Origin of the sequence: Pseudomonas sp. D2002, assembly GCF_013385735.1 — a bacterium.
In the GTDB taxonomy this organism is placed as follows: domain Bacteria; phylum Pseudomonadota; class Gammaproteobacteria; order Pseudomonadales; family Pseudomonadaceae; genus Aquipseudomonas.
Genome location: NZ_JACAPL010000023.1, coordinates 114,797 through 227,338, shown reverse-complemented (window position 1 = coordinate 227,338; position 112,542 = coordinate 114,797). Strand labels below are relative to the sequence as shown.

Here is a 112,542-nt window from a genome sequence, read left to right as displayed (position 1 = left end):
CCATAAGGCGTGGGGTCCAGCGCATGAAGAGGGTAAAAACCCTACAACCACAGCCCATCTTTCTCGGAACCCGCCATGCCACGCTTCCTCTCTTTTCTACTCTTGCTTCTACCCAGCCTGGCCCACGCCCTCCCTGCCCTGAAAGACACCACGCTCTACACCGCCACCGCCCACGACTGCCAAGACGTCAACCTAGCCACTTGGCAGCACCCCACCCGCACGCTGCTGGAGAAAAACAACTTCCAGCTCGAACGCATCCAACTCTGCAACGGCGGCCATTACCCGATTTTCCAGGTGCAAGCGCCCTACGATCCACGCGGTCAGACCAAGGATTTTTTCTTGCCGCTGTATGAGCACATGCGCAAGGCCAACGGTAAATGGCCTTACGCGCTGGTCGACAGCAGCGATGCGGTGGTGGTGTATGTCAGTTACCCGAAAGACGACGAGATTTCACTGGATTACGAGGGTTTCGAAGCGCCGTAGCCGTGCAGTTCAACGGTTGCATACGCCCCGGCAGAGGGATGCATTGCCAGGGCATTTCAGGTAATCATGCGCCACCAAAATCAAGGACGATAAAAACAATGAAAACCGCTTTGCGCGCCCTGTTCCTGCTCTGCCTGTCCACGCCCGCCTTCGCTGCCGAAAGCCCGGTCGGTTTCAAGACCGCCACGCTGCCCGATTCCAAAAACAACCGCCCGCTGGAACTGGTGGTCTGGTACCCCGCCACCACCACTGCCCAACCCACGCTGATTGCCGACAACGCGGTGTTCATCGGCGCCCTCGCCGTGCCCGACGCGCCACCGGCTGGCGGCGCGCACCCTTTGGTGGTGCTGTCCCACGGTTACGGTGGCAATTGGGGCAAACAGGTATGGCTGGCGAGTGCCTTGGCGCACAAGGGTTATATCGTGGCGGCGGTCAACCACCCTGGCACCACCACCAAAGACCGCAGCCCGCAAGCCGCCGCACAGTTATGGCAGCGCCCGGCCGACCTGAGCCGTGCTATCGACGCGGTGCTGGCTCAGCCGAAGCAATTTGGCGCGGTCGCGAACCACCAGATTGCGGCGGTGGGCCACTCCCTTGGCGGCTGGACCGTGATGGAAATCGCCGGTGCGCGCTTCGACCCCGACCTGTTCAGCCGCGACTGTGCCGAACACCCTAAATTGGGCGGTTGCATCGGCTACCACGAGATGAACCCCGCCGCTACGCCCGCCGGCAAGGCGCAGCTGGCCGCGGATTTGAGCGACAAGCGCGTCACCGCCATTGTGTCACTGGACCTGGGCCTGTCACGCGGGCTGACCAACGCCAGCCTGGCCGCACTGCCGGTTCCGGCACTGGTGATCGCCGGGGGCGTGCCAACCGAAGATATGTCGCCTGAGCTGGAGTCCGCCGACATGGTCAAGCGCATGCCTAAAACCTCTACGCAGTACGTGGAGATCAGCGACGCCACGCACTTCAGCTTTATGTCGATCTGCAAGCCGGGTGGCATGGCGTTGATTGAAGAGAGCTCGCCGGGCGATGGCATGATTTGCCGGGATGGCGAAGGCGCGCGGCCACGGGCGGTGATTCAGCAGCAGGTGGTGGGGCTGATTACTGGGTTTCTGGCACGGCCCATTCACCCTTAACCAAGACGTGTGGACAGGCAATGAATAGCCCAATCAATCTGCTCTTCGTGTGCAGCCGCAACCAGTGGCGTAGCCCTACCGCAGAGGCCATCTGGCGCCGTCGCCCCGGCTTCAATGCGCGCTCGGCGGGCACCAGCCCGAATGCGCGCAAAACCATCGGCGCCGCGGATATTCGATGGGCAGATGTCATCTTCGTCATGGAGCGTAAACACCTGCATCGCCTGCAGGCAGACTACGCGCGGTTGCTTGAACACAAGCCGCTTTACTGCCTGGATATTCCGGATGACTTTCGCTACATGGACCCCGAACTGATGGAGCTGCTTGAAGACACCGTCGCGTCTTATCTCAATACCTAGGCGTGATGCACTGACCCAACCTATGCAACAGCCGTGGCCCGGTCGCCTCGCAGCGCCGGGCCATGTGAAGCGTGATCAGAACGGTTTGGTCGGCAGGTACTTGCCATCCAGGGTGATCACCGCGCGGGAGCCGCCGTCCGGGTCCTCAACCTTCTTGACGTCCAGCTTGAAGTTGATCGCGCTGATGATGCCGTCGCCGAACTTCTCGTGAACCAGCGCCTTGAGCGTGGTGCCGTAGACCTGGATCATTTCGTAGAAGCGGTAGATGGTCGGGTCGGTCGGGATGCCGTTGCCGATGCTGCCGCGCACCGGGATGCTTTGCAGCAGGAGCACGGCGTCCTCGTCGAGGCCCAGGGTGTCGGCAACGACTTGGGCGGCGTCGGCCGGCAGGGGGTGTTGGCCGAGCAAGGCGGCGGTGACGAAGGCTTCGTGCAGGCCGGTGCCTTCGGCGATCTGGGCGAACGACAGGTCTTTGCGGGCCTTGGCCAGGAGGATGACGTCGGTCAAGGCAAGGCGAGTGTTCTGGCTGATTTGTGACTGAATCATGGGGTTATCTCCGTGGGTAAAAACACTGGTTAAAAGCGCTAACAATCAATGGTGGGAGCCGGGTCGCCGCAACGCTGCGATGCAGGCCCCTCGGTATTTCAGTTCAACTGGGGCGATGCTTTCGCAGACAAGTCGGCCAGCGGCACGAATTGACCGGTGCGGCTATCGAAGGCCTGGATGCAGCCACTTTCGATGTCATAGACCCAGCCATGCAGGGTCACGCGCTTCTCTTCGAGGGCCAGGCGTACCGACGGGTGCGTCTGGAGGTTGGCCAATTGCGCGATCACGTTTTCGCGAACCATGGAGGCGACTTTGGCCTGCTGGTCGACATGCTGGCGCGCCTCGTTGACCACCCGGCCGGAGTCGGCGTAGCGCAACCAGCTGGCCACCGCGGGCATGTGGTCCAGGCATTTGCAGGTGGCGATGGCGGTCATGGCGCCGCAATCGGAATGCCCGCAGATCACGATGTCGCTGACCTTCAAGGCTGCTACGGCATATTCCACCGAGGCCGACACCCCGCCCGGCTCAGGGCCGTAGGACGGCACGATATTGCCGGCATTGCGGATGACGAACAGGTCGCCCGGCTCACGCTGCGTGACCAGCTCCGGCACCAGCCGGCTGTCGGAGCAGGAGATGAACAGCGCCCTTGGGCTCTGCTGGTTGGCCAGGTCTTTGAACAAGCCGGCGCGCTCCGGGAAGGCGTTGCGCTGAAACTTCAGGAAACCGTCGATGATGTCTTGCATGGGTAACTCCTTTGAATCGCGATGCGATGGAGCAAAGGTTACGGAGCCCGTGCAATAAGGTAAAAGTCTCATATATGATCCAGAACATTAGATTATCTTATGGGTACAAACATGCTGGCACGACATATCCAGTACTTCCTGGCCGTTGCAGAACACCAGGGCTTTACCAAAGCGGCGGCAGCCCTGCATGTCTCGCAGCCGGCGCTGTCGCAGCAAGTGCGGCAGCTGGAAGAGAGCCTCGGTGCACAGTTGTTTGATCGATCCGGGCGCCAGACGCGCCTGACCGATGCCGGTGAGGTGTATCTGCGCTATGCGCTGCGGGCGGCGCAGGAGCTGCAGGAAGGCAAGCGCGCGATTCATGATGTGGGCGACCTCAGCCGGGGCACGCTGCGGATTGCCGTCACACCGACCTTCACCACCTACCTGGTGGGGCCGCTGGTGGAAGCCTTTTATGGCCGCTATCCGAACATCACGCTGAACGTGCGGGAGGTCGCCCAGGAACACATGGAAAACCAACTGCTAGCGGACGAGTTGGATGTGGGGATCGCATTCGATGAGGTGCACGCGCAAGACATCGACGCCTCGCCCCTGCTGGTGGAAACCCTCGCGCTGGTGGTCGGCCAACAGCATCCGCTGGCGGGAGAGCAGGCGATTGGGTTGGAGGCACTGAATGCAGAATCGCTGATTCTGCTCAGTAAAGAGTTCGCCACCCGTGAACAGATCGACCGCTACTGCAACAAACACGGCATCCGCCCACGCGTAGCGATGGAGGCCAATGTGATTGGCGCACTGCTTGAGGTGGTGCGCCGCACCACGCTGTCGACGCTGCTGCCCGCCGCGATTGCGCGGGCGCATCCGCAATTGGTCGCAATTGAGCTGGGGCCGCAGCAGTTGCAGCGCACGGCGGTGTTGATGCAACGCAAAGGGGCTTATCAGTCTGCGGCGGCGCGGGCGTTTTTGGCACTGGCCAAGGAAGTAGCCGACGGTCTGGCCTTACAGGCAAAATAGGGCTTTTATCGTTGCAAGGAACGCATGAGTGTCCACCCTTACACTGAAGTCACGCGCAACTCGTCGGCTAACCCCCACGCTGTTTTTATTCACCGGTTTGGCGCTGCTCTGCGGCTGCCACGCGTTGACCCCGGAGCAGCGCATGGATGCCTGGATCGACAGCGGCGGCAAGTCGTCTCCAACGTTCCTCAGTGCAGAAGAAATCAAGCAGCTGGAGGCCAGGCGCTACATCAGCACGTTGAGTACTACGTTGGCTGATAGAACCTTTCGGGCGAATGGCGAAGGCACCCAAGGTAGCGTGAAGTTGCGCATGAAGCTCAATCGCCAAGGCGACGTGTTGCTCTGCGAGGTACTACCGACTGACGGCGATACTCACACGGACTTCGCCAGGATCGTATCGGACATGTGCTGGAGCGGTGTCTGGGATGCGATACCGGAAGGTCTGCAAAAACCGGCTGATGGCAGCCTCGAGATTGTCGCACCGTTAACCACTGTGGGCGCCGCGCCGTTAACGCCGGAGTACCACCTGAGGCTTCAACGGTCTGCGTCGGCAAGTCGATTCTTCTGGGACAACGTGGTCGCCAAACACGCGCCAAATGCGTTCGGCACAGCGCGCTTCGATGTCGCCGCCGACGCACAGGGCAAGGTTTTACGCTGCGATGTGACGCTGGAGAGAAACCCTTTTCGTCCTGAGTATTTTCACCCGGACCCTGAGTTGCAAAAAGCGCTCGCCACCCAGTGCGCACAACTCGATCTGCGACAAATGCCTGGCTTTCGCGTAGGCGAAGACGGCTTGGCCAAGCGCGCGGTTTTTGTCGACTACCTGCCGTGGAAACACCATGTGGGGCAATACCAGAGCAGCGCTGCTACCGATAAGGCTCCGTCACGCTAGTCCAACGCCACTTGCCAGCGGCCCAAACAATTTACGTGGCGGCGCTGATGGCCGCCGGCGGGTGATGGCGCGGCGGGCAACGCGGGTGAAGGTCAAGGCAAGTGAATTAACCGTGTCTTGACGCTTCACACAATGACGAAAAAAAGAAACACGAGATTCAGCACGATACCCAGCGTGACCGAACCAAACCCTACCAACACGGCGAATGACGTTCGCGATGCAATAAAGACGGCGAGCAATGCGCCGATAAGCGCGCCAGGGAAGCTGAAGAGATACCAAAGCCACGCCATGGCTTCGGACGCCCAGAGGTGGAAAAGGTACAAGTACAGCGCCATGGCGATTGCCATGCCACCCAGCGTTTCACGGGATGCCTTGAGCAGCAGCGCCACCGCCAGTACCGCCGCTTGAGGTAGCCAGTAAGCCGCGAAATTTTCCCAAAAAAACTCACCTTTTCCGGTAATCCACACAGCAACTGCCAGGCCCAGCCCGACACCCAGGGTTGCGAGCCAGCGGTAAGAGGGTCGCGGTACGCTTGTGTCTGTTGATCGCATTCTATAAGTCCATTTAAAAAAGCTGAGCATGTGCCCTACTCTGCCCGATGAACCTGAAGATTCATCGCGCGATAAGGCGCCAGCAATGCTTCGGGCACATCCCCCGGCACCACCAACCCCGCAATCTCGGACAGTGGCACGACGATGTAGGGCGATGCCGTCGCGAGTTTCTCCGAGGACGCCAGCACCAGCGTTTCCGCAGACACCTGGCACAACGCGCGCTTGATCACCGCCTCTTCGTAATCCCCGGTCGACAGCCCGGCAGTCGGGTGCACACTGCAAACGCCCATAAAGTACAGGTCGGCACGAATGCGCCCGATGGCCTCCAGCGTGGCTGCGCCGGTGCCGACCATCGAGTGCCGGAAGAGCCGACCGCCGAGCATGATCACATCAATGTTCAGGTGCTCACTGAGCGCCACCGCGATTGACGGGCTGTGAGTAATCACGGTGGCCTGGAGTGTCAGCGGCAAGTGCCGCGCGACCTGCATCGAGGTGGTGCCGCCGTCGAGTATGACCACGTGCCCAGGCTGCACCAACTGCGCCGCGGCTCTGCCGATGGCGGCTTTTTGTGTGGGCAGGATCGCCTGCCGCACGCCCATGTCGCCCATCGCCGGGGACGCCGGCAAGGCGCCGCCGTGGACCCGCATCAGCAGGCCGGCCTTGGCCATCTCGCGCAAATCACGCCGGATGGTGTCCTCGGACACGCCGAGTTCCTGGCTGATGGGCTTGGCCAGGAGCTGACCGTCGCGACGAAGACGCTCGGTTAAAAACTGCTTGCGCTGCTGGGTTAACATCATCGATCCTCTGCATGAACCTGCACGATTATGCACGATATTTAACACATAACTATCAAGGACCGTGGCCCATGCACAACCGCACCGTTCGAATCGTCAAACAACAGACCCTGTCGGATAACTGGTATCTGCTGAAAAAGGTCGACTTCGAGCTGCAACGCCGGGACGGCAGCTGGCAGCCGCAAACGCGTGAGGTCTATGACCGAGGCGATGGTGCCACGATCGGGCTCTACAACCGGGCGAAACGCACGGTCATCCTGACCCGGCAATTTCGCATCCCGGCCTACGTCAACGGGCACGATGGTTACTTGATTGAAACGGCGGCCGGGCTGCTGGATAACGCCGGGGCCGAGGAGCGGATTCGCCTGGAGGCCGAAGAGGAAACCGGTTACCGGGTCCAATCGGTGCGCAAGGTGTACGAAGCGTTCATGAGCCCCGGCTCGGTGACTGAGCTCCTGCATTTTTTTGTCGGTGAATACCACCCGGAGGACCGCATCAGCGACGGCGGCGGCCTGGCCCACGAAGGCGAAGACATCGAAGTGCTGGAGATGCCCTTTGAGCAGGCCCTGGCAATGATCGACGACGGTCGCATCATGGACGGCAAGACCATCATCCTGCTGCAATACCTCAAGAACCTGCTGCCGCCCTCGCCCTCCATGATGATTCTGGTGGCCGGCCCCTACCGCTCCGGCACCGGTGATGACCCCGCCGCCCTGGCCGCGAACGTGCAGGCCATGCAAGCAAGTGCCGCCGCCCTGTTGCACGCCGGGCACTTTCCGCTGGTAGCCGAATGGGTGGCGTTACCGCTGCTGCAACTGGCCGGCTCGCGCGGGATTGGTGACGAGGTGTACCAGGCGCATTTTCATGAATACGCCAAAACCCTGCTCAAGCGGTGCGACGGCGTACTGCGCATCGGCGGCCCTTCCGAGGGTGCGGACTTGATGGTGGAGATGGCTCAGCAGCAAGGGCTGGCGGTGTTTCATGGGCTGGAAGAGGTGCCCGCGGCTGAATCCGTCATGGGGTCGTGAGTTTCCGTATGACCGAGACCAGACGCCATGACTCAAGCTGATATCATGCACGCACTTACCCGCTGAGTAGCACACCATGAATCGCCAGAAAAAACTGCAGCAGCTCTTTAAGGCCAAAGCGAAAAAGGCCAGCGCCAAATTGGCACCCAAGAGCAAAGACAAATACATCAGCAAAGCCGACCGCGCCAAACTTGAGGCCGAGGCTGAACAGGCGTCAACCACCGCCACCGACACGCCCAGCTGAAGGCGTCCCCGCTTCATATTTGCCCCAGACACGCCGCAGGTGCCGCGCCGAACCAAAGCCGGCGCGCTCGGCGACGGTTTCAATGTCCAGGCTCGATTCCACCAGTAATTCACGCGCCACGGTTAAACGCAGGGTGTGCAGATAATCCAGCGGGCTGATGCCGACGTGTTCGTGAAACAGTCGCGCCAGGTGGCGGCTGCTGGTGTAAGCCAGGCCAGCCATGCGCGTGACGGTCCAGGCCTCGCACGGCGCAGCAGTCAGGGCGTCCTGCACCCGGTGCACGGCCGGATGCACGTGGTTGCGACCGGCCAGCCACGGCGAGAGCTGCGGATCAGCGCCGCTGCGGCGCAGGTACACCACCATGTCGCGCGCGACGGCGCAGGCCAGACGTGGCCCGCCCAGCTCGGCGACCAGGTGCAGCATCAGGTCGATGCCTGCGGTCACACCGGCGCTGCAACTGACCGGGCCGTCGGTGACGTACAGGCGGTTTTCCAGCACGCGGGCCTTGGGCGCCAGCGCCTGCAATGTGGCGCACAGCGCGTGATGCGTGGTGCATTGGCGCCCGTCGAGCAGCCCGGCCCGAGCGGCACTCAGCGCACCGGCGCATACACACACCAAACGCTCGCCCGAAGGTGCGAACACGGTTTGCAGCCATTGGGTCAGCGTGTTGCTGGCTGACTCAAATGCCTGGCGATCAGCCTTGGTGACCTTCGACGTGGAGCCAACCAACACGACCAGCGTGCCGGGAGCCAAGGCTTGCGGCAGCGGCGCCAACCCCGCCAGGGGCAAGCCGATGGACGTTTGCAGGGACGCTACCGGGCTGACGTACTGCAAATCGAAGTCGATGGCCGTCGAGTCATCGACCTGGGCGGCGAGGCGCAGCACTTCGGCCGGGCCCGCCAGGTCGAGCATCAGCACATTGGGCAACAGTACGAACAGCACCGGTACACTCACAAATTCAATCCTCCAATGCCTGGGCGACCGTGACGATGCGCGCAAAGCGTTCTTCCAGCACCAATTCGGTACGTTCGCGAATCTCGGCGGCGGTATAGACCCGCCCACTGCGCGCGTGGGTCATGGCGAAGGTCAACGTCGCCTCGCTGACGAAATCCACGCGCAGGCCGCTGTCCGACGCCTGCCGCGTGGTGGTTTCACAGCACTGCTCGGTGCGAATGCCGCTGATGATCACCTGTGTCACGCCCATCTCCGTAAGCCGCGCAGCCAGGGGCGTGCCGGCGAAAGCGCTGTGGAAACGCTTATGAATGACCAGGTCGGGGTTGATCGACAATTCGCTCAACGCCCTGACATTGCCCGAGGCCAGGGAAAAATGCCCCTGGTCTTCCACATGGAAGACTTGTATCACCGGGATGCCGTGTTGAACACAGCCATCGATGAGCGCTTGCTGTTTTTCCAGGTAAGCCGGCAGGTCAGTTTCGGACCAGTAGCTTGAATGGCGAAATGAATGCTGGGCGTCCATAACGATCAGGGCTTTGCGACTCATGATGTGTCCTCAGGGCTGGCGATTGATGCAATCCATGGTAGGCACGTCCGCGAGCGAGCAACAGGCGCGTGCCGGACCACTTCAGGACGGATTCGGACATGCTCAGCGGCGCAGTTCGCCCTGGGAGGTTTCGCGCAAGGTGGTCAACGCAATCAACGCACACACCGCCGCGCCAGCCATGAAAAAGCCTGGAACCAGCAGGTTGCCCGTAGAGCCGATCAGCGACGTGACGATGTACGGCGTGATCCCACCGCCCAGGATGGCGCCCAGGTTGATGCTGATCGCCATGCCGGTGTAGCGAACCCGAGTGGGAAACTGTTCCGCATACGTCGGGTAGCCGACCGACTGGATCACCGGCATGGGCAGCGTCGCGACAAAAAACGCCATGACCGCGATGAACAGGCTGCTGTTGTTCATCAGCACCATCATCGGGATCACCAGCACCGCATACCCGACAAAGCCGATGGCCAGGGCTTTCTTGCGCCCGATGCGGTCAGACAGCCCACCCCAGAACGGCATGAGCGCGGCCATGCACAGGCTGACGCCGGCGATCACCCAGTAGATCCTGGATTTTTCGAAATGCAGGTAGGTGGTCAGGTAGATGTTCATGAACACCAGGCCGATGTAGTACCCGGCATTCTGCGCAAAGGCGAACACCACCACGCGCAGCACCGCCGGCAGGTTTTGCGTGAGCACCTCTTTGACCGGTGCCGTGGGCGGTTTTTCCACCGCGAGAAAGGCTTTGAACTCAGGCGTTTCCTCGACGTTATGGCGCATGATGCACGAGAAGATCACCAGCGGGATGGCGAGGAAAAATGGAATACGCCACGCCCAGGCTTGCAGCTGCTGCGCGTCGACCAGCCCGGTGGTAATGCCGCAGATAATCGCCGCCATCGACCCGCCAATTGCCACGCCGACCGGGGTGAAAGCACCGTAGAAACCGCGCCGGCCTTTGGGCGAAGACTCGGCCAGGAAGGCGGCCGCGCCGATCACCTCACCGCCGGCGAAAAAGCCCTGGGCCAGTCGAATCAGCACCAGCAGAATCGGCGCGACAATCCCCACTTGGGCCGACGTCGGTAGCAGGCCGATCATCGCCGTCGCGCTGCCCATGCCGATCACCGTGCTCAGCAACACCTTGCGCCGCCCGATACGGTCGGCCAGCCGCCCCAGCAGAATACCGCCCAAGGGCCGAATCAAAAACGCACTGCCAAACACCGCCAGCGTGGCCAGTAGCGCGGCAGCGGCGTTATCACTGGGGAAGAATAACGGCGCGATAATCGTCGCCATAAAACCGTACACGCCGAACTCGTAATACTCCACCGCCGTGCCGGTAGCGGCGGCGATGGCGGCACGTTTGGCGATCCTGGTGGCACTGCTTTGCGCGGTTTGATTGCGCTCACCAACAGCGCTCGTGGGGGCTGTCGTTGGGGCTGTCGTTGGAGACGTTGTTCGGACTGTAGTAGCGATCATTCGAGACATAAACACCTTCCACTCTGACCAAGGGTCATTTGAGTTATTGAGGTGGATTGCTCCACCCAGAAGTAAACCCGTCGCAAACCGAGGGGTTTTAATGCTCGACAGTAGGAATCTTGAAAGTGGGACTCATCATGCAGCGCTCCTGTTTTTATTATTCGGTAGCGACGGGTGGGGTTAGTGGGCGGCCTCCAATCGTTTCAGCGTGCGCGCACGCGTCACGAGCAGTTGCTGCGCGGTGGGTAAATCAATCAGGGCAAAGCGCACTGCATCGCCTGGCATCAGTTGCGCCAGTTTGGGCAAATCCACACTCGCGACTTGCGCGATGCGCGGGTAGCCACCGGTGGTTTGGCGGTCGGCCATCAGCACGATCGGCTGGCCGCCTGCGGGAACTTGCACGGTGCCGAAGGCCACGCTTTGCGACAGCAATTGCCTGGGCTGGGTGAGGTCCAGGCCGGGGCCTTCCAATCGGTAGCCCATACGGTCCGACGCGGCGGTCATCGCATAGGGTTCGCAGAGAAAGGCATGCCGCGCCGATTCCGAAAACTGCGCCCACTCACGGCCATGCAGCACGCGGATCGAGACGGGGCTGGTCTGCTTGCCGACCAGCAAACCCGAGGGAATATTCAAGCGCGGCGGGTTGGCAAAAGATGAGCAAATGGGCAGCACATCACCCGCCTGCAACGCGCGCCCGCACAACCCGCCAAAGCCTCCCCGGCTGTAAGTGCTGTGGCTGTTCATCACCGGTTGCAGCAGGTAGCCGCCACTCACGGCGAGATAAGCCCGCGCGCCGTATTCACGCTTTTCGAAGCGCAGTACCGCGCCCGGTTTTACCCGCACGGCTTGCCCCGGTTTCAGCGCGGCACCGTCCAGGCTGGCGCCCAGGTCGGCGCCGGCCAGTGCGATCAGCGCCTGTGCCTGAAAACACAGCACCGGGCCTTGAACGGTCATTTCCAGGGTCGCGGCGCTCGTCGGGTTGCCCACCAACAGGTTGGCCAGCGCATGCGCGTCCTGGTCCATGGCGCCGTTGACCGGCACGCCCCAATGCTGGAAACCCACGCGCCCGCTGTCCTGGAACGAGGAAAACAACCCGGGCCGGATCACGTGGATGCTCATCGCGTTGCTCCGGCCAGTTGCTCAAATTCACGCGCCGTGATCGGCACAAATCGCACCTGATCGCCGCCGCTCAACAGGCACGGCGGCTGGTTGGCCGGGGTAAACATTGGCAACGGCGTACGACCGATGATGTTCCAGCCGCCCGGCAAGTCGGCGGGGTAGATCACGCTCTGGCAGTTGGCCAAACCCACGCTGCCTTGCTTGACCAGCGTACGCGGCACGGCCCGGCGCGCCAGTTTCAGCGCGGGCGGGTGCATGCCGATATACGGGTGGCCCGGCGCGAAACCGACCATCAGCACATCCACCCATTGCCCACTGTGCGCAGCGATTACCTCGCCAGGGCTCATATTGCAGGCACTGGCGATGTCGAGCAGATCGGGGGCGTAATCGCCCTCGTAGCACACGGGGATTTCCAGCCGTTTCGGGGTCACACGCGGCACGTTCTGCTGCTGTGTCAGCGCGTTGTCCAGCACGTGGGCAACGGCGTCGTAAGGCGATAATTCGGGGTACAACGTAGCGAACACGTCCGGGGAATAATGCACGCCCACCGACACCATCGCCGGGATCACATCGGTAACGCCGCTGAGCAGCCCGCGCGTCAACAGGTCATGCAGGGTTGCGCTGAACGCCACGGCGCGGCGGTTGGCGTGCGCACTGAACACGGTCGCAAACACCACCACGATGCAGCTGTCGCCACACGGCTCGAACTGCCAGCACTGTTCGGCACGCACGGGCCGAAACTCACAGTCAACGTCAGACATCACGGCACTTCTCTCAGGCGGCAGGCATGCAGCTACACGTCTTATTAACGCCGTCGCTCGGCTGGCGACGGTCGCACGGGGGCACTTACTTGGCGAACAGCAGGCTCATGTCTTTGAACGCCTTGAACTCCAGCGCGTTGCCGCACGGGTCAAACAGAAACATGGTGGCTTGCTCGCCGACCTGGCCCTGGAAGCGAATGTAGGGTTCGATCACAAACTGTGTTCCACGCGCGCGCAGGCGCTCGGCCAAGGCTTCCCACTGTTCCCACTGCAAAATGATGCCGAAATGCGGGACCGGTACGTCGTGACCATCGACCGGGTTGGAGTGCACCGATTCCTGGGATTCCGTCTTGGGGTGTTCGTGAATAACCAACTGGTGGCCGTAAAAGTCGAAGTCGACCCATTGGGCGCTGGAGCGACCTTCGGAGAGGCCAAACACGTCGCCATAGAAGTGGCGAGCGGCGGCGAGGTCGTAGACGGGAATAGCTAAATGGAAAGGTGAAAGGCTCACGGTGGTTACCTGCGGGTTCTGTTATTCAGAACCCGATTCTTCACCAGAAAGACCGCGCAATAAAGCGCATATCTTTCGCCCTGAGCCTCAATTTTTTCGATGCTCGCGCCCTACTTCGGCGCACCCAGCACTTCTATGACGCACGCCCTGAATAACTCGAAGAGTGGCAGTTGGCGCTGGGTGTACTTGGTCAGCAAGACGATTTCGCGATAGAACGTGAGTGCGTCCAATCGCAAAACCCGCACGTCGCTGCCGTGTTCCAGCCACAAACCGGCCAAAGGCACCAGGGACACGCCGAGGCCGCTGCGGACCATCTTGACGATGGCGTCCAGCTCGTCGAGTTCCAGGGCCTGTTGCGTCTGGACTTTCTGCTCCTTGAGAAACTGCGTGACCTGGCGCCCGCCGAACGAGCCACGGTCGTAACGCACAAAGGGCTGCTCGCGCAGGATCTGCAACGGGTCGTCGCCCGGTACGTCCTTGGCGGTAATCAGCACAAAGGGTTCGCGGGCGATGACCTCGATGTTCAGGTCTTTGGGCAGGTTGAACGGCGGGTGGATCATGATCGCCAGGTCCAGCTCACCGGCATCGACCTGGCTGAGCAGGTTCAGCGAAACTCCCGGCACCAGGTTGACCTCGATGAACGGCGCGCGCTGTTTAAGCGCCACCAGCGCCTTGGGCAAAAGGCCGGTTTGCACACTGCCGATGGCGCCGATGCGCAAGGAGCCGTGGAAGTTATTGGCCCTGTCCGGGGTGCCCATGCGCGAGAAGATATCGAGGATTTCCTCCGCCAGCGGCACCGCGCGCTGCCCTGCCGAGTTGAGCGTGGCGGAGCGGCCGGTACGGTCAAACAGCTTCACCCCGAGCGCGTCCTCAAGGTGCTTGATTTGCGCGCTCACCGCCGATTGCGTCAGCCCCACCTGCTGGCCGGCGGCGGCAAAGGTGCCGCGCCGCGCCGCGCTGACAAACGTCCGCAACTCTCTGATCATGCCGCCTACCTCATGGGTTGATTCAGCAACCGCTCAATGCCACCTGCGGCCGCTCGCCTGCAAAGAACCATGGACGCAACCGCACGCCCACGCTGTTACCGATAAACGCCGCCACCAACCACACCCAGCCATGCAGGCTGCCGGAGGCGATACCGCTGAAGTACGCGCCGATATTGCACCCGTACGCCAGCCGCGAGCCGTAACCCAGCAACAAGCCACCGATCACCGCCGCCACCAGCGAGCGCGCCGGGATGTTCAAGCTGGGCGCGAAACGCCCGGCCAGGCCTGCCGCCAACAGCGCGCCGAGGACGATGCCGATGTCCATGACGCTGGTGATGTCTTCCCACACCGGCGCAGCCAGGGCCTTGGCATTGCCCGGCATTTGCCAGAACGCCCAGCTGGCCACGTCCACACCCACACCGCTGGCGACCTTGGCGCCCCACAACGCGAACGCCGAGGTAATGCCCCATGGCCGCCCGGCCAGCGCCAGGGTGGCATAGTTGAGCAACGCCAGGCCAATCGCGCCCCACACCAACGGCCATGGCCCGCGCAGGAAACGGCGCAGGCCGATGTGCTCGCTGGTCACGCCCGCTTCGAGCTGGCCATGACGGCCCTTCTCCAATCGCACTGTGACTGCTGCAATGATCGCGAACACGGCCAGGCTCAAGAGCAACGCCGGCACGACGCCAAAGCTTTTGACGATGGACACCGCCGGGAACGCCGGCAGCGCAAACCACCAGTCGACATGCTGGGTGGCGATCAATGAACCGCAAATGAAGAAGAACAGCGTCACCAACATCCGCGCATTGCCGCCGCCCACGGTGAACAACGTGCCCGAGGCACAACCACCGCCCAACTGCATGCCAATGCCAAAAATAAACGCACCGAACACCACCGAAACACCGGCCGGAGCCACCAGCCCGACCACCGGCTGACCAAACAATGTGCCCGCGCCCAGCGCCGGGAAAAACAGCACGACCGCCACCGCCAGCATGACCATCTGTGCACGCAAGCCGGCGCCACGCCGATCATTGATGAACACGCGCCAGGCTGAGGTGAAGCCGAAAGCGGCGTGATACAGGGTCAAGCCCAACGCCGCGCCGACCGCCAGCAACAGCACCTGGCGCGAGCCGACGCTGTTTTGCAGGAACACGGCGCCCGCCACCAGGATGATAAACGCCAACAGCGGCGCGATGGGTTTACGCGCGGGGGCCAGGGAGAGAGAGGTGCTCATGGGGGATCTCGGGTTGTTTGAGTTTGAAGGTTTGCAATGGGGGGCGAGTATAAACCGAGGGGGTTGTTGTGGTGAGCGGGCTTGTTGTGGTGAGCGGGCTCGCCACAACCACAACAAGTACCCTTTCATGAAGAAAAATTTATACAGCCAAACTGTAGAGTTTTCCTGCACGGGTGCTACGGTTAAGGCATGACCGACTCTTCTCCTGACACCGCCAGCCTGGCCGCCGAACTGCGCATCTCCCTCGGCAAGCTGATCCGCCGCCTGCGCGAGCAAACCCACCGCGACGATTTCACCACCGCGCAGAAGTCCGTGCTGCTGCGCCTGGACCGCGATGGCCCGACCACCGTGTCCGCCCTCGCCCGCGCTGAAAGCGTGCGCCCGCAATCGATGCGCATCACCGTGGCCGGGCTTGAGCTGATGCAGGCCGTCAGCGGCAAGCCGGACCCTACGGATGGCCGGCAAACGCTGATCGAACTGACGCCCACCTTGCGAAAACACCTGACTCAAAGCCGCGCCGCCAAAGACGATTGGCTGCTGCGTGCGCTGCAAGAACAACTCTCGCCCCAGGAACAAGTCGAACTCGCCGCTGCGGTGAAACTGCTGGAGCGCCTCGCCGATTTTTGAATCACCTGATTGAGGAAATAGCATGGCTGTCACCTCGCTGGATGCAACAACCGCCCTGATCATCGTGGACCTGCACCACGGCATTATCGGTTACCCCTTCATTCATCCGATTGGCGCGGTGATCGAGCGCCGGGGGAACTGAAACAGCCATGAGTTTCCTCGGCACGTTCCGCTCGTTGCGCAGCCCTAACTACCGCATCTGGGCCGCCGGCGCGCTGGTGTCCAATGTCGGCACCTGGATGCAACGCACCGCCCAGGATTGGCTGGTGCTCACCCAACTGACCCCGCACAACGCCGCCGCCGTGGGTATCGTCATGGCGCTGCAGTTCGGGCCGCAGCTGTTGTTGCTGCCGTGGACCGGCTTTGCCGCCGACCACTACGACCAGCGCAAGCTGCTGATCGTCACCCAGGCAGTGATGGGCCTGCTCGCGTTGACGCTGGGGGTGTTCACCATCACCGGCTTCGTGGAGCTGTGGCATGTGTACGTGTTCGCGTTTTTGTCCGGCTGCGCCTCGGCATTCGATGCGCCGGTGCGGCAGATTTTCGTCGCGGAGCTCGTGGGCGAGAAGGACTTGTCCAACGCCATCGCACTGAACTCGACCTCGTTCAACATGGCGCGCATGATCGGCCCGGCCGTGGCCGGTGTGACCATCGCCTCGGTTGGCACCGGCTGGGCCTTCCTGCTTAATGGCTCGAGTTTTTTCGCGGTGCTGGCGTCGTTGTTTTTTCTGCGCGTGGCGGGCAAAAACCCGAAGGTGCGCGCCCTGCGCACCAAAGGCAGCCTCACCGAGGGCATGCGTTACGTGTGGGCGCGGCCGGACTTGAAGGCGATCCTGTTGATGCTGTTTCTGATCGGCACCTTCGGCATGAACTTCCCGATTTTTATCTCGACCATGGCCGTCACCGTGTTCCATGCCGATGCGCGCGGCTATGGCCTGCTCACCTCGACCCTGGCCATCGGCACCATCGCCGGCGCATTGATTGCGGCGGGCAGCGAGCGGCCGCAGTTCAAGTCATTGCTGACGGGTGCGGCGGTGTTTGGCTTCGGCTGCGGGCTGGCGGCATTGGCGCCGAACTATTGGACGTTCGCCATTGCGCTGGTGATCATCGGCGTGGGCGCCATGACCTTCAGCAACACCACCAACAGCCTGATGCAACTCACCACCGAGCCCGCGATGCGCGGCCGGGTGATCGCCCTGCGCGTCGCCGTCGCCCTGGGCGGCACGCCGATTGGCGCGCCCATCGTCGGCTGGGTGGCCGACCACCTGGGCCCACGCTGGGCACTGGTGGTCGGCGCGGTGTCGGGCGTCCTGGCGGTGGGCGTGGCGCTTTACACGATCAAGCGTCAGTTGGATCGGCCCAAGTAACTCATACCGCCACCTTGTATAGGGGGGTGGGGTATGTGATGATCCGCCCCAACATAGGTAGGGGGGGTATATCGTGGGCCACATTGCCGCAAACAAAGACAGCCTGATCAAGCGGGTAAAACGCATCGCCGGGCAGATCCAGGCGGTTGAAAGAGCGCTGGAGTCGGACCTCGACTGCGCCAAGACGCTGCACCTGGTGGCCGCCGCACGCGGCGCCATCAACGGGCTGATGGAAGAAATCATCGAAGACCACGCCAGGGCGCACGTGGCCGATCCGGCCCTCAGCGAGGAAGCGCGCGCGCAAGGCGTTGAAGAACTGCTTGAAGCCATTCGGCGGTATTCCAAATGAACGCCCTCCAGAACGCTCACACACACGAACACATGTTCCTCGGTTCGGCCCATGATGAAAACGCCAAACGCACCCTCTGGGTGGTGATGCTAACCGTCGTGATGATGGTCGCAGAAATTGCCACCGGCGCGTTGACCGGTTCCATGGCGCTGCTGGCTGACGGTTTTCACATGGCCACCCATGCGGCCGCACTGGGTATCGCCGCCGCGGCTTACGCCTATGCCAAGCACAACGCGAGCAGCGCCCGCTTCAGCTTCGGCACCGGTAAAGTCGGCGACCTGGGTGGGTTCGCCTCAGCGCTTATCCTGGCGCTGGTGTCGCTGGGCATCGGTGTCGAGTCAGTGATGCGTTTGCTTGCACCTGCCGAGGTGCAGTTTGGTACGGCCACGCTGATTGCGGTCGTGGGGCTGGCGGTGAATATCATCAGCGCGCTGCTGCTGGGACACGGTCACAGCCATGGGCATGATCACGATCACGATCATCATGGCCATGGCCACGACAACAACATGCGCTCAGCCTACGTGCATGTGCTCGCCGATGCGCTGACCTCCGTTCTGGCCATTGCTGCATTGCTGGCGGGGCGCTATCTGGGCTGGGTGTGGCTGGACCCCGCGATGGGCATCGTCGGCGCCGTGGTGATTGCGCGGTGGTCTTGGAGCTTGATGCGCACAACGGCCGGCGTGCTGCTGGACCAAACCGACGAACACGTCGCCGCGCAAATCCGAGAGCTCGTCGAGCAACCCGGCGATGCGACGATTACCGACCTGCACGTGTGGCGAGTCGGCCCTGACGCGCATGCGGCCATCGTCAGCGTGGTGGGCCACTCGACCACGGACGCCGAGAGCATTCGCGAACGCCTCAAACCCGTCCATGAAGTAAGCCACCTCACCGTTGAATTCCGCACGGCCCAGCTGCTCGCGCCCTTGATCATAACCCGGTGACACCTTGGCTAAAGACATTGAAAACCCCTGCATCTCCACCTGCCAACTCAGCGGCGATCTATGCGTGAGCTGTGGGCGGACCAAGGACGACATCCGCAAATGGAAACGCATGAAACGCCCAGAGAAAATGGCCGCCGTCCAGCGTGCGACGTTGCGGCTTAAGGCGTTGAGAAAGCATAAGTAAGGCTGGCGCGGCAGGCCAGCCTTGGGGATGTCACATCAGGTGCGCCCCACCGACCCCGTGACCGGCAAGTTGCCCAGCAGCTTGAGCCCGGTGCTCTTCACAAAGGTGTCGTAGTCCATCGGCTTCTGGATGCGCGTTTCAGCGTTGGGCAACACGTAGGCCCAAGCGCGTTTCGAAGAGGCGTCGTAGACCAGCTTGAACAGGCGCGTCGGCACCCACACCTTATTGTCGCCGACGGTGCCGTAACCGGCGTCAAACAAAGGGCCGGTGAACACGAACACATTGCCGCCGGCACGCACGGCGAACTTGCGCACATCGGCCTCGACCTTGCTCCAGATCTTGCGGTTGTTGGTGGGGTCTTGCGGCACCATGTTCGACAGCGCGAAGGACTGCGCCATGGCATTGGCGCTCGGCGCATCGGCAGCCGGCGACTGGTGGCCACGGTCCACGGCCGGGTGCTGGCTGCGGTAGTCGCTCAACTCGGCGCGGGCGCCTTTGGGAATGCGCGGGTCCGGGTAGAACTGGTTGGTACGCTCCTCGCCTTTGGCGTCTTTCAACTGCGCGGCATTCAGGCGCTCGACCACCACCAGCGGGGTCTTGCTGGTTTGCGAGTAGAGCACCGCGAAATTATCCGAACACAGCGCCAGGGGTTTCATCGTGGCGGGCACGGTGGCGGTGTTGATCGGTGTAGCACCGGGGAACAGATCGGCGCAGCTGTCGAATGAGGGTTGCTGCTGTTTGCTGGAATAAAGATCGAGGGCCGCGCGCTGGCTGATCGTGCCTGAGCGCGAGGTGTGTTCCGGGGCGGGTGGCTTGATCAGGTCCAGCAGGCCACGCGCCTGTGCCCCTGGGGTGAACAAAAATAACGCCGACAAACTGACTGCAATAATGCGTAAGTGCATGTTTCATATCTTAAAGTGAGGGGCCTTATAGACCCTCACATTGCACTTTAGTGCGACCCCAACCCGATCGAATTCCAGGCCGCTTCAGCCAGCAGTTCGCGATACTCCCAAGGGCTTTTTTTAACCTTCGCCGACAGCCAGGCCCGTGAGTAGCTTTCGGCCGCGCCGATGATCAACGAGGGGATCAGTTCGGCGGGCAGATGGCTGAAATGTCCCTTGCGTTCCGGCGCGCTCATCCAGTCTTTCAACAACTGGTTGCGCTGGCGGTTGCGCGCAATCAGCTCATCCTTGAACGGGCCGTTGGACACGGCGAAGCGGCTTTGAAACACAAATCGCGCCCACTCCGGCTGTTCGTGCACCCATTCGACGTAGCTGTGCACCAGCCCCACCACGCCAGCGTGCGCCGTGTGCGCGTCCTGCAAATAACGGTCGCGCAGGGTGGCCTGGTCTTCGAGGGCGGCGAAAAACAGCGCGGCGACCAACCCCTCTTTATTGCCGAAGTGATGGTAGATGGCACCGACGCTGGTGTCGCAACGCGCACGAATGGTTTCGATATTGGTTGCCTCGATGCCAACCTCGTTAAAGCACGCCAGCGCCGCCCGCAGGATGCTGCGCTTGAGGTCGCTGCGCCTGCCGGGAAAGGTACGCTCGATAAGGTCGATGGGGTGCATGCACACAGACGCCAAATAAAAACAGTTTATAGGTTCATCCACCGCCAGAGAAAGCGCCGGTTGACAGGCATGGAATTTACAGAATATTGTTCCGTTACAGAATTTTATTCTGCAAATCACCTTGAGGATATCCCATGAGCCAACTGCTCGGCCTGTTCAATAGCGCTGGCCCCGCCGCCTTCACACAAATGGCCTGCCAAATGGCGCCGTACTTCAGCAGCATCGCGCCTGAGTTCGCAGAGTTGAGCCCGAACCGTGCGGTGGTGAATGTGCCGTTTCGCAAGGAGATCACCAACCACCTGGCCTCCGTGCACGCCATCGCGTTGTGCAACGCCGCCGAGCTGGCCGGCGGCACGATGACCGACGTGTCGATTCCCGCCGGTGCGCGCTGGATTCCAAAAGGCATGACCGTGGAATACCTGGCCAAGGCGAAGTCGAACATCCAAGCAGTAGCCGATGGCAGCGGGATTGATTGGCAGACCGCCGGCGATAAAATCGTGCCGGTGGAGATCTTCGATGAAGGCGGCGTCAAGGTGTTCACCGCCCATATCACCATGAATGTGAAGTTCGCTTAGGCCTCGGCCTGGCTCAATGCCCCGCCACCGCAGGCCCATCGGCTGACCGCCGTCCCGGTTTGAAGCCATGGGCATGCGCCGACCACGCGATCACCAGCGCCACCAGCAGCAATACCAGCATCGCCCAGGGAAATGACGCGACGCCCCAGCGATCCAGCAGCACACCGCCGACCACGCCGCTGCCGGCAATCGCGCTGTTCCAGGCCACCACGTTCAGCGACAGCGCCACGTCCGCGCCGTCACCGGCAGCATCGGCCAACGCGGTCTGCAGCAGGGTCGCGGCACCGCCAAAGCTCAGCCCCCAGACGGCCACGCCGAGGTAAATCACCTGCGGCATATCGCCCGCAAAACCAAACACCACACTCACCGCCGCAAACGTCGCCAGGCTCACCAGCACCGTGCGCCGCAACAGCGGCTCGACCAACCTGGCCGTCAACCAAATCCCCGCCAGCGCGGCAACCCCGAACACCAGCAGCACCACATCCACACGACTGCCCAGGCCGGCCGGCAGCAAAAACGGCGCGATGTAGGTGTACAGAATGTTGTGCGCCAGCATCCAGCTGATCACCACCGCCAGCACCGGCCGCACGCCGGGCGTGGTCAGCACTTTACCCAGCGACACGCGCTGATGCGCAGCCTGTGGCGGGTAGTCCGGGACTTTCACCAGCACCCATACGATCAGCACCAGCGTCAGCGCCGACATGATCCCAAACGTGGTGCGCCAACCCACCAGGCCGCCCAGCCAGGTGCCGAGGGGTACGCCCAACGACAACGCAATCGGCGTACCGACCATCGCCAAGGCCAGTGCCCTGCCCTGTTGATGCGGCGCGACCATGCGCCGGGCATAGCCGGCCAGCAGGCTCCACGCCAACCCCGCCGCAACCCCGGCAAAGAACCGCGCCACCAGGGTGACGCCGTAGTGCGACGACAGCGCCGTGATGGAGTTGAACAGCAGAAAACCGACGACGGTCAGCAACAGCACATTGCGCCGACGCCAGCCACGCGTCGCGATGGTCATGGGGATCACCGCCAGCACCGAGCCGAGCGCGTAGGCGGTGACCATCTGCCCGGCCATCGACGGCGAAATCGCCAGGCCGGCGCTGATCAACGGCAAGAGGCCGGCGGGCAGGGTTTCGGTGACGATGCAGATGAAACCGGTCATGGCCAGGGCGAGCAAAGCGCCGATGGGCAGGCGGTCGGATGACGCGGATAAGCTGAGAGAGGGTGTCACGGGAGACTCCTTGAAACGATTTAAATACTGATCGATACAAATGTTGCGTGCAGCGCACGTGCATTGTCAACAACTTATGTATCGACTAGTATTTATCTCGTTCTGCACAGGAGATTGCACATGGCACAAATGGGCCGCCCGCGTAATTTTGATCGCGACCACGCCGTGGAACAGGCGCTGCACCTGTTCTGGCAGCACGGCTACGACGCCACCTCCCTCGCCCAGCTCAAGGCAGGCCTGGGTGGCGGCATCTCCGCGCCGAGTTTTTATGCCGCATTCGGCTCCAAAGAAGCGCTGTTCGATGAGTGCGTGCGACGCTACTTGGCGACCTACGCCCAGGTCACCGAATGCCTGTGGGACGAAACCCTGCTACCGCGCAAGGCCCTCGAAACTGCGCTGCGCCAGTCGGCGCGCATGCAGTGTGACGACGGACACCCCAAGGGCTGCATGGTCGCGCTCGGCGTGATGAGCGCACCGAGCCCGGAGAATGCGCGAGTGACGCAGGCGTTGACGCATTCGCGCGCGCGAACGCGGGCGGGAATAGTGGCGTGTGTTGAACGCGGCATGCGTGCCGGGCACCTGCCGAGCACGTTGCATGCGCCGTCAATGGCGGCGGTGTTTGATAGTTTTCTGCAGGGCGTTTCGATATTGGCGCGCGATGATGTGCCGTATCAGGTGATCGACGCGGCGATCAGTCAACTCCTGCTGACGTGGGACATTGCCGCCTCTACGACGCCGCCCACGCGTGCCGACACGCCATTAAAAAATCCACAAACGCCCGCACCCGATGCGGCACGTAACGCCCATGGGGATACAACAACGTAAAGGGTCGCGAGCGCCCGCCAAACGGTTTCAACACTTCCACCAGCGTGCCGTCAGCCAGTTCCTGCTCGACGATGAACTTGTAGGTCTGAAACAGCCCTGCGCCATGTTTGGCCAAGGTCACGCCGCCCAGCACGTCATGGGAAATGCTGTACCCTGCCTGCCCCGCAAACTCCTGTTCCTGGCCTTGCACCTGGAACAGCCAGGGAATACGCCGGCCATTGCTGGGCAGTTCAAACTGAATGCATTCGTGCGACGGCAAGTCCTGCAAGGTCTGCGGCGTGCCGGCGCGTTGCAGGTAGGCCGGGGCGGCGACGACCACCAATTCGGCGTCCTCCAGCAACCGCGCTATCAACGACGAGTCGGGTTGGGCACGCACGCGAATCGCCAGGTCGTAGCCTTCGGCGACGAAGTCGATATTGCGGTTGCTGATGTGGATGTCCACGCTCACTTGCGGGTACAGCGCGCGAAATGTGGGTAGCAGCGGCAACAAGCGGTGATGTGCATAGGTGGTCGGGACGCTGATACGCAATTGGCCGGACGGCACCGACTGCGCGCCCATCACTTCCTGCTGCGCCTCCACCAATTGGGTCAGGGCCTGGCGGCACTGTTGGAAAAACGTGCGGCCGCTGTCGGTCAGGCGGATGCTGCGGGTGGTGCGCACAAACAGGCGCGAGCCCAGGCGATCTTCCAGGCGCGAAATGCTGCGGCTCACGGCGGCCGGGGTTACGCCGGCCACCTGCGCGGCGCCGGTAAAGCTACTGGCCTCGGCGGCGAGGCAGAACAGCTCGATGCTGCCCAACTGCAAATCTTCGAAATGGCGCTTCATGATTGATTACACCAGGTATCGATAAATGGAGAATATGCTCTATTTACCAATACCTGGCGTACAAATACAGCGCTTTGAGCCGCACAATAATCTTGTGGCGAGCCTGCTTGCCATAACAGGTTGGGTTACCGCTAGAGCAACAACCTGGAAAAATCGCAGCACGCCTGCGCCATCTGCGCCACGTCCTGGTTCAGGCCGAACTGGCGGTCCACCCGGTGCAACGCCACGTAGCGCACGCTTGGCAGTTCCGGTTGCGTCACCAGCGCACGCAATGTGCCTTGCTCGATCAGGTGCGACAGGCAGACCTTGGGCAGATAACTCACGCCGATCCCCGACAACGCCAACCCGACCTGCACCAACAGGTTGTGGCTGGTGAGCGTGCGCGGCATCTGCACGTTGTGCGCGGCCAGCCAGCGCTCGTAGATCAAGCCGGTGCCCGACTGCGCGCCCTGGGTCAGTACGGTGTAGCTGGCCAGCGTCTCCAGGCTGATCGGGTCGGCGTCCGGGACCAGCCCGGGCGAGCACATCCAGGCGTTTTCCACGCTCTGCAACGGCGTGCTGTGAAAGCGCGGGTCGCTGTAGACCTCCGGCACGATCACCAGGTCGAGCTGGTCGCTTTCCAGTTTGCGGAACAGCTCACTGCTGAGCTCCACCGACGGTTCGATCTGCACTTTGGGGTAGGCATGGCGCAGTGCGTCGACCAGGGCCGGCAGCCAGGTGAGCGCCGTCAACTCGGTGACACCCAGGCGAAAGCGCCGCACCAGCACTTCGCGGGCGCTGACGCGTTCGAGCAATTGGTCGCGGCTCTTGAGCAGGTCGCGGGCGTAGTCGAGCAGTTCGCCGCCCTTTTCGGTCAGCCGCGCATTGCGTTTGCTGCGGTCGAAAATCTCCACATCGAAGGTGTCTTCCAGCTCCTGGATGCGCTTGGAGATGGCCGACTGCGACATGTTCAGCTTGTTCGCCGCCGCTTCGAAGCTGCCCAACTCAGCGATCCAGTACAGCGCGTCGATTTGCTTGAAGGTAATCATGGCGGCTAATTCATGAGAAAAAGCGATGCTATCACATCATAAAATATCGCTAAAACTGTCCGTTCATCACTCCTAAGATCCGGTCATAGCCCGTCGCTATCCAACGATTCTGGAGATTTGCCATGTCCTTGCCCGGTTCCCGCATCCTTCCCAACGCGCCGATGGCTTCGGCCGAGCTGGTCGAAGCGTTTGCCCACGTGGTCACGCCGCATATCAGCGACAACCTCGGCCGCCACATCGGCGCCCGTGGGCTGACGCGCTATAACCGCACCGGCAAGCTGGTCGGCACGGCGATCACGGTCAAGACGCGGCCCGGCGACAACCTGCTGATCTACAAGGCCATGAGCCTGCTGCAACCCGGCCACGTGCTGGTGGTGGACGGCCAGGGCGACACCAATAACGCGGTGATCGGCGAGCTGGTCAAGCTCTACGCGCAGCAACGCGGCTGCGTCGGCTTTGTGATCGACGGCGCGATTCGTGATGTCGCCAGCTTTGAAGACACCCCATGCTACGCCCGCGCCGTGGTGCACACCGGCCCGTACAAAACCGGCCCAGGTGAGGTGAATGTGCCGGTGTCCATCGGCGGCATGCTGATCAACCCGGGCGACTTGCTGGTGGGCGATGAAGACGGCCTGGTGGCCTTCTCCCAGGCTGACGCCGCCGAGGTGCTGCGCCGCGCCGGGCAACATGCCGAGCACGAAGAAGCGGTCAAGGCCGAGATCGCCACGGGCGCCGTGCGCCAGAGCTGGATCGACAAGGTGCTGGCCAACGCTGGCTTGGCGGGCTGAACATGAGCACTGCATTTCTTTCCGAGCGCGTGCTCGGCATCCAGCCGTCACCGAGCATCGCCGCCAATGCGCTGGTCACCGAGTTGCGCGCCCAGGGCCGCGACATCGTCAACTTCACCGTCGGCGAGCCGGACTTCGACACCCCGGCGCATATTCTCCAGGCCGCCAGCCTGGCGATGCACAACGGCGACACCCATTACACCGCCACCACCGGCACCCTCGCGCTGCGCCAGGCGATCTGCCTGAAGCTGCAACGTGACAACGACCTGGCGTACGGCCTGGACGAGGTGGTGGCCGGCTGCGGCGGCAAGCACATCATCTATCACGCATTGGCCGCCACGCTGAATCGCGGCGACGAGGTCATCGTGCACACGCCGTATTGGGTGTCTTACCCGGATATCGCGCGACTGAATGACGCCACGCCGGTGATCATCCCCGGCGACGAAACCCTGGGCTTCAAGTTGGCTCCCGAGGCCCTCGAACAGGCGATTACCCCACGCACCAAATGGGTGATCCTCAACAGCCCGAACAACCCCAGCGGCGCGGTGTACAGCGAAGCCGAACTGCTCGCGCTGGCCGAGGTTCTGCGCCGCCATCCCCATGTGCTGATCATGGCGGATGAGATCTACGAGCACTTCGTTTATGGCGATGCCCACCACGTGCCGCTGACGCGCCTGGCGCCGGATCTGAAACCTCGCACATTGATCGTCAACGGCGCCTCCAAGGGCTACGCGATGACTGGCTGGCGCCTGGGTTTTGGGGCGGGGCCGGCGTGGTTGATCGCCGCCATCGCCAAGTTGCTGTCGCAAACCACCACCTGCCCCAGCTCCTTGAGCCAGGCCGCTGCCGTGGCGGCCTTTGCCGGTGAGCAGGCGCCCATTGCCGACATGCGCGCGGAGTACGTGCAGCGTCGCGCACTGATGCTGGATCGTTTGGCCGGCATTCCGGGCTTGAGCGTGACCCCACCCGACGGCGCGTTCTATGTGTTCGCCAACGTCAGCGCGCTGATGGGCAAACTCACCGCGCACGGTGAAACGCTGCAAAGCGACACCCAACTGGTGGACTACCTGCTGCGCGACTACGGGCTGGCCACGGTCAGCGGCGCGGCGTACGGCATGTCGCCGTATGTGCGCCTGTCTTTCGCCAGCGCGCCGGACGTGATCGAAGAAGGCTGTCGTCGCCTGAAAGACGCCTGCCACGACCTGCGCTGACACCCTTCGCTGTACCCGGCGGCCAACGGATGGCCGCTGTTTTGACTGCCTAGAACAACAACTTAAAATCATTGATTACAAATGAGGCATTCCTATGCATACGCCCCGCATCGCGCTGGTCTGGCAAATCATGATCGGCTTGCTCGCCGGTATCGCCCTGGGTGCCCTGTTGCACCGCTTTCCCGAATCCCGGCCGTGGCTGGTGGACAACCTGCTGCAACCGGCCGGCGATATCTTTATCAAACTGATGAAAATGATCGTGGTGCCCATCGTGTTCGCCTGCATGGTGGTGGGCATTGCCGGGCACGGTGACGGTAAAACCCTGGGGCGTATCGGACTGAAATCCCTGAGCTATTTTTTCTGCATTACAACCCTGGCGATCATTGTCGGGCTGATCATGGGCAACCTGTTCAAACCCGGCGCCGGCACTGAACTGGCCAGCCTGCAGGCGGCGAACATTACATTGCCGACCAGCAACGGTGGCGGCCATAGCCTGGGGCAGATCATCGTCGGCATCATCCCCGACAACGTGATCAGCGCCATGGCCCAGGGCAGCCTGTTGTCAGTGTTGTTTTTCGCGGTGATGTTCGGCCTCGGCGTGTCGCGATTGCCCGCCGAACGCAAAGACCCGGTAATCGCCCTGTTGCGCGGTGTGTCGGAGGCGATGTTCAAGGTCACTTCGATGATCATGGCCTACTCGCCCATCGGCGTGTTCGGGATGATCGCGGTCACCGTCGCCAACTTCGGTTTCGGCTCGCTGATGCCGCTGGCCAAGCTGATCATGGTCAGTTACCTGTCCATCGCGTTCTTTGTGCTGGTGGTGCTCAACCTGGTCGCGCGGTTATGCGGGATCAACTTGTTCGCGTTGATGCGCCATATCAAGGATGAACTGGTGCTGGCCTTCTCCACCGCCAGCTCGGCGGCGGTGATGCCGCAACTGATGAAGAAGCTGGAAACCTACGGCGTGCCGCCGTCGCTGGTGAGCTTTGTGGTGCCGGTGGGCTACTCGTTCAACCTCGACGGGGCTTCATTGTTCCTTGGTATCGGAACGCTGTTCGTGGCGCAATTGTATGGCATCGACCTGAGCCTGGCGGATCAGGCGTTGCTGGTGGTGACCATGGTGCTTACCTCCAAAGGCGCGGCCGGTGTGCCGGGGTTTATGTTTGTGATTCTGTCGGCAACATTGGCCAGCGCCGGGTTGCCGTTGGAGGGCATTGCGTTTATTGCCGGGGTTTATCGCTTGATGGAAATGCCGACGACGGCGCTGAATGTATTGGGTAATGCGTTGGCGCCGTTGGTGATTGCGAAGTGGGAGCGGCGTGTGGCAGACACTGCGTCACAGAGCGATACACAGACGCTTTCCACACGACTTTAAGCAACAAAAATAGCCAGGCTCACTGCCACTTCTATATAGTAACGCTTCGCATTTAGCGGTTTACCAGAGGAGCGCGCGCCCTCGCCCAGACGGCGCGCGTCATCGTTTAGAAGGATCTTTATGCAAAGCGTTACGCTCTTCCCGGCGCGCCTGTTCGGTGCAGCGGTGGTGGTCGTCTGCGGGCTGTTCAGCGCACAGGCAAATGCCGATTACACCGACCGTTCCCTGACCGTCGAAAAAAATAGCCAGGCCTACGTGGTCAATGCCGACGGCAGTTTTGTGCTCGACTTCGAGCTGGTCTCGCGCATCAATGAGGAACGCGCGATCAAGCCCAACGCGCAACGCTCGGTGAGCTTCAACCGCTCGCTGGAAACCGTGGACATCGTGGAGGCCTACACCCAGAAAGCCGACGGACGCAAGGTGCCGGTGGCTGCCGACCAGATCAAGGAACAGCAGGAGCAGGCCTCAGCCGAAGCGCCGATGTTCCAGGACTCACGCGTCAAAGTGGTGATCTTCCCTGACGTAGCCGTCGGGGACCGCATGGTCTTGCGCTACCAGCGCCATCGCACCACCGCGATGTTCCCCGGACAGTTTGAAGACCTCTACGCGCCGGACTTCTACGAGAACCAACAGATCCACTTCACCTACGACATGCCAGCCGACATGCCCTTGTTCGCTGACGTAAGGGGTTTCAAAGCCGCCGAGCCCACCACCGCCAACGGGCGAAAAATCTACCGCTGGGACCTGCAACCCGCGCAGAAAAACCGCGTTGAAGTCGGCTCCGTCGCCTACACCGATTACGGGCAACGCCTCGCCGTGTCGACCTTCACTGATTACAAACAGTTTGCCCAGGCGTATGCCGCCAGGGCGCAGGTTGAGGTGACGCCCGCCATTACCCAACTGGCCAGGGAACTCACCGCCAACCTGGACACCCCGCGCAGCAAAGCACTGGTGCTGAGTGACTGGGTGCGCAAGAACATTCGCTACGTCGCGGTTTACGTCGGCAATGGCGGCGTGGTGCCGCACGCGGCGCAGGCGGTGCTGGATAACCGTTATGGCGACTGCAAGGACCATGTTGCCTTGCTCGAAGCGCTGCTCAAGGCGGTGGCCATCGAAAGCTCGCCCGCGCTGATCAACCTCGGCGACGCCTACCTACTGCCGAAGGTGCCGACCCTGGGTTTGCTTAACCATGCGATCACTTACGTCCCGACCCTCGACCTTTATCTGGACTCCACCGCCACCCCCATCGCCGCCGGCTACCTGATGATTCCGGAACTGGGTAAACCCGTGTTGCTGACCCAGAGCGGCGAGCTGGCGCGTACACCTTCAAACCAATTGGGCAAGGTGGACGGCACGCTGCACTTCAAGATCGACCCAAGCGGCGCGGCGGACTTCACCAACGGCACCACGGTGGAAGGCTGGGCCACGGAACTCAATCGTTTCCTGTTCAAATCCATCATGCCTGCCGACCGTGATCAACTGACCCAGAAAGTCCTCAGCATGTACGGGCAAACTGGCAGCGGCAAGATTGAAACCGACCCCTTGGAAGGCAATGCCGCCACCTTCACGTCGACGGTCAAAGGGCGTACCGACAACCTGGTCAACCTGCCCGGCCCCACGGGCGTACCGACGCTCAGCAGCCTCGCGGGCGGCATCGGCCAGAACGTGTTCAGCCTCATGGCGGAACAAGACCGCACGCAGGCCTTCATCTGTACTTCCGGCACGATTGAAGAAAAAGCGCGCTTCGACTTCCCCAAACAATTGAATATCCTCGCGGTGCCCAAGGCTGTAACGCTCAACACCGGTGGATTCAACTACCAGACCACTTACGTCAAGGAAGGCAACAGCGTACTCATCACCCGCAGCTATGCGTTCAGCCACCCCGACGCGCTGTGCAGCCCGCAGGATTTTGTCGCCATGAAGCCGGCGATTGAAGGCATGGTCAACGACCTGAAAAGCCAGATTATCGTGCAGACGTTGTAACCCCGACTCACTGATTCTCTGTGACAGGCTGATGCGCGGGGGATTCAATACAGTAGCTTGGATCATGAAGCGATGCGTTGATGAGAGACGGCTTCATGCACACTCATGCTGTGCGCGATGATTGCCGCGAGAAAATCTGGGCAAAAAAAAAGCCTGCATCTCTGCAGGCTTTTCTCTATCTGGCTCCACGACCTGGACTCGAACCAGGGACCCAATGATTAACAGTCATTTGCTCTACCAACTGAGCTATCGCGGAATGCGCCGTATGTTACTGATTAAAAAGAAGAAGTCAAGCACCGAGGGTGCATTCGGCGAAATGCCTACAAATCACCGCTGCCACCCTCTACACCGGGCTGGCCATTTCCCTGGCCAAATCCAGCCAGGCGCGAGCCGCCGGTGGCAGGTGCGCGCTGGCGCGCCAGGCCAGGGCGATGTGCCAATCGGTGTGGGGTTCGTCCAGCGGGATCAGGGCGATGCCGGGGTGTTGGTGCTTGTGCGCGAGCATGCGTGGCAGGAAGGCGACGCCCAGGCCTGCGGACACCAGGTCGACGATAAAGTCGATTTGCCCGCTGCGCGCAGTCACCCGTGGCGTGACGCCTTTGCGTTCGCAGGCCGCGAGGATCTTGGCGTTCAGGGCGAAGCCGGCTTCGAACAGGATGAACGGTGAGTCGGCCAGGTCGGTGAAGTCGATGCGTTTGCGCCGGGCCAGCGGATGGCTTATGGGTAATACGGCCATCAGCGGTTCATTGCGCACGGGTTGGTAGTCGAACCCTTCATCCGCCGGTAATAACAAGGCCGCCAGGTCGACCTCGCCGGCTTCCAGGCATTCGCGCAGGCGTTTGCTGCCGTATTCGGTGAGTTCGATCTCGATGTCGGGGTAGCGCGTGCGGTAAGCGGCGAACATCGCCGCAAACAGGACGCCGCAGCCCACGGGCGGCAGGCCGATGCGCAACACGCCACGCTTGAGGCCGCGCAGGTCGTTGATCTCGGCAACCAAGTCGCTCTGTTCGGCCAGCAACACCAGCGCGCGCCGGTAGGCAATTTCGCCGGCGGCGGTGAGTTCGTTGCGGTGGCCGAGGCGATTAAGCAGCGGTGTGCCCAATTCATCTTCCAGCGTCTTCACCGCCTTGCTCACGGTGGATTGGGTCAAGGCCACCACGTCAGCCGCTTGGGAGAAGCCGCCCTGGCGCACCACTTCAACAAAGGCACGCAATGTTCGCAGGTTCATCGGTATTCCTTTAGCGACTGGATACTAGTAATAAAAGTTGTTTTTATCATGCCAGCTTTTTGCTTATGGTGAAGCGACCTTGCGCTATGGAGAACCCGTTCATGATCATCTCGTCCGCCTCCGACTACCGTGAAGCCGCCAAGCGCAAGCTGCCGCGCTTTCTGTTCGATTACATCGACGGTGGCGCCTACGCCGAGCACACGCTGCGCGCCAACAGTTCGGACCTGGCCGAGATCAGCCTGCGCCAACGCATCCTGCGCAATGTCGACAACCTCAGCCTGAAAACCACCTTGTTCGGCCAGGAATTGGCAATGCCGGTTATCCTCAGCCCGGTCGGCCTGACGGGCATGTACGCGCGGCGTGGTGAGGTGCAGGCCGCCAAGGCAGCGGCGAACAAGGGCGTGCCGTTCTGCTTGTCGACGGTGTCGGTGTGCTCGATTGAAGAGGTGGCATCGCAAAGCCCGCAGTCGATCTGGTTCCAGCTGTATGTGCTCAAGGACCGCGGCTTTATGCGCAACGCCCTGGAGCGCGCGCAGGCGGCTGGCGTGACCACGCTGGTGTTCACGGTGGATATGCCCACGCCGGGGGCACGCTACCGCGATGCGCACTCGGGCATGTCCGGGCCGTTCGCCGCTTCGCGGCGCATGCTGCAGGCCGTGACCAAACCGCAATGGGCCTTCGATGTGGGGCTGATGGGCCGCCCGCACGACCTGGGCAATATTTCCAAATACCTCGGCAAGCCGACGCACCTGGAAGATTACATCGGTTGGCTGGCGAACAACTTCGACCCGTCGATCAGCTGGAAAGACCTGGAGTGGATCCGCGAGTTCTGGAAAGGCCCGATGATCATCAAAGGCATTCTCGACCCACAGGACGCCAAGGACGCCGTGAGTTTCGGCGCGGATGGCATCGTCGTCTCCAACCACGGCGGCCGCCAGCTGGACGGCGTGCTGTCCACCGCCAAAGCCTTGCCGCCGATTGCCGAGGCGGTAGGCGATGACCTCACGGTGCTGGTGGACTCCGGCATTCGCTCCGGGCTCGATGTGGTGCGCATGCTCGCCCTGGGCGCCAAGGCTTGCCTGCTCGGGCGCGCCAACGCTTATGCATTGGCTGCCGATGGCCAGCGCGGGGTGGAAAACCTGCTGGATATCTTCGCCAAGGAAATGCGTGTAGCCATGACGTTGACCGGTGTCACCTCAATCGATCAGATTGACCACACAACGTTGGTTCAATCAGTCAAATAACCGGCGTCATTCGCTGACGGCCGTTTTTGCTTCTAAAAACGGTCGTTGATTTATAAGGCGTTTTAATAAGTTAAACGAAGTGGCATGAATCTCGCTCTAACCCTATCCAGCAGGTTAAGCGATGACAAGACGTGTGGCAGAGCCCAGGGGTTATAACCCCGGGCAAAGCGGTTTAAACTGTTTCCAATGTTTTACGGAACTGAAGGAACAGTAAGACGCTTGGCATTCGCCACTCTCATCGAGCCTGTAAGACAGTTAAGTGCTTAGAGGCCGTCAGCTTATGAAATCACCGACCCAGACCAACGCAATTGACTTCGACAGTGCCAAATTGCAACGCCTGGGGTTTGGTCAACCAGCCCTTCGTCCCCGCCGCCCCGTCACCTTCAACGAACTGCGCCAGCAACTGGGCCAGCAATTGCAGACCAGCCTGGAGCCGGAACGCATCCTTGGCCTGTTCTTTCGTGAGATCCAGCGTCTGGTGCCCTTGGACGCCTTGCAGTATCGCCATGAAGCCAGCGACCTGCGCCTGGAATTTGGCCATCGCGGCCACCACTCGGTGAGCTACACCTTGAGCCATGAAGGCGAGCATTTGGGCGAGCTGATATTCCGTCGCAACCAACGCTTGATGGACGACGAACTGAGCCAATTGGAAGCGCTGCTGGCCACCTTGCTCTACCCGATGCGCAACGCCCTACTCTACCGCGCCGCCACACGCAGCGCACTGCGCGATCCGTTGACCGAAACCGGCAATCGCATTGCCATGGACCAGACCCTGCAACGGGAAATCGACATGGCCCGGCGGCACATGAGCCCGCTGTCGTTGCTGATGCTGGACATCGATCACTTCAAGAATATCAACGACACCCACGGCCATGCGGCCGGCGACAAGGTGCTGCGTGCCGTGGCCGGCTCGATCAAGGGCCAGCTGCGCAACGTGGACATGGTGTTCAGGTTTGGCGGGGAAGAGTTTCTGATCCTGCTGTCGAACACCGGCCGGGATGCTGCCAGCATGGTCGGCGAGCGCTTGCGCCGGGCTGCACAGGCTCAGGATTATTGGGCGGATGACACCAAGATTGAATTGACGGTGAGCCTGGGTTGCTCAACCTTGCTGGCCGCCGAGTCTGCCGACAGCCTGCTGCGCCGCGCTGACAGCGCCTTGTACGTGGCCAAGCGCGAAGGCCGCAACCGCTTGGCAATGGCGGGGTAAACACCCCGCCATCACGCGTGGATCACGCCTCGCTGGCGACGCGTGCCTGACGTTCGCGAATCGCTACGGGCGCCGTATCCTTGGCTTTCTCCTTCTCCAACCGCATGCAACTTTCCAGAAACAGGAACATGTAGTCGTAGCTCTTGCACACGGCCTGGCGCAGTTCTTCCTGCAGGGTTTTGCTCGGGTTCATCCCCGCCAGGGTGCAGATGATTTCCAGGGCTTCCCACGGGTGGGCGTCGTCGTACTGGGCGTGCATCTTCAGCCACTTCATCGCGCGCTTGCGATCTTCCTCAGGGAAGGCGGCCGCATACACGCCGGTCGAACACACCACGGCGGACCACTCCCCCGTCGCCCCTTCGATTGCGTAGTTGGTCGCAGCAATCGCCACGATCAACGAATCGGCCGAGCTGGTATGCCAGCACCAGTGACTCAGTGCGTGTAATTCAGGTGGTACGTTCTGCGCTTGCAGCTCTTCAAGGCTGACGCCATGGGCGCGGGCCCAATGTACCCAATAATCGGCATGGTTCAGTTCCACGCGAATATTACGCATCAGCCAGCGGCGCGCCATATCCTCCCCAGGATGGCGGGCAAACTTGGTCTTGGTCAGGTTTTGTGCCATGTACAAGGCAAACTGTTCCACCACTGGCCAGCCACCGATAAGGTAATGGCGCATGGTCTTGGCGCTGAGCGTGTTGTCACGCATGCGCTGATACAGTTCGTGCTCGACAACTCGGCGCTTGCTCTCGCTACAGGCCTGGATCAATTGTTGCGCCCAGGCAGGGTAACTTGAGGCTTCCATAAGCGGGCCGGTTCTGTTGAAGGTGTCGATCACTGTAAGGCTCCTTTTTAAGTGTGATTGTACAGACCAGCAAATGTTTCAGCGGAATGTGCCGGGCGCCTTGAATAACAGAGGCTGCGGCCGCACAGGTCGACACTGCAAGCTATCAAAGGTAAACAATTGCGGGCGTTCAATCAGGTAGCCCTGAGCGTAATCCACACCAATCTCAAGTAAAGCCTGTTCGATCTGTGGCGTTTCAACAAACTCTGCAATTGTGCGCTTACCCATGACGTGGCCGATGTGATTGATCACTTCGACCATGGCGCGGTTAATCGGGTCGTCCAGCATATCCTTTACGAAACTTCCATCGATCTTCAGGAAGTCTACAGGTAAATGTTTGAGATAGGCGAATGAGGACATTCCGGCACAAAAGTCATCAAGTGAGAAATGACAACCTAACGCTTTGAGTTCATTAATAAAACGAATGGCGCTACCTAAATTTGCAATAGCACTGGTTTCAGTTATTTCAAAACATATCATTGCCGGTGGAATGTTATAAGCCGCGAATTGCTCACGTAAAAAACCGAGAAAATCGTCATCGCCAATGGTTATACCTGACAGATTAATCGCACACATCGCCATTGGCCGGCCTGGCCGCTCGCGTAAACAGTTGGCGATAATCTTGAACACGTTCTCCACCACCCAGCGATCCAGCGACGTCATCAGGCCGTAGCGCTCGGCCGCCGGGATAAAACTGTCCGGAAGAATGATCCGACCGGCTTCATCGTGCAGGCGCAGCAGAATTTCGATATGCCCAGTGCCGCCATCGGTGTGCCCCAAAGGCGAAATTTCCTGCGCATACAGGCAAAACCTATTCTCCTCCAAGGCCATGTGCAGGCGCTGCACCCAGGCCATTTCGCCGAAGCGCAGAGACAACTCCGAGTCATCGGCATGGTAGACCTGCACGCGGTTGCGGCCCTTTTCCTTGGCCATGTAACACGCCATGTCGGCGGCGCGCAGCGATGTCTCCAAGGTGGTCGGCGTGCTCGAGATATGCACCAGGCCAATACTGACGGTGGTCATGAACGGCCGGCCTTTCCACACGAAATGCAAGTTCTGCACGGTATGTCGAAGGCTCTCGGCGATTTTTTCCGCGACCGGTGCCGGGCAGTTCTCCAGCAGGATGCCAAACTCGTCGCCGCCCAGGCGCGCCAGGGTGTCACCGTCGCGCAGGTCCGATTGCAGCAACGCGCAGATATGCCGCAGCAACTCATCCCCTGCGGCATGCCCGCAGGTATCGTTGACCAGCTTGAACTGGTCCAGATCAAGGAACATTAAGGCATGTCGCGGGTTTTGCTGGCGCGCCACCTGTTGCAGCACCTGTTCCAGGCGGAACTCGAATTCGCGACGGTTGGCCAGGCCCGTCAAGGCATCGTGGGTCGCCTGCCACGACAGGTTGGCAATGTATTGGCGCTCCCGGGTCATATCGTGCAGCACCAGCACCGCGCCACTGACCTTGCCGGCACTGCGGATCGGCGCGCCCACCAGCGTCACCGACACCGTGCTGCCGTCCACCCGCTGGATCAGCTTGGAATGCTCGCTGCCGCCACTGAATTCGCCCTTGATAATGTGCTCGAGCAGCGTAAATCCATCGGGCTCGGCATTTTCATCGAGCAGGCTGAATAACGCCGCCAGGGGCAGCCCTTGGGCCTGGGCCGACGTCCAGTGTGTCAGCGCCTCGGCGGCCGGGTTCATGTAGGCGATGGCGCCGTCGACATCGGTGGTGATCACGCCGTCGCCAATCGATTCCAGGGTAATCTGCGCCCGCTCTTTCTCTGCCTGCAGCGCGTTGGCGAACGCGTGGCGCTGGGCCAGCAATTTGTGCGTGCGCAGCAACGCCAGGGCAATCAGGCCCAGGGCGGTGGCCAGGTTGGTGATCAACAGCAGCCGCAGGATAACCCGCGAGCCCTCGCCCAAGGCATCGCTGAACGCCTTGGCGGCCGGCGTGACGCCATCGTTGATAGCGGTGATGCGTGCCTTCCAGTCCCTTACATCGCTGCTGCTGACCTGATTACTGCTGATCGCCCGATGCATCGTCTGGGCCAGGTCATCCAGTTGCACCAGATAACCGTCGCCCACGGTCCACAACTCGATGGCTTTTTCCAGGTAGCTGAAATGGCGAAAGTTGAGGTACAGCCAGATCAGGCTGGAAACGTCATCCGGGTGGTTGCCGCCCTTGAGGATCCCGTGCCGCGCCGCAGGCAGGTCGGGTGTGGGGCGGTCCAGCGCGATACGCAACTCATGCCCGCCTTGGGGCACGGCGATGGCTTGCTGGTACTTGAGGTAGGTGGCGGGGTCGCGATTATCGGCGTAAAGCGTCAGGTAGTAGATGGCATCTTTCTGGCCCTTGGACCACAGGCTCTCGCCCGCCACATACCCGCGCACCGCTGAAAGCACGTAGAGACTGACGCAGCCTAACAATGCCTGGAACAGCACAACGGCGATAAAGGGCCAGACAATGCCCAGCAGCCGAGGCGTTCCGAGAGTCCGCTTTTGCTTCATGAAGTCCCTTGCACATGCACAGCTGAATACGCACGCGAAAATCCGCTCCTGATAGCACAGCCTAGGCTAATTCAGCGCACTTGTTGCAAATGCCCATAGAGTTTGGCGTACAACCCGCCCTCCGCGATCAATTGCTGATGGTCGCCATCCTCGGCGATATGCCCGCCATCGAACACCAACACGCGGTCAGCCTGCTTCACCGCCGACAGCCGGTGCGCGATGATCAGTGTAGTACGCCCACTGAGAAACCGTGCCAGCGCCTGATGCAGGTTGTATTCGGTCGCCGCATCGAGCGCCGAGGTGGCCTCATCCAGAATCACCACTTTCGGCTCAGCCAGCACCATCCGGGCAATGGCCAGGCGTTGGCGCTGGCCGCCGGAAAAACGCACGCCGGAGCGTCCGACCACACTGTCCAGGCCCAACGGCAATGCCCTGACGGTTGCGTCCAACTGGGCGATTTCCAGCGCCTGCCAGCATGCCTGGTCCGAACGCGTGCGGCCCATGGTCAGGTTGGCGCGCACCGTGTCATTGAACAACGCCGGGTGTTGCAGCACCACGGCAACGTTCTCACGGATGGTTGCAAGGCCGATTTCCTGTTGGGTCGCGTCGCCGAAACGAATGCTGCCGGCCTGCGGTGTGTAGAGCCCGAGCAACAGTTGCACCAGGGTACTTTTGCCGCCGCCGCTGGCGCCGACAATCGCCACCTTCTCACCCGGCGCAATGGTCAGGTTCAACTGGTTGAGCACCAGTTCTTCGCCGTAGCCGAAATCCAGCCCGCGCACCTCGATACCCACGGTTTCCCGCCCAGTAAACGGGTCTGCGCCACCGGCGTATTGGGGTTCGTCGGCACGCGCCAGCAGCTCGTTGATCCGCGTCAGCGCGCCGCCTGCCGCGTAGAACGCATATTGCAGGTTCAGCAGTTGCTCCACCGGCCCGATCATGAACCACAGGTAGCTGAACACCGCGAGCATCTGGCCGATGGACAGGTCGGAAAACAGCACCGTGAGCATCGCCGCCGCGCGGAAAATGTCGATTCCGAACTGAAACAACAAGCCACTGGCGCGGCTGGAGGCGTCGGTTTTCCATTGCGAGTGGATCGCGTAGTCGCGCACTTCCTGGGCACGCTGGCCCAGGCGCCCGAGGAAAAAGCCCTGGCGGTTGCCGGCACGCACTTCCTGGATGGCGTCGAGGGTTTCGGTCAATGCCTGGGTGAAGCGCGACGTGCTGTCGTTCTCCAGCTTCTTCAGGTGTTTGACGCGCTTGCCCAACTGCACCGTGGCGTAGATCACCAACGGGTTGAACAGCAGGATCAACAACGCCAGCTGCCAGTGCATCCACACCAGAATCGCCGAGGTGCCGACCAGGGTGAGCATGGCCACCAGGAAACGGCTGAGGGTTTCGCCGACAAACTTGTCCAGCGTGTCCAAATCCGTGACCAGGTGCGTGGTGACGGTGCCACTGCCCAGGCTTTCGTATTCGCCAAGGGAAATGCGCTTGAGCCGTTCGATCAGCCGCACCCGAATGCGGTACACAATGTCCTTGGCCAGCCGCGCAAACAACCGCGCCTGCACCACGTTGAACACCAGCGCACCGCACCGCAGGCACAGCGTCACCAGCAACATCAGGCCGATATAACCGGCAGCCTTCTGCCAGCCCAGGGGCAATGCGTTGTTCATCACCTTGAGCGCCGCATCGCCACGGCCCAGCAGCACTTCGTCTACCAGCAAGGGCAACAGCAATGGGATGGGCACACTGCACAGGGTCGCCAGCACGGCGACGCCATTGGCGATCCACAGGGATTTCTTGTGCCGCAGGGCCAGGCGGCGAATTTCTGCCCAGGTCAGTCGGTCGGTGCGTTGAGGTTGGTCTTGCCCAGGCGTGTCATGCACAGGTGGCTCGCTCCAGCCATCGGGCGAGCAAAGGCGACAGCTCGGACAGCGGCTGGTAGCCGTTGGTCAGTAGCGCCAGCTGGCCATTACGCTCGGCCAATAGGGTCGGGAAACCGGCGATACCCAGATCCTGCACCCAGGTGAAATCGGCGGCTGTGGCGGCATGCTGCTCGGCACGGTCGAACGCACCGGCGAACTCGATGCGCGGGATGCCGGCCTGCTCGGCCAGTTCGACCAACACGCTGGCGAGGGTCACGTCGCGGCCCTCGACATAAAACGCGCGCTGGATCAGCCCCAACAGCTTCCACGCGCAATCCGGTGCCAGGCTGCGCGCCGTGACGATGGCCCGACACGCAGGCTCGGTGTCATAGACAAAGCCGTCGGGCAACGCGCCGTCACGCTTGAACGGCTGACCAGTGGCCTCGGTGACCGCCTGCCAGTGCTCAAGGATATAGCGCCGAGTGGTCGGCTCCAGCGCCGCACCACTGCCCGTGCGCAAGCCACCCACCACCAGGTGCAGCTCCACGCCTGCGGCCTGGGCCTGCTCCACCAACGCCTCGGCCACCGGGGCAAAGCCCCAGCACCAGGAACACATCGGGTCCATCACATAGAGCAGGCGCGCGGGCATGGGTCAGGCCTCGGAAGGGGTTTGCTTATAGTTAAAGCCAATCGGGTGCGGCATGTTGCGGGCCTTGGCCAGCTCGATCTGCTTCTGCCGGTCAATCGCGCTGCGGCGGGTCTTCTCCGGCAGCTTATCCCAGCAATGCGGGCAACTGATGCCGGCCACATAATGCTCGGACGCACGGTCTTCGACGCTGACCGGTGTACGGCACGCATGGCATTGATCGTAGTCGCCTTCGCTCAAGTCGTGGCGCACGGTCACGCGGTTGTCGAACACAAAGCAGTCGCCCTGCCATTTGGTCTCTTCCTGGGGCACCTCTTCGAGGTACTTCAGGATGCCGCCCTTGAGGTGATAAACCTCGTCAAAGCCTTCGCTGAGCATGTAGCTCGAGGCCTTTTCGCAACGAATGCCGCCGGTGCAGAACATGGCGACTTTCTTGTGCTTGGCCGGGTCGAAGTTGGCTTTGATGTAGTCGGGAAATTCGCGAAAACTGGTGGTTTTCGGGTCGATTGCGCCTTCAAAGGTGCCGATCGACACTTCGTAGTCGTTGCGCGTGTCGATCAACAGCACTTCCGGGTCGCTGATCAGCGCGTTCCAGTCCTGCGGGTCGACGTAGGTGCCGACTTGTTTGTTCGGGTCGACGCCTTCGACGCCCAGGGTCACGATCTCTTTTTTGAGCTTGACCTTGGTGCGGTAGAACGGCTGGTCGTCGCAGTACGACTCTTTGTGGTCGATGTCGTCCATGCGTGGGTCGTTTTTCAGCCAGGCCATCAGGCCATCAATGCCTTCGCGGCTACCGGAAACGGTGCCGTTGATGCCTTCTTCGGCGATCAGCAAGGTGCCTTTGATGCCGTTGTCGACCATCGCCTGCAGCAGTGGCTCGCGCAGGGCGACGTAATCTTCGAGGGTGACGAACTTATACAGTGCCGCCACGACGATCGGTTGAGTCATGGGTGTTCTCTCCAGGTGGCTACCCTCGTAAGGGGTGAACCGGATGCAAAAAAAACGCGCCGGCTAAGCGGCGCGTTGCGGATTCTAACAAATGCCGGGTGTCAGAGACACCTGATCATTAATCATGCCCGCCGGCGCAGGTCGGCGAGGCCGGGGCTGCGTCGATTTTCGCCCATTCTTCAGGCGTGTAGGTATGCAGCGCCAACGCATGAAACTCGCTCATCAGGTCACCCAGGGTGGCGTAGACCGTCTGGTGGCGCTTGACGCGGTTAAGCCCCTCGAACTGCTGGCTGACCAGCACGGCCTTGAAGTGGGTCTGCAACCCACGGCTGTGCATATGGCTTTCGTCCAGCACGTCCAAGTGTTGCGGGCTCAAGGCGGTGAGCGCCGTTTCGATACGCTGTTGCATGGTCATTCCTGCTTACTTCTTCTTGGCCGGTGCAGCGGCTTTAGGTGCCAGCTCGTTGGTCATGTCTTCCAACAGCTTGTTCACCACCGGCACGGCGCTTTCCAGCTTGGCTTGGGTCATCTGGGCCGATTGTTGAGTCAATTGCGGCATTTTTTCCAGGACTTTCTTGCCCAGTGGCGACTGGTAGAACGCAACCAGGTCCTTGAGCTCGGATTCGCTGAAGTTAGTGGTGTAGAGCTTGACCATGTCCGGTTTCAGCTTCGGCCAGCCGATAGCCTGGTCCAGAGCGGCGTTAGCCTTGGCCTGGTAGCTGTCCAGCACGGACTGCTTGGCGGCAGGCGCCTTGGTCTGTTCGAAACGCTGGGCAAACATTTGCTGCACTTGCATGTACACCGGCGTACCCAGCTTGTCAGCGTGGGCCAGGGTAAGGAAGGCTTCGGCACTGGCGTTATGGCTGGCGGTATCGGCAAAGACTTGGCCGCTGGCGCAAACCAGAGCAACCGCGGTACAGATGGCACGAAGACGAGTCATCGAGTTTCCTTTCTAGCAGGCGAGGTATTACCCCCAAGGGCGACTATTCTGCGCCTAAAAAACGAAATGTCTCAACCCCACCCCTTATTGGGCCGGGTTTTGCGGGACTTGGGCCGGGTGAAAAGTCTTTTATGGAACCCCACTGGCCCATCACGGCCTAAACTGCGCAAACGAACCTGAAGGAGTGTGCCCGATGAGCCGTATCGAAACCGACAGCCTGGGAGAAGTCCAAGTCCCGGATGACGCTTACTGGGGCGCGCAGACCCAACGTTCGCTGGTGAACTTCGCCATCGGCGAGCAACGCATGCCCCTGGCGGTGCTGCATGCCCTGGCGCTGATCAAGAAAGCGGCGGCGCGGGTCAACGACCGCAACGGCGATTTGCCTGCCGATATCGCCCGCCTGATCGAACAGGCTGCAGATGAAGTGCTCGACGGCCAGCATGACGACCAGTTCCCGCTGGTGGTGTGGCAGACCGGCAGCGGCACCCAGAGCAACATGAACGCCAATGAAGTGATCGCCGGCCGCGCCAACGAGCTGTCGGGCAAGACCCGCGGCGGCAAGAGCCCGGTTCACCCTAACGATCATGTGAACCGCTCGCAGAGTTCCAACGACTGTTTCCCTACAGCGATGAGCATCGCGACGGTGCAAGCGGTGAACAAACAACTGCTGCCGGCAATCACCAACCTTTCGGGCGGCCTGGCGGAACTGTCGGCACGGCACATGAAACTGGTGAAGACCGGCCGCACCCACATGATGGACGCCACGCCGATCACCTTCGGCCAGGAAATCTCGGCCTTTATCGCCCAGCTCGATTACGCCGAACGCGCGATCCGCAGTGCCCTGCCTCCGGTATGCGAACTGGCCCAGGGCGGCACCGCCGTCGGCACCGGGCTCAACTCGCCTCATGGCTTTGGCGAGGCGATTGCTGCCGAGCTGGCCGCGTTGTCGGGGCTGCCGTTCGTAACCGCACCGAACAAATTCGCCGCCCTTTCCGGCCATGAACCGCTGGTGACCTTGCACGGCGCGCTGAAAACCCTGGCCGTGGCCTTGATGAAAATCGCCAACGACCTGCGCCTGCTGGGCTCCGGCCCACGCGCCGGGCTGGCCGAGGTCAAATTGCCGGCCAACGAACCCGGCAGCTCGATCATGCCCGGCAAGGTCAACCCCACCCAATGCGAAGCGCTGTCGATGCTGGCCTGCCAGGTACTCGGCAACGACGTGACCATCGGCATTGCCGCCAGCCAAGGGCATTTGCAGCTGAACGTGTACAAACCGGTGATCATCCACAACCTGCTGGAATCGATCCGCCTGCTGGCCGACGGTTGCAACAACTTCCAGGAACACTGCATCGCCGGTCTTGAACCGGATGCCGAGCAAATGGCCGAACACCTGGAACGCGGGCTGATGCTGGTGACCGCACTCAACCCGCACATCGGCTACGACAAATCGGCGCAGATCGCCAAAAAAGCCTACGCCGAAGGCCTGACACTGCGCGAAGCCGCGCTGGAGCTAGGCTTCCTTACCGATGCAGAGTTTGACCAATGGGTACGCCCGGAAAACATGCTGGAAGCCGGGCATTAAACTCAGACTTTTGATCTGCCGTTGATCTTGATCTGCTGTTGATCTTGATCTTGATCTTGATCTTAGGCGCCCCGTCAACCACGCTGGCCGAACGCAGGCTTGAATCCGTGGGTAACCCGGCAGGACGCCGGGTTAGCCGCGCTGGGCCAAGGATGGCCCATCGCGGCGGCCCACGGATTCAAGCCGGAGTGAGGGCACACCGAGCCTAGGCGAGGTGCCGAGTGGTGGGGCGAAGACTTTTTGGTTACTTTTGTGTCTTTACAAAAGTGACCCGCTGTAAGAGCGGAACCCTAAGCAGCCGTTACCGCAGCAATGGATATGTACTCCGACTAGACATCCCAGCCAACCGGGAGGCCGCCTTCGCGAGCAAGCCCGCTCCCACAGTTAAACAGTGCTGCATCAGCAAGATTTGGGTTGGCCGGAAGGCCGCTATCGCAGGCAAGCCAGCTCCCACAGTTGAACCGGTTTACAAAAATATAGCTTCGGCGCTTTCGTCATCAAGACGCCAAGCGCACCCGCCGAGCCCTGAGCCCAGCCAGCAACGACGGCGCCAGCGCCACGGTCGCCGACCCCAGCACCACCACCAGCGCCCCCACATAGCCCAACGCATTGATCTCTTCGGCCTGCACAAAATCCGGCCATAACCACGCCGCCAGCGCCACCGCCACAAACGTCACCAATGGCGTCAACGCCAACGTCGCACTCACCCGCGAAGCCTCCCAATGCGCCAGCGCCTCGGCAAACGCACCGTACGCCACCAGCGTATTCATGCAGCACGCCAGCAACAGCCAGCCTTGCAGCGGGCTCAGCTGCAGCGCCTCCAGCGGATGCGCCCACGGTGTGAGCAGCGCGGCGCAAGACAGATAGATCACCATCATCACCTGCAGCGAATTCCACACCGTCAGCAACTGCTTCTGGCCTAAGGCGTAGAACACCCAGATGGTGGTGGCCAGCAGGATGGTCAGCACCCCGGCGGTGTAAGTGCCCAGGGACGTCAGCATTTCCACCAGCCTTTGGTTGAAGAACAGCCCAAAGCCAATGATCAACACCACCAGCCCCACGCCCTGCCCCAGGCTGAAACGCTCCTTGAACACAAACACGCTGGCGACCATCAGGAATATCGGCCCCATCTGCACCACCAACTGTGCCGTGCCGGGGCTGAGCATTTTCAGGCCCACCAGGTACAGCACGTAATTGCCCACCAGCCCGCACACCGCCATTGCCACCAGCCAGCCGCCCTTGGGGCCGAGCACTTTGCGGCTGGGCAGCCGACGAGTGAGTGCCAGGTAGATAAACAAGCAGCTGCCGGCCACAACCAGGCGAAACCAGGTGACGGTCACCGGGTCCATCACTTGCAGCACTTGCTTGAGTTTGATCGGCAGAATGCCCCACAGGAACGCGGTCAGCAGGGTCAAGCCAAAGCCATAGACCCAACGGCCGGAAGAGATGTGCATGAGTGCCCCGAATGCCTGAGGAAGTGGAGGCAGCATTCTAGGGGCAAGCGCACGAATTGGGATACGACACAATTCAACTGTGGGAGCGGGCTTGCTCGCGAATGCGGTGTATCAGTCAACACATGCATGGCTGACCCACCGCATTCGCGAGCAAGCCCGCTCCCACATTTTCAAGCCGGTTTTTTCAGTAAGATTTAGCGCACCGCTTCAAACAGCCCGGTGGCACCCATGCCGCCGCCCACGCACATGGTGACGATGCCATAGCGCAGATTGCGCCGTTGCAACTCGCGCACCAAATGCCCGACTTGCCGCGAACCGGTCATGCCGAATGGGTGCCCAATCGAGATCGAGCCGCCATTGACGTTGTATTTGGCGTTATCAATTTCCAGGCGGTTACGCGCATACAGGCATTGCGAGGCGAAGGCTTCGTTGAGTTCCCACAGGTCGATGTCCGCCACCTGCAAGCCTTTGGCCTTGAGCAACATGGGCACCGAAAACACCGGGCCAATGCCCATTTCGTCCGGCTCGCAGCCGGCCACGGTAAAGCCACGGAAAAACGCCTTGGGCTTGAGGCCCAGCGCCAGGGCTTTTTCCAGGCTCATCACCAAAGTCATCGAAGCGCCGTCGGACAGCTGCGAGGAGTTGCCGGCCGTCACCGAGCCGTCCTCGGCGAAGACCGGCTTCAACCCCTGCAAGCTGGCGAGCGTGGTGTCGGGGCGGTTGCAGTCATCGCGATCGACCACGCCGTCCAGCACCTGTACCGCGCCGGTGTTCTTGTCCTCGACTGTGTACTTGACCGTCATCGGCACAATTTCATCGTCGAACAAGCCATCGGCCTGAGCCTGGGCAGTGCGCTGCTGGCTTTGCAGGGCATACAGGTCCTGTTCTTCGCGGCTGACGTTGTAGCGGCGCGCGACAATTTCGGCGGTTTGGCCCATGGGGAAGTAGATACCCGGCACCTGCTCTTTAAGCAGCGGGTTGATCAGGTTGTCGGTGTTGACGCTTTTCATGGTCAGGCTGATCGACTCAACCCCACCGGCGACGATGATGTCGCTGCAGCCCGAGGCAATCTGGTTGGCCGCGATGGCAATCGCCTGCAAGCCCGAAGAGCAGAAGCGGTTGAGGGTCATGCCAGCCGTGCCGGTGCCCAGCTGTGAAAGCACCGCCACGTTGCGCCCGATGTTGTAGCCCTGGGCGCCCTCGTTGGAGCCGGCGCCGACGATGCAGTCCTCGACCGTCGCCGGGTCGATGCCATTGCGGGTCAGCAGCGCATTCACGCAATGGGCGGCCATGTCATCCGGACGGGTCTGGTTGAACTTGCCGCGAAAGGATTTGGCCAGGCCGGTTCGCACGCTGTCGACGATCACTACTTCACGCATGGGCTACCTCGATCTTGTCATTGTTGGAAGATGGATCGAGGATAGATCCAGCCCTAGCCAACCGCGACGATCATTCACCCGGCATATACAAAAACATGGTGAGCGGCAGGCTTGTTGTGGCAAGCCTGCCAACTACAGGAAGCTCAGCCAAGGCTATTTCTTTTTCTTCTTGTCATGCTTGTCGGTTTTGTCGAACGCCTCTTCCAGCGCGCGGTTGATGGTGCGCAACACCTTGACCCGCGCCCAGCGTTTGTCATTGGCTTCCACCAAGGTCCACGGCGCGATTTCAGTGCTGGTGCGGTCGACCATATCGCCCACGGCGGCCCGGTAGTCGTCCCACTTGTCGCGGTTGCGCCAGTCGTCTTCGGTGATTTTGAAGCGCTTGAACGGGATTTCCTCGCGGGCCTGGAAGCGTTCCAGCTGGGTCTGCTTGTCGATGGCGAGCCAGAACTTGACCACGATCACACCCGCGTCGCGCAACTGCTCTTCGAAGTCATTGATCTCGCCGTAGGCGCGCATCCAGTCCGCCGGGGTGCAGAAGCCCTCGACGCGTTCCACCAGCACGCGGCCGTACCACGAGCGGTCAAACACGGTAAACATGCCGCGCGCCGGAATCTTCTGCCAGAACCGCCACAAGTACGGCTGGGCGCGCTCGTCTTCGCTTGGCGCGGCAATCGGCACGATATGGTACTGGCGCGGGTCGAGTGCCGCCGCCACACGTCGAATCGCGCCGCCCTTGCCCGCCGCATCATTGCCTTCGAAGACCGTCACCAGCGCGTGCTTGCGCATGCGTTTGTCGCGCATCAGCCCGGAGAAACGCGCCTGCTCGGTAATCAGCTGTTCCTCGTAATCGTCCTTGTCCAGGCGCAAGGTCATGTCGAGGCTGTCGAGCAGGCTCTTCTGGTCAACCGAGGCCAGCAACGGCGCCGGGTTCATGCCGCTGGCCTTGCCCTTGGGCAGCTTCAAGGCGTTTTGCAGGCTTTCGAGCAGGATCTTGCCCACAGTAAGGCTGCGGTAATTGGCATCAACACCTTCAATGACGTGCCACGGCGCATAGTCGCGGCTGGTGCGACGCAGGATGCGCTCACCAAAATGCACAAACTTGTCGTAGGTCTCGGACTGTTGCCAGTCCAGCGGGCTGATGCGCCAGCTGTGCAAGGGGTCGTCGGCCAGAGCCTTGAGCCGCGCCTTCATCTGTTTCTTGGACAGGTGGAACCAGAACTTGAAGATCAGCGCGCCTTCATCGCAGAGCATCTTTTCCAGGCGCTCGGCACCGGCGATGGCCTGGTCCAGGCGTGCGTCCTTGATCTGGCCGTGCACCCGGCCTTGCAGCATCTGGCTGTACCAGTTGCCGAAAAAGATGCCCATGCGGCCTTTGGCTGGCAGTTGCCGCCAGTAGCGCCAGGCCGGTGGGCGTGCCAGTTCTTCGTCGGTCTGCTGGTCGAAGGTGCGCACCTCGATCAGGCGCGGGTCCATCCATTCATTCAGCAGCTTGACGGTCTCGCCCTTGCCCGCGCCTTCGACGCCGTTGATCAGGATGATCACCGGGAAGCGCTTCTGCTGCTGCAACTCGTACTGCACTTCCAGCAACGCTTCGCGCAAGGCCGGTACTTCGGCGTCGTAGGTGTCTTTGTCGATGGCGTGACCGATTTCGGCGGATTCGAACATGGGCAGCTCCGTTTCAAGATGGATCAAGACTAGCGGATTGGGCAACAACACGCGGGAGGAAATTCCACCCGCGCTTGCCGTGGGTCAATTCATCCTCGATTGATCAGCTAGAATGGCGGCCTTGTCTTTTTCGAGCCGCCCATGAACCCCATCACCCACGCCCAGCTCGACTGGGATGAGCAAGGTCGCCCGCACTCGCGGGTGTTCGACGACGTATATTTTTCCGACAAGTCGGGCCTTGAAGAAACCCGCTATGTGTTCCTCGAACAGAACCGTTTGCAGGAGCGCTTTGCTGCCTTGCCGGCAGGTGGGCGTTTGGTGATTGGCGAGACCGGTTTCGGCACCGGCCTGAATTTTCTCTGCGCCTGGCAGCTGTTCGAGCAACACGCGGTGGCCGGTGCGCGCCTGCATTTTGTCAGCGTGGAAAAGTACCCGCTGAGCCACACCGACCTGCAACGCGCCCTCGCCCTCTGGCCGGAACTGGCGCCCTTCGCCGAGCAGTTGCTGGCGCAGTACATCGCCATCCACCCAGGTTTCCAACGCCTGGTGCTGGACAACGGCCGCGTGACCCTGACGCTGTTGGTCGGCGACGCCCTGGAGCAACTGCCGCAATTGGATGCACAGGTCGATGCGTGGTTTCTGGACGGCTTCGCGCCGGCGAAAAACCCCGACATGTGGACCGCCGAGCTGTTTGCCGAACTGGCCCGCCTGGCCGCGCCCGGCTCCACGATCAGCACCTTCACCAGCACCGGCTGGGTGCGGCGCCTGATCAACGCCGCCGGGTTCAAGATGAAGCGCACGCCGGGCATCGGCCATAAGTGGGAGATCCTGCGCGGTGAATTCCTCGGTTGGCCCGAAGACGCGCCACCCGCGGCCACCGCCAAACCCTGGTTCGCGCGCCCGCCCGCCATCGACGGCGAGCGCCACGCCATGGTCATCGGCGGCGGCCTGGCGGGTTGCGCCACCGCCGCCAGCCTGGCCGCACGCGGTTGGCGCGTCAGCCTGCTGGAGCGCCACACCGAGCTGGCCCAGGAAGCGTCCGGCAACCCGCAGGGCGTGCTGTACCTGAAGCTGTCGGCGCATGGCACTGCGCTGTCCCAGCTGATCCTCAGCGGTTTCGGCCACACTCGGCGTTTGCTGGAACACTTGCAGCGTGGCGTCGATTGGGACGGCTGCGGCGTGCTGCAATTGGCATTCGACGCCAAAGAAGCTCAGCGCCAGGCGCAACTGGCCGAGGCGTTCCCTCCCGAATTGCTGCACCTGCTGGACCGCGATCAAGCGCAACAACAGGCCGGTATCGACCTGGCCCACGGCGGCCTGTTTTTCCCGGAAGGTGGCTGGGTGCATCCACCTGCGCTGTGCCACTGGCAAGCGGCGCATCCGCTGATTGAAGTGCTCACCCATCACGACGCGCTTGAACTGCACCGGGTCGACGACCAGTGGCAGGCCCGCGACGGTGACCGCGTGCTGGCGAGTGCCAGCGTGGTGGTGCTTGCAGGTGCGGCCGAGATCAAGCGTTTCGCCCCCAGCGCCGACTTGCCGCTCAAGCGCATCCGCGGGCAAATCACCCGGTTGGCGCAAACCGCAGCGAGTGCGAGCTTGGCCACGGTGGTCTGCGCCGAGGGCTATGTGGCACCTGCGCGACTGGGTGAACACACCCTGGGCGCGAGTTTTGACTTCAATAATGAAGACCTAACGCCCACCGTCGCCGAACATGCGGGCAACCTCGACATGCTGCGGGAGATTTCCGTAGACCTGCTGCAACGCCTGGGCGCCGACCACCTCGCACCCGAGCAACTGCAAGGCCGCGCGGCGTTTCGTTGTACCAGCCCTGACTACCTGCCGATCGTCGGGCCGTTGGCCGACCAAACAGCGTTTCAACAGGCTTATGCGGTGCTTGGCAAAGACGCCCGGCAAGTGCCGGATACGCCCTGCCCATGGCTGCCGGGGCTGTACATCAACAGCGGTCACGGCTCACGCGGGCTGATCACCGCGCCCCTGTGCGGCGAGCTGCTGGCGGCCTGGCTGAGCGACGAGCCGCTGCCGCTTCCAGCGGGTGTGGCCGAGGCCTGCCACCCGAATCGGTTTGCCCTGCGCGCCTTGGTTCGAGGTAAACCAACCACACGCAAATAGCGGGATTCAAGGCATCGCGGCTATTTGCCTTATAACTTATCGGTCTAAAACTCCACGGATAGCACTGGGTCAGTTTCTGGGTACGCGCCCTTTGGGCGTATTGAGTATTGACCCTCCCCAACGGAAAAACCGGTAAGGAATTTATGTGCGGATTAGCTGGCGAGTTACGTTTCGATGCCCAACCTGCCGACTTGGCAGCGATTGAGCGCATCACCCACCACTTGGCCCCGCGTGGCCCCGATGCCTGGGGCTTCCACGCCCAAGGGCCGATTGCCCTGGGCCACCGGCGCCTGAAAATCATGGACCTGTCGGACGGCTCGGCCCAACCGATGGTCGACGCCCAGCTCGGGCTGTCCCTGGCCTTCAACGGTGCGATCTACAACTTCCCGGAATTGCGTGAAGAGCTGGAAGCCCTGGGCTACGCCTTCTATTCCGGTGGCGACACCGAAGTGCTGCTCAAGGGCTACCACGCCTGGGGTGAAGCACTGCTGCCAAAACTCAATGGCATGTTTGCATTTGCCATCTGGGAGCGTGACGCCCAGCGCCTGTTCATCGCCCGCGACCGTCTAGGCGTGAAGCCTTTGTACCTGTCGCGCACCGGCCAGCGCCTGCGCTTTGCCTCGGCCTTGCCGGCGCTGCTCAAGGGCGGCGATATCAACCCGATCCTCGATCCGGTGGCGCTGAATCACTACCTGAACTTCCACGCCGTGGTGCCCGCGCCGCGCACCTTGCTGGCGGGCATTGAAAAGCTGCCACCGGCGAGCTGGATGCGTATCGACGCCAACGGCAACACTGAACAGAAAACCTGGTGGACCCTGCCCTACGGCCCCCATGACGATGAAAAGAACCTGACCCTCGAAGACTGGACCGACCGCGTGCTCGACAGCACCCGTGAAGCCGTGGCGATCCGCCAACGTGCGGCAGTGGACGTCGGCGTGCTGCTCTCCGGTGGTGTCGATTCGAGCATGCTCGTCGGCCTGCTGCGTGAAGTCGGCGTGCAGGACTTGTCCACCTTCTCCATCGGTTTTGAAGACGCCGGTGGCGAGCGCGGCGACGAGTTCCAGTACTCGGACCTGATCGCCAAGCACTACGGCACCCGTCACCATCAACTGCGCATCGCCGAAAGCGAAATCATCGAGCAACTGCCTGCGGCGTTCCGCGCCATGAGCGAGCCGATGGTCAGCCATGACTGCATCGCCTTTTACCTGCTGTCGCGGGAAGTGGCCAAGCATTGCAAGGTGGTGCAAAGCGGCCAGGGCGCCGACGAGCTGTTCGCCGGTTACCACTGGTACCCGCAAGTCGACGGCGCCAGTGACCCGTATGCCGCCTACCGCGATGCGTTTTTCGACCGCAGCTACGACGACTACGCGGCCACCGTCGCACCGAAATGGCTGACCGCCAACGACGCTGCCGGTGACTTTGTGCGCGAACATTTCGCCATGCCAGGCGCCGATGCAGCGGTGGACAAAGCCCTGCGCCTGGACAGCACGGTGATGCTGGTGGACGACCCGGTCAAACGCGTCGACAACATGACCATGGCCTGGGGCCTGGAGGCACGCACGCCGTTCCTGGATTACCGCCTCGTCGAACTCTCGGCGCGGGTGCCAGGCAAATTCAAACTGCCGGACGGCGGCAAGCAAGTGTTGAAAGAAGCGGCGCGCCGGGTCATCCCGAGCGAAGTCATCGACCGCAAAAAAGGCTACTTCCCGGTGCCGGGCCTCAAGCATTTGCAGGGCGACACCTTGAACTGGGTGCGCGAACTGCTGCTCGACCCAAGCCAGGATCGCGGCCTGTTCAACCCCGCCATGCTCGACCGCCTGTTGACCGACCCGCAGGGCCAACTGACCCCGCTGCGCGGCTCCAAGCTGTGGCAACTGGCGGCGCTGAACCTGTGGCTCAGCGAACAAGGAATCTGAGTGATGAAACCTCTTGCAGCGGCTTACAGCCAACGCTTGCTGAAGGGCCAGGCGCCGACCTACGAGCGCCTGCAAGCCCGCCTGGCGGAAGATGGCAGCCCACTCGGCGCCGAACCGATTGCCGTGCATTGCGGCTGGGGCCGGTTGTTGATCGGGCATACCTTCCCGGACCCCGCGAGCCTGGCCCAGGAACTGTTGAATGAGCAGCCCGGCGAGCGCGACATCGCGCTCTACGTGGCGGCGCCGCAGCAGATCCTCGGGATTGACCCGCAGCAGTTGTTCCTCGATCCGTCCGACACACTGCGCCTGTGGTTCAGCGACTACCGCCCCGCTACGCGCGTGTTTCGCGGTTTTCGTATCCGTCGCGTGCAAACCGAAGCTGATTGGGCGGCGGTCAACGTGCTCTATCAAGGGCGAGGCATGCTGCCGGTCGACCCCGAACGCCTGACGCCGCGCCATCAAGGCGGCCCGGTGTATTGGCTGGCCGAAGATGAAGACAGCGGCGCGGTGATCGGCAGTGTGATGGGTCTTAACCATCAAAAAGCCTTTCAGGACCCGGAAAACGGTTGCAGCCTCTGGTGCCTGGCCGTCGACCCGCAGTGCACACGCCCCGGCGTCGGTGAAGTGTTGGTGCGCCACTTGGTCGAGCACTTTATGAGCCGTGGCTTGAGCTACCTCGACCTGTCGGTGTTGCACGATAACCGCCAGGCCAAGAGCCTTTACGCCAAATTGGGCTTTCGCGCACTGACCACCTTTGCGATCAAGCGCAAGAACGGCATCAACCAGCCTTTGTTTCTCGGCCCCGGGCCGCAGGCGGGGTTCAACCCCTACGCGCGGATCATTGTCGAGGAAGCCCACCGGCGCGGCATCGATGTGCAGGTGGATGACGCCGACGCTGGCCTGTTTACCCTCAGCCATGGCGGGCGCCGCGTGCGTTGCCGTGAATCCCTCAGCGACCTGACCAGTGCCATCAGCATGACCCTGTGCCAGGACAAAAGCCTGACCCACAAGGTACTCAAAGCTGCCGGCTTGAAGCTGCCGCAACAACAGTTGGCGGGCAGCGCGGATGACAACCTGGAGTTTCTCGACGAACACCAGCGCATCGTGGTCAAGCCGCTGGACGGCGAGCAAGGCCAGGGCGTGGCGGTGGATTTGCAGACCATCGAAGACGTGCAGAAGGCCATTGAAGCGGCGCGCCAGTTCGACAGCCGTGTGTTGCTGGAAAGCTTTCACGAAGGCCTCGACCTGCGCATTCTGGTGATCGGTTTTGAAGTGGTCGCCGCCGCGATCCGGCGCCCTGCCGAGGTGACCGGTGACGGCCAGCACTCCATCGGCGCGTTGATCGAAGCTCAAAGCCGTCGCCGCCAAGCGGCTACCGACGGCGAAAGCAAGATCCCGCTGGACGCCGAAACCCAACGCACCCTGCACGCGGCCGGTTACGACTACAGCAGCATCCTGCCGCGCGGCGAAACCCTGGCCGTGCGCCGCACCGCCAACCTGCACACGGGCGGCTGCCTGGAAGACGTCACCGCGATTCTGCACCCGACACTGGTGGACGCCGCCGTGCGTGCCGCCCGCGCGCTGGACATTCCCATGGTCGGCCTGGACCTGATGGTGCCGGCCGCCGATCAACCCGAGTATGTGTTTATCGAAGCCAACGAACGGGCTGGCCTGGCCAACCATGAGCCGCAACCGACGGCGGAGAAGTTTGTGGATTTGTTGTTTCCGCATAGCCAGCCGACTGCCTGACCACTGATCGTTCCCACGCTCAGCGTGGGAATGCAGCCCGTGACGCTCAGCGTCACAAGAGCGGACGCAGAGCGTCCCTTGAGGCATTCCCACGCTGAGCGTGGGAACGATCGCCCTCACCCCATCAGGAGTTTCCATGACTCGAACCATCCCCGAACCGGACCTCAACTACCTGCAAAAAGTCCTGCTGGAAATGCTCGCCATTCCCAGCCCTACCGGGTTTACCGACACCATCGTGCGCTACGTCGCCGAGCGCCTCGAAGAGCTGGGCATTCCCTTTGAAATGACCCGGCGCGGGACGATTCGCGCCACCCTCAAGGGCCAGAAAAACAGCCCGGACCGTGCGGTGTCTGCGCACCTGGACACCATCGGCGCCGCCGTGCGTGCAATCAAGGACAACGGCCGCCTGACCCTCGCCCCCGTCGGCTGCTGGTCAAGCCGTTTTGCCGAAGGCAGCCGCGTCAGCCTGTTTACCGATAACGGCGTGATCCGTGGCAGCGTGCTGCCGTTGATGGCCTCCGGGCACGCGTTCAACACCGCCGTGGATGAAATGCCGGTGAGCTGGGACCACGTGGAATTGCGCCTCGACGCTTACTGCGCCACGCGTGCCGACTGCGATTCGCTGGGCATCAGCATTGGCGACTACGTGGCATTCGACCCGCTGCCCGAGTTCACCGAGAGCGGGCATATCAGCGCGCGCCACCTGGACGATAAAGCCGGTGTCGCCGCGCTGCTCGCCGCGCTCAAAGCCATCGTCGACAGCGGCGAACCCTTGCTGATCGACTGCCACCCGTTGTTCACCATCACCGAGGAAACCGGCAGTGGCGCCGCCGCCGCCCTGCCTTGGGATGTGAGTGAGTTTGTCGGCATCGACATCGCCCCGGTCGCCCCCGGCCAGCACTCCAGCGAGCACGCGGTAAGCGTGGCGATGCAGGATTCCGGCGGGCCGTATGACTATCACCTGTCTCGCCACTTGCTGCGTTTGGCCTCGGAAAACGACCTGCTGGTGCGTCGCGACCTGTTCCGATATTACTTCAGCGATGCGCATTCGGCGGTGACCGCCGGCCACGATATCCGCACGGCGCTGCTGGCGTTCGGTTGCGATGCGACCCATGGCTACGAGCGTACGCATATCGACAGTCTGGCAGCGTTGAGTCGCCTGCTGGGTGCGTACATCCTCAGCCCACCGGTGTTTGCCAGCGATGCACAACCGGCCCAGGGCTCGCTGGACAGGTTCAGCCATCAGATCGAGCACGAAACGCAGATGGAGAGCGACACCCGCGTGCCGTCGGTGGACAGCCTGGTCGGTCAGAAGTCCTGACCCTGGCAACACCTGATACTGGTCACGACGATCCCGGCGCAGTAGCATCGCCGGGATTCTACCTCTGAGGCTTGTATGCTGATTCCCTACGACGCACTTGAAGTCGACACCTTGACCCGCCTCATCGAAGACTTCGTCACGCGCGACGGCACCGACAATGGCGATGACACGCCCCTGGAAACCCGCGTACTGCGCGTGCGCCAGGCACTGACCAAGGGCCAGGCGCTGATTGTGTTCGACCCTGAAAGCGAACAATGCCAGTTGATGCTCAAGCACGACGTGCCCAAGCACCTGTTCGACTGAGGCTGTTCTACGGGTTGGTTTGGGGTTGCGTGGCTTGGCGCTCGAGGATTTTCTGATACACCTCGGCGCGGTGCACATTGACCCCTGCAGGGGCCTGGATGCCGAACTTCACTTGGGATCCGTTCAGCTCAAGGATGTGCAAGGCGATGTCATCGCCGATAGAGATGATTTCGCCTACGGCGCGGCTTAAGACCAGCATGGCGGTTGTCCTTTTGGAGTGACAGGACCTTGAACATGCGCGCTTGAATGGGGGGCGACAATGGCTCGTCGCTAAATCAGGCCGGGCCTACGCAAGCCGGTAATTTGCCTGACAGACATGTAATTGACTGGAGGGACGACGAATGTTTGATCGTGTTAGATCGTTCCCACGCTCTGCGTGGGAATGCATCCGGTGACGCTCCGCGTCACCTGCAGCGGGACGCAGAGCGTCCGGGGCGGCATTCCCACGCGGAGCGTGGGAACGATCAGCGTGGGAACGATCATCAGCCCTTAACGGCCTGCGCCTTGGCGCGCATCTTGTCCGCCATCACCGTCATCTCGTCATACAGCAACTGCGGGTTCTTCTGCTTCAACGTCCACGCCATCCGCCCCTGCTCATGGGGCAAAATCATAAACTCGCCTTCAGCCACTCGCTGGTAAATATAGTCAGCAATGTCAGCCGCCGAAATCGGCGAACTCTCCAGCAACTTGCCCACTTGCGCCTTCATCGCCGGTGTCGGCCCGCGAAACGAATCGAGCAAGTTGGTCTGGAAAAACGACGGGCACACTACATGCACGCCGACTTCCTGCTGCTTAAGCTCTACCAGCAAACTTTCCGACAACGCCACCACGCCCGCCTTGGCCACGTTGTAGTTGCTCATGGCCGGCCCCTGCATCAGGGCCGCCATCGAGGCAATATTGATAATCCGGCCCTTGCTCTTCTCCAATAGCGGCAGGAACGCCTTGCAGCCCTTGACCACGCCCATCAGGTTAATTGCAATCTGCCAATCCCAGTCCTCCAACGACAACTCGGCGAAGAACCCGCCCGAGGCAACGCCGGCATTGTTGACGATCACATCAACGCCTCCCAGCTTGACCTCGCACGCCTGGGCAAACGCGGTGAGCTGGCTGTAATCACGCACGTCGCAGCGCTGGATAAACCCATCACCCCCCGCCTCGCGCACCAGCTTGAGGGTTTCCTGCAACCCCGGCTCACTGACGTCCGACAAGGCCAGCTGCCAACCCTCGCGGGCCCAGCGCAGCGCGATTTCGCGACCCAGGCCGGACCCGGCGCCGGTGATCATCATGCGGTTTTGCATAGGAAAGTTGCCTTGTGGTTCACGGAAGAAGTGATCGGCAGTGTAGCGAAGGTTTTTCCTGCACCCACGCACCATCCAGTTGATGAATGACTCGGGCAAACCCGAGGCCCGGTGGGAGAGCGACTTATAGCGTAAGTTCAATCTTTTTCAACTAAATCACTGTATTTGCGATCGCATTAAAAGAAATAAGCAAGTTTGCAAAATGCTTTAAAAAACCAGGGAATTTTCTGCGCGCCGGTAGAGTCGGAGTTAATAAGGCGTCCGTATTTAAATGACGGCCTATTGTTTAATAACCGGTCTTTGCAGAAGGCCTATAAGGAAAAAAACCATGAGCCTCATTCTGATCATTATCCTGATCCTGCTGCTGGTAGGCGGTTTGCCAGTCTTCCCGCACTCGCGTAACTGGGGTTATGGCCCGTCGGGTATCCTGGGCGTTGTCCTGGTGGTATTGGTGGTGCTGTTGTTGCTCGGTCGGATATAAAACCCGCATAAAAAAAGAGGCCTCAATGAGGCCTCTTTTTTTATGCTCGGATACTTAGTCCGGCTTGCCGTCAATCACACCGGCGGTGTTATCCAACAGGCTCTTGGTGGCGGTCTGCAGGAACGACTCAAGCTTCTGCTTAAGCGCCGCTTCGTCCGGTGACTCGGGAATCACTTTGCCGGTCGGGTTAGCGCCCAGTTCGTATTCCCACAGCTTCGGTGGCATTTCCTTGGGCAGAACCAGGATGCGGTCTGCGGTGACCAGGGCCACTGTCTGATCGCTGCCCGATGGCTTGATTACGCCAAAACCCTTGTCGCCTTCCGGCAGGTTCAGCAGGTCACGGCCCCAGCACTGGTGCAGGGTGTCGCCACCGAGGCGGCCCATGATGGTCGGCACGATGTCGATCTGAGTGCCCACGGTGTGGTCACGCTCGCCGAACTTCTCCTGCATGCCCGGTGCAATCATCAGCATCGGCACGTTGAAGCGGCCCAAGTCCATTTCGGTGATTTGCTGCTCGTTGCCGAAGCCGTGGTCACCCACGATCACGAACAGGGTTTCTTTGAAGTACGGCTCTTTGCGGGCCTTTTCAAAGAACTGGCCCAGGGCCCAGTCGGAGTAACGCATGGCCGTCAAATGCTCGTTGAGGCTGCCACGGTCGGTGACTTTCTCGACCGGCAATGGCGTCGGCAACGCATACGGCGTGTGGTTGGACAGGGTTTGCAGCAGTGCGTAGAACGGCTTGCCGCCTTCGCGGGCCTTCAACTCTTCCAGGCCACGGTTAAACATGTCCTGGTCGGAAACGCCCCACGTCGGGTCGGAGAACACCGGGTTGACGAAGTCATTACGCCCGATGAAGTTGGACATGCCCTGGTTGCTGAAGAAGCCTGACTGGTTGTCCCAGGCGAAGTCGCCGTTGTAGACATACACGTCGTCAAACTTGCGCGCGCTGAGCAACTGCGGCAGGCCCGACAGCTTGTGGCTGCCTTCCGGGGTTTGCATCAGGTATTCGAAGCCCGGCAGGTTCGGGAAGCACGCCATGGTGGCGAACATGCCCTGGTGGGTGTGGGTGCCGTTGGAGAAGAAGCGGTCGAACAGCAAGCCTTCCTTGGACAGTTTGTCGAAGTACGGCGTGATGTTGCCTGGGCGGCCCAGGGCGCCCACTGAGTGACCGGCGAAGCTTTCCATCAGGATCACGACGACGTTCTTGATCGGCAGGGTCTTCTCGGCCGGTGGCGTGTAGTCACGGCGCACGGCGGCGGTGGCGGTATCCACCAGCTTTTCTTGCGGCAACACCAGCATGTCGCGCACGGTCTGGGTGGCCAGCGGTTGGTCCAGGGTGGCTTTCCAGATGTTCGAACGCTCCTCGGAAAAGCGCGACTTGGCGGCGGCGATCAGCGACAAGGTGCCGTTCAAGCCCAACTGGTTGGCGAAGTTCGATTCGGTGGTGTAGACGTCACCCCACCGCAGCGGCGGGCCCTGGCGCAGGGTGCCACGGATGGCGACCACGGCAATCAGCAGGCACACCACAAAAACGGCGATGCGCGTGTACCACGGTGCAACCTGGCGTGTGCCGATGCTGCCGCCGCTGAACGGGCCACGTGGGCGCGTCGCACGGTCAGCGCCCTTGAAGGCGATGCTCAGGATCAGCGTGCCCACGGCCCAGGCCAGCAGGTAACGCACCACCGGGAAGCCGTACCAGAGCATGCTCATCACGGTTTTCGGGTCTTCCTTTACATACTGGAAGACCAGGCCGTTGAGGCGCTGGTGGAATTCGCGGTAGAAGTCCATCTCCATCAAGCCCAGGAACAGGGCAATACTGGAGGCTACGGTCAGCCAAAAACGGAAGAACCCGCGCGCCGCCATGGCCCGAACGCTGAACAGGGCCAGCAGCAGCGGGACCAGCGCGTACATCACGAAGCGGATGTCAAAGCGCGTGCCGTTAACGAACGCTTCCAAGAAGGTCGAGGCCGGCGTGTCGAGGATCATCTCGCGGTTGTAGACCAGCAGCGCCAGGCGCAGCAGGGAGAACATCACCATCATGACCAGTGCGCAAAGCAGCGTGTACGCCAGATGGGATTTGACGGTCGGTTGCAGCAGGCGATTAGAAGCTCGCTGCTGACTCAGGGCGTCCGGGTTTGCCATGTCGTTTCAGGACCCATTGGAAGTTTAAGTTGCGAAAAAATGCAGTGGCGTCCGTCCCTCGCCCAGGCTGGCTGGGGTAGGCGGTTAACGCGGTGGCGCAAATGGTGCCCGATCAATGGCATCAACGCCATTAATTACTGAACGTGCGCCGTCGCCCTGCCTTTAATGACACTTGAACAAGTGCCTTGGCGCAGGCGTAAACCGGCGGATTGTCTTGGAAAAGATGTGAAAATTCTGTGCAGCGAATAGTTTCGACACAAATCTTATGGATGTATCTAAAACCAATGTGGGAGCTGGAATGTGTGGAAGCAGGGCTTGTATGGGAGGCCAGGCTTGTGTGGGAGCCGGGCTTGCCCGCGATGCAGGCACCGCGGTTTATTGACTACATCGCGGTGATGCAATCGCAGGCAAGCCAGCTCCCACACAAGCCCGCTCCCACATTTACTGTGCCCACTCAGGATATGAGTGAACACTGGTGGCGTCAGACCCGCACGTTACCGCGTGGCCCTGCAATCGCCCAGATGATCAGGCCCAGTACCGGCAACAGCAGGATCAACAGAATCCACAGCACCTTGGCGCCGGTGCTTGCGCCGCTTTTGAACACGTTGATGATCGCCCAGATATCCAGTACCAGAATGATCAGGCCAATCAAGCTATTAAAAGTGGAACCCATGGTGTCGCTCCTAAGTGAGGGCATGCACTTGTAGGATAGTCAGGCCTGACGGGGGTTCCGTTTTATTTCAGACATGTACGGCGATTCGCAGCGCTTCCAGGGATGGCTCGGCCTTGATGCCGACTTCAGCACACAGTTCCAAAACGCGCGGTAAGTCATTGCCGTAAACCAGCACCGCCTGGATCTCGTCGTCCAGCAACTGGCTGAAGTTCAGCAGCACGTAGCCGCCGTCTTCCGGGCTGAGCGCGCTCATCTGGATCTGGATGCGGTTCAGCGCAGTGAGGTCTTCGGTCTTGGCCAGCTGCTTGGGCTTGAGGTTGAACGCCACGCCCGGGCCGAACGACGCGACGATCTGCGCAAACAGGTCGCCATAGGTGTCGGCCTGGAACAGCACGGTGTCCGGCAGGCTACCGACGACAACCCACTCCCCCAGAGGAATCGGGAAGGTGTCGTCGTAGTTGATATCCGGGTTGGCCGCCAGAAAGGCTGCCGGGTCGGCGTAGGCCTGGGCCGCTTCCTCGGCAATGCGCGCCACTTCGTCCTCGCCCATGACGCCGGCGCTGATTTTACTGATGAGTTCGACGAGGGCGGTTTTCATGGGGTGATCCTGTGGCGAACTGGTTTTCGAGGGCGCGTAGCCTACACCAGTTTCTGCAACTTCGCCGCCGTATCCGCCGCGCCCATGGTCTGAGCCGCTGCCAGTGCAGTCGCGCCCTGAGCGTCGGTGGCCTTGGGGTTGGCGCCCTGGCTGAGCAGGTAGTCGACCATTTCGGTGCGGTTGAACATCGCCGCCATCATCAACGCCGTACGCCCATCCGAAGAGGCCGCATCGACCGGCGCACCGCCTTCGATCAGCGCCTTGACCACTGGCAGGTTGCCCTTGAACGCCGCACCGGCCATTGGCAGCTGGTTCTTGTCGTTGGCGATTTGCGGGTCAGCCTTGAATTCCAGCAGCACTTTTACTGCGTCGGCGTGGCCATGGTAGGCCGCAAGCATCAGCAAGGTGTCGCCATTGTGGTTGCGCAGGTTGGGCGGCAAGCCCTTAGCCAGCAGTGCGGCGAGCATGGCGGCATCGCCTCTGCGGGCCACGTCGAAAACTTGCTCGGCAAATTCGGCGGCTTCGTCTTCGGTCATTTGTTTAGGCTCGTTTGACATATGGGGCTCCTTGTCTGAATGCTTTATAGGCGCCCAGTGTCGCGACGGAGTTCCCCACTGTCATGGCTTTTTTGCCAAAAGCGGCCATAGGCAGAATCAATAAGGCTGCTCTTAATAGCGCTGCCCTTAATAGCGAAAGTGCCCACCCTGAATCTGCGTCAACAGTTGCCCCGTAACCGGCACATAGCAATCCGAGCCCGGCAGCCACGCATACACTGGATCATTGCCGGCCTTTTCCGGGTCGAAGGCCTCCTCCTTAAGCCGCACTTTCTGATACTTGAAGGTGCCAGTAGTCTCCATCTTCACCTTGATGCGCAGGAACAGCGGCACCGCATAGTGCGGCAATTGCCCGTGGGCGAATTGCAACAGTTCGCGCATATCCAAAGAGGCCAAGGATTCGCTTGGCGTGATGGCAACCATGCCGGCGCGGCCATTGGTGTTTTCGATCTCGACACCGTAGGCCACCACTTCAGCGATCTGCGGGTGTTGCAGCAACACATTCTCCACTTCGGTGGTCGAGACGTTTTCGCCCTTCCAGCGGTAGGTGTCGCCCAAGCGGTCGACGAATTGCGCATGGCCGAAGCCGATGCTGCGCAACAAGTCGCCGGTGTTGAAGTAACGGTCGCCCTTCTCGAAGACGTCGGTCAGCACCACCTTGCGGTTTTTTTCCGGGTCGGTGTAGCCGTCGAACGGCGACTTTTCGTCGATCCGGGCCAGCAGCAACCCCTGCCCGCCCGTTTGTACTTTGCGCATGAAACCCTCATCGCCACGAATCGGCTCACCGGTCTCATGGGAGTAGTCCACCAAGGCCCAGTGTTGCAGGCAGAAGCCGATGGTGTTGTCGAAATTCAGCACATTGGTGAAGCCGATATTGCCGTCGCTGGCGGCATACAGTTCACAGATATGTTCAACCCCATAGCGTTGCTTGAACTGCGCCCAAACGCCGGGGCGCAGACCATTGCCGACCATCTTGGTCACGCTGTTGTCCAGGTCCTGGGCGCTGGCGGGCTGGTCGAGCAAGTAGCGGCACAGCTCACCGACATAGCCCAAGGTGGTTGCCTTGAACTTGCGCGCGTCGTCCCAGAACTGGCTCGCGCTGAACTTACGCCGGATGGCAAACCCCGACGCCCCGACAATCGCCGAGCCCCAGCACACGCACAGGCCGGTGGCGTGGTACAGCGGCAAGGTGCAATAAAGAACGTCTTGCGGGCCCATGTCCAGGGCGATACTGCCGAAGCTGACGGCGGTCTTGGTCCAGCGCCCGTGTTTCATGATCCCGGCCTTGGGCAAACCGGTGGTGCCGGAGGTGTAGATGTAGAAGCACGGGTCGTTGAAGAAGATTTGCCCAGTGCTGGCGGGGTTGTCCACCGGGCATTCGGCACTCGCCGCCGTCAGGTCGATGTAACCCTCAGGCACAGCGCCGGCGTGTTGATCGGCGACAAACCAGGTCTTGTCCGCCGGAATTTGCACTTGATCACGCACCACCGTGTAGGCAGCCACCAGTTCCGCGCCCACCACAATGGCCACCGGGCTCACCAGGTTCAGGCTGTGCACCAGCGCCGCCTGGGTTTGCGAGGTGTTGAGCATGGCGCAGATGCCACCCAGCTTGGCCACGGCCAGCACGTGCAACAACAATTCGGGGCGATTTTCGATAAACAGCGCAACGACGTCACCTTTGCCGATGCCCTGCTCGTGCAAGTGATGGGCAATACGGTTGGCGCGCCCGTTGGCGTCGCGGTAGCTGAGCACGCTGTCGCCATATAACAACGCAGCGCCGTCAGGGTTACGCAGGGTGGCCTGTTCAAAGTGCCAACCCAGGCCGCAGGGCTGCTCGGGGTCGGTGACATTCGCGGCGCGCATGCCGCGCACCACGCGCGGCAGGGCCCGAACAATCGCGGGCACCTTCCGCAGCATCTTGCCCCAGGTGATCATGTCGTCTTGCTGATGGCTCATGGAGGAACGTCCTTTTTCTTATTCTTCGTCTGATCCAGAAACGGCGTCGGGCCTGTAGGCAGGAGACCGAATGCCTTGCGGAAAAATACGCCTGAGGTTCTTCGGCTGTACACGTGGGATTTGAAATGTTTTGTATCCCGGCCCAATGCCCGACAAAAATGGAATTGTGCGCCGTATCAAGAGTCTTTATCGGTAAGGGCAGCCTGAAACGGCGAGGCCCGATAGCGCAAAATGCAGGATGCACGATGGCCATTCATGCATTTTGCACGAAACTGAAAATTCCAAATTTTTTTAAGCTACTGATTTATAACGTTTTTTTATCAAACCCAATACTGGCACAATCACTGCACCTATCACTCCATGCTTGCCAACTTGAGCCAACGGAGCTGATAGACATGAGCCTGATCCAAGATAAATTCGCTTCTGTATTCTCCCAATACGACGTCACCACTCAGCCGCGCCCAGACGGCGGTATCCTGTTGACCCTGCGCAACAGCGAAGGCAAACAGGTCAAGCGTTCGATTTCGTATCAACAGCTGCACACCGCTGACCAACTGACTTGGGTGATCAGCGCCATCCGCCGCGACCTGGCCGAACAAGCCAGCGACCTGCCACAGATTTCGATGCTGCAAAGCCAGAATCGCTTTGCGCTGCCGACTTACCATTCGGCGTAAATCACCCCAATGAAAAAGGGCCGCGACGCCGTTGAGCGTCGCGGCCCTTTTTTGTGTGGTTTCAGCACAATCCCTGGCGGCTGGCCTCATTCATAGCCTGTACGCGGTTGGTGACTTCCAACTTGCCGTAGATGTTGCGCAGGTGAAATTTCACCGTGGCTTCTGACGTGGCGCGAATCTGGCTGATTTCCCAGACGGTCTTGCCCTCCGAGGCCCAGCGCAGAATTTCCAGCTCAGTCGGGGTAAGAGGCTTGCCCCCCAAGCTCAGGCGCCTTCTGACGACCACGGGCACGGTATCCGGCGTACGACACGAGTCCTCTCGGCCACTCATTGATCTCTCTCCTTTAGTCATGGATTCCATATCACCTTTCGGATTCCTGCTATTGACAGGTGATATAAACATCGAACAAGGAGAGAGTTACATACCGAATGGGCTGAAAGCAGGAGACGCTGCATAAACAGCTACAGCCTACAAATAACTAAGCCAATTCCCACAGTAAATGCCAACTTACCTGAGTGGAAAGTTTAAATATCTGTGCTTAGTCGTCCAGACCCGGGAAACCGGCAGCGATGCCGTCGCCGGTAAATTCAGGCACTGCGCCTTTAGCTGTATTGAACAAACGCAGTGTGACGAAGTGCGGATTTTCGCCCATGTCGAACCAATGTGGCATTCCGGCCGGAATCACCAGCAGGTCATTTTTCTCGCAGCGTATGGCATAGACGTACTCGCCTACGTGCACGCAAAACAGCCCCTGGCCGGCGATGAAGAAACGCACTTCGTCTTCGCTGTAACGGCGCTCATCAATGTACTGCGCGCGCAGCTCGGCTTTTTGCGGATGCTCGCCCGTCACACTGAGCACTTCCACGGAGCCGTAGCCGAGGGCGTCGATCTGAGGCTGGTAGGCCGCGATCATTTCAGCGTCGCTGGCGCCCTTCTCGACAGGCGCCGGCTGCCAGCGCGCAAACCGCACGCCGTGCTCGGCGAGGCACGCGGCGATATCGTCCAAATGGGTCAGGACCTTGTTCGGGGTATCGGGCGTGGCGACGGGGTAAACAGCGACATAACTCATTGCTCGGTTCCTTTATTCGGCTCTTGCAATCGAAGGCCAATGATAATGGCGGCAGCCAGCGCCGCGACGCTGGCGATACTGAACGTCAGCGTCGGCCCCAACAGGTTCCAGCTATAACCGGCATACAACGCGCCCAACGCGCCGCCGGTGCCGGCCAGTGCGGCATACAACGCCTGGCCCTGGCCTTGCTGGCGATCACCGAAGCTGCGTTGTACAAAGGCAATCGCTGCCGCATGAAAGCTGCCGAAGGTGGCCGCGTGCATCACTTGCGCGAGCAGCAGCACCCAGAAAAATTCGGCGAATGAGCCCAGCAGCAGCCAGCGTATGGCGGCCAACAGGAAACTCGCCAGCAACACCCGACGCACCGAAAAACGCGTGAGGATGCGGCTCATGGCCAGGAACATCAGCACTTCCGCGACCACGCCCAAGGCCCAGAGCATGCCGATCACGCCACGGCTGTAGCCCAGGTGTTCGAGGTGCAGGGTGAGAAAGGTGTAATACGGGCCATGGCTCATTTGCATAAGCGCCACACAGGCATAAAACGCCAGTACGCCGGGGCTGCGCAATTGCTTGAGGAAACCGTCACCGGCCAGGCGATTGCCGTGGCTCACCGGTTGCGCAGTCGGCACCCACAGGCTGGCGCCGATGATGCCGGCCATGATCACCACGACCACCACCGGGTAAATGTCCAGGCTCAGCCAGTCGAACAGGCGCCCCATGATCACCACGGTGAGGATGAACCCGATGGAGCCCCACAGGCGGATCTGGCTGTAGCGCGAGGTCTGTTTGTGCAGGTGCGCCAGGGTGATCACTTCAAACTGCGGCAGCACCGCGTGCCAGAAGAACGCGTGCAATGCCATCACCAGGGCCAGCCAGGCGTAGGTCTTGCTGATGAAAATCAGCGAAAAGCTGGCCAGGGTGCACACCGCGCCAAACCGCACGATGGCCAGGCGGCGGCCGGTGTAGTCGCCGAGCCAGCCCCACAGGTTCGGCGCCACGCAGCGCATCAACATGGGGATGGCTACCAGCTCACCGATGCGCGCGCTGGAGAACCCCAAGTGGTCGAAGTACAGCGCCAGAAACGGCGCGGTCGCCCCGAGCAGGGCGAAATAGAACAGGTAGAAGCTGGAGAGGCGCCAGTACGGGAGCGCTGGGGTCATTGTGTATGGGGCTGCTGCGCAGCCCAGCGGGAGCAAGCTCCCTCGCCACGATAAGCCGTCACAGCTGGCCCAGTACCGGTGTAGTCACGCGTACATCGGCATTTTGCCCACGGTTGCGCAGCAGGTGATCCATCAACACGATGGCCATCATCGCCTCGGCAATCGGCGTGGCACGGATGCCCACGCATGGGTCGTGGCGGCCCTTGGTGATCACATCCACCGGGTTGCCGTGCACATCAATCGAACGGCCCGGCGTGGTGATGCTTGACGTCGCCTTGAGCGCCAGGTGCGCAACAATGGGTTGGCCCGAGGAAATACCGCCAAGGATGCCGCCCGCGTTATTGCTGAGAAAACCTTCCGGGGTCAGTTCATCGCGATGCTCGGTGCCGCGCTGTGAGACACAGGCAAAACCGGCGCCGATCTCCACGCCCTTCACCGCGTTGATGCTCATCAGCGCGTGGGCCAGTTCGGCGTCGAGGCGGTCGAAGATCGGCTCGCCCAAACCGGGTTTGACGCCTTCGGCAACCACGGTGATCTTGGCGCCGACGGAGTCCTGATCGCGGCGCAACTGGTCCATGTAGGCTTCCAGTTCCGGCACTTTGTCCGGGTCGGGGCTGAAGAACGCGTTATCGTCGACGCTGTCCCAGGTCTTGAACGGGATTTCGATCGGGCCGAGCTGGCTCATGTAGCCACGCACCACGATGCCTTGGGTGGCCAGGTATTTCTTGGCGATAGCGCCGGCGGCAACACGCATCGCGGTTTCGCGCGCCGAGCTGCGGCCACCGCCACGGTAGTCGCGTTCGCCGTATTTATGGTGGTAGGTGTAGTCCGCGTGGGCCGGGCGGAACAGGTCCTTGATCGCCGAGTAGTCTTTGGACTTCTGGTCGGTGTTGCGAATCAGCAGGCCGATGGCGCAACCGGTGGTGCGGCCTTCGAACACGCCGGAGAGGATCTCGACTTCGTCGGGCTCCTGGCGTTGGGTGGTGTGACGGCTGGTGCCGGGCTTGCGGCGGTCGAGGTCACGCTGCAGGTCGTCCAGGGACAGCTCGAGGCCTGGCGGGCAGCCGTCGACAATGGCGACCAACGCCGGGCCATGGCTTTCGCCCGCGGTGGTGACAGTGAACAGCTTGCCGAAGGTATTGCCGGACATGCAGGGCGCTCCGTGAAATCAGTTGAATCAAGTCAACCGTAATAACTTAAGGCGGCCAGTATACGCAGGCTAACCGAGTAGTTCATCCTCGAAACCTTACCGGTAGACGTCTGTCCAACCGGCACCTTCCTGATGATGGCGCGATGATGCTGCGAGTTCTGCTTTTGACCCTCACCCTGTTTTCCAGCCTTGGCTTCGCCGCCTCCCCTGTCGTCCTGCAACGGCCGATCAGCCTGGACACCGGCAGCGGCGAGCTGTTTGGCTCACTTTTGCTGCCTAAATCCGACAAGCCCGTGCCGGTGGTGTTGATCATCGCCGGCTCCGGCCCCACCGACCGTAACGGCAACAGTGCCGACGGCGCACGCAACGACAGCCTCAAGCGCCTGGCCTGGGTGCTGGCCCGGCATAACATTGCCAGCGTGCGCTACGACAAGCGCGGCGTGGCCGCCAGCCTCGCTGCCACCCCCGACGAACGCAACCTGACGCTGGACGCCTACGTGGCCGACGCCGTGGCCTGGGGCAAGCTGCTCAAGGCCGACAGCCGCATGGGCCCGCTGATTGTGCTGGGCCATAGCGAAGGCGCGCTGGTCGCCGCCCTCGCCGCGCCGCAGCTGGACCCGGCCGGAGTGATTTCGCTGTCCGGCAGCGCGCGGCCGGTGGACCAGGTGATCCGCCAGCAACTGGCCGACCACCTGCCGCCGGCCCTGTTGCTGCGCAGCAATGAGATCCTCGACCACCTCAAGGCCGGCCAGGTGGATGCCGATGTGCCGGCCCCGCTGGAAGGCATTTTTCGACCGAGCGTGCAGCCGTACCTGATCAGCCTGTTTCGCGCCGACCCGTCCGCCGCCTTTGCCAAGCTGCGCATGCCGGCACTGATCATCCAGGGCACCAACGATATTCAGGTCGGCGTCGCCGATGCCCGGCAACTGAAAAATGCCAAGCCCGATGCCCATTTGACGGTGATCGAAGGCATGAACCACGTGATGCGCATCGTGCCCAAGGACGTGAAAGAACAATTGGCGTCCTACAACGACCCGAAACTGCCGCTGGCCGCCGAGTTGGGTGAGCGCATCGTGCGCTTTATCGACGGACTTCAACCCCGTTAAGCGATTAATTACCTCCAGTCCTGTGAAATACGGCCGATAAGCCCAGGGTCGACAGTAAAAAGACTGTCGGCCCGCAGGGCTTGGACAGGATCGCGCCGCATGACAACCACAGAAGCTACACCAGAACCTATCGCCGACACGCAGGCGGAAAAAACCGAGGCCGTCGAGGCGGCGGCCCTGCCGTGGGCGGACGTTCAGGCCGAACATTTCAAGATGCTGCGCCTTGCGCCCCTGGCGACTGACCGCGCTACCGGCGTGCGGCCGTTGCGGTTTGTGCAGTTCGGTTATGCCGAGCGCCACGACAAACACCACAGCCTGTTGCGCATGGTCATCCAGTTGCCGGGCCAGCGGGTGCGCCGCGAGCAGAACCACCTGGATATCTGGGTCGATCACGATAAACACCGCGTGCACTTCGGCCCAGGCAACAGCCTGGAAATCGAACCGGCCAACCGTGGCATCGGGCGCTTCCTCGTCGCCCAAGGCGCGGCGTGGGCGAAAAAGAAGTGGTCACACTACCGCGTCGACGGCGTGGACCTGGCCAACAAGGATGCACTCAACGAAGCCACGCGCCTGCGCCGCGATCACTTCCTGCGTATCCAGGGTTTTGATGTGGCCTATGCCGATGTGCAGCACCTCAAAGGCAACGTGCAGCCGGGCAAAGTCAGCGAAGTACTCGACAGCTGGAACACCGAGAAGGTGCAGTTCGTAGAGATACTTGAAGCCGCGCAGATGCTGCAGCAGGCCGAGCACAACCTGGCCGAGCAGGAAGTGAAGCTGCGCAAGGAAGAAGAAAAGGTCACCAAGTTCAAGCGTGAGGACAGCGGGTTGCGCTTTACCATCACCTGTTTGGTGGCGTTTACGGTGTTTCAGGCGGGGTTGTTGATCTGGATTGCAACGCACCGATAGTAGGCTGGAATGCAATTGAAAATGTGGGAGCGGGCTTGCTCGCGAATGCGGAGTGTCAGGCAATAAACCTGTTACTGATACACCGCTTTCGCGAGCAAGCCCGCTCCCACATTTAGAGCCAGTTTCTTCAGCTAAATCGGGTTAGACCCGGGCGGCAAACACCGCCTGATGCGCCCGGCACTGCTCAGCCGTCAGCATGAACACGCCATGCCCACCGCGCTGGAACTCCAGCCAGGCAAAGTCGACTTCCGGGTACAGCGCCTCGACGTGCACCTGGCTGTTGCCGACTTCGACAATCAACAAGCCTTTCTCGGTCAGGTGGTCCGCCGCTTCGGCCAGCATCCGTCGCACCAGGTTCAAGCCATCATCGCCGCAGGCCAGGCCCAGCTCCGGCTCGTGCTGGTATTCGTCCGGCATGTCGGCAAAATCTTCAGCGTCTACATACGGCGGGTTCGACACGATCAGGTCAAAACGCTGGCCCGGCAGGCCGTCGAAGCCATCGCCCTGCACGGTGTAAACGCGCTCGTCGACGCCATGGCGCTCAATGTTCTGGTTAGCCACTTCCAGCGCTTCGAAGGACAAGTCCCCCAGCACCACTTCGGCGTCCTGGAACTCATAGGCACAGGCGATACCGATGCAACCGGAGCCGGTGCACAGGTCGAGAATGCGCGCCGGCGGTTGAGCCAACCAGGGTTCAAAACGGTTTTCGATCAGTTCGCCAATCGGTGAACGCGGGATCAACACACGCTCGTCAACAATAAACGACATGCCGCAGAACCAGGCTTCCTTCAACAAGTAAGCGGTGGGCACGCGCTCGTGGATACGGCGGTGCAGCAGACGCTGCACATGGGAGATTTCCTCTTCTTCGAGGTTGCAGTCCAGGTAGCTGTCGGCAATTTCCCAAGGCAAGTGCAAGGCGCCGAGCACTAATTGCCGGGCTTCGTCCCAGGCATTGTCGGTGCCGTGCCCGAAAAACAGGTCTTCCCCATGGAAACGGCTGACAGCCCATCGGATGTGGTCGCGCAGTGTGCGCAGGCGGGATGTGATCACGGGGGCAAGCTCCTGGAAAAAACGACTGGCGATTCTAACAGCCTTCGCCTGTCCCTTCGATGTACGAAAACTCTCCGCCATCCGTCGGAATTCATCCAATTTGCCATCATTGGGTTAAACAAGCCGACCTCTTGACATGGCTGCACGTCAACAACGGCGTACCTTACGATGGTAGCGATTCACAGAACCGCTCAGCCAGTGGACAATGTCACAAAAGCCCCCCTCACAGGAGCCCCAGAATGTCCGTTCCAAAGACGATGTTTCAACTCAGCGGTCGCGGTTACGCAGCAGCCAACCTGAACCATGCGACCCTCGTGATCATCGACGCCCAGAAGGAATACCTCAGTGGCCCACTCGCCCTGTCCGGCATGGACGCGGCGGTCGACAATATCAAGCAACTGGTCGCGGCCGCGCGCAACGCCGGGCGCCCGATCGTGCATGTGCGCCACCTGGGCACCGTCGGCGGCCTGTTCGACCCGCAGGGCGAGCGCGGCGAATTCATTCCTGGCCTTGAGCCCCTGGGCGACGAGACCATCATCGGCAAGCTGCTGCCCAGCGCGTTCCATGGCACGGGCCTGGAAAAACACCTGCAAGACCTTGGCTCACTGGACCTGATCGTCTGCGGCTTCATGAGCCACTCCAGCGTCAGCACCACCGTGCGTGCGGCCAAGAACCTGGGCTTTCGCTGCACCCTGGTGGAAGACGCCTGCGCCACTCGCGACCTGCCGTACAAAGGCGGGATCCTGAGCGCCGAGCACGTGCAGCAAACCGAAATGGCCATCATGGCCGACAACTTCGCCACCCTGGCGTTGAGCAAAGATCTGATCTGATCGCCCTTCTGATGAGCGGCGCGGCAATGTTCATTGCCCCGCTCATCCGCAAAGCCCTTTCATTTGGCGCATTTACCCCTCCACCCGGAACAACCTGTGTATCTTCCGGTCGAAGGGCCGATACCCTGGAGGAAAGGTCGGAATGAAGATATCCGATGGTTTTGACGCTCGTCGCTTGCGCCCCAAGGGCCCGAGCAACTGGCGTCTGCGCCTGGTGGCTGGCTTTGCCGCGCTGCTGGCCATTGTAGGTTTGCTGTTGGCTGGCGCTGGTGGTGCCGGTTTGTTTGGTCATTCGCCGGCACTCGGCGAACTGAATGCCAGCCCGGGTGGCTCGGCTATCCTGTTACTCATCGGGTTGTTGGTGCTGTGGCTGGGCGTGTGGTTGTGGCGTCGCAGCCGTCGGCGGATGCGCCAGCCGTTGTCGCTGAACATCGCGTCGCACCTGATGAAAAAGCACGACTGATGGCGCTTGGATAGCGTTTCCTGCGCCCTGGCCGCCGCGATTTAGGTAAACTGCCCGCCCTTCGCGGAGGCTGACATGCAAGACGACGATTTTTCCCTGTTCAAAAACGAGCTGCGCGGCGTCAAGCCGATCAAGCACGACCGCGCCGACACCGGCAAACCCAAGGCCGACCGCGCGCAGATCGCCAAGCTGCGCCAGGCCGCGACCGTGCGTACCGACGCCACCACCGTGGATGGCCTGTCGGACCAGTTCGTAATCGATGTAGGCCCGGAAGACGAGCTGATGTGGGCCCGCGACGGCGTGCAGGAAAGCCAGATGCGCAAGCTCAAGATCGGCCAGATCCCGTTCGAAGGCAGCCTTGACCTGCACGGCATGAACGTCGAAAAAGCCCGCGAAACCCTGTGGGCCTTCCTCGCCGAAGCAACCAAATTCGAAATCCGCTGCGTGCGCGTCACCCATGGCAAGGCCGTGCGGTTGGACGGCAAGCGGCCGATGATCAAGAGCCACGTCAATACCTGGCTGCGCCAGCATGCCCAGGTCCTCGGCTTTACCTCGTGCCAGGCCCGCCACGGCGGCGCCGGTGCGGTGTATGTGATGCTCAAGCGCACCATGATGGAGGGGCGCGACGAGTAACAAGTGCCATCGTCAGGCTTGCAGCGATGTGTCCGCCACCGTAACCTTGCGCTTTGCGAAAATCCCACAGGTAGTTTCATGTCCCTGGAACAGAATTACACCGCGATCCTCGGCCAACTCGGCGAGGACGTTTCCCGCGAGGGCCTGCTCGACACGCCAAAGCGTGCCGCCAAGGCGATGCAGTACCTTTGCCGCGGCTATGAGCAGACACTCGAAGAAGTCACCAACGGTGCCTTGTTCAGCTCTGACAACAGCGAAATGGTGCTGGTGAAGGACATCGAGCTGTACTCGCTGTGCGAACACCACTTGCTGCCATTTATCGGTAAGGCGCACGTGGCGTATATCCCGAGCGGCAAAGTGCTGGGCCTGTCGAAGGTCGCACGGATCGTCGACATGTATGCGCGCCGCCTGCAGATCCAGGAAAACCTCAGCCGCCAGATCGCCGATGCCGTGATGCAGGTGACCGGTGCCCTGGGCGTGGCAGTGGTGATCGAAGCCAAGCACATGTGCATGATGATGCGCGGTGTGGAAAAACAGAATTCGTCGATGATCACCTCGGTGATGCTGGGTGAGTTCCGCGAGAACGCGGCTACCCGCAGCGAATTCCTCAGCCTGATCAAGTAACAGGCTGCGTAGGAAAAGACCGGCGTTCATCGCCGGTTTTTTTTCGCCTGCAGAATTAAGGTAAGCTGCGGCCCCTTCTTCATGGGCAAGAGGTTTTCAGCCATGTTCATCAAAGCACTTCGAGTGGGCCTCGGCCAAATCATCATCGCGGGCGACTTCCTTACCCGCCCACGCAAAAAGCAGCGCCCCGCCGAACAACAGGCACAGGTGAATGCGGCAGCCAAGGAGCTGACCCTGTATCAGTTCCACGCCTGCCCGTTCTGCGTGAAGACACGCCGTACGCTGCACCGCCTGAATGTGCCGGTGGCGTTGAAGGATGCAAAGAACAACGCGCAAGACCGCCAGACCCTGCTGGAACAAGGTGGCAAGATCAAAGTGCCGTGCCTGCGCATCGAAGAGAATGGCCAGACCACCTGGATGTATGATTCCAAGGTGATCATCGATTACCTGGACAAACGGTTCGCCGCGGTCTGATAAACACCGCGGTCAATGTGGGAGCTGGCTTGCTGTGGCGAGGGAGCTTGCTCCCGCACGACAGCGCAGCTGGAGCCGGCTTTTTGGGGGCGCTTCGCACCCCAGCGCAAGCAAGCTTGCTCGCCACAGCAAGCCCGCTCCCACATTAGTTATGTATTACCAAGTCCAGATCAAGTAGGGCCGAGCCCAGGCACTTGCCATGCGCATCCAGCGCCAGCGAGCGGGTCACGCCGCCGCGCAGGATCCCCGGCAACACGAAGTTCAGCGCCTGCACGTTCGGCAATTCATAGCGCCGCACCGGCGCTGCGCCCGGCTCACGCAACCCGGCAAAGAACTCCGCCACGCGCTCAGCCGTCAATTGCTCGCACAGCAGCGGGTAATCCTCGGCGCGATAGGCAATGATCGAAATGTTCGAGGTGTCGCCCTTATCGCCGGTACGCGAGTGGGCCAGTGTGTGCAGTTTCATGCTTCGATCCTCGGGTTGACCGCGCTACGCGCCAGCAATAACGACGCTACCGCCACCACTTGCCGCACACTCTTGCTCGCACCGCCGCCGCCCGACGGGCCGTTGGTGTAGAGGGTTTCCACTTCATTGCCGACCCGCACCGCCTCGCTGCGCTCTTCACAGCGGGCGGCCACGCGCAGGCGCACTTCCCAGGGCTCGACGGTGCTGCGTGGGCCGTGCAGCGAGTCCATGCCGATCAACTCGGCGCGCACGTCCTGCATTTTTACGCCCATCAGTTCCAGGCGCTTGAGTACCACAGCACGCGCCAACTCTGCTCGTGCGACAGCGCCCGGGCCACCGTAGGACATTTGCCCTTCGCCGATCCAACCGTCCAGATAACCGACGCTGACTTTCAATTGCTCAGGCCGTGCGCGGCCCTCGGCACCGCTGGCGCGCACGCGATCAACGTCCTCCTCGACAAAACTCACGTGGGAAAAGTCGGCGGTTACGTCCGGCGTCAGGTAGGCCGCCGGATCGTGAACTTCATAGATCAACTGCTCTGTGCAGGTCGCACGGCTGACGCGCCCGCCCGTACCCGCGACCTTGGTGATCACAGCGTCGCCGTCAGCATTGACCTCGGCCAGCGGGAAGCCCAGGCGTGCCAAATCTTCTACGTCCTTGAACCCCGGATCGGCAAAATAGCCACCGCTGACCTGCCCCGCGCATTCCAGCAAATGCCCCACCAGAGTGCCGCGTCCCAGGCGCTGCCAGTCATCCGCCCCCCAACCGAACTCAAACATCTGCGGCGCCAGGAACAGCGACGGGTCGGCCACGCGCCCGGTAATCACTACATCGGCGTCGGCGCGCAAGCCATCAAGGATGCCGTCGACACCCAAATAGGCGTTCGCGGAAATCAGCCGCTCGCCCAGCGACGCCAGGGTCTGGCCGTTATCCAGCAATTGTTCGGGCTGCAACACATCCAGCACGTCATCGCCCACCACGGCCACCACCTTGAGGTTCAGCCCCAATTCAAGGGCAACCCGCCGTACTTCAATGGCCGCCGCCACCGGGTTGGCCGCGCCCATATTGGTGATGACCCGCAGACGCCGCCGCCCCTCATGCTGCCCGACAAAGGGCAATACGCGGCGCATGCGCTCACTCAGCAGCGGGTCGTAACCGCCCTGCGGATCGCTGATACGTGCTTGTTGCGCCAAGGCAATCGTGCGTTCAGCCAGGCATTCGAACACCAGGTAATCGAGGTCACCCTGTTCGGCCAACTCCACAGCAGGCTCGATACGGTCACCGGAATAGCCGGCGCCGGAACCGATGCGCAAGGTTTTCATCTCAAATCACTCCCAACAGCAACGCGGTCAGGGTCATCAACACCGACGCGGCAAACAGAAAAGGGATGGTGAAGCGCTGGTGGTCGGCCAGTTCGACCTTGCACAGGCCCACCAACAGAAAGGTCGCAGGGGTCAGCGGGCTGACTGGGAAGCCGGTGGTGTGCACGCCGAGCAACGAGGCCTGGGCCACTTGCAGCGGGTCGACGCCCAGGGCCTTGCCGACTTCGGCGATCACCGGCATCACGCCGAAATAGTAGGAATCGGGGTCGAACAGCAGGCTCAACGGCATGGAAATAAAGCCCACCACCGCCGGGATCAACTTGCCATGGCCCGCCGGAATCTGCGCCACCGCCACTTCGGCCATGGCCTTGAGCATGCCGGTGCCTTGCATGATGCCGGTGAACACCCCAGCGGCAAGCAGGATGCTGGCCATGGTCAGCGCAGTCTTGGCATGGGCGTCGATGCGCGCACGCTGGGCGTCGACGTTCGGGTAGTTGATGCACAGCGCCACCACGGTGCCGAGCATAAACATCACCACCGGATCGACCCAGCCGGCAATCATCACCACCATCACCAGTACGGTGAGAATCAGGTTGAGCCAGAACAGGCGTGGGCGACGCAGCAGGATGTCAGCGTCACTGAGCACGCGTTGCGGCACGGCATCCACCGTGGAACCCGCGCCCAGGCCCAGGCGTTTTTCTTCACGGTGACCCAACCACCAGGCACAGGCGAAAACAAACACCAGCCCGACGATCTGCACCGGGATCAGCGGCTGGAACAGGTCTGCCACCGGCACATGCAGCGCCGCCGAGGAGCGCAATACCGGGCCAGTCCAAGGCAGGAAGTTGACCCCGGCGGCCATTGCGCAGACGCAGGCGAGGATGCGTTTGTCGATGCCCAGCCGCGTGTACAACGGCAGCATCGCCGGCACCGTGACCAGGAACGTCACCGCGCCGGAGCCATCCAGGTGCACCAGCAACGCCAGGGTCGCGGTGCCGACGACAATGCGGGTAGGACGCGTGCCTACCGTGCGCAGGATGCGGTCGATGATCGGGTCGAGCATGCCGGCGTCGGTCATGATCCCGAAAAACAGAATCGCAAACACAAACATGCCCACCACAGGGGCGACGTTCTTGATGCCGGTGATGATGAAGGCGCTGGTTTGCAGGCCGAAACCGCCGAGCAGCGCGGCGATGATCGGCAGGGCGATCAGCGCCACCAGCGGCGACAGGCGTTTGCTCATGACGGCAGCGAGCAGGCACAGGATGGTAATGACACCCAGGGTAGCGAGCATGGATTACTCCAGAGCGGCCTTGGTGGCCGGTTATTGTTTTCCCTGGAGTATTGGAAGCGGGTTAGTCTTTGTAAATTGGAATATTCAGACGCCAGCGTTCGGAAAAACAAAATGAAGAATTCGATGCAGCATATTCAAGCGTTCCTCGCGGTGGCCCGCACCGGCAGTTTCACCAAGGCCGCCAACGAGTTGCACTTGTCACCGTCGGCCCTGACGGTGCAGGTGCAACAGCTTGAAGACTGGCTTGGTGTCGCCCTGCTCGACCGCAGCCCGCGCCACGTCAACCTCACCGCCGCCGGCCAGGACGCACGCGGCCCGATGGAAAAACTGCTGCTGGACCTGGACAACATTGTCACCGGCTCTCGCGACCTGGCTGCATTGCGTCGCGGCGTGGTGAGCATTGCCGCCCTGCCCTCGGTGTGCGCCGGCGCCCTACCCCCGGCGCTGCGCCTGTTTCGCGAGCGCTTTGCCGGCATCGAAGTGCGCTTGCATGACTTGGTGGCCCACCGCATTCATGCCGAGGTGCGCGAAGGCCTGGTGGACTTCGGCATCGGCGTGCGTGCCCGACTGAGCCACGGCCTGGAGTTTTTACCGGTGTTGAATGATCGATTGTGCGCATTCCTGCCGCTGGAGCATCCACTCGCCCACCATCGTCAACTGACCCTGGAGCAACTGGCGGAGCAGCCGATCATTCTGACCGGGCGCGACAGCAGCGTGCGCGAGCAAGTGGATGCGCTGTTTGATCAGACGCGGCTGACCATGAACGCGGGCATGCAAGCCAATTACATGTCGACGGTGTTGGCCTTGGTGCGCCAGGGGCTGGGCATCAGTGTGTTGCCGGAATCGGCGGCGGACAGCCTGGAAGGATTGAAGCGCATCAACATCGACCATCCCGGGGTGAACCGGGAGATCGGGTTGATCAGTCGCAGCGGCATGGGCTTGAGCCCGGCGGCGCAGCGTTGTTTCGAGCTGCTGAGTGACGAACTATCTGCCACAACATAAAGCTAAATGTGGGAGCGGGCTTGCTCGCGAAAGCGGTATGTCAGTCACTGATAATTCGACTGATCCACCGCTTTCGCGAGCAAGCCCGCTCCCACAGTTTGATCTGTGTTTAATCCAGCATCGGCACATGTTTTGGATGGCTGGCCACGCGCTTCAACCACGCCTGCACGGCCGGGTAAGGCGTGAGGTCAAAACCACCTTCATGGGCCACATGGGTGTAGGCATACAACGCGATGTCGGCAATCGAATATTGCTCGCCCACCAGGTACGGCGTGGCCTGCAGCTGACGTTCCATGACCCTCAAGGCCTTGTAGCCGCCTTTATGGGTGGTTTTGTATTCCTCCAGGCGATCTTCCGGCATGTTCAGGTAGAACTGGATAAACCGCGCTACCGCGATATATGGCTCATGGCTGTACTGCTCGAAAAACTGCCATTGCAGCACTTGCGTACGCAGGCGCGGCTCGCTCGGCAGGAACTCGCTGCCATCGGCAAGGAAGTTGAGGATCGCGTTGGATTCCCACAGGCAAGTGCCGTCTTCCAGCTCCAGCACCGGGATCTTGCCGTTGGGGTTCTTGGCCAGGAATTCGGCGGTCTGGGTGTCGCCGTTAAGGATGTCGACATCGATCCATTGATACGGGATGCCCAGCAGGCTGAGCATCAATTTGACCTTGTAGCAGTTGCCCGACTTGTAATCGCCATAAACCTTGTACATGGGGCTCCCCTTATGCCGCTTGCGCGAGCTGTGCTTGCCGAACCACCGCGGCCAGGCGTTTGAGACCTTCGTCCAGACGGGCCGGGTCGATATGGCTGAAATTGAGGCGCAACGAGCCGTGGTGCTGGTCGGGCTCGGAAAAGAACGGTTCACCGGGCATGAACGCGACGTCCTGATCTAACGCTTGCGCCAACAAGGTGCGGGTGTCGAGCGGCTGTTTCAAGGTCAGCCAGAAGAATAATCCACCCTGGGGCACTTGCCAGTCGGCCAGCTCGCCGAAATGGCGCGCCAATGCCGCCTGGAATGCATCGCGGCGCTCGCGGTAAAAGCTGCGTAGCTCGGTCAGATGCTGCTGGTATTTCTGCGTGCCGATCCACTGCATGGCCTGCCACTGGCCGATGCGGTTGGTGTGCAGGTCTGCCGATTGCTTGAGCTTGAGCAAGTGCGGGAACAGATCCGGGCTGGCAATCAGGTAGCCGACGCGCAAGCCCGGCAGCAGGGTCTTTGAGACCGTGCCGGTGTAGATCCAGCTGGCTTTTTTCAGGCGCCCGGCGATGGGCTGCGCACTGCCGCCGTCGAAGGTCAGTTCGCGGTAGGGTTCGTCTTCGATCAATGTCACGCCGAACTCATCGAGCAAAGCCGCGACGGCCGCGCGCTTGGCTTCGCTGTAGCGCACGGCCGAGGGGTTCTGGAAGGTCGGGATCAGGTAGATGAACGCCGGGCGATGGTGTTCGAGGCTGGCGCGCAAGGTGGTCAGGTTCGGGCCGTCGGCTTCCAGTTGCACGGTCAGGCAGTCGGCGCCAAACAGTTGGAAGATCTGCAATGCCGCCAGGTAAGTCGGGCCTTCCAGCAGGACTTTGGTGCCTTTGTCGATATACAGCTTGGCCGCCAGGTCCAGGGTTTGCTGGGAGCCGCTGACCACCAGCACCTGGCTGGCCTGGCACGGTACGCCCAACGCGCGGGCCTCGGCGGCCAGCAGTTCACGCAACTGTGGCTCGCCTTCGCTCATGCCGTATTGGCCGATGTTAAGCGGCATGCCCTCCCAGTTCAGCGCGGGCAGCATGGCTTCGGCCGGCAGGCCACCGGCGAACGACATCACTTCCGGGCGCTGGGCCGCCGCGAGGATTTCACGGATCAAGGAGCTTTTGAGGCGCGTAACACGTTCAGAGAAGGCCATAAGGTCACCGGTAGCGAAGCCTGTGGGAAATACGTCAAACTGGTTGACCGAAATTACGACGACTTGAGTAGATACGTCAATATGCTTGACCTTAAAAACCAGAGCAGCCAGCAACAAGCCATGGAAGCCTTCTTCTTCGGCTATCAGGCCTTCACCGCCAAGGCCGATGAAATGCTTGAGCGCCGTGGGCTGAGCCGGGTGCACCAGCGCATCGTGTTTTTTATCGCGCGCTACCCTGCCTTGAGCGTGAAGGAACTGCTGGAGTTGCTCGGCGTGAGCAAGCAGGCGCTGAACATTCCGCTGCGGCAATTGCAGGAAATGCACTTGGTCGAAAGCATCGCGTCCAAGACCGACAAACGTAAGCGCCTGCTGGAGCTGAGCGAAGAAGGCCAGCGTTTCGAGCAGTCACTGCGCCGCGAGCAAGTGAAACTGCTGCAACGGGCGTTCAGCGAAGCCGGCGAAGAAGCGGTGACAGGCTGGCTGGCGGTGAACCAGGCGCTGGCCGGGCAGCCTTGACCTCTTTGTTGTGCTGAGTTGTTGTGGCAGGCGGGCTTGCCACAACATCCACACTCACCTTTCATCCACTTTCGCCCACACAATCGAAAACATTATTTGCTTTATTTGTATACAAAAGCATAATTCGCTTCGTGCGAGTTCCTGACCTATTGGTCAACAAAACCCGCCAGTACCTCAAAGCGCTGATGCCCACCTGTGTGACCGGCGCTGGAAATAACAATAAAACTCTTGAGGAGTACTCGCTGTGGAAAGCCGCAAATCCGAAGCCCCTACGCTGGATCTATCCCCGCCAAGCCTCACCACCGCAAAACACGGCTGGCTGGAACGCCTGTTCAAACTGAGCGCGCATGGCACCACAGTGAAGACCGAGCTGATCGCCGGCCTCACGACCTTTATCACCATGGCCTACATCATCTTCGTCAACCCCAACATAATGGCCGACGCCGGCATCGACCACGGTGCGGCGTTTGTCGCCACGTGCATTGCCGCTGCGCTGGGCTGCCTGTTGATGGGCCTGTATGCCAACTGGCCTGTAGGCCTGGCGCCGGGCATGGGCCTGAACGCGTTTTTCACCTACACCGTGGTCGGCACTATGGGCTATCACTGGGAAACGGCGCTGGGTGCGGTGTTCATCTCCGGCGTGTTGTTCATGGGCCTGACCTTGTCGCGGGTGCGTGAATGGCTGCTCAACAGCATCCCGGTGAGCCTGCGTCATGCCATGGGCGCCGGTGTCGGTTTGTTCCTCGGGGTGATCGGCCTGAAAACCGCCGGCATCATCGTCGACAGCCCGGCCACGCTGATCAAACTCGGTTCCCTGCACGAGCCCGCGCCCCTGCTGGCGGCGGTGTGCTTTTTGCTGATCGCGATCCTCAGCTACCACCGCGTATTCGGCGCGATCCTTATCAGCATCATCGCCGTGACCCTGGCCGGCTGGGGTTTGGACCTGGTGCACTACAACGGCATTCTCTCCACCCCACCGAGCCTGGCCCCGACGTGGATGGCCATGGACATAAAAGGTGTATTCAATGTCAGCATGATAAGCGTGGTATTTGCGTTTCTTTTTGTGCACATGTTTGATACCGCCGGTACACTGATGGGCGTTGCCCAGCGCGCCGGGCTGGTGGACGCTGACGGCAAGATCCATAACCTGTCGCGTGCATTGAAGGCCGACAGTGCGTCGAGCGTGTTCGGTGCGATGGTCGGTGTACCGCCCGTGACCAGCTATGTGGAAAGTGCTGCCGGTGTGGCCGCTGGCGGTCGCACCGGGTTGACCGCGGTGACCGTGGGCGTGCTGTTTGTGGCCGCGATGTTTTTTGCACCGCTGGCCGGCATGATTCCGGCATACGCCACTGCGGGGGCGCTGATTTACGTGGCAATGCTGATGATGGCGAGCATGGCCCACATCAACTGGGATGAAGCCACCGACAGCATTCCGGCGATTGTTACCGCGATCATGATGCCGCTGACGTTCTCGGTCGCCGACGGTATCGCCCTGGGCTTTATCACCTATGTGGCGCTCAAGGCCGGCACCGGCAAGTACCGCGAAATTTCCATCAGCCTGTGGGTGCTGTGTGTGATTTTTATCGCGAAATTCATATTTCTATAACAAGGAGCAAATGATGAACCTGGATACCTGGCTGCTGTTCAGTGGTGCTGCATTGATCGTGATCCTGATTCCGGGGCCTCTGTCACTGCTGATGATCAGCAACAGCCTTAACTACGGCTTGCGCCGCTCGTACCCGGCGTTTCTGGGCGGGGTGTTTGCGTCGATCTGCTTGTTGAGTGCTTCGGCCCTGGGTCTGGGTGCATTGTTGCTGGCCTCGGAACAGCTGTTCAGTGCCTTGAAAATCGTCGGCGCGGCCTACCTGTTCTACCTCGCCTGGCAGAGCTGGCAGCAATCGCGCCAACCGAGCCAGGGCGCGGTGGTGCCGGCGGCTGCGGCGACGCCACGGTTTCGTACACTGTTTGGCCGGGCTTTTGTGTTGGGCGCCAGCAACCCCAAGGACATCCTGTTCTTTGCCGCCTTCCTGCCGCAGTTTCTCAATAGCCAGCAGCCGTTCCTGCCACAGCTGCTGGTGATGATCGCCACCTGGACCGTGCTTGACCTGTTGTGCAAACTGACTTACGGCCTGGGCGCCCATGGCGCTGCCCGGTATCTGCGCAGCGGCAAGGGCCAGAGCTGGTTCAACCGGGTCAGCGCCACATTGTTTGGCGGCGCCGGCATTATCTCGTTGATCAAGGTCAGGGGTTCACTTTGACGAAATAGACGGTTGGATTGAGCATTCCCTTAACGGGCCATTGGATGCCAGCGCAAATCCGCTCCAAGCGCCGTTCTCGCATCGCGCTGCTGACGCCTGCAAGCGTCGAAGTGCCGTGTGCGTTGATGGCTTCCGTAATCCACTTATCCGTCAGCTTCGTTCTGAACATTAATCGTCCCGTCTCAACCCATTCGTATGACACGTAGTACAGCTTGTTGGAGCGCGGATGAGAAAGAATCGACTCTTGATTGAGCCCCCTGGTACGCGCCACTGATACGTCCTGGACGATAAAGCCCTGCCGCTCCAGTACCTCCCTGGCCGCGGCGCGTAGCGCAGCCAACCGCTGCTGCCTGAGCCAGACCTTGTCTGGCACGACACCGAATTTCAGACGCGGGTCTAATGCAAAAGGCGGTATAAAGTCGACGCGCATGAAGCCAGGCGCCTTGCCCTCATAACCGATGTATAAAAATGGCTTGCGCCTGTCATTAGGGCGCAACATCCTCAGCAAATCATCGGTCTGGCCAGGCCTTGCGGGGGCCGGGGGCAACCAATCGTCAAAGGTCGCACGCAGAGCGAGCAGATGACCGGCCGTTGCAGGGGCGGACGGGCCTGTCAATTCAATCATCCTTGCGACTGCAAATTCTCGGCTTTTAGGTGTCAGGGTGGGGAAGGCCGTGCCCACATAGTCCGTCAACGACCTATCGAACAGGGGTTCGTGAATCCGCCATGTGCCAGCCGGATTGCGTGACACAGGAATAGGCTGTTCATGAAGTGCCGTGCTTGCCCAACGCTCAATGTCAGTCCTGGCCAAGGACAGCGGCTCATTCTTGTGAATAAACACGATTTGGTTGAGCGGGGCCTGATCACCCTGGGGCAGCAACCTGTAATAACCACTCTGCGGATCCGGAGGGGCCACCCGCAGGGCATTGAAGGACAGTGCTCCGGGGTCCGAGGCAATACGAAATATCCCGGGTGCCGCAGCGTTGGGTGACGCGGTCCCTTGAAGCGAAATGCGCCAATGTAACCAATGGCTGTTCGACGCGGATGACTGAAGGATTCTGTTTTGCGTAGCCGTGCGCACAGCGGGAGGTCGCCAGTCCGATGGCTGGTCCAGCACGCTCCACGGACGAAGCAAATCCGGCATGGGTTGAGGCGCGTCCGCACCGAGTAACCACTCCCTGGATTGGTGAATGTTCAAGATCAGTTCTTCCGGCGCTTCGACTTGCGGGTTTCTCAGGCGTAGACCCCATTCATTCTCGCGCTGATACACCGGGTAAACCTCATCCCCCTCGACCAGTAACCGCTGGCCATTCTTCACATACCGCCCCTTGCCTCCCGGCCCCTGCAACTCAATGGCGCCCTCCAAACCACCCGATGATCTGAAGCGTTCCAGCAGATTAAGGGGTCTGCTCGGCGCCACTTTCAGCCCTGCACGCGCAAAGCCTTGATGACGATGCACGGGAGCCAGGGACGCCCGAGCAGCGCTGGCGCCCTTGGGGCCTGGGGCAAAAGTCAGCAGCACATCGACAAAGGAAAGCACCGTCAAAAACGCCACATCCACCGCGTCATGGGCAGAGCCGCTGAAATGATAGCGCCGCGCGGCGAGCAGCATTTCATAGAGGCTGGCACCGATGCCCAGCACCGGGACAAACGACAGTAACCCCCGAATCGTTGCGTCATACTGCTCGCCCAAACGCTGTTCGCGGTACTCCTGCAACGCCTGGGCGGACTGGGATTGCGCTTGAGTACGGCGTTGCAGGTCGAACACCTGGGCATGGGCCAGCAACGCCATTGCATTGCCGCCGGAGGTGGGCACAGCGGCCAACCAGGCTTGGGGCAGCAGCGCAATCTGCTCCTTGATCTGGGCCTCGACGCTGTCTTGGGCGACTGCCGGCACCTTATGACGGACCGTGAAAAACTCGGCGACCCAGCTCACCACGCGCTCCATCGCTACGATGCCCAGCCGCCCCGAAAAACGCCGCCTGGGGCTCACCCCGTGGTCTTCACCGGGGTAATGGTCAAGCGCCTCGGACTCCCAGCCGGGCGCCACCTGGCGCGCCAGCACTTTCAGGTTATCGGGTAATGCGCCCAGTCGGTTCAAGGCGCGCTCGGCCTCGACCAGGCTGGCGTACCCGACAATCACCCGGCTTGCCAGTGCCGTAGGCCAATACACCACACACAGCCCCGAAAGTTTGTCATGAATCAACAGCACCCCGGCAATGTGGCGATCCTGCTCCAGGGTCACGCCCACCAGGCGCAGCACCGCCAGTTGCACATCGAACCCGTCGGCCTGCAAGTCACCGGCCGAGCGCGCGGCCATAGCAAAGGTAAACAGGCGCTGGGCCGCGTCGCTCAGGCCTTCTTGCACCGCCGAATACAGCTGCATCTCGGCGCGTTGCTGCAAGGCCCGATAGACCAGCGCCTGGGACAGGCCGGTGGACGCACCTGAAGTGGATACCGGCGGGTAAAAAGCCCGCTGAATGTGCTTGTCGTACTCGCCCCCCACATCCAGCGACGCGATCATTTTGATCAGGTAAGCCACGCTCAAACGGTCTTTCCAGTGCGGGTCCAGCCAGCGCGCGCGGTTCAAGCGCCAGCGCGTCCAGGGCGCCTTGGGGTCGAGGTTGTGCAGCGCCAATTGCAGCAGGCTGAAGGTCGTACGCTGGGGGCTGACCACCATTTTCACGTCGCGATCGCCCACCGCACACTGGCTCGACCAGCCACACAGCTGGGAACTCACATCATCAGGCAAATCGAGCAAGGGTTTGTCAATATCCAGCTGCGGGTAAAACCCGTCTTCGCTCAATCGTGCAATAAGGGCGTCGCGGGCGAAGGCCTCAAGGTCCGGCAAGTCTTGCCATAGTTTGTTTTCCACCGCCCAGGCGTTCGCCAGATAACGGCGTGACAACTGCTTGTAGTGTTTGCGCTGGCCCGTCGAGGCGATGCCGAGCCACGCAGGCAGCTTTTTCGCCTGCCTGGCCGCCTCCTGCAGCAGGTTGACGTTGGCCAGGGCCAGTGTTCGCGCATCATTGGCGGGTATTTGCAGGCACTCGAACAACTCTTGAGCCAGCAGCATGGCGCTTAACTGCGGGTCACTCACCTCACTGAACAGCCTTTCGCCCTGGTCGACACGTTTTTGCAGCGCTTGGTAATGCTGCAACAGATTGAGGAACAGGTCCTTGAGTACATTGCGCTCGATCAGCGTGTAGCTCACCAGGGGCGTGCCCTTGGGCAGCGCGCTGATCGCAGCCCGCAGCTGCGCACGCTGGTGACGCCCGATGCAGCGCCACAGCATGAACCCGTCGCGACTTTTCAGGCTGGCCTGCAGGCCATCGGCAAAGGCGTCCAGGCTGTCGAAAGGCACCAGCCCGCCTTGCTGCCCCATCACGTATAACACCACCGGGTGCCGGCCGGCCGGTTGAGCCCGAGCCGCGTTGGTTGTCACCAACACCGCGCCGAGCAATGGGTACAAGGAAGCCGCCTCGCCGCCCACCGCGACCTGCAACACACAGGTATCCGTAGGTTGCTGACCCGGCACCCACGACTCACTCAGCGCCGCATTCACCAGTTGCAGATGCGCGGGGGTTATCAGGTTCAAGCGCTGTTGCATCTGGGCCTCGTAGAGCAGTGCCCGACGCTGCGCGCCCCCCAACAATGAGCCACGACTGAGCGCCCCCTTGGGTTTTTCCAGCCAGAACGCCTTTTGCAACAGGCGCTCGTGCGGGCCATGCGCCCACTTGCGCGCCGTCTCCACCTGTTCCTGCCATTGGCGCTCAAGGTCTAAAACCTCTTGGAAGGCCGCGCTGTCGTTGGCAATGTCCGTCGCATCCAGCAAGGCGACAAGGCCTTTTTCATAGCGTTTGAGCAGCGCTTCGCGAGTGTTCAACCCAAGCCCCGACGCCAGGCTGCCGAACGCAATTTCGCCAGCCCGACGCCGCTGGTCCCACTCCAGCAAGGTGTTCAGGGTGCTGCCCAACCGGGCAAACCCCACCAGGCGCGAGCGGCCCTTTTGGATGTACTTGAGTAACCGTTTTACATCCGGCGCGGCTGACTGGCCCGCCCCTTGAATGCCGACCGCCGCGGGGTTGATCGACAATGCACACGCCAACTCGTTATCCCACTGCGCCTCCAGTAACTCGGTGGCGCTGGCGAGCAACGCATCCTCTTGATGCGGGCCAATGAGTTGAAGGGTAAACGCGCTCGGCGTAGCGCTTGGCGTGTCACACAGTTCATGCCAGCGGCGCAGCGGCAGGCACTGCCACAAAACGCGGCTCAGGGGGCCGTTGACCAACACCGGCAGGTCGCATTGCAGTCGGTGCCAGGAGCTGAACTCGTAAAACTCACGCGAAAGGCCCGGCAGGTAAATCACATGGGGCGTATCCCCCACCACGCCCTCACGGTAAATATGCAAGGCCCCCGGGATCGGCACCAGTGCCTGGTTCGTGCCGGGCCACGCGACCCTGCTCACCTGAATGCACGCCCATTCCCCACCGGCCCGCCGTCGTGCGTCAGCACCCGGCAACTCCATCAACTGGCGCAGCATGGCAAAGCCGTTGTCGGAAAGCTGGTACACCTGATGCGCGAGCAGCGCATTCTCGGCGAACACTGACTTGCGCAATTGCGCCCAGTGTTGCTTGCGGGTCAGCCAGGAGCCTTGCGCCAGTTGCTGCCAATACGCGCGCATGGCGGCGTCAAGCCGACCAAGCAACGCCAGGCCATTGATCCGCTCCAGTGCTTCACGGGCGGTAAACGGCAATGGGCGGGAAGGATCGTCCTTAACGCTCAACGCCGTGAACTGGTTAATGTTGAGCGGCACGTAGGGCTGGATGAGCAAGCCCAATGCACGCTCGGTCAGGCTGTCGATCCGTTGGGTGAGAGCCGGTGGCCGAGGTTCGCTGAACAGCACGGTGTCCGGGTCCAGGCCAAAGGCTTCGCGTAACGCGCCGCGCAAAATCCCCAGCACTCTGGGCGCACGCCCGATCAGGCCACTGAGCGCCTTTGCTGCTTTGCTGCCCCGCGTCTGGGCTTCGTACAGGCGATTGATTTCAGCACTGGGCTGCATGACGGCGTTGAGCCGGCGGGTCAACAGCACACGAATGGCCGCGTCGCGATCCGCGCTCGAGGTGTTCGGATCATCGAAATCAAGTGTGTCGGCCCAGGCGGCTTCAGCGGCCAACCCAGCGGTGGTGTCGGTACTCATGGCGGACTCTTCCGTAGCGAAAGAGCCGAGCCTAGGCACCCCGACCGTGAAGGGTGCGTTACATAGTTGGGCGGCCTGTCGCCACGCAACAGGCGAAAAAAAGCCCGCAGTGTGGGCGGGCGAAAAACCAACGAAGAGCTTTGGGGGTGTGAAGCGAGGTGACGACTCAGCTACCGCGATAAGTGGAGTAGCTGTAAGGCGAAATCAGTAGCGGGACATGGTAGTGATCCTGCTCGGCGCTGATGCCGAAGCGCAGTACCACGACGTCGAGAAACGCAGGTTCCGGCAGTTGCACACCACGGGCGCGGTAGTAATCACCGGCGCTGAATTGCAGCTGGTAAACGCCGCTGCGGTAGTCGTCGCCTTGCAGCAACGGCGCGTCGCAGCGGCCGTCGCTATTGGTGGTGGCGGTGGCAACCAGTTCCAGCTGGGCACCTTCGACGCGGTACAGTTCAACCGTGATTGCGCTGCCGGGGCAGCCATGTGCGGCGTCCAAAACGTGTGTGGTCAAGCGTCCCATGGCGTCTGCGCGCCTCCCGAAGTCAGTAGATAAGAAGACCGCACTTTTTCAGGGCATCAAAAAAGCCGGCGATGGCTGATTAAGACACTTTTTAAAAAAATTGTACACAATAAAAATCACAAACCTTTTGATCACCCCAGCCACGTTAACTGCCGAGGCGTTTATCAGGTAATCCTTGCTTTTTAACGACCTTTTGTCCTTTAGCTGACCAGGTAGGCAAGTTTCTTGCTAAGTCTTATTCCCAGGGTTCTGCAGAAAAAATGCAGAAATGTAGGCTTACAAAGTTGGCGATAAGTTGTATACAATCACTCATCGCTGTGACGCCACCCAGTCTTTTCACTGCCCGGCCGCCACACACACCGCTACCACGAACAAGAAGGAAGACTGCAGTGAGCGCTGACTACCCACGCGACCTGATCGGTTACGGCAGTAACCCTCCTCACCCCCACTGGCCGGGCAAGGCACGCATCGCGCTGTCTTTCGTACTCAACTACGAAGAAGGCGGTGAGCGCAATATCTTGCACGGCGACAAAGAGTCCGAAGCCTTCCTGTCGGAAATGGTCTCGGCCCAGCCGCTGCAAGGCGAGCGCAACATGAGCATGGAGTCGCTGTACGAATACGGCAGCCGTGCCGGTGTATGGCGCATCCTCAGGCTGTTTAAAGAGTTCGACATTCCGCTGACCATCTTCGCCGTGGCCATGGCCGCGCAGCGCCACCCGAATGTGATCCGTGCGATGGTCGCTGCCGGCCATGAGATCTGCAGCCACGGCTACCGCTGGATCGACTACCAGTACATGGACGAGGCCCAGGAGCGCGAGCACATGCTCGAAGCCATCCGCATCCTCACCGAGCTGACCGGCGAACGCCCACTGGGCTGGTACACCGGGCGCACCGGCCCCAACACCCGCCGACTGGTGATGGAGGAAGGTGGCTTCCTCTACGACTGCGACACCTACGACGACGACCTGCCCTACTGGGAACCCAACAACCCCACCGGCAAGCCGCACCTGGTGATCCCGTACACCCTGGACACCAACGACATGCGCTTCACCCAGGTGCAGGGTTTCAACAAGGGCGATGACTTTTTCGAATACCTCAAGGACGCCTTCGACGTGCTGTATGCCGAAGGTGCCGAAGCACCGAAGATGCTCTCGATCGGCCTGCATTGCCGCCTGATCGGCCGCCCGGCGCGCCTCGCCGCCCTGAAGCGTTTTATCGAATACGCCAAGGGCCATGAACAAGTCTGGTTCACCCGCCGCGTCGACATTGCCCGTCACTGGCACGAAACCCACCCGTACACGGGAGCGGCGAAATGACTGCGTTCCACACCTTGAAACCCTCGACCCTGAGCCGCGATGCGTTTGTCGCAGCTTTCGCCGACATCTACGAACATTCGCCATGGGTGGCCGAAAAGGCCTTCGACCTGGGCCAGGACAGCTCGATTGATGAGATCGAAACCCTGCACCAGCGCATGAGCGACATCCTGTTGAGCGCTGATCACGCCAGCCAGCTGGCACTGATCAATGCTCACCCGGACCTGGCGGGCAAAGCTGCCGTCCAGGGCCAACTCACCCAAGCCAGCACCGATGAGCAAGCTGGCGCGGGGATTCACCAATGCTCGAGCGAGGAGTTTTCTCGCTTCACCGAGCTGAACGATGCCTACAAGGCCAAGTTCAAGTTTCCCTTCATCATGGCGGTAAAAGGCAGCAACCGGCATCAGATTCTCGCCGCGTTTGAAACGCGCATTCACAACTCGGTAGACGCCGAGTTCAAATGTGCCCTGGCCGAGATCAACAAAATCGCGTTGTTCCGTTTACTGACTCTTTAAGCAGACCTGGCCCGAGCGATTCATGAACGCCCAGGGCCTGGCGAGCATCCCAAGCCACTCTATCTAAGGCAGACAAGAAGAATGAAAGCTTACGCCGTACCTTTCGAGAAGTTCGTCAACCTGGCCGACGCGCGTCTGGGCACCAAGATCCTTTCGGTGACCGATGACTGGTTCGCTGACGCCAACCGCCTGTTCCAGCCGACCCCGGCCGTGTGGAAGGAGGGCGTTTTCGATGACAACGGCAAGTGGATGGACGGCTGGGAATCGCGCCGCAAGCGCTTCGAAGGCTACGACAGTGCGGTGATCCGCCTGGGCGTACCGGGCTCGATCAAAGGCGTGGACATCGACACTTCATTCTTCACCGGCAACTACCCGCCGTCGGCCTCCCTGGAAGCCTGCTTCCTGGCCTCGGGCGACCCTGATGAAAACACCCAATGGGTGGAAGTGCTGTCGGCCGTCGAGCTGCAAGGCAACAGCCACCACTACCACGAGATCAGCAACGACAAGGCGTTCAGCCACCTGCGCTTCAACATCTACCCGGATGGCGGCGTGGCCCGCTTGCGTGTGTACGGCGTGCCGTTCCGCGACTGGTCCTCGGTGGGTGACAACGAGCAGGTCGACCTGGCTGCAGCCTTGAACGGCGGTCGCGCCCTGGCCTGTTCCGATGAACACTTCGGCCGCATGAGCAATATCCTCAACCCAGGCCGTGGCATCAACATGGGCGACGGCTGGGAAACCGCACGTCGTCGCACGCCGGGCAATGACTGGGTGATCGTCGCGCTGGGCCACCCCGGCGAGATCGAGAAAATCATCGTCGACACCCTGCACTTCAAAGGCAACTACCCGGACACTTGCTCGATCCAGGGCGCGTTCGTGAAGGGCGGCACCGACAGCCAGATCGAAACCCAATCGCTGTTCTGGCGCGAACTGCTGCCGGCACAGAAACTGGAAATGCACGCCGAACATACGTTTGCCGAGCAGATCAAGGCGCTGGGGCCGATTACCCATATCCGCTTGAATGTGTTCCCGGATGGTGGTGTGAGCCGTTTGCGCGTTCTCGGTAAGGTCGCGAAATAACACCCGATCGTTCCCACGCTCCGCGTGGGAATTCATACCGTGACGCTCTGCGTCACAAGAGCGGACGCAGAGCGTCCAGGGCGGCGTTCCCACGCAGAGCGTGGGAACGATCCACAGAACTCGGATAAGAGACAGCCATGCGCACACTGATGATCGAACCCCTGACCAAAGAAGCCTTCGCCCCTTTCGGAGACGTCATCGAAACCGATGGCAGCGATCACTTCATGATCAACAACGGGTCGACCATGCGCTTTCACAAGCTGGCAACGGTAGAAACCGCACAGCCTGAAGACAACGCGATCATCAGCATCTTCCGCGCCGACGCGCTGGCTATGCCGCTGACCGTGTGCATGCTGGAGAGACACCCGCTGGGCAGCCAGGCCTTCATACCGCTGCTCGGCAACCCCTTTCTGATCGTGGTCGCGCCACTTGGCGATGCACCTGTATCGGGCTTGGTCCGCGCCTTCGTTACCAACGGCAGGCAGGGCATTAATTACCATCGCGGCGTCTGGCACCACCCGGTGCTGACGATCGAAAAGCGGGATGACTTCCTGGTGGTTGATCGCAGTGGCACAGGCAATAACTGCGATGAGCATTTTTTCAAAGAGGATGAGCGGTTGATCCTCGCCCCCCACCAATAAGAGAAGGTCTGATCACCCGACAACAAGGGTGACAGGCGAGAGGTAAAGACTGTGGAAGCACATTTGATGGAATGGCTGAACCTGAGCGTGCGCTGGGTTCACATGATCACTGGCGTCGCCTGGATCGGCGCTTCGTTCTACTTCGTCTGGCTGGAAAACAACCTCAATCGCGTCAACCCCAAGGACGGCCTGGCCGGTGACTTGTGGGCGATCCACGGTGGCGGTATCTACCACCTGGAAAAATACAAACTGGCCCCACCGACCATGCCGGACAACCTGCACTGGTTCAAATGGGAAGCCTATTTCACCTGGATGTCAGGCATCGCGCTGCTGTGCGTGGTGTTCTACGCCAACCCGACCTTGTACCTGCTGGCCCCAGGCAGCAGCCTCAGTGGCCCCGAAGGCGTACTGCTGGGCCTCGGCTCACTGTTCGTCGGCTGGTTCATCTACTCCTTCCTCTGCGACTCGGCCCTGGGCAAACGCCCTGCCCTGCTCGGTTTGATCCTGTTCGTGCTGTTGATTGCCGCCGCGTACGGCTTCAGCAAAGTGTTCAGCGGCCGTGGCGCCTACCTGCACGTGGGTGCGGTGATCGGCACCATCATGGTCGGTAACGTATTCCGCATCATCATGCCGGCGCAGCGTGCGCTGGTGGCGGCGATCGCCGAGAACCGCACGCCGGACCCGGCCCTGCCGGCCAAGGGGTTGCTGCGCTCACGGCACAACAACTACTTCACCTTGCCGGTGCTGTTCATCATGATCAGCAACCACTTCCCGAGCACCTACGGCAGCCAATACAACTGGCTGATCCTGGCCGGGATCGCGGTGGCGGCGGTGTTGGTGCGTCACTACTTCAACACCCGTCACAACAGCCAGAAGTATGCGTGGACCTTGCCGGTGGGCGCGTTGGCGATGATTTGCCTGGCCTACGTGACCGGCCCGAAACCCGTGGCGACTGCACCGGACGTGGCCAAGGCACCGGCGGCCATCGAGTACCAGCCGTTGCCGGAAACCGCGCTGGGTGGTGGCCTCAAACCCGCCGCGCCAGCCGCCCCGGCAGCACCTGCTGCGGCACCTGCGCCCGCCCAGGCGTCGATTGATTTCGACAAGGTGCACGGAGTGATCCAGGAACGCTGCGCCGTGTGCCATTCGGCCAAGCCCACCAGCCCGCTGTTCAGCACCGCGCCGGCCGGCGTGATGTTCGACACCCCGGCGCAGATCCAGCAGCAGGCCGCGCGCATTCAAGCGCAGGCCGTGGCCAGCCAGATCATGCCGCTGGGCAACATCACCCAGATGACCCAGCAGGAGCGGGATTTGATTGGCACCTGGATCAATCAGGGAGCGCGCACCAACTGACAGCCTGATGCAAATCCAAATGTGTGAAGGGCTTGTGTGGGAGCTGGCTTGCCTGCGATCGCATCACCTCGGTAGACCTGATTCACCGAGGTGCTTGCATCGCAGGCAAGCCAGCTCCCACACAGGCCAGCTCCCACATTTGAGATCAGCGTTGCTCTGATGATTGCGTTTCAAATGGCAATTGAATGCCAAACAACACAAAAATAAAAAGATCCGAGGTGTTGCATGTCCCAGTTAGAACCGCAGACTCCTGCCGTGCCCGCGATGGTGCGGCTGCCCCTCTTGCAACTGATTCTGGTAGGCCTGCAACACGTCTTGCTGATGTACGGCGGCGCCGTCGCGGTGCCCCTGATTATTGGCCAGGCCGCGGGCCTCGGCCGTGAAGAAATCGCCTTTCTGATCAACGCCGACCTGCTGGTGGCGGGCATCGCCACCATGGTGCAGTCGTTCGGCATCGGCCCGGTGGGCATTCGCATGCCGGTGATGATGGGCGCCAGTTTCGCCGCCGTCGGCAGCATGGTCGCCATGGCCGGCATGCCCGGTATCGGCTTGCAGGGCATCTTTGGTGCGACGATCGCCGCCGGTTTCTTCGGCCTGCTGATCGCGCCGTTCATGTCCAAGGTCGTGCGCTTTTTCCCACCCTTGGTCACCGGCACCGTCATCACCGCCATCGGCCTGTCGCTGTTTCCGGTGGCCGTGAACTGGGCGGGAGGCGGCAGTGCTGCCGCCACCTTTGGCTCGCCGGTTTACCTGGCGATTGCCGCGTTGGTACTGGGCACCATCCTGCTGATCAACCGCTTCATGCGCGGCTTCTGGGTGAATATCTCGGTGCTGATCGGCATGGCCCTCGGCTACGGCTTGTGCGGCATGCTCGGCATGGTCGACCTCAGCGGCCTGGCCCAGGCGCCGTGGGTGCAGGTGGTGACGCCGCTGCACTTTGGCATGCCCAAATTCGAGTTGGCGCCCATCCTGTCGATGTGCCTGGTGGTCGTCATTATCTTCGTCGAGTCCACCGGCATGTTCCTCGCGCTGGGCAAGATCACCGGCCAGGAGGTCACGCCAAAGATGCTGCGCCGTGGCTTGCTGTGTGATGCCGGCGCGTCGTTTTTTGCCGGTTTCTTCAACACCTTTACCCATTCCTCGTTCGCGCAAAATATCGGCCTGGTGCAGATGACCGGCGTGCGCTGCCGTTCGGTGACGATCATGGCCGGCGCGTTTTTGATTGTGCTCAGCCTGCTGCCCAAAGCCGCCTTCCTGGTGGCGTCGATTCCACCGGCGGTGCTTGGCGGTGCAGCGATTGCCATGTTCGGCATGGTCGCGGCCACTGGCATCAAGATCCTCCAGGAAGCCGACATCGCCGACCGCCGCAACCAGTTGCTGGTGGCGGTGAGCATCGGCATGGGCCTGATCCCGGTGGTGCGTCCGGAGTTCTTCGCGCAACTGCCGCTATGGATGAGCCCGATTACCCACAGCGGGATCGCCATGGCCACCCTCAGCGCGTTGTCGCTGAATGTACTGTTCAACATCCTCGGCGGGGCTGAACGACCCGTCGTCGCCTCTACACACTGATGCGTTCCTGCTCTTAACAAAAATAATAACGAACAGGTAAACCCCTCATGCACACCATTGACCTGGGGCAGGCCACAAGCCGCGCCCCATTCTTGCCCCACGCGCTCTCTAACAGCGCACTTGAGCCAAGGCCTGAGAGCCAGTATTCTCCGCGCCCGCTCGAATCGACTCAAAAAAAAACAGCGAATGTAAAAGCTGACTGCAGGGCCAACTTATCCTGGCCCCGTGTCTGCGGCCAACGTGCACTAAAGAACCTGCGCAATCGACTGCATCAAGTGCAGACGAAGGCGTTTTATTGGCTTTTTAAACACCTTGGCGCAGCTCTTGCTAAAAGCATTAAAGCTGACCAAACAGACGATTTTTGCAGCGAACCAAAAGGCGCCACACCAGAGCGCCTGCGTAGAAAAACAACCATAAAACTTTGACTCGGGAGCAACCGAATGAAACCTATGTTGAAAGGCCTGATGCTGGCGGGATCGCTGCTGGCCGGTGGCCAAGCCATGGCCGGCGACTTGTTGCAGTGGCAGAACAACAGCCTGACTTACCTGTGGGGCAAGAACTTCACCGTCAACCCGCAGATTCAGCAAACCGTCACCTTCGAACATGCCGACGCCTGGAAGTACGGCGACAACTTCCTGTTCGTCGACCGCATCTTTTACAACGGCAAGGAAGACGGCAACGTCGGCCCAAGTACTTACTACGGCGAGTTCAGCCCGCGCCTGTCGTTCGGCAAGATTTTCGACAAAGACCTGTCATTCGGCCCAATCAAAGATGTGTTGCTGGCGTTCACTTACGAGTTCGGCGAAGGCGATAACGAGTCGTACTTGCTGGGCCCGGGCTTTGACTTGAACATCCCCGGTTTCGACTACTTCCAGTTGAACTTCTACCAACGCCAGACCGAAGGCAATCGGCCGGGTGACGGCGTCTGGCAGATCACCCCGGTCTGGTCGTACACCATCCCGGTGGGCAACTCCAACGTGTTGATCGACGGTTTCATGGACTGGGTGGTGGACAACGACAAGAACGCCCGTGGCACTTATCACGCCAACCTGCACTTCAACCCGCAGGTTAAATATGACCTGGGCAAGGCGCTGCACTGGAGCGAAAAACAGTTGTACGTGGGTTTTGAATACGACTACTGGAAGAACAAGTACGGGATCGAAGATTCCGGCGCGTTCAAAACTAACCAGGACACCGCGAGCTTCCTGGTCAAGTACCATTTCTAAATAACACTGCAAAACAAATGTGGGAGCGGGCTTGCTCGCGAAGGCGGTGTGTCAGTCACTGAATCTGCTGACTGATCCACCGCCTTCGCGAGCAAGCCCGCTCCCACATTTAGTTCACCGTAAGCCCGAGGAATTTGGACAATTCCTCACGCTTGGCCAACGCATCCTTCCTGCCCAACTCAATCAACTCGCTGCAATACCCCGCCTCGAACAGCAGGTAACTCAGCACCCCTGCCCCACTGGTCTTGGTCGCTCCCGGCCCACGCAGGAACAGGCGCAACGCCGCCGGTAACTCCTGGCGATGGCGCGCGGCGATCTCGTCGATCGGCTGGCTCGGCGCAATCACCAATACCTCCACCGGCGCCAACCCCTGTATCGCCGCGTCCGCCGGCAAGACATGACTGAACTGGTTCAAACGCTCAAGCAATTCGATATCACTTTCCAGGCTGTCAATAAACGTGCTGTTGAGCATGTGCCCACCAATCTGCGCCAGGGTCGGTTCCTGGCCGGTGTACGTGCGTTGCGTCGCAGGTTCATTGCCGCGTGGGTTGCCGCTTACGCCCACCACCAGCACGCGGCTGGCGCCCAGGTGCAACGCCGGGCTGATCGGCGCGGACTGGCGCACTGCGCCATCGCCGAAGTATTCCTGGTCGAGCTTGACCGGCGCGAACAGCAAGGGAATGGCCGAACTGGCCAGCAGATGCTCAACCGTCAGTTGGGTCGGCATGCCGATGCGCCGATGGCGCAGCCAGGCATTGATGGTGCCGCCGCCCTGATAGAAGGTCACCGCTTGCCCGGACTCATAACCGAAGGCCGTGACCGCGACGGCATGCAGGTGGTTGTTGCGGATGGCCGCGTCGATCCCGTCCAGGTGCAGTTTGTCTTTGAGCAGCGCGCGCAGCGGCGTGCTGTCGAGCAACGCCACCGGCACCGGCGCGCCCAGGCCGAGCAGGCTGTGGATCAGGAAACGACTGGCCTGGCGGATCACGCCAGGCCAGTCGCTGCGCAACACCAGGTGGCTGCGAAAGCCCTGCCAGAACGCCGTCAGACGCTCGATGGCGGCTTTGAAATCAGTCGCCCCGCTGGCCAGGCTCACCGCATTGATCGCCCCTGCCGACGTGCCGACGATCACCGGAAAAGGGTTCGGCGCCCCCGCTGGCAGCAACTCGGCAATCGCCGCCAAAACGCCCACCTGATACGCCGCTCGCGCCCCGCCGCCGGAAAGAATCAAGCCTGTGACCGGTTCAGCTGGGCGCATTGCATCACTCCATGTGGCGAACAGTAGGTGTTATCGACGGCGTTTTTCGTACAGCTTAGGCTCACCCGGCGGCCGGCTCTTGAAGCGCCGGTGGGTCCACAGGTATTGCTCGGGGCATTCACGTACGGAGGCTTCGACCCACTGGTTGATGCGCAGGCAGTCGATCTCATCGGTTTCGCCGGGGAAGTCGGTCAACGGCGGGTGGATCACCAGGCGGTAACCACTGCCGTCAGCCAGGCGTTCCTGGGTGAACGGCACCACCAGCGCCTTGCCCAGGCGTGCGAACTTGCTGGTGGCGGTGACGGTGGCGGCCTGAATGCCGAACAGCGGCACGAAGACGCTTTGCTTGGCGCCGTAGTCCTGGTCCGGCGCATACCAGATGGCACGGCCGGCGCGCAGCAGCTTGAGCATGCCGCGCACGTCTTCGCGCTCGATGGCCAGGGAGTCAAGGTTGTGCCGCTCGCGGCCACGGCGCTGGATGAAGTCGAACAGCGGGTTGCCGTGCTCGCGGTACATGCCATCGATGGTGTGTTTTTGGCCGAGCAACGCCGCGCCGATTTCCAGGGTGGTGAAATGCAGGGCCATGAGGATCACGCCCTTGCCATCCAACTGCGCCTGCTTGAGGTGCTCAAGCCCTTCGACATGCGCCAGGCGCGCCAGGCGCGGGCGCGACCACCACCAGCTCATGGCCATTTCAAAGAAGGCGATGCCGGTGGAGGCGAAGTTTTCCTTGAGCAGCCTCTTGCGCTCCTTGGCGGATTTTTCCGGGAAGCACAGTTCCAGGTTGCGTGCGGCGATGCGGCGACGTTCGCCGGCCACGCGGTACATGCCCGCGCCTAATAAGCGACCAATGGTCAATAGCGCGCGGTACGGCAACTGAGTGATCAGCCACAGCAGGCCGAGTCCCAGCCATAGCAGCCAAAAACGCGGGTGAAAAAATACAGCTCGAAAACGCGGGCGATCCATTACAGATTCCGGTAAAGACAGGGCCGCGCATTCTACAACGTTCGACTCGGCTTGCGGCCCGTGGATGTTCTCGTTATAAGTCTCGACACTTTTCGTGACAAGCCGCTTTTGCCGACCATGAGCCAAACCGAACCGCTAGACCAAGATCCCGTGTTCCAGCTGAAAGGCAGCATGCTCGCCATCACCGTGCTGGAACTGGCCCGCAATGACCTCGACGCCCTGGACCGCCAACTGGCCGCCAAGGTCGCCCTGGCGCCTAACTTTTTCAACAATGCCCCGCTGGTGCTGGCCCTGGACAAACTCCCGGCCGGCCAGGGCGCGATTGATTTGCCTGGCCTGATGCGCGTCTGCCGCTCGCATGGTTTACGCACCCTGGCGATTCGCGCCAGCCGTATCGAAGACATTGCTGCGGCAATCGCCATTGAGTTGCCAGTATTGCCACCGTCCGGTGCCCGCGAGCGTCCGCTCGACCCGACCGAAGGTGAAGTGAAGAAAAAACCGGAAAAACCACCCGAGCCGACGATCAAGCCCACAAAGATCATCACCTCTCCCGTACGCGGCGGGCAGCAGATTTACGCCCAGGGCGGCGACCTGGTGGTGATCGCCCCGGTCAGCCCCGGTGCGGAACTTCTCGCCGATGGCAATATCCATGTATACGGCCCGATGCGCGGACGTGCCCTCGCCGGCATCAAGGGTGATACCAAGGCGCGTATTTTTTGCCAGCAGTTGACCGCTGAGCTAGTGTCCATCGCAGGCCAGTACAAGGTTTCAGAAGATTTGCGCCGTGATCCACTGTGGGGGGCCGGGGTACAAGTCAGCCTGTCGGGCGATGTGTTGAACATCATCCGTCTTTAACGGATACTGCCGCATTTTCCAAGCATCTCTAGACTCTGATAGCAAAGCGAAACCGGCAAGACTTGCGTAGGAATAATTGGAAGTTGGCGTTTCCCCATGGAAACCACATCTTTTTCCTACAAAGGCTGTCCGCCTGCGGCGAGTTCCAAGAGATGTTTTTCAGGGACTGAAAAGTCCTTTTTCCTTAGGGGTGAAACACCTTGGCCAAGATTCTCGTGGTTACATCCGGCAAGGGTGGTGTGGGTAAGACCACCACCAGCGCCGCTATCGGTACCGGCCTCGCTCTGCGCGGCCACAAGACAGTTATCGTCGACTTCGACGTCGGTTTGCGTAACCTCGACCTGATCATGGGCTGCGAACGCCGCGTGGTGTACGACTTCGTCAACGTGGTGAACGGCGAAGCCAACCTGCAACAGGCCCTGATCAAGGACAAGCGTCTTGAGAACCTGTATGTACTGGCCGCCAGCCAGACCCGCGACAAAGACGCGCTGACCAAAGAAGGCGTGGGCAAAGTTCTCGCTGAGCTGAAAGAAACCTTCGAATACGTGGTGTGCGACTCCCCGGCCGGTATCGAAACCGGTGCTCACCTGGCGATGTACTTCGCCGATGAAGCCATCGTGGTGACCAACCCTGAAGTGTCCTCGGTACGTGACTCGGACCGCATGCTCGGCCTGTTGGCCAGCAAGTCCCAGCGCGCCGAAAAAGGTGAAGACCCGATCAAGGAGCACTTGCTGCTCACCCGTTACAACCCGGAGCGCGTCAGCAATGGCGAAATGCTCGGTGTTGAAGACGTGAAGGAAATCCTCGCAGTGACCCTGCTGGGCGTGATTCCAGAATCCCAGGCGGTCCTCAAGGCTTCCAACCAAGGTGTTCCGGTGATTCTTGACGACCAGAGCGACGCCGGCCAGGCGTACAGCGATGCGGTTGATCGCTTGCTGGGCAAGACCGTGGAACATCGCTTCCTCGATGTTAAGAAGAAGGGATTCTTCGAGCGTATCTTTGGAGGCAACTAAACAATGAAATTTCTCGACTTCTTTCGCGCCAACAAAAAGCCAAGTACCGCGTCGGTAGCGAAAGAGCGTCTACAGATCATCGTGGCGCACGAACGCGGCCAACGCAGCACCCCGGACTACCTGCCAGCCTTGCAGAAGGAACTGGTCGAGGTGATCCGCAAGTACGTCAATATCGGCAACGATGACGTGCATGTCGCCCTTGAAAACGACGGCAGCTGCTCGATTCTGGAACTCAATATCACCCTGCCTGATCGTTAATCGAAAAGGCGGCTGCCACGGCGGCTCGGTCACCTTGATCCCTTTTTGGGATCCGGGTGGGCGAGCCGCCGTTGGCGTTTGTTACGAGGCTGTTTAATGCCGCTGTCCAATATCCATATCCTGTATCAGGACGACGCCGTCCTGGTGGTGAACAAGCCGACCCTGCTGCTCTCGGTGCCTGGCCGCGCCGATGACAACAAGGATTGCCTGATCACCCGCCTGCAGGAAAACGGCTACCCCGAAGCCCGCATTGTCCATCGCCTGGACTGGGAAACCTCGGGGATCATCCTGCTCGCGCGGGACGCCGACACCCACCGCGAACTGTCGCGCCAGTTTCACGACCGCGAAACCGAAAAAGCCTACACCGCCTTGGCCTGGGGCCAGCCGGCACTGGACAGCGGCAGCATCGACCTGCCCCTGCGCTACGACCCGCCGACCAAACCCCGGCATGTGGTCGACCACGAGTTCGGCAAGCACGCGCTGACCTTCTGGAAGGTACTGGAACGTTGCGGCGATTGGTGCCGCGTCGAGCTGACGCCGATCACCGGGCGTTCACACCAGTTGCGCGTGCACATGCTGTCGATCGGCCACCCGCTGCTCGGTGATGGTCTGTACGCCCATGAGCAAGCCCTGGCCGCGTGGCCGCGCTTGTGCCTGCATGCGAGCATGTTGAGCTTTACCCACCCGCAAAGTGGCGAGCGTTTGCGCTTTGAGTGCCCTGCCCCGTTCTAAAGTTGGCAATGCATTAAATGTGGGAGCGGGCTTGCTCGCGAATGCGGTGTATCAGATACACATTCAGTGACTGACACACCGCATTCGCGAGCAAGCCCGCTCCCACATTTGTAATGTGCACTTATGGCCATCGAACGGTAAACTCCGCGCATTGCTGTCTGGAGCTATTTATGCGCGAAGCGTTGAATCAAGGCCTGATCGACTTCCTCAAGGCCTCCCCTACTCCTTTTCATGCCACTGCCGCCCTCGCCCAGCGCCTGGAAGCGGCCGGTTACCAACGCCTCGACGAGCGCGAAACCTGGGCCACCGAGGCCAACGGGCGCTATTACGTCACCCGCAACGACTCCTCGATCATCGCCTTCAAGCTCGGCCGCCACTCGCCGCTGCTGGGCGGGATTCGCCTGGTCGGCGCCCACACCGACAGCCCGTGCCTGCGGGTCAAGCCGCAGCCGGAGCTGCAACGCCAGGGTTTCTGGCAGTTGGGTGTGGAAGTCTACGGCGGGGCGCTGCTGGCGCCGTGGTTCGACCGCGACCTGTCGCTGGCCGGCCGCGTGACCTTCCGCCGCGACGGCAAGGTCGAGAGCCAGTTGATCGACTTCAAGCTGCCGATTGCGATCATCCCCAACCTGGCCATTCACCTGAACCGTGAAGCCAACCAGGGGTGGGCGATCAATGCCCAGACCGAACTGCCGCCGATCCTCGCGCAATTTGCCGGTGACGAGCGCGTGGATTTCCGCGCCGTGCTCACCGAACAGCTGGCACGCGAGCATGGTTTGAACGCCGACGTGGTGCTCGACTACGAGTTGAGCTTCTACGACACACAAAGCGCGGCGGTGATTGGCCTCAATGGCGACTTTATCGCCGGGGCGCGCCTCGACAACCTGCTGTCGTGCTACGCCGGGCTGCAAGCCTTGCTCACCAGCGAAACCGACGAAACCTGCGTGCTGGTGTGCAATGACCACGAGGAAGTCGGCTCCTGCTCCGCGTGCGGCGCTGACGGCCCGATGCTGGAACAGACCCTGCGCCGCCTGTTGCCGGAAGGTGATGAATTCGTACGCACCATTCAGAAATCACTGTTGGTGTCTGCCGACAATGCCCACGGCGTGCACCCCAACTACGCCGAGAAACACGACGCCAACCACGGCCCGAAACTCAACGCCGGCCCGGTGATCAAGGTCAACAGCAACCAGCGCTACGCCACCAACAGCGAAACCGCCGGGTTCTTCCGCCACCTGTGCATGGCCCAGGAAGTACCGGTGCAGAGCTTTGTGGTGCGCAGCGACATGGGCTGCGGCTCGACCATCGGCCCGATCACCGCCAGCCACCTGGGCGTGCGCACCGTGGACATCGGCCTGCCGACATTTGCCATGCACTCGATCCGTGAACTGTGCGGCAGCCATGACCTGGCGCATCTGGTGAAGGTGTTGGGCGCGTTCTATGCGAGCCGCGATCTGCCCTGATCCAGCGGGTAACCTCGATCAAAAATGTGGGAGCGGCGGTGCGACGATTCGACTTGCTCGCGAATGCGGTACGTCAGTCAGCAGATTCAGTGACTGACACTGCGCATTCGCGAGCAAGCCCGCCCCCACATTTAGTCTTGCGCACACCTGATCTGCATCACCTGCAGTTTTTGTAATCCGGCCTAGACTTGTCACTATTCCCACTCCGACAAGGCCGTCGCCCCATGATCTCCATGTCCTCCTTCCACGCCATGCTCATCCCCATCATCATTGGCATGATCCTGTTGGCGACCGGTTTCAACTTTCGTGACAAGCCGCTGGGCGTATTTGGCATGTGGGTCGGCATGCTGCTGATCCTGGGCACGGTGGTTTACAAAATCCTCGCCAAACTGGCGGAATGACAAATGCACTCGCATTGGGCATAACGGCCTCGTACACTCGGTCAATTCGTCGTTTTCAAGGTTGACCGCCTCGTGCTCTCGCGTCTTTTTGCCCTGCCCCGCTACGTCCTGATTACCCTGCTGATGCTGCTGCCGCTCGCACCTGCCCACGCCGTGAGCTTGCCCGGCCTGCTCGGCAGCACCAACAAGACCCAACCCCAGGCCGATGTGCCGCTGGGGCAGTCGTTGGATGAGGTGATCAAAACCCTGGAGAACGATCAGCAGCGCACCCAGCTGTTGAGCGATTTAAAGAAGCTGCGCGAAGCCACGCAAAAGGCTCAACCCGCCGCCGAACAAGGCGTGCTCGGCTTGATCGGCAGTACGCTGTCCGGCCTTGAGCAGCAGTTCTCCGGCGCCGACAGCCCGCTGGGCCGTTGGTCCAACGAAGTCGACCTGGCCAAGGATGAACTCGCTGCGCTGATGCTGCCGGCCAGCGAATGGCTGCCGATCATTTTCGGCTTTGCCGTGATCCTGGCCGTGTGGAGCCTGCTGGCCGCCGCGCTGATCTGGCTCAGCCACCGTCTACGCGAACGTTTCGGCCTGCCCGAAGAACTGCCGCAACACCCGCGCACCTGGGACATGCTGCGCTTCGCCCTGCGCAAGTTGGGGCCGTGGCTGATCGCCCTGGTGATCACCGTTTACCTGAGCTACGCCCTGCCCTCGTCTTTGGGTAAATCCCTGGCGATGGTGCTGGCTTACGCGCTGGTGGTCGGCACCTGTTTCTCGGCGATCTGTGTGATTGCCTTCTCCGTCCTCGACGGCCCGCACCGCCACCGGGCGCTGTATATCCTGCGTCACCAAGCCTTCCGTCCGTTGTGGTGGATCGGCAGTTTCGCCGCCTTTGGCGAAGCCCTGAGCGACCCACGGCTGGTAACGGCCCTGGGCCAGCATCTGGCCCACACGGCGGCGACGGTCGCCAATGTGATGGCGGCGCTGTCCACCGGCGTGTTTATCCTGCGTTTCCGCCGGCCGATCGCGCACCTGATCCGCAACCAGCCGCTGTCGCGGCGCCTTACCCGCCGTGCCCTCACCGATACCCTGTCGATCATCGGCACCTTCTGGTACTTGCCGGCATTGTTGCTGGTGGGCATCTCACTGTTCGCCACCTTCCTGTCCGCCGGCGACACCAGCACCGCCTTGCGCCAGTCATTGTTGTGCACGGTGTTGCTGGTGTTGTGCATGGTCATCAACGGCCTGGTGCGCCGCCATGCGCTCAAGCCACAACGCGGGCACAAGCGCCACGCGCTGTACTCCGACCGCCTGAAAAGCTTCGTGTATACCCTGGCCCACTTAGTGGTGTGGCTGGTGTTTATCGAACTCGGCCTGCGCGTATGGGGCCTGTCGATGATTCGCTTTACCGAAGGCGACGGCCATGAAATCAGCGTCAAGCTGTTTGGCCTTGGCGGCACGCTGTTGTTTGCCTGGCTGATCTGGATCCTCAGCGACACCGCCATCCACCACGCCCTGACCCGCTCGCGCAAAGGCCTGGCGAATGCGCGCGCACAGACGATGATGCCGTTGATCCGCAACGTGCTGTTCGTGACCATCTTTATCATCGCCGCCATCGTGGCGCTGGCGAACATGGGCATGAACGTTACGCCGCTGCTGGCCGGTGCCGGTGTGATCGGTATCGCCATCGGTTTTGGTGCGCAGTCGCTGGTGGCGGACTTGATCACCGGCCTGTTCATCATCATCGAAGACTCGCTGGCCATCGACGACTACGTGGATGTCGGCGGCCACCTCGGCACCGTCGAGGGCCTGACTATCCGTACCGTGCGCCTGCGCGACATCGACGGCATTGTGCACACCATTCCGTTCAGCGAAATCAAGAGCATCAAGAACTACTCCCGCGAGTTCGGCTATGCGATCTTCCGCGTGGCGATCCCCTACAACATGGAAATCGACGACGCGATCAAACTGATGCGCGATGTCGGCCAGAAAATGCGCAACGACCCACTGCAACGCCGCAACATCTGGTCGCCGCTGGAGATTCAGGGCGTGGAGAGCTTTGAGTCCGGCAGTGCGATCCTGCGGGCGCGGTTCAAGACCGCGCCGATCAAGCAGTGGGAAGTGTCGCGGGCGTTCAACCTGGCGCTCAAGCGTCAGCTGGATGAAGCCGGGCTCGACCTGGCGACACCGCGCTTGAGTGTGCAGGTGGTCACCGCCGGCACCGTGCAGGAGAAAGAACCACAACAATAAAGAGGGAGAGGTACTTATGCGTTTGAACGGTCTGACACACCCATGGGTTTTCGGCATGCTCTGCGGGCTAGCCAGCAGTGCAGTGATTGCCGCCAGCAGCGGCCAGGAGAGCGCCCGGGAGGAAATCGCCGCCCAGGCAAAAATCCTTGAACCGGCCTTGCTGGAAACCCGCCGCGATATCCATGCCCATCCTGAACTGGGCAACACCGAAACCCGCACTGCCGAACTGGTTGCCAAGCAATTGCGCGAGCTGGGCCTTGAGGTAAAAACCGGCGTGGCGCGCACCGGCGTCGTCGCGATCTTGAAGGGCGCCCTGCCCGGCCCGACCGTTGCGCTGCGTGCCGATATGGATGCACTGCCGGTCAAGGAAGTCGCCGACCTGCCGTTCGCCTCCAAGGCCAAAGGCACTTACCTGGGCAAGGAAGTCGACGTGATGCACGCCTGCGGCCACGACGCCCACACCGCGATCCTGCTGAGCACGGCAAAAATCCTCACCGGCATGCGCGACCGCCTGCCCGGCACCGTGGTGTTTTATTTCCAGCCGGCCGAAGAAGGCCCGAGCGACTTTATCCCCGACGGCAAAAATACGTGGGGCGCGAAGATGATGGTGCAGGAAGGCGTGATGAAAGCGCCCAAGCCAGACGCCGTATTCGGCCTGCATGTGTGGGCCGGTGTACCCGCCGGGCAAATCGCTTATCGCCCGGGGCCGACCCTGGCCAGCTCCGATGACCTGCGCATCAAAATCCTCGGCAAGCAGACCCACGCCGGCCGCCCCTGGGACGGCATCGACCCGATCACCGTCGGCGCGCAGACCATTGTCGGCCTGCAAACCGTGGTCAGCCGCCGCACCGATATCTCGTCATTTCCGTCGGTGGTGAGCATCGGCACCATCAATGGCGGCACCCGCTACAACATCATCCCCGAGTCGGTGGACATGAGCGGCACCATTCGCTCATACGACTACGGCATTCGCCAGAAGCTGCACGCGGATGTGCGCCAGACCGTGGAGAAAATCGCGGAAAGTGGCGGCGCCAAGGCTGAAGTCACGATCATCGAGAAGTACGACCCGACCATCAACAACCCGGCACTCACCGAGAAAATGCTGCCGAGCCTGCGCTGGGCGGCCAAGGATGATGTGGTGCAAGGCCCGCTGGTGGGCGGTGCCGAGGACTTCTCGTTCTATGCCAAGGAAGCGCCGGGGCTGTTTGTGTTCCTGGGGGTGACGCCGAGGGATCAGGACATGAGCAAGGCGGCGCCGAACCATAATCCGGGGTTCTTCGTGGATGAATCGGCGTTGGTGGTGGGGGTCAGAACGTTGGCGTCGTTGGCGACGGATTACCTGTACACGAACCCACCGCAGTAGGGCTTTTTATGTGGGAGCGGGCTTGCCCGCGATAGCGGTGTATCAGTCACCGAATAGTTAGACTGATACGCCCTCATCGCGGGCAAGCCCGCTCCCACATTGGGTTTGCAGCGTGTCAGCCAGCCAGCGCAGCGCCATCCATCTTCTGGCGCAGGCTCAATGGGCGCATATCCGTCCAGACTTCCTCGATGTAAGCCAGGCACTCTTTCTTCATGCCGCTCTTGCCCACGGTGCGCCAGCCTTCCGGCACGGCCTTGTAGTCAGGCCAGATGGAATACTGTTCTTCGTGGTTGACCACTACCTGAAACAGGATGTCGTCGCGGTCAAATACTGAGGTCATTGCTGTTCTCCATCGCTTATAGGGCTGGCTGCGCACCACGCGCAGCGCTGATATCTGTAGAAACGTACCAAGCGTGCGAAAAATTAGAGGCTGGCGACCGCTGCCGCCAAGGCGCGTCCGAAGATCTCGGCTACCTGGTCGATTTGGGCGGCGGTGATGACCAGCGGAGGCAAGAAGCGCACGACGCTGCCATGCCGCCCGCCCAGCTCCAGGATCAGGCCGCGCTTGAGGCATTCGCGTTGCACCAGCGGCGCCAGTTGGCGATGCACCGGTGGGTGGCCCTGGCTATCGGGCGCGCCGTTCGGGTCCACCAGTTCCACGCCGAGCATCAGCCCGCGCCCACGAATATCCCCCAACTGCGGGAAGTCGCGCTGCAGGATGCGCAGGTGCTCACCGAGACGCTCGCCCATGGCCGCCGCGTGGCCGGCCAGGTCGTGCTCCTTGAGGTAGCGCATTACCGCCGAACCCGCCGCCATCGCCATCTGGTTGCCCCGGAACGTCCCGGCATGCGCGCCCGGCAACCACGTGTCGAGCCAGTCGCGATACACCACCACCGCCAACGGCAAGCTGCCGCCGATGGCCTTGGACATCACCACCACATCCGGAATAATGCCGGCGTGTTCGAAGGCAAACATTTTGCCGGTGCGACCGAAACCACTCTGGATTTCATCAACGATCAACGCCACGCCCGCCTGCTCGGTGATGCGCCGCAGGCCGCGCAGCCAGTCGAGATCGGCGGGGATCACACCGCCCTCGCCCTGCACCACCTCGACAATCACCGCCGCCGGCAACAACACCCCGGCTTCGGGGTCATTGAGCAGGTTTTCCAGGTAATGCAGGTTGACCCGCACACCTTCCGCGCCGCCCAGGCCGAAGGGGCAACGGTAGTCGTAGGGATACGGCAGGAATTGCACGCCATTGCCGAGCAAGGCGCCCAAAGGTTTTTTCGGCCCCAGGCTGCCCATCAGGCTCAGCGCGCCTTGGCTCATGCCGTGATAACCGCCCTGGAAGGACAACACCGTGCTGCGACCGGTGGCAGTGCGCACCAGCTTCAACGCGGCTTCGACGGCGTCCGTGCCGGTAGGGCCGCAGAACTGGATTTTCGCTTCCCGCGCCAGCTCAGCGGGCAACAGGCCGAACAGGTCTTGTACGAACTGGTCTTTGACCGGGGTGGTCAGGTCGAGGGTGTGCAGGGGCAGTTCGTCGCTGAGCACTTGTTGAATGGCTTGGATCACCACCGGGTGGTTGTGGCCCAACGCCAACGTGCCGGCGCCGGCCAGGCAGTCGATGAAACTGCGACCCTCCACGTCCTCCACGTAGATACCCTTGGCGCGTTTGAGCGCCAGGGGAATGCGCCGAGGGTAACTGCGAGCGTTGGATTCCTGCTGGCGCTGGCGGGCCAGCAACGGGGTTTCTTCGAACTGGTAGAGCGTTTCCACGGGTGCCGGGCTGGCGTGCACCGGGGCGTCTTCGATACGGCTGGTAGCGACTGACATCTCTCGATCCCTCAATACGCGGGTGGGGTGACCAAACTGCCGATCCGCACATGTGCGGATTTCATGTTCTGGAGACGCACCAGCGGTTGGGGGATTTAGGCTTGTTGTGGTTTTTGATCACTGACAGTTGATCGTTCCCACGCTCCGCGTGGGAATGCATCCCGTGACGCTCCGCGTCACCAGAATTTCACTGACAGCGGGACGCGGAGCGTCCGTGGTGGCATTCCCACGCAGAGCGTGGGAACGATCATCGATCACGCGAGCCTTCACATCCCGCGATACCGCTCATTCAACGCATACAAAATCGCACACGTCTCCCCATCCAGAACCCCGGAATAATCGCGGTTGCGAAAGTGCATCTGAAACGCCCGCGTGCGCAGCGCAAACGTCTGGCGATTCTGCGCCGGCTTATACCCATAGCGCTGAAAGGCCCGCTCCACCTCGACCTCCGGCGGCAACCCAAGGCAAAACCGGCGCTGATACATCGCCCGCGTCGACTCATCAAACCAGGCCCCGATCCCGGCCTCGAACAAACACCGCCAAGGCAACCGCGGCCCCGGATCACTCTTGCGCCAGTACGCCACATCCGAATGCCCGAGAATGTCCGTCGGCCCTATCTGTGGGTAGCGCCCAAGCAGGTCGCGAACCAACGCCACCAACACATCTATTTGCTCCTCAGCGTACGCAGGAAAGGTAAACACCCCGCCATCATCGCGGGCCAAATTGACCATCTCGATGCCAATGGATCGGCTATTAAGATTATCCCGCCCAGCCCAATGGCTCACCCCGGCATGCCAGGCGCGCTTATCCTCGTCCACCAGACGAAACGCGCGCAATTCGTCATAGCCCATGGCGCGGTAGCCGGGGTCATCAGGATCGGGCAGCAGATAGTGAGCGCTGACACCGTCTTGCGTCAGCGTACGCAACGATGAGGCAAAGGGCGCCGCGGTGTAGTGCAGGATCACTTGCCCCACGGGCTCGCCGTTGCGTTGATTGAAATCCCTGGCCGGGAAACTGCTATCGATAACCAACATAAGAACCGTCCTTTTCAGTACAGGCCGAGTCATTCAGCCCGTTCAAGCGCAAAAAATTACCGCCATCCTGAAGCGCTGAACTTCAAAAAGGCGGTAACTATGTGGCACATGAAAAGAGGGATCAGTGTCGCAGCGGCATGCCCAGGTCTACCCGCAGGCCATCCGGTTGGCTGTCGAATTTCAACGAGCAGGAGCAGCGTTGCACGATAGCCTGCACAATCGCCAAACCCAGCCCGCAGCCCTCGCTGCTGCCATTGCGCCAGAAGCGTTGAGTCAGGTATTGCAGGTCCTCACTGGAGATTTGCTTGCCATGATCACGCACGCGGAACACCACCGTATCGGCGGTAGTGAATACATTCAGCTCCACGCGGGTATCACTCGGCGTGTGCCGCAGGGCGTTATCCAACAGGTTGCGCAGGGCTGCCACCGCCAGGGCCACCGGCATTTCCACCGGGGTTTCAGTCAGGTTGGCCGACAGGATCAAATCGATACGCCGATTGTCACCGGCGTTGGCATCCTGGATCGCCAGCCGCGCAACCTGTTCGGCGCTGGATTGCAGGCCGTCATCAAACGATAGGCTGCCCTCCACCCGCGCCAGCAACAACAATTGCTCCAGGGTCCGGTGCAGGCGGTCGGCGCCCTCTTCGGCGTGGGCCAGGGATTGGTCGCGGGCCGCGCCGTCGGTCATGCGCGCCACTTGCAGGTGGGTCTTGATCGCCGTCAGCGGGCTGCGCAACTCATGGGCCGCGTCACCGGTGAGGCGGCGCTCACGTTCGATGGTCTTGGCGATGCGCTGCAACAGCTGGTTCTGGGTGTCGAGCAGAGGCTTAAGCTCGCTGGGCAACGGGTGAATCTGCAGGGGTTCGAGGGAATCGGCACTGCGGCGCATCAGTGCGTCACGCATGCGGTTGAGCGGCAACAGGCTCTGGCCGATGCCCAGCCACAACAGGCACAGGCAACCCAGCAAGGCCACGCCCACCGGCACCGACGCCGCCAGCAGGATCGACAGGTTCAGCGCCTCGCGCTCCACCTGGCGGTCGGCCGTGGTGATCAGCAAATCACCGCGCGACAGGGTGAAGCTGCGCCAGCCCACACCGTCGATAATCTGGTCACGAAAGCCGCTTTTGCGCGACTCCAGGCCCTCGTCCGGGGTCATGTGGCTGCGCGCGAGGATTTCCCCGCGTAAAGAGCTGACCTGGCAGGCCATGCCGCCCGGTACGTTGAGTTGCTCGGTGCGCAAATGCGTCGTGCCGCCGGCCACGCTGGCCAGGCCGGGCATCTGCTCGGTCAGCCCGGCCACCATGCGTGCCGAGGCCACCAGGCGCTGGTCGAGAGAAAACATCATCTGGTTGCGCAGATCGTTGAGCATCCAGGCCGCCGCCAGCAGCCAGATCAGCACAAAAGCGGCGCCCAGCTTGAACGTCAGGCGCAGGCGCAGGCTCATCACGACGCGTTGTCTCCCTCATCCACCGCGCCGCCGTCCGCCGTGCCCAGGCGATAACCAAGGCCGCGCACGGTCTCGACGATGCCATTGCCCAACTTGCGGCGCAGGTGATGGATATGCACGTTGAGGGCGTTGCTTTCCAGTTCGTCGTTAAAACCGTAGACGCTGTCCTTGAGCTGCTCGCTGGACAGCACCCGGCCCTTGTTGTGCAACAGCGCTTGCAACAAGGCTTGTTCGCGACGGGAAAGGTCCACCGGCTCGCCCGCCAGAAAGGTTTCGCGACTGCTCGGGTCATAGGCCAGCCGGCCATGTTCGATCAGGTTGACCCGGCGCCCCGCCACGCGCCGCAGCAGGGTTTGCAGGCGGGCGGCGAGTTCGCGCAGGTCGAAGGGTTTGAGCAGGTAGTCGTCGGCGCCGGCTTGCAGACCGTCGACGCGGTTGGTCACCGAATCGCGCGCGGTGAGAATCAGCACCGGAATTTCAAGGCCTTGGCTGCGTTGTTGCTGCAGCAGCTTGAGGCCATCTTCGTCGGGCAAACCGAGGTCGAGCACCATGATGTCGAACGTAGCTGCCTTGAGCATCGCCCGCGCAGCGGCTGCGGTGGCCACGCGCTCGACGGTAAAGCCCTGGGCGCCGAGGCCGGCCACGATGCCGCTGGCGATCAGTTCGTCGTCTTCACAGACCAGTACGTGCATGGTTAACCCTTCATGAAAGATGGGGGGAATTAAAGGTGCCGAGGATTAAGCGCCGATTATGCCGCGAAAAGACGCGCGCCCTGCGCTTCCCTTCACTTTAGAATAGCCACCGGTTAATCATCGGTTAATCAGCGCCACACATTGTGTGCCTAACTTGCAACGAACTAAGGCTCGTCCATGCGGTATTTGTTTACCTTTCTGCTGGTGTTTTTCGCGGGGTTGGCCCAGGCAGCGCCGGGCAATCCATTCGAAACCAAACCTGACTTCCTGCCGGTGGGCAAGGCTTTCACCTTTACCTCCGAGCGTCTTGAAAGCGGCGAGACCCAGCTGTATTGGCAGATTGCCGACGGCTATTACCTCTACCAGCAGCGCATGAAGTTCGACGGCCTGGCCGAAAAACCCGTATTGCCCCAGGGCGAAGCTCATAGCGATGAATTCTTCGGCGAGCAGCAAGTGTATCGCCAAGGCCTGGAAGTGAAGATTCCGGCCGGTGCCACCGGCCAGATCAAGCTCGGCTGGCAGGGCTGTGCGGATGCCGGCCTGTGCTACCCGCCGCAGTCGATCACCGTGGACCTGGGTGGCAACCCCGCCGTTGCCGCCACCACCCAAGCCCAGGACCAAAGCCTGGCCAGCGGCCTGCAACAGCGCAGCCTGGGCTGGAGCCTGCTGGTGTTCTTTGGCCTGGGCCTGCTGTTGGCATTCGCGCCTTGCTCGCTGCCGATGCTGCCTATTCTCGCCGGCCTGGTGGTGGGCAGCGGCGCCAGCCCGCGGCGGGGTTTCGCCCTGGCCAGCAGCTACGTGGTGTGCATGGCCCTGGTGTATGCAGCGCTCGGCGTGTTGGCCGCGTTGCTCGGCGGCAACCTTGCTGCACTGCTGCAAACGCCGTGGATTCTCGGCAGCTTCGCCGCGCTGTTTGTGCTCCTCGCGCTGCCGATGTTCGGCTTCTTCGAATTGCAATTGCCGGCCTTCCTGCGCGACCGTCTGGATAACGTCAGCCGTCAGCAAAGCGGCGGCAGCCTGGTGGGCGCCGGCATTCTCGGTGCACTGTCCGGTTTGCTGGTGGGGCCGTGCATGACCGCGCCTCTGGCCGGCGCGCTGCTGTATATCGCCCAGAGCGGCAACGCGCTGCACGGCGGCTTGATCCTGTTTGCGATGGGCATCGGCATCGGTATCCCGCTGTTGCTGCTGGTGACGGTGGGCAACCGCTTCCTGCCTAAACCGGGCACCTGGATGAATGTGCTCAAGGGCGTCTTCGGCTTCCTGTTCCTCGGCACCGCGGTGCTGATGATTCGCCCGGTAGTGGGTGAAAGCCTGTGGATTGGCCTTTGGGGTGCATTGGCGCTGGTGATGGCCTATTGCGGCTGGAGCCTGGCCCGCGAGTACGGGCTGGCCGCCAAGGTCTTTGGCGCCGGTTCCCTGGTGCTGGGCCTGTGGGGCGCGGTGCTGGTGGTGGGTGCGGCCGGGGGCAGCGATAATGTGTGGCAGCCGTTGAAGGTCTACAGCGGTGAGCGCATTGGCGCAGCCCCCAGCGCCCACGACGCCTTCATGACCATCAACGACCCGGCCGTGCTGCAAAGCCAGCTCGACAGCGCCAAGGCCCAGGGCCAATGGGTGCTGGTGGATTACTACGCCGACTGGTGCGTGTCGTGCAAGATCATGGAAAAACAAGTGTTCGGCAAACCCGAAGTCATGGACGCCCTCAAAGACGTGCGCCTGCTGCGCCTGGACGTCACGGCCGACAACGCCGCCAGCCGTGAACTGCTCGGCCGCTACAAGGTGCCGGGGCCACCGAGCTTTGTGTGGATCGG

Annotated in this window: 110 protein-coding genes and 1 tRNA gene (1 of these 111 running past the window's edge); 56 read left to right on the top strand and 55 right to left on the bottom strand. The window is 61.3% G+C overall.

Annotation, left to right across the window (positions count from 1 at the left end; all coding sequences use genetic code 11):
* Positions 1-75: 75 nt before the first annotated feature.
* The 3 genes from HX783_RS28545 to HX783_RS28535 all read left to right on the top strand — a co-directional run bounded on the left by HX783_RS28545 (position 76) and on the right by HX783_RS28535 (position 1,978).
* Positions 76-483 (top strand): hypothetical protein, encoded by a 408-nt coding sequence (locus tag HX783_RS28545; protein WP_177019086.1) that lies wholly within the window; start codon positions 76-78, stop codon positions 481-483.
* A gap of 98 nt (positions 484-581) precedes the next feature.
* Positions 582-1,622, top strand: a complete 1,041-nt coding sequence (locus HX783_RS28540; RefSeq protein WP_177019085.1) for an alpha/beta fold hydrolase — start codon at positions 582-584, stop codon at positions 1,620-1,622.
* Positions 1,623-1,642: 20 nt separating this feature from the next.
* A complete protein-coding gene (locus HX783_RS28535) occupies positions 1,643-1,978 on the top strand; it encodes a low molecular weight protein tyrosine phosphatase family protein (RefSeq protein WP_177019084.1) in 336 nt (111 codons plus the stop codon).
* A 75-nt stretch (positions 1,979-2,053) separates the two neighbouring features.
* Here the strand turns inward: HX783_RS28535 and cynS are convergent, their stop codons facing one another.
* Together cynS and HX783_RS28525 are read right to left on the bottom strand one after the other, a co-directional pair.
* The gene (gene cynS / locus HX783_RS28530) at positions 2,054-2,524 is read right to left on the bottom strand and encodes a cyanase (RefSeq protein WP_177019083.1); all 471 of its coding nucleotides are present in this window, start codon (positions 2,522-2,524) and stop codon (positions 2,054-2,056) included.
* 98 nt (positions 2,525-2,622) lie between these two features.
* Positions 2,623-3,267: a carbonic anhydrase gene (locus tag HX783_RS28525; protein WP_177019082.1), complete on the bottom strand. Its 645-nt coding sequence runs from the start codon at positions 3,265-3,267 to the stop codon at positions 2,623-2,625.
* 111 nt (positions 3,268-3,378) lie between these two features.
* Between HX783_RS28525 and cynR the strand changes: the two genes are divergently transcribed.
* Together cynR and HX783_RS28515 are read left to right on the top strand one after the other, a co-directional pair.
* Positions 3,379-4,275 (top strand): transcriptional regulator CynR, encoded by an 897-nt coding sequence (gene cynR / locus HX783_RS28520; RefSeq protein WP_177019081.1) that lies wholly within the window; start codon positions 3,379-3,381, stop codon positions 4,273-4,275.
* A 142-nt stretch (positions 4,276-4,417) separates the two neighbouring features.
* Positions 4,418-5,167, top strand: coding sequence for a hypothetical protein (locus HX783_RS28515; RefSeq protein WP_177019080.1), 750 nt, complete (start codon positions 4,418-4,420; stop codon positions 5,165-5,167).
* A 125-nt stretch (positions 5,168-5,292) separates the two neighbouring features.
* Here the strand turns inward: HX783_RS28515 and HX783_RS28510 are convergent, their stop codons facing one another.
* Both HX783_RS28510 and HX783_RS28505 read right to left on the bottom strand, forming a co-directional pair.
* A complete protein-coding gene (locus HX783_RS28510) occupies positions 5,293-5,748 on the bottom strand; it encodes a hypothetical protein (RefSeq protein WP_256347346.1) in 456 nt (151 codons plus the stop codon).
* 5 nt (positions 5,749-5,753) lie between these two features.
* Positions 5,754-6,515 carry a DeoR/GlpR family DNA-binding transcription regulator gene (locus tag HX783_RS28505; protein WP_256347345.1) on the bottom strand — a complete coding sequence of 254 codons (762 nt, stop codon included), beginning with the start codon at positions 6,513-6,515 and terminating at the stop codon, positions 5,754-5,756.
* A 68-nt stretch (positions 6,516-6,583) separates the two neighbouring features.
* Between HX783_RS28505 and HX783_RS28500 the strand changes: the two genes are divergently transcribed.
* Entirely contained in the window at positions 6,584-7,540 is a 957-nt protein-coding gene (locus HX783_RS28500; protein WP_177019079.1) for an ADP-ribose pyrophosphatase, read from the top strand.
* A 76-nt stretch (positions 7,541-7,616) separates the two neighbouring features.
* A complete protein-coding gene (locus tag HX783_RS28495) occupies positions 7,617-7,784 on the top strand; it encodes a DUF2986 domain-containing protein (RefSeq protein ID WP_159958383.1) in 168 nt (55 codons plus the stop codon).
* On the opposite strand, the gene HX783_RS28490 is transcribed toward HX783_RS28495, so the two are convergent.
* The 8 genes from HX783_RS28490 to HX783_RS28455 form a co-directional block, all read right to left on the bottom strand.
* Positions 7,755-8,738, bottom strand: coding sequence for a helix-turn-helix domain-containing protein (locus HX783_RS28490; RefSeq protein WP_177019078.1), 984 nt, complete (start codon positions 8,736-8,738; stop codon positions 7,755-7,757). The genes HX783_RS28495 and HX783_RS28490 overlap by 30 nt on opposite strands.
* A gap of 4 nt (positions 8,739-8,742) precedes the next feature.
* Positions 8,743-9,285, bottom strand: coding sequence for a cysteine hydrolase family protein (locus HX783_RS28485; RefSeq protein WP_177019077.1), 543 nt, complete (start codon positions 9,283-9,285; stop codon positions 8,743-8,745).
* A 102-nt stretch (positions 9,286-9,387) separates the two neighbouring features.
* Positions 9,388-10,755 (bottom strand): MFS transporter, encoded by a 1,368-nt coding sequence (locus tag HX783_RS28480; protein ID WP_256347343.1) that lies wholly within the window; start codon positions 10,753-10,755, stop codon positions 9,388-9,390.
* Between the two features lie 180 nt (positions 10,756-10,935).
* Positions 10,936-11,874, bottom strand: a complete 939-nt coding sequence (locus HX783_RS28475; RefSeq protein WP_177019076.1) for a biotin-dependent carboxyltransferase family protein — start codon at positions 11,872-11,874, stop codon at positions 10,936-10,938.
* Positions 11,871-12,635 (bottom strand): 5-oxoprolinase subunit PxpB, encoded by a 765-nt coding sequence (gene pxpB, locus HX783_RS28470; protein ID WP_177019075.1) that lies wholly within the window; start codon positions 12,633-12,635, stop codon positions 11,871-11,873. Before pxpB ends, HX783_RS28475 begins: the two co-directional genes overlap by 4 nt.
* An 85-nt stretch (positions 12,636-12,720) precedes the next feature.
* Positions 12,721-13,146: a VOC family protein gene (locus HX783_RS28465; RefSeq protein ID WP_177019074.1), complete on the bottom strand. Its 426-nt coding sequence runs from the start codon at positions 13,144-13,146 to the stop codon at positions 12,721-12,723.
* A 110-nt stretch (positions 13,147-13,256) separates the two neighbouring features.
* Positions 13,257-14,132: a LysR family transcriptional regulator gene (locus HX783_RS28460; protein WP_177019073.1), complete on the bottom strand. Its 876-nt coding sequence runs from the start codon at positions 14,130-14,132 to the stop codon at positions 13,257-13,259.
* Positions 14,133-14,154: 22 nt separating this feature from the next.
* Positions 14,155-15,366 carry a YeeE/YedE family protein gene (locus HX783_RS28455; RefSeq protein ID WP_177019072.1) on the bottom strand — a complete coding sequence of 404 codons (1,212 nt, stop codon included), beginning with the start codon at positions 15,364-15,366 and terminating at the stop codon, positions 14,155-14,157.
* 189 nt (positions 15,367-15,555) lie between these two features.
* Between HX783_RS28455 and HX783_RS28450 the strand changes: the two genes are divergently transcribed.
* From HX783_RS28450 to HX783_RS28425, 5 genes are all read left to right on the top strand, one after another.
* Positions 15,556-15,993, top strand: a complete 438-nt coding sequence (locus HX783_RS28450; RefSeq protein WP_177019071.1) for a MarR family winged helix-turn-helix transcriptional regulator — start codon at positions 15,556-15,558, stop codon at positions 15,991-15,993.
* A gap of 149 nt (positions 15,994-16,142) precedes the next feature.
* Positions 16,143-17,360, top strand: coding sequence for an MFS transporter (locus HX783_RS28440; RefSeq protein ID WP_177019070.1), 1,218 nt, complete (start codon positions 16,143-16,145; stop codon positions 17,358-17,360).
* Between the two features lie 73 nt (positions 17,361-17,433).
* Positions 17,434-17,709 carry a metal/formaldehyde-sensitive transcriptional repressor gene (locus tag HX783_RS28435; RefSeq protein WP_159958403.1) on the top strand — a complete coding sequence of 92 codons (276 nt, stop codon included), beginning with the start codon at positions 17,434-17,436 and terminating at the stop codon, positions 17,707-17,709.
* Positions 17,706-18,650, top strand: a complete 945-nt coding sequence (gene dmeF, locus HX783_RS28430) for a CDF family Co(II)/Ni(II) efflux transporter DmeF (protein ID WP_177019069.1) — start codon at positions 17,706-17,708, stop codon at positions 18,648-18,650. Before HX783_RS28435 ends, dmeF begins: the two co-directional genes overlap by 4 nt.
* Positions 18,651-18,654: 4 nt before the next feature.
* On the top strand, positions 18,655-18,834 hold the full coding sequence (locus tag HX783_RS28425) for a DUF1289 domain-containing protein (protein ID WP_177019068.1): 180 nt from the start codon (positions 18,655-18,657) through the stop codon (positions 18,832-18,834).
* Between the two features lie 35 nt (positions 18,835-18,869).
* On the opposite strand, the gene HX783_RS28420 is transcribed toward HX783_RS28425, so the two are convergent.
* The gene (locus tag HX783_RS28420; protein WP_177019067.1) at positions 18,870-19,736 is read right to left on the bottom strand and encodes a DNA/RNA non-specific endonuclease; all 867 of its coding nucleotides are present in this window, start codon (positions 19,734-19,736) and stop codon (positions 18,870-18,872) included.
* Positions 19,737-19,783: 47 nt separating this feature from the next.
* Positions 19,784-20,407: a TetR/AcrR family transcriptional regulator gene (locus HX783_RS28415; RefSeq protein ID WP_177019066.1), complete on the bottom strand. Its 624-nt coding sequence runs from the start codon at positions 20,405-20,407 to the stop codon at positions 19,784-19,786.
* Positions 20,408-20,541: 134 nt separating this feature from the next.
* Between HX783_RS28415 and HX783_RS28410 the strand changes: the two genes are divergently transcribed.
* Positions 20,542-20,982 (top strand): hotdog fold domain-containing protein, encoded by a 441-nt coding sequence (locus HX783_RS28410; protein WP_159958413.1) that lies wholly within the window; start codon positions 20,542-20,544, stop codon positions 20,980-20,982.
* Positions 20,983-20,995: 13 nt separating this feature from the next.
* On the opposite strand, the gene HX783_RS28405 is transcribed toward HX783_RS28410, so the two are convergent.
* Positions 20,996-22,213: an MFS transporter gene (locus HX783_RS28405; RefSeq protein WP_159958415.1), complete on the bottom strand. Its 1,218-nt coding sequence runs from the start codon at positions 22,211-22,213 to the stop codon at positions 20,996-20,998.
* Between the two features lie 120 nt (positions 22,214-22,333).
* On the opposite strand from HX783_RS28405, the gene HX783_RS28400 reads away from it, so the two are divergent.
* Positions 22,334-23,038, top strand: a complete 705-nt coding sequence (locus tag HX783_RS28400; protein ID WP_177019065.1) for a TetR/AcrR family transcriptional regulator — start codon at positions 22,334-22,336, stop codon at positions 23,036-23,038.
* On the opposite strand, the gene HX783_RS28395 is transcribed toward HX783_RS28400, so the two are convergent.
* Entirely contained in the window at positions 22,941-23,864 is a 924-nt protein-coding gene (locus HX783_RS28395) for a LysR family transcriptional regulator (protein WP_177019064.1), read from the bottom strand. The genes HX783_RS28400 and HX783_RS28395 overlap by 98 nt on opposite strands.
* A 131-nt stretch (positions 23,865-23,995) precedes the next feature.
* Positions 23,996-24,892: a LysR family transcriptional regulator gene (locus HX783_RS28390; protein ID WP_159958421.1), complete on the bottom strand. Its 897-nt coding sequence runs from the start codon at positions 24,890-24,892 to the stop codon at positions 23,996-23,998.
* 122 nt (positions 24,893-25,014) lie between these two features.
* Here HX783_RS28390 and HX783_RS28385 point away from each other — a divergent pair, with 122 nt between their 5' ends.
* From HX783_RS28385 to HX783_RS28370, 4 genes are all read left to right on the top strand, one after another.
* Positions 25,015-25,680 (top strand): RraA family protein, encoded by a 666-nt coding sequence (locus HX783_RS28385; RefSeq protein WP_159958423.1) that lies wholly within the window; start codon positions 25,015-25,017, stop codon positions 25,678-25,680.
* 2 nt (positions 25,681-25,682) lie between these two features.
* Positions 25,683-26,891 carry a pyridoxal phosphate-dependent aminotransferase gene (locus HX783_RS28380; protein ID WP_177019063.1) on the top strand — a complete coding sequence of 403 codons (1,209 nt, stop codon included), beginning with the start codon at positions 25,683-25,685 and terminating at the stop codon, positions 26,889-26,891.
* Between the two features lie 94 nt (positions 26,892-26,985).
* Entirely contained in the window at positions 26,986-28,266 is a 1,281-nt protein-coding gene (locus tag HX783_RS28375) for a cation:dicarboxylate symporter family transporter (RefSeq protein ID WP_177019062.1), read from the top strand.
* A gap of 120 nt (positions 28,267-28,386) precedes the next feature.
* Entirely contained in the window at positions 28,387-30,249 is a 1,863-nt protein-coding gene (locus HX783_RS28370; RefSeq protein WP_177019061.1) for a DUF3857 and transglutaminase domain-containing protein, read from the top strand.
* A gap of 180 nt (positions 30,250-30,429) precedes the next feature.
* Here HX783_RS28370 and HX783_RS28365 read toward each other — a convergent pair.
* Together HX783_RS28365 and HX783_RS28360 are read right to left on the bottom strand one after the other, a co-directional pair.
* Positions 30,430-30,505 (bottom strand) — tRNA-Asn (locus HX783_RS28365).
* A gap of 87 nt (positions 30,506-30,592) precedes the next feature.
* Positions 30,593-31,477 carry a LysR family transcriptional regulator gene (locus HX783_RS28360; RefSeq protein ID WP_177019060.1) on the bottom strand — a complete coding sequence of 295 codons (885 nt, stop codon included), beginning with the start codon at positions 31,475-31,477 and terminating at the stop codon, positions 30,593-30,595.
* A gap of 101 nt (positions 31,478-31,578) precedes the next feature.
* On the opposite strand from HX783_RS28360, the gene lldD reads away from it, so the two are divergent.
* Together lldD and HX783_RS28350 are read left to right on the top strand one after the other, a co-directional pair.
* A complete protein-coding gene (lldD, locus tag HX783_RS28355) occupies positions 31,579-32,721 on the top strand; it encodes an FMN-dependent L-lactate dehydrogenase LldD (RefSeq protein WP_177019059.1) in 1,143 nt (380 codons plus the stop codon).
* Between the two features lie 280 nt (positions 32,722-33,001).
* Positions 33,002-33,928 (top strand): GGDEF domain-containing protein, encoded by a 927-nt coding sequence (locus HX783_RS28350; protein WP_159958437.1) that lies wholly within the window; start codon positions 33,002-33,004, stop codon positions 33,926-33,928.
* Positions 33,929-33,950: 22 nt separating this feature from the next.
* Here the strand turns inward: HX783_RS28350 and HX783_RS28345 are convergent, their stop codons facing one another.
* The 7 genes from HX783_RS28345 to HX783_RS28315 form a co-directional block, all read right to left on the bottom strand.
* Positions 33,951-34,730, bottom strand: a complete 780-nt coding sequence (locus HX783_RS28345; protein WP_218175426.1) for a TenA family transcriptional regulator — start codon at positions 34,728-34,730, stop codon at positions 33,951-33,953.
* Positions 34,731-34,808: 78 nt separating this feature from the next.
* Positions 34,809-37,271 (bottom strand): EAL domain-containing protein, encoded by a 2,463-nt coding sequence (locus tag HX783_RS28340; RefSeq protein ID WP_177019057.1) that lies wholly within the window; start codon positions 37,269-37,271, stop codon positions 34,809-34,811.
* Between the two features lie 71 nt (positions 37,272-37,342).
* A complete protein-coding gene (locus HX783_RS28335; RefSeq protein WP_159958443.1) occupies positions 37,343-39,160 on the bottom strand; it encodes an ABC transporter ATP-binding protein in 1,818 nt (605 codons plus the stop codon).
* Positions 39,153-39,755: a DsbA family protein gene (locus HX783_RS28330; RefSeq protein WP_174245684.1), complete on the bottom strand. Its 603-nt coding sequence runs from the start codon at positions 39,753-39,755 to the stop codon at positions 39,153-39,155. Before HX783_RS28330 ends, HX783_RS28335 begins: the two co-directional genes overlap by 8 nt.
* A gap of 36 nt (positions 39,756-39,791) precedes the next feature.
* Positions 39,792-40,733: a rhodanese-related sulfurtransferase gene (locus tag HX783_RS28325; RefSeq protein ID WP_159958447.1), complete on the bottom strand. Its 942-nt coding sequence runs from the start codon at positions 40,731-40,733 to the stop codon at positions 39,792-39,794.
* Between the two features lie 118 nt (positions 40,734-40,851).
* Positions 40,852-41,148 carry a BolA family transcriptional regulator gene (locus HX783_RS28320; RefSeq protein WP_177019056.1) on the bottom strand — a complete coding sequence of 99 codons (297 nt, stop codon included), beginning with the start codon at positions 41,146-41,148 and terminating at the stop codon, positions 40,852-40,854.
* A 6-nt stretch (positions 41,149-41,154) separates the two neighbouring features.
* Complete coding sequence (locus tag HX783_RS28315; RefSeq protein ID WP_003175221.1) at positions 41,155-41,673, bottom strand: DUF2059 domain-containing protein; 519 nt, start codon at positions 41,671-41,673, stop codon at positions 41,155-41,157.
* A gap of 193 nt (positions 41,674-41,866) precedes the next feature.
* Between HX783_RS28315 and HX783_RS28310 the strand changes: the two genes are divergently transcribed.
* Positions 41,867-43,255 (top strand): class II fumarate hydratase, encoded by a 1,389-nt coding sequence (locus HX783_RS28310; RefSeq protein ID WP_177019055.1) that lies wholly within the window; start codon positions 41,867-41,869, stop codon positions 43,253-43,255.
* Positions 43,256-43,752: 497 nt separating this feature from the next.
* Here the strand turns inward: HX783_RS28310 and HX783_RS28305 are convergent, their stop codons facing one another.
* The 3 genes from HX783_RS28305 to pap all read right to left on the bottom strand — a co-directional run bounded on the left by HX783_RS28305 (position 43,753) and on the right by pap (position 47,756).
* Positions 43,753-44,709, bottom strand: a complete 957-nt coding sequence (locus HX783_RS28305) for a DMT family transporter (protein ID WP_159958453.1) — start codon at positions 44,707-44,709, stop codon at positions 43,753-43,755.
* A gap of 194 nt (positions 44,710-44,903) precedes the next feature.
* Positions 44,904-46,088 carry a thiolase family protein gene (locus HX783_RS28300; RefSeq protein WP_177019054.1) on the bottom strand — a complete coding sequence of 395 codons (1,185 nt, stop codon included), beginning with the start codon at positions 46,086-46,088 and terminating at the stop codon, positions 44,904-44,906.
* Between the two features lie 153 nt (positions 46,089-46,241).
* A complete protein-coding gene (pap, locus tag HX783_RS28295) occupies positions 46,242-47,756 on the bottom strand; it encodes a polyphosphate:AMP phosphotransferase (protein ID WP_159958457.1) in 1,515 nt (504 codons plus the stop codon).
* A 141-nt stretch (positions 47,757-47,897) separates the two neighbouring features.
* On the opposite strand from pap, the gene mnmC reads away from it, so the two are divergent.
* The 5 genes from mnmC (at position 47,898) to HX783_RS28270 (ending at position 55,178) form a co-directional block, all read left to right on the top strand.
* Entirely contained in the window at positions 47,898-49,889 is a 1,992-nt protein-coding gene (gene mnmC, locus HX783_RS28290; protein WP_177019053.1) for a bifunctional tRNA (5-methylaminomethyl-2-thiouridine)(34)-methyltransferase MnmD/FAD-dependent 5-carboxymethylaminomethyl-2-thiouridine(34) oxidoreductase MnmC, read from the top strand.
* 143 nt (positions 49,890-50,032) lie between these two features.
* Positions 50,033-51,805, top strand: a complete 1,773-nt coding sequence (locus tag HX783_RS28285; RefSeq protein ID WP_177019052.1) for an N-acetylglutaminylglutamine amidotransferase — start codon at positions 50,033-50,035, stop codon at positions 51,803-51,805.
* Positions 51,806-51,808: 3 nt separating this feature from the next.
* Positions 51,809-53,554 (top strand): N-acetylglutaminylglutamine synthetase, encoded by a 1,746-nt coding sequence (gene ngg / locus HX783_RS28280; RefSeq protein WP_159958463.1) that lies wholly within the window; start codon positions 51,809-51,811, stop codon positions 53,552-53,554.
* Positions 53,555-53,690: 136 nt separating this feature from the next.
* On the top strand, positions 53,691-54,875 hold the full coding sequence (locus HX783_RS28275; RefSeq protein ID WP_177019051.1) for an osmoprotectant NAGGN system M42 family peptidase: 1,185 nt from the start codon (positions 53,691-53,693) through the stop codon (positions 54,873-54,875).
* A gap of 75 nt (positions 54,876-54,950) precedes the next feature.
* Entirely contained in the window at positions 54,951-55,178 is a 228-nt protein-coding gene (locus HX783_RS28270; RefSeq protein WP_003192759.1) for a YheU family protein, read from the top strand.
* Between the two features lie 7 nt (positions 55,179-55,185).
* On the opposite strand, the gene csrA is transcribed toward HX783_RS28270, so the two are convergent.
* Positions 55,186-55,377: a carbon storage regulator CsrA gene (gene csrA / locus HX783_RS28265; RefSeq protein ID WP_159958467.1), complete on the bottom strand. Its 192-nt coding sequence runs from the start codon at positions 55,375-55,377 to the stop codon at positions 55,186-55,188.
* Between the two features lie 283 nt (positions 55,378-55,660).
* On the bottom strand, positions 55,661-56,476 hold the full coding sequence (locus tag HX783_RS28260) for an SDR family oxidoreductase (RefSeq protein WP_177019050.1): 816 nt from the start codon (positions 56,474-56,476) through the stop codon (positions 55,661-55,663).
* A 328-nt stretch (positions 56,477-56,804) separates the two neighbouring features.
* Between HX783_RS28260 and HX783_RS28255 the strand changes: the two genes are divergently transcribed.
* Positions 56,805-56,957, top strand: coding sequence for a DUF3309 family protein (locus HX783_RS28255; protein WP_003236711.1), 153 nt, complete (start codon positions 56,805-56,807; stop codon positions 56,955-56,957).
* Between the two features lie 54 nt (positions 56,958-57,011).
* On the opposite strand, the gene HX783_RS28250 is transcribed toward HX783_RS28255, so the two are convergent.
* The 5 genes from HX783_RS28250 to HX783_RS28230 all read right to left on the bottom strand — a co-directional run bounded on the left by HX783_RS28250 (position 57,012) and on the right by HX783_RS28230 (position 62,880).
* Positions 57,012-59,099: an LTA synthase family protein gene (locus HX783_RS28250; RefSeq protein ID WP_177019049.1), complete on the bottom strand. Its 2,088-nt coding sequence runs from the start codon at positions 59,097-59,099 to the stop codon at positions 57,012-57,014.
* Between the two features lie 481 nt (positions 59,100-59,580).
* Entirely contained in the window at positions 59,581-59,772 is a 192-nt protein-coding gene (locus HX783_RS28245; RefSeq protein ID WP_177019048.1) for a PLDc N-terminal domain-containing protein, read from the bottom strand.
* A gap of 67 nt (positions 59,773-59,839) precedes the next feature.
* Positions 59,840-60,370, bottom strand: a complete 531-nt coding sequence (locus tag HX783_RS28240) for a hypothetical protein (protein WP_159958475.1) — start codon at positions 60,368-60,370, stop codon at positions 59,840-59,842.
* 41 nt (positions 60,371-60,411) lie between these two features.
* Positions 60,412-60,927 carry an ankyrin repeat domain-containing protein gene (locus HX783_RS28235; protein WP_177019047.1) on the bottom strand — a complete coding sequence of 172 codons (516 nt, stop codon included), beginning with the start codon at positions 60,925-60,927 and terminating at the stop codon, positions 60,412-60,414.
* A 126-nt stretch (positions 60,928-61,053) separates the two neighbouring features.
* A complete protein-coding gene (locus HX783_RS28230; RefSeq protein WP_177019046.1) occupies positions 61,054-62,880 on the bottom strand; it encodes a long-chain-acyl-CoA synthetase in 1,827 nt (608 codons plus the stop codon).
* A 395-nt stretch (positions 62,881-63,275) separates the two neighbouring features.
* Between HX783_RS28230 and HX783_RS28225 the strand changes: the two genes are divergently transcribed.
* Positions 63,276-63,554 carry a DUF3509 domain-containing protein gene (locus HX783_RS28225; protein WP_048721059.1) on the top strand — a complete coding sequence of 93 codons (279 nt, stop codon included), beginning with the start codon at positions 63,276-63,278 and terminating at the stop codon, positions 63,552-63,554.
* 61 nt (positions 63,555-63,615) lie between these two features.
* Here the strand turns inward: HX783_RS28225 and HX783_RS28220 are convergent, their stop codons facing one another.
* The 4 genes from HX783_RS28220 to aroC form a co-directional block, all read right to left on the bottom strand.
* The gene (locus HX783_RS28220) at positions 63,616-63,885 is read right to left on the bottom strand and encodes a response regulator transcription factor (RefSeq protein ID WP_159958479.1); all 270 of its coding nucleotides are present in this window, start codon (positions 63,883-63,885) and stop codon (positions 63,616-63,618) included.
* Between the two features lie 208 nt (positions 63,886-64,093).
* Positions 64,094-64,624 (bottom strand): acireductone dioxygenase, encoded by a 531-nt coding sequence (locus HX783_RS28215; RefSeq protein ID WP_177019045.1) that lies wholly within the window; start codon positions 64,622-64,624, stop codon positions 64,094-64,096.
* Complete coding sequence (locus HX783_RS28210; protein WP_177019044.1) at positions 64,621-65,784, bottom strand: MFS transporter; 1,164 nt, start codon at positions 65,782-65,784, stop codon at positions 64,621-64,623. The genes HX783_RS28215 and HX783_RS28210 overlap by 4 nt, the downstream gene beginning before the upstream one ends.
* Positions 65,785-65,842: 58 nt before the next feature.
* Complete coding sequence (gene aroC / locus HX783_RS28205) at positions 65,843-66,934, bottom strand: chorismate synthase (protein WP_177019043.1); 1,092 nt, start codon at positions 66,932-66,934, stop codon at positions 65,843-65,845.
* 143 nt (positions 66,935-67,077) lie between these two features.
* Here aroC and HX783_RS28200 point away from each other — a divergent pair, with 143 nt between their 5' ends.
* Together HX783_RS28200 and HX783_RS28195 are read left to right on the top strand one after the other, a co-directional pair.
* Complete coding sequence (locus HX783_RS28200) at positions 67,078-68,040, top strand: alpha/beta hydrolase (protein WP_159958487.1); 963 nt, start codon at positions 67,078-67,080, stop codon at positions 68,038-68,040.
* A gap of 99 nt (positions 68,041-68,139) precedes the next feature.
* On the top strand, positions 68,140-68,946 hold the full coding sequence (locus tag HX783_RS28195; protein WP_177019042.1) for a hypothetical protein: 807 nt from the start codon (positions 68,140-68,142) through the stop codon (positions 68,944-68,946).
* Positions 68,947-69,087: 141 nt separating this feature from the next.
* Here HX783_RS28195 and prmB read toward each other — a convergent pair whose 3' ends face one another.
* Positions 69,088-69,996, bottom strand: coding sequence for a 50S ribosomal protein L3 N(5)-glutamine methyltransferase (gene prmB, locus HX783_RS28190; protein WP_106576533.1), 909 nt, complete (start codon positions 69,994-69,996; stop codon positions 69,088-69,090).
* A gap of 239 nt (positions 69,997-70,235) precedes the next feature.
* Here prmB and HX783_RS28185 point away from each other — a divergent pair, with 239 nt between their 5' ends.
* The 5 genes from HX783_RS28185 (at position 70,236) to HX783_RS28165 (ending at position 73,020) form a co-directional block, all read left to right on the top strand.
* Positions 70,236-70,826: a cysteine hydrolase family protein gene (locus tag HX783_RS28185; RefSeq protein WP_159958493.1), complete on the top strand. Its 591-nt coding sequence runs from the start codon at positions 70,236-70,238 to the stop codon at positions 70,824-70,826.
* A 142-nt stretch (positions 70,827-70,968) separates the two neighbouring features.
* Entirely contained in the window at positions 70,969-71,289 is a 321-nt protein-coding gene (locus HX783_RS28180; protein WP_159958494.1) for a hypothetical protein, read from the top strand.
* A 75-nt stretch (positions 71,290-71,364) separates the two neighbouring features.
* Positions 71,365-71,922, top strand: a complete 558-nt coding sequence (locus HX783_RS28175; RefSeq protein WP_017137833.1) for a Smr/MutS family protein — start codon at positions 71,365-71,367, stop codon at positions 71,920-71,922.
* 78 nt (positions 71,923-72,000) lie between these two features.
* Positions 72,001-72,546, top strand: a complete 546-nt coding sequence (folE, locus tag HX783_RS28170) for a GTP cyclohydrolase I FolE (RefSeq protein ID WP_003442011.1) — start codon at positions 72,001-72,003, stop codon at positions 72,544-72,546.
* A 102-nt stretch (positions 72,547-72,648) separates the two neighbouring features.
* Complete coding sequence (locus HX783_RS28165; protein WP_177019041.1) at positions 72,649-73,020, top strand: glutathione S-transferase N-terminal domain-containing protein; 372 nt, start codon at positions 72,649-72,651, stop codon at positions 73,018-73,020.
* Between the two features lie 145 nt (positions 73,021-73,165).
* On the opposite strand, the gene HX783_RS28160 is transcribed toward HX783_RS28165, so the two are convergent.
* The 3 genes from HX783_RS28160 to HX783_RS28150 are packed head-to-tail and all read right to left on the bottom strand — an operon-like array spanning position 73,166 to position 76,102.
* A complete protein-coding gene (locus HX783_RS28160; protein WP_177019040.1) occupies positions 73,166-73,486 on the bottom strand; it encodes a hypothetical protein in 321 nt (106 codons plus the stop codon).
* On the bottom strand, positions 73,483-74,808 hold the full coding sequence (locus tag HX783_RS28155) for an acyclic terpene utilization AtuA family protein (protein WP_177019039.1): 1,326 nt from the start codon (positions 74,806-74,808) through the stop codon (positions 73,483-73,485). The genes HX783_RS28160 and HX783_RS28155 overlap by 4 nt, the downstream gene beginning before the upstream one ends.
* 1 nt (position 74,809) lies before the next feature.
* Complete coding sequence (locus HX783_RS28150) at positions 74,810-76,102, bottom strand: CitMHS family transporter (protein ID WP_159958498.1); 1,293 nt, start codon at positions 76,100-76,102, stop codon at positions 74,810-74,812.
* A gap of 111 nt (positions 76,103-76,213) precedes the next feature.
* Here HX783_RS28150 and HX783_RS28145 point away from each other — a divergent pair, with 111 nt between their 5' ends.
* A complete protein-coding gene (locus HX783_RS28145; protein WP_177019038.1) occupies positions 76,214-77,104 on the top strand; it encodes a LysR family transcriptional regulator in 891 nt (296 codons plus the stop codon).
* 109 nt (positions 77,105-77,213) lie between these two features.
* On the opposite strand, the gene HX783_RS28140 is transcribed toward HX783_RS28145, so the two are convergent.
* Together HX783_RS28140 and HX783_RS28135 are read right to left on the bottom strand one after the other, a co-directional pair.
* Complete coding sequence (locus HX783_RS28140) at positions 77,214-77,816, bottom strand: glutathione S-transferase family protein (protein WP_159958500.1); 603 nt, start codon at positions 77,814-77,816, stop codon at positions 77,214-77,216.
* 10 nt (positions 77,817-77,826) lie between these two features.
* Positions 77,827-78,993, bottom strand: a complete 1,167-nt coding sequence (locus HX783_RS28135) for a PLP-dependent aminotransferase family protein (protein ID WP_177019037.1) — start codon at positions 78,991-78,993, stop codon at positions 77,827-77,829.
* Positions 78,994-79,074: 81 nt separating this feature from the next.
* On the opposite strand from HX783_RS28135, the gene HX783_RS28130 reads away from it, so the two are divergent.
* From HX783_RS28130 to HX783_RS28120, 3 genes are all read left to right on the top strand, one after another.
* Entirely contained in the window at positions 79,075-79,509 is a 435-nt protein-coding gene (locus tag HX783_RS28130) for a MarR family winged helix-turn-helix transcriptional regulator (protein WP_177019036.1), read from the top strand.
* 244 nt (positions 79,510-79,753) lie between these two features.
* Positions 79,754-81,115 carry an NCS2 family permease gene (locus HX783_RS28125; RefSeq protein ID WP_177019035.1) on the top strand — a complete coding sequence of 454 codons (1,362 nt, stop codon included), beginning with the start codon at positions 79,754-79,756 and terminating at the stop codon, positions 81,113-81,115.
* Positions 81,116-81,128: 13 nt separating this feature from the next.
* Positions 81,129-81,767, top strand: a complete 639-nt coding sequence (locus HX783_RS28120) for a LysE family translocator (RefSeq protein ID WP_177019034.1) — start codon at positions 81,129-81,131, stop codon at positions 81,765-81,767.
* Here HX783_RS28120 and HX783_RS28115 read toward each other — a convergent pair.
* Positions 81,751-86,967: a dermonecrotic toxin domain-containing protein gene (locus HX783_RS28115; RefSeq protein WP_177019033.1), complete on the bottom strand. Its 5,217-nt coding sequence runs from the start codon at positions 86,965-86,967 to the stop codon at positions 81,751-81,753. The two genes, HX783_RS28120 and HX783_RS28115, sit on opposite strands and share 17 nt — an antisense overlap.
* Before the next feature lie 166 nt (positions 86,968-87,133).
* A complete protein-coding gene (uraH, locus tag HX783_RS28110; protein ID WP_159958511.1) occupies positions 87,134-87,487 on the bottom strand; it encodes a hydroxyisourate hydrolase in 354 nt (117 codons plus the stop codon).
* Between the two features lie 389 nt (positions 87,488-87,876).
* Here uraH and puuE point away from each other — a divergent pair, with 389 nt between their 5' ends.
* The 8 genes from puuE (at position 87,877) to HX783_RS28070 (ending at position 95,181) form a co-directional block, all read left to right on the top strand.
* Positions 87,877-88,803 carry an allantoinase PuuE gene (puuE, locus tag HX783_RS28105; protein ID WP_094951456.1) on the top strand — a complete coding sequence of 309 codons (927 nt, stop codon included), beginning with the start codon at positions 87,877-87,879 and terminating at the stop codon, positions 88,801-88,803.
* Positions 88,800-89,315, top strand: a complete 516-nt coding sequence (uraD, locus tag HX783_RS28100; RefSeq protein ID WP_159958515.1) for a 2-oxo-4-hydroxy-4-carboxy-5-ureidoimidazoline decarboxylase — start codon at positions 88,800-88,802, stop codon at positions 89,313-89,315. Before puuE ends, uraD begins: the two co-directional genes overlap by 4 nt.
* A gap of 81 nt (positions 89,316-89,396) precedes the next feature.
* Entirely contained in the window at positions 89,397-90,392 is a 996-nt protein-coding gene (gene alc, locus HX783_RS28095; RefSeq protein WP_177019032.1) for an allantoicase, read from the top strand.
* Positions 90,393-90,529: 137 nt separating this feature from the next.
* Entirely contained in the window at positions 90,530-91,033 is a 504-nt protein-coding gene (locus HX783_RS28090) for an ureidoglycolate lyase (RefSeq protein WP_159958519.1), read from the top strand.
* A 51-nt stretch (positions 91,034-91,084) separates the two neighbouring features.
* Positions 91,085-92,386 carry a urate hydroxylase PuuD gene (locus HX783_RS28085; protein WP_159958521.1) on the top strand — a complete coding sequence of 434 codons (1,302 nt, stop codon included), beginning with the start codon at positions 91,085-91,087 and terminating at the stop codon, positions 92,384-92,386.
* Between the two features lie 225 nt (positions 92,387-92,611).
* Positions 92,612-93,955, top strand: a complete 1,344-nt coding sequence (locus HX783_RS28080; RefSeq protein WP_159958523.1) for a nucleobase:cation symporter-2 family protein — start codon at positions 92,612-92,614, stop codon at positions 93,953-93,955.
* 47 nt (positions 93,956-94,002) lie between these two features.
* Complete coding sequence (locus HX783_RS28075; RefSeq protein ID WP_177019031.1) at positions 94,003-94,380, top strand: hypothetical protein; 378 nt, start codon at positions 94,003-94,005, stop codon at positions 94,378-94,380.
* 15 nt (positions 94,381-94,395) lie between these two features.
* Positions 94,396-95,181, top strand: a complete 786-nt coding sequence (locus HX783_RS28070) for an outer membrane protein OmpK (protein WP_159958525.1) — start codon at positions 94,396-94,398, stop codon at positions 95,179-95,181.
* A gap of 109 nt (positions 95,182-95,290) precedes the next feature.
* Here the strand turns inward: HX783_RS28070 and HX783_RS28065 are convergent, their stop codons facing one another.
* Complete coding sequence (locus HX783_RS28065) at positions 95,291-96,439, bottom strand: patatin-like phospholipase family protein (RefSeq protein ID WP_177019030.1); 1,149 nt, start codon at positions 96,437-96,439, stop codon at positions 95,291-95,293.
* A 30-nt stretch (positions 96,440-96,469) separates the two neighbouring features.
* Positions 96,470-97,405 carry a lipid A biosynthesis lauroyl acyltransferase gene (locus HX783_RS28060; RefSeq protein ID WP_177019029.1) on the bottom strand — a complete coding sequence of 312 codons (936 nt, stop codon included), beginning with the start codon at positions 97,403-97,405 and terminating at the stop codon, positions 96,470-96,472.
* 117 nt (positions 97,406-97,522) lie between these two features.
* Between HX783_RS28060 and minC the strand changes: the two genes are divergently transcribed.
* The 8 genes from minC to HX783_RS28020 all read left to right on the top strand — a co-directional run bounded on the left by minC (position 97,523) and on the right by HX783_RS28020 (position 105,725).
* Complete coding sequence (minC, locus tag HX783_RS28055; RefSeq protein WP_159958530.1) at positions 97,523-98,260, top strand: septum site-determining protein MinC; 738 nt, start codon at positions 97,523-97,525, stop codon at positions 98,258-98,260.
* Positions 98,261-98,460: 200 nt separating this feature from the next.
* Positions 98,461-99,273, top strand: coding sequence for a septum site-determining protein MinD (gene minD, locus HX783_RS28050; protein WP_003209098.1), 813 nt, complete (start codon positions 98,461-98,463; stop codon positions 99,271-99,273).
* A 3-nt stretch (positions 99,274-99,276) separates the two neighbouring features.
* Positions 99,277-99,531, top strand: coding sequence for a cell division topological specificity factor MinE (gene minE / locus HX783_RS28045; protein ID WP_003175252.1), 255 nt, complete (start codon positions 99,277-99,279; stop codon positions 99,529-99,531).
* Positions 99,532-99,627: 96 nt separating this feature from the next.
* Positions 99,628-100,263 carry an RluA family pseudouridine synthase gene (locus HX783_RS28040; RefSeq protein WP_034099399.1) on the top strand — a complete coding sequence of 212 codons (636 nt, stop codon included), beginning with the start codon at positions 99,628-99,630 and terminating at the stop codon, positions 100,261-100,263.
* 170 nt (positions 100,264-100,433) lie between these two features.
* The gene (locus HX783_RS28035; protein ID WP_016970147.1) at positions 100,434-101,723 is read left to right on the top strand and encodes a M18 family aminopeptidase; all 1,290 of its coding nucleotides are present in this window, start codon (positions 100,434-100,436) and stop codon (positions 101,721-101,723) included.
* 224 nt (positions 101,724-101,947) lie between these two features.
* On the top strand, positions 101,948-102,124 hold the full coding sequence (locus tag HX783_RS28030; protein ID WP_174245644.1) for a hypothetical protein: 177 nt from the start codon (positions 101,948-101,950) through the stop codon (positions 102,122-102,124).
* Positions 102,125-102,196: 72 nt separating this feature from the next.
* Positions 102,197-104,362, top strand: coding sequence for a mechanosensitive ion channel domain-containing protein (locus HX783_RS28025; RefSeq protein WP_177019028.1), 2,166 nt, complete (start codon positions 102,197-102,199; stop codon positions 104,360-104,362).
* 16 nt (positions 104,363-104,378) lie between these two features.
* Positions 104,379-105,725 carry an amidohydrolase gene (locus tag HX783_RS28020; protein ID WP_177019027.1) on the top strand — a complete coding sequence of 449 codons (1,347 nt, stop codon included), beginning with the start codon at positions 104,379-104,381 and terminating at the stop codon, positions 105,723-105,725.
* Positions 105,726-105,840: 115 nt separating this feature from the next.
* Here the strand turns inward: HX783_RS28020 and HX783_RS28015 are convergent, their stop codons facing one another.
* The 5 genes from HX783_RS28015 to HX783_RS27995 form a co-directional block, all read right to left on the bottom strand.
* A complete protein-coding gene (locus tag HX783_RS28015) occupies positions 105,841-106,065 on the bottom strand; it encodes an MbtH family protein (RefSeq protein WP_028617283.1) in 225 nt (74 codons plus the stop codon).
* Positions 106,066-106,148: 83 nt separating this feature from the next.
* On the bottom strand, positions 106,149-107,561 hold the full coding sequence (locus HX783_RS28010) for an aspartate aminotransferase family protein (protein ID WP_177019026.1): 1,413 nt from the start codon (positions 107,559-107,561) through the stop codon (positions 106,149-106,151).
* A gap of 266 nt (positions 107,562-107,827) precedes the next feature.
* A complete protein-coding gene (locus HX783_RS28005) occupies positions 107,828-108,595 on the bottom strand; it encodes an N-acetylmuramoyl-L-alanine amidase (protein WP_177019025.1) in 768 nt (255 codons plus the stop codon).
* 121 nt (positions 108,596-108,716) lie between these two features.
* The gene (locus HX783_RS28000; protein WP_177019024.1) at positions 108,717-110,039 is read right to left on the bottom strand and encodes an ATP-binding protein; all 1,323 of its coding nucleotides are present in this window, start codon (positions 110,037-110,039) and stop codon (positions 108,717-108,719) included.
* The gene (locus HX783_RS27995) at positions 110,039-110,734 is read right to left on the bottom strand and encodes a response regulator transcription factor (RefSeq protein ID WP_159958542.1); all 696 of its coding nucleotides are present in this window, start codon (positions 110,732-110,734) and stop codon (positions 110,039-110,041) included. The genes HX783_RS28000 and HX783_RS27995 overlap by 1 nt, the downstream gene beginning before the upstream one ends.
* A 177-nt stretch (positions 110,735-110,911) precedes the next feature.
* Here HX783_RS27995 and dsbD point away from each other — a divergent pair, with 177 nt between their 5' ends.
* Positions 110,912-112,542 carry the 5' portion of a protein-disulfide reductase DsbD gene (dsbD, locus tag HX783_RS27990; RefSeq protein WP_177019023.1) on the top strand. The gene runs 97 nt beyond the window's last position, so 1,631 of the gene's 1,728 nt are visible here — the first part of the coding sequence; its start codon is at positions 110,912-110,914; its stop codon lies off the right edge, out of view.

Bases quoted from the DNA above. Each gene is read 5' to 3' on its own strand.
- HX783_RS28545 (WP_177019086.1), top strand. From the start codon at position 76: ATGCCACGCTTCCTCTCTTTTCTACTCTTGCTTCTACCCAGCCTGGCC.
- HX783_RS28540 (WP_177019085.1), top strand. From the start codon at position 582: ATGAAAACCGCTTTGCGCGCCCTGTTCCTGCTCTGCCTGTCCACGCCC.
- HX783_RS28535 (WP_177019084.1), top strand. From the start codon at position 1,643: ATGAATAGCCCAATCAATCTGCTCTTCGTGTGCAGCCGCAACCAGTGG.
- cynS (WP_177019083.1), bottom strand. From the start codon at position 2,524: ATGATTCAGTCACAAATCAGCCAGAACACTCGCCTTGCCTTGACCGAC.
- HX783_RS28525 (WP_177019082.1), bottom strand. From the start codon at position 3,267: ATGCAAGACATCATCGACGGTTTCCTGAAGTTTCAGCGCAACGCCTTC.
- cynR (WP_177019081.1), top strand. From the start codon at position 3,379: ATGCTGGCACGACATATCCAGTACTTCCTGGCCGTTGCAGAACACCAG.
- HX783_RS28515 (WP_177019080.1), top strand. From the start codon at position 4,418: ATGGATGCCTGGATCGACAGCGGCGGCAAGTCGTCTCCAACGTTCCTC.
- HX783_RS28510 (WP_256347346.1), bottom strand. From the start codon at position 5,748: ATGCTCAGCTTTTTTAAATGGACTTATAGAATGCGATCAACAGACACA.
- HX783_RS28505 (WP_256347345.1), bottom strand. From the start codon at position 6,515: ATGATGTTAACCCAGCAGCGCAAGCAGTTTTTAACCGAGCGTCTTCGT.
- HX783_RS28500 (WP_177019079.1), top strand. From the start codon at position 6,584: ATGCACAACCGCACCGTTCGAATCGTCAAACAACAGACCCTGTCGGAT.
- HX783_RS28495 (WP_159958383.1), top strand. From the start codon at position 7,617: ATGAATCGCCAGAAAAAACTGCAGCAGCTCTTTAAGGCCAAAGCGAAA.
- HX783_RS28485 (WP_177019077.1), bottom strand. From the start codon at position 9,285: ATGAGTCGCAAAGCCCTGATCGTTATGGACGCCCAGCATTCATTTCGC.
- HX783_RS28480 (WP_256347343.1), bottom strand. From the start codon at position 10,755: ATGATCGCTACTACAGTCCGAACAACGTCTCCAACGACAGCCCCAACG.
- HX783_RS28475 (WP_177019076.1), bottom strand. From the start codon at position 11,874: ATGAGCATCCACGTGATCCGGCCCGGGTTGTTTTCCTCGTTCCAGGAC.
- pxpB (WP_177019075.1), bottom strand. From the start codon at position 12,635: ATGTCTGACGTTGACTGTGAGTTTCGGCCCGTGCGTGCCGAACAGTGC.
- HX783_RS28460 (WP_177019073.1), bottom strand. From the start codon at position 14,132: ATGATCAGAGAGTTGCGGACGTTTGTCAGCGCGGCGCGGCGCGGCACC.
- HX783_RS28455 (WP_177019072.1), bottom strand. From the start codon at position 15,366: ATGAGCACCTCTCTCTCCCTGGCCCCCGCGCGTAAACCCATCGCGCCG.
- HX783_RS28450 (WP_177019071.1), top strand. From the start codon at position 15,556: ATGACCGACTCTTCTCCTGACACCGCCAGCCTGGCCGCCGAACTGCGC.
- HX783_RS28440 (WP_177019070.1), top strand. From the start codon at position 16,143: ATGAGTTTCCTCGGCACGTTCCGCTCGTTGCGCAGCCCTAACTACCGC.
- dmeF (WP_177019069.1), top strand. From the start codon at position 17,706: ATGAACGCCCTCCAGAACGCTCACACACACGAACACATGTTCCTCGGT.
- HX783_RS28420 (WP_177019067.1), bottom strand. From the start codon at position 19,736: ATGCACTTACGCATTATTGCAGTCAGTTTGTCGGCGTTATTTTTGTTC.
- HX783_RS28415 (WP_177019066.1), bottom strand. From the start codon at position 20,407: ATGCACCCCATCGACCTTATCGAGCGTACCTTTCCCGGCAGGCGCAGC.
- HX783_RS28410 (WP_159958413.1), top strand. From the start codon at position 20,542: ATGAGCCAACTGCTCGGCCTGTTCAATAGCGCTGGCCCCGCCGCCTTC.
- HX783_RS28400 (WP_177019065.1), top strand. From the start codon at position 22,334: ATGGCACAAATGGGCCGCCCGCGTAATTTTGATCGCGACCACGCCGTG.
- HX783_RS28395 (WP_177019064.1), bottom strand. From the start codon at position 23,864: ATGAAGCGCCATTTCGAAGATTTGCAGTTGGGCAGCATCGAGCTGTTC.
- HX783_RS28390 (WP_159958421.1), bottom strand. From the start codon at position 24,892: ATGATTACCTTCAAGCAAATCGACGCGCTGTACTGGATCGCTGAGTTG.
- HX783_RS28385 (WP_159958423.1), top strand. From the start codon at position 25,015: ATGTCCTTGCCCGGTTCCCGCATCCTTCCCAACGCGCCGATGGCTTCG.
- HX783_RS28380 (WP_177019063.1), top strand. From the start codon at position 25,683: ATGAGCACTGCATTTCTTTCCGAGCGCGTGCTCGGCATCCAGCCGTCA.
- HX783_RS28375 (WP_177019062.1), top strand. From the start codon at position 26,986: ATGCATACGCCCCGCATCGCGCTGGTCTGGCAAATCATGATCGGCTTG.
- HX783_RS28370 (WP_177019061.1), top strand. From the start codon at position 28,387: ATGCAAAGCGTTACGCTCTTCCCGGCGCGCCTGTTCGGTGCAGCGGTG.
- HX783_RS28360 (WP_177019060.1), bottom strand. From the start codon at position 31,477: ATGAACCTGCGAACATTGCGTGCCTTTGTTGAAGTGGTGCGCCAGGGC.
- lldD (WP_177019059.1), top strand. From the start codon at position 31,579: ATGATCATCTCGTCCGCCTCCGACTACCGTGAAGCCGCCAAGCGCAAG.
- HX783_RS28350 (WP_159958437.1), top strand. From the start codon at position 33,002: ATGAAATCACCGACCCAGACCAACGCAATTGACTTCGACAGTGCCAAA.
- HX783_RS28345 (WP_218175426.1), bottom strand. From the start codon at position 34,730: ATGGAAGCCTCAAGTTACCCTGCCTGGGCGCAACAATTGATCCAGGCC.
- HX783_RS28340 (WP_177019057.1), bottom strand. From the start codon at position 37,271: ATGAAGCAAAAGCGGACTCTCGGAACGCCTCGGCTGCTGGGCATTGTC.
- HX783_RS28330 (WP_174245684.1), bottom strand. From the start codon at position 39,755: ATGTGTTCCTGGTGCTGGGGCTTTGCCCCGGTGGCCGAGGCGTTGGTG.
- HX783_RS28325 (WP_159958447.1), bottom strand. From the start codon at position 40,733: ATGACTCAACCGATCGTCGTGGCGGCACTGTATAAGTTCGTCACCCTC.
- HX783_RS28320 (WP_177019056.1), bottom strand. From the start codon at position 41,148: ATGACCATGCAACAGCGTATCGAAACGGCGCTCACCGCCTTGAGCCCG.
- HX783_RS28315 (WP_003175221.1), bottom strand. From the start codon at position 41,673: ATGACTCGTCTTCGTGCCATCTGTACCGCGGTTGCTCTGGTTTGCGCC.
- HX783_RS28310 (WP_177019055.1), top strand. From the start codon at position 41,867: ATGAGCCGTATCGAAACCGACAGCCTGGGAGAAGTCCAAGTCCCGGAT.
- HX783_RS28305 (WP_159958453.1), bottom strand. From the start codon at position 44,709: ATGCACATCTCTTCCGGCCGTTGGGTCTATGGCTTTGGCTTGACCCTG.
- HX783_RS28300 (WP_177019054.1), bottom strand. From the start codon at position 46,088: ATGCGTGAAGTAGTGATCGTCGACAGCGTGCGAACCGGCCTGGCCAAA.
- pap (WP_159958457.1), bottom strand. From the start codon at position 47,756: ATGTTCGAATCCGCCGAAATCGGTCACGCCATCGACAAAGACACCTAC.
- mnmC (WP_177019053.1), top strand. From the start codon at position 47,898: ATGAACCCCATCACCCACGCCCAGCTCGACTGGGATGAGCAAGGTCGC.
- HX783_RS28285 (WP_177019052.1), top strand. From the start codon at position 50,033: ATGTGCGGATTAGCTGGCGAGTTACGTTTCGATGCCCAACCTGCCGAC.
- ngg (WP_159958463.1), top strand. From the start codon at position 51,809: ATGAAACCTCTTGCAGCGGCTTACAGCCAACGCTTGCTGAAGGGCCAG.
- HX783_RS28275 (WP_177019051.1), top strand. From the start codon at position 53,691: ATGACTCGAACCATCCCCGAACCGGACCTCAACTACCTGCAAAAAGTC.
- HX783_RS28270 (WP_003192759.1), top strand. From the start codon at position 54,951: ATGCTGATTCCCTACGACGCACTTGAAGTCGACACCTTGACCCGCCTC.
- csrA (WP_159958467.1), bottom strand. From the start codon at position 55,377: ATGCTGGTCTTAAGCCGCGCCGTAGGCGAAATCATCTCTATCGGCGAT.
- HX783_RS28260 (WP_177019050.1), bottom strand. From the start codon at position 56,476: ATGCAAAACCGCATGATGATCACCGGCGCCGGGTCCGGCCTGGGTCGC.
- HX783_RS28255 (WP_003236711.1), top strand. From the start codon at position 56,805: ATGAGCCTCATTCTGATCATTATCCTGATCCTGCTGCTGGTAGGCGGT.
- HX783_RS28250 (WP_177019049.1), bottom strand. From the start codon at position 59,099: ATGGCAAACCCGGACGCCCTGAGTCAGCAGCGAGCTTCTAATCGCCTG.
- HX783_RS28245 (WP_177019048.1), bottom strand. From the start codon at position 59,772: ATGGGTTCCACTTTTAATAGCTTGATTGGCCTGATCATTCTGGTACTG.
- HX783_RS28240 (WP_159958475.1), bottom strand. From the start codon at position 60,370: ATGAAAACCGCCCTCGTCGAACTCATCAGTAAAATCAGCGCCGGCGTC.
- HX783_RS28235 (WP_177019047.1), bottom strand. From the start codon at position 60,927: ATGTCAAACGAGCCTAAACAAATGACCGAAGACGAAGCCGCCGAATTT.
- HX783_RS28230 (WP_177019046.1), bottom strand. From the start codon at position 62,880: ATGAGCCATCAGCAAGACGACATGATCACCTGGGGCAAGATGCTGCGG.
- HX783_RS28225 (WP_048721059.1), top strand. From the start codon at position 63,276: ATGAGCCTGATCCAAGATAAATTCGCTTCTGTATTCTCCCAATACGAC.
- HX783_RS28220 (WP_159958479.1), bottom strand. From the start codon at position 63,885: ATGAGTGGCCGAGAGGACTCGTGTCGTACGCCGGATACCGTGCCCGTG.
- HX783_RS28215 (WP_177019045.1), bottom strand. From the start codon at position 64,624: ATGAGTTATGTCGCTGTTTACCCCGTCGCCACGCCCGATACCCCGAAC.
- HX783_RS28210 (WP_177019044.1), bottom strand. From the start codon at position 65,784: ATGACCCCAGCGCTCCCGTACTGGCGCCTCTCCAGCTTCTACCTGTTC.
- aroC (WP_177019043.1), bottom strand. From the start codon at position 66,934: ATGTCCGGCAATACCTTCGGCAAGCTGTTCACTGTCACCACCGCGGGC.
- HX783_RS28200 (WP_159958487.1), top strand. From the start codon at position 67,078: ATGATGCTGCGAGTTCTGCTTTTGACCCTCACCCTGTTTTCCAGCCTT.
- HX783_RS28195 (WP_177019042.1), top strand. From the start codon at position 68,140: ATGACAACCACAGAAGCTACACCAGAACCTATCGCCGACACGCAGGCG.
- HX783_RS28185 (WP_159958493.1), top strand. From the start codon at position 70,236: ATGTCCGTTCCAAAGACGATGTTTCAACTCAGCGGTCGCGGTTACGCA.
- HX783_RS28180 (WP_159958494.1), top strand. From the start codon at position 70,969: ATGAAGATATCCGATGGTTTTGACGCTCGTCGCTTGCGCCCCAAGGGC.
- HX783_RS28175 (WP_017137833.1), top strand. From the start codon at position 71,365: ATGCAAGACGACGATTTTTCCCTGTTCAAAAACGAGCTGCGCGGCGTC.
- folE (WP_003442011.1), top strand. From the start codon at position 72,001: ATGTCCCTGGAACAGAATTACACCGCGATCCTCGGCCAACTCGGCGAG.
- HX783_RS28165 (WP_177019041.1), top strand. From the start codon at position 72,649: ATGTTCATCAAAGCACTTCGAGTGGGCCTCGGCCAAATCATCATCGCG.
- HX783_RS28160 (WP_177019040.1), bottom strand. From the start codon at position 73,486: ATGAAACTGCACACACTGGCCCACTCGCGTACCGGCGATAAGGGCGAC.
- HX783_RS28155 (WP_177019039.1), bottom strand. From the start codon at position 74,808: ATGAAAACCTTGCGCATCGGTTCCGGCGCCGGCTATTCCGGTGACCGT.
- HX783_RS28150 (WP_159958498.1), bottom strand. From the start codon at position 76,102: ATGCTCGCTACCCTGGGTGTCATTACCATCCTGTGCCTGCTCGCTGCC.
- HX783_RS28145 (WP_177019038.1), top strand. From the start codon at position 76,214: ATGAAGAATTCGATGCAGCATATTCAAGCGTTCCTCGCGGTGGCCCGC.
- HX783_RS28140 (WP_159958500.1), bottom strand. From the start codon at position 77,816: ATGTACAAGGTTTATGGCGATTACAAGTCGGGCAACTGCTACAAGGTC.
- HX783_RS28135 (WP_177019037.1), bottom strand. From the start codon at position 78,993: ATGGCCTTCTCTGAACGTGTTACGCGCCTCAAAAGCTCCTTGATCCGT.
- HX783_RS28130 (WP_177019036.1), top strand. From the start codon at position 79,075: ATGCTTGACCTTAAAAACCAGAGCAGCCAGCAACAAGCCATGGAAGCC.
- HX783_RS28120 (WP_177019034.1), top strand. From the start codon at position 81,129: ATGAACCTGGATACCTGGCTGCTGTTCAGTGGTGCTGCATTGATCGTG.
- HX783_RS28115 (WP_177019033.1), bottom strand. From the start codon at position 86,967: ATGAGTACCGACACCACCGCTGGGTTGGCCGCTGAAGCCGCCTGGGCC.
- uraH (WP_159958511.1), bottom strand. From the start codon at position 87,487: ATGGGACGCTTGACCACACACGTTTTGGACGCCGCACATGGCTGCCCC.
- uraD (WP_159958515.1), top strand. From the start codon at position 88,800: ATGACTGCGTTCCACACCTTGAAACCCTCGACCCTGAGCCGCGATGCG.
- alc (WP_177019032.1), top strand. From the start codon at position 89,397: ATGAAAGCTTACGCCGTACCTTTCGAGAAGTTCGTCAACCTGGCCGAC.
- HX783_RS28090 (WP_159958519.1), top strand. From the start codon at position 90,530: ATGCGCACACTGATGATCGAACCCCTGACCAAAGAAGCCTTCGCCCCT.
- HX783_RS28080 (WP_159958523.1), top strand. From the start codon at position 92,612: ATGTCCCAGTTAGAACCGCAGACTCCTGCCGTGCCCGCGATGGTGCGG.
- HX783_RS28075 (WP_177019031.1), top strand. From the start codon at position 94,003: ATGCACACCATTGACCTGGGGCAGGCCACAAGCCGCGCCCCATTCTTG.
- HX783_RS28070 (WP_159958525.1), top strand. From the start codon at position 94,396: ATGAAACCTATGTTGAAAGGCCTGATGCTGGCGGGATCGCTGCTGGCC.
- HX783_RS28065 (WP_177019030.1), bottom strand. From the start codon at position 96,439: ATGCGCCCAGCTGAACCGGTCACAGGCTTGATTCTTTCCGGCGGCGGG.
- HX783_RS28060 (WP_177019029.1), bottom strand. From the start codon at position 97,405: ATGGATCGCCCGCGTTTTCGAGCTGTATTTTTTCACCCGCGTTTTTGG.
- minC (WP_159958530.1), top strand. From the start codon at position 97,523: ATGAGCCAAACCGAACCGCTAGACCAAGATCCCGTGTTCCAGCTGAAA.
- minE (WP_003175252.1), top strand. From the start codon at position 99,277: ATGAAATTTCTCGACTTCTTTCGCGCCAACAAAAAGCCAAGTACCGCG.
- HX783_RS28040 (WP_034099399.1), top strand. From the start codon at position 99,628: ATGCCGCTGTCCAATATCCATATCCTGTATCAGGACGACGCCGTCCTG.
- HX783_RS28035 (WP_016970147.1), top strand. From the start codon at position 100,434: ATGCGCGAAGCGTTGAATCAAGGCCTGATCGACTTCCTCAAGGCCTCC.
- HX783_RS28030 (WP_174245644.1), top strand. From the start codon at position 101,948: ATGATCTCCATGTCCTCCTTCCACGCCATGCTCATCCCCATCATCATT.
- HX783_RS28020 (WP_177019027.1), top strand. From the start codon at position 104,379: ATGCGTTTGAACGGTCTGACACACCCATGGGTTTTCGGCATGCTCTGC.
- HX783_RS28015 (WP_028617283.1), bottom strand. From the start codon at position 106,065: ATGACCTCAGTATTTGACCGCGACGACATCCTGTTTCAGGTAGTGGTC.
- HX783_RS28010 (WP_177019026.1), bottom strand. From the start codon at position 107,561: ATGTCAGTCGCTACCAGCCGTATCGAAGACGCCCCGGTGCACGCCAGC.
- HX783_RS28005 (WP_177019025.1), bottom strand. From the start codon at position 108,595: ATGTTGGTTATCGATAGCAGTTTCCCGGCCAGGGATTTCAATCAACGC.
- HX783_RS28000 (WP_177019024.1), bottom strand. From the start codon at position 110,039: ATGAGCCTGCGCCTGCGCCTGACGTTCAAGCTGGGCGCCGCTTTTGTG.
- HX783_RS27995 (WP_159958542.1), bottom strand. From the start codon at position 110,734: ATGCACGTACTGGTCTGTGAAGACGACGAACTGATCGCCAGCGGCATC.